Origin of the sequence: Leptospira perolatii, from assembly GCF_002811875.1 — a bacterium.
Classification (GTDB): Bacteria; Spirochaetota; Leptospiria; order Leptospirales; family Leptospiraceae; genus Leptospira_B; species Leptospira_B perolatii.
Map to the genome: position 1 here is coordinate 1 of NZ_NPDZ01000003.1, position 110,963 is coordinate 110,963.

General features: G+C 41.6%; 127 protein-coding genes and 1 pseudogene (1 of these 128 running past the window's edge). 92 read left to right on the forward strand and 36 right to left on the reverse strand.

The window, feature by feature from the left end; genetic code table 11:
* The first annotated feature begins 115 nt into the window (after positions 1-115).
* From CH373_RS05990 to CH373_RS18925, 15 genes are all read left to right on the forward strand, one after another.
* Complete coding sequence (locus CH373_RS05990) at positions 116-988, forward strand: hypothetical protein (RefSeq protein WP_100712823.1); 873 nt, start codon at positions 116-118, stop codon at positions 986-988.
* Positions 989-1,241: 253 nt separating this feature from the next.
* Positions 1,242-1,448, forward strand: coding sequence for an AbrB/MazE/SpoVT family DNA-binding domain-containing protein (locus CH373_RS05995; protein ID WP_100712824.1), 207 nt, complete (start codon positions 1,242-1,244; stop codon positions 1,446-1,448).
* Positions 1,445-1,819: a type II toxin-antitoxin system VapC family toxin gene (locus CH373_RS06000; protein WP_100712825.1), complete on the forward strand. Its 375-nt coding sequence runs from the start codon at positions 1,445-1,447 to the stop codon at positions 1,817-1,819. Before CH373_RS05995 ends, CH373_RS06000 begins: the two co-directional genes overlap by 4 nt.
* Positions 1,820-2,139: 320 nt before the next feature.
* Entirely contained in the window at positions 2,140-2,505 is a 366-nt protein-coding gene (locus CH373_RS06005; RefSeq protein ID WP_100712826.1) for a type II toxin-antitoxin system RelE/ParE family toxin, read from the forward strand.
* On the forward strand, positions 2,489-2,818 hold the full coding sequence (locus CH373_RS06010) for a helix-turn-helix domain-containing protein (protein WP_100712827.1): 330 nt from the start codon (positions 2,489-2,491) through the stop codon (positions 2,816-2,818). Before CH373_RS06005 ends, CH373_RS06010 begins: the two co-directional genes overlap by 17 nt.
* Positions 2,819-3,126: 308 nt before the next feature.
* Positions 3,127-3,438 (forward strand): type II toxin-antitoxin system RelE/ParE family toxin, encoded by a 312-nt coding sequence (locus CH373_RS06015; protein ID WP_243393286.1) that lies wholly within the window; start codon positions 3,127-3,129, stop codon positions 3,436-3,438.
* A gap of 21 nt (positions 3,439-3,459) precedes the next feature.
* The gene (locus CH373_RS06020) at positions 3,460-3,795 is read left to right on the forward strand and encodes a HigA family addiction module antitoxin (RefSeq protein ID WP_100712828.1); all 336 of its coding nucleotides are present in this window, start codon (positions 3,460-3,462) and stop codon (positions 3,793-3,795) included.
* Positions 3,796-4,107: 312 nt separating this feature from the next.
* Positions 4,108-4,407: a type II toxin-antitoxin system HigB family toxin gene (locus CH373_RS06025; protein WP_100712829.1), complete on the forward strand. Its 300-nt coding sequence runs from the start codon at positions 4,108-4,110 to the stop codon at positions 4,405-4,407.
* Entirely contained in the window at positions 4,408-4,821 is a 414-nt protein-coding gene (locus CH373_RS06030) for a helix-turn-helix domain-containing protein (RefSeq protein WP_100712830.1), read from the forward strand.
* A 303-nt stretch (positions 4,822-5,124) separates the two neighbouring features.
* A complete protein-coding gene (locus CH373_RS06040; protein ID WP_100712832.1) occupies positions 5,125-5,406 on the forward strand; it encodes a type II toxin-antitoxin system RelE/ParE family toxin in 282 nt (93 codons plus the stop codon).
* Positions 5,407-5,416: 10 nt separating this feature from the next.
* Positions 5,417-5,713, forward strand: coding sequence for a HigA family addiction module antitoxin (locus CH373_RS06045; protein ID WP_100712833.1), 297 nt, complete (start codon positions 5,417-5,419; stop codon positions 5,711-5,713).
* Positions 5,714-5,964: 251 nt separating this feature from the next.
* Entirely contained in the window at positions 5,965-6,255 is a 291-nt protein-coding gene (locus tag CH373_RS06050) for a type II toxin-antitoxin system HigB family toxin (protein WP_100712834.1), read from the forward strand.
* 3 nt (positions 6,256-6,258) lie between these two features.
* Positions 6,259-6,660 carry a helix-turn-helix domain-containing protein gene (locus CH373_RS06055; RefSeq protein WP_100712835.1) on the forward strand — a complete coding sequence of 134 codons (402 nt, stop codon included), beginning with the start codon at positions 6,259-6,261 and terminating at the stop codon, positions 6,658-6,660.
* Between the two features lie 367 nt (positions 6,661-7,027).
* Entirely contained in the window at positions 7,028-7,627 is a 600-nt protein-coding gene (locus CH373_RS06060; protein ID WP_125169897.1) for a hypothetical protein, read from the forward strand.
* 161 nt (positions 7,628-7,788) lie between these two features.
* Positions 7,789-8,175 carry a DUF4291 family protein gene (locus CH373_RS18925; protein WP_100712837.1) on the forward strand — a complete coding sequence of 129 codons (387 nt, stop codon included), beginning with the start codon at positions 7,789-7,791 and terminating at the stop codon, positions 8,173-8,175.
* 809 nt (positions 8,176-8,984) lie between these two features.
* Here CH373_RS18925 and CH373_RS18570 read toward each other — a convergent pair.
* Positions 8,985-9,239, reverse strand: coding sequence for a hypothetical protein (locus CH373_RS18570; protein ID WP_125169899.1), 255 nt, complete (start codon positions 9,237-9,239; stop codon positions 8,985-8,987).
* Between the two features lie 203 nt (positions 9,240-9,442).
* Here CH373_RS18570 and CH373_RS06080 point away from each other — a divergent pair, with 203 nt between their 5' ends.
* The 13 genes from CH373_RS06080 to CH373_RS06150 all read left to right on the forward strand — a co-directional run bounded on the left by CH373_RS06080 (position 9,443) and on the right by CH373_RS06150 (position 18,687).
* Entirely contained in the window at positions 9,443-9,868 is a 426-nt protein-coding gene (locus CH373_RS06080) for a type II toxin-antitoxin system HicB family antitoxin (protein WP_100712840.1), read from the forward strand.
* A gap of 615 nt (positions 9,869-10,483) precedes the next feature.
* Positions 10,484-10,951 carry a hypothetical protein gene (locus tag CH373_RS06095; RefSeq protein ID WP_100712843.1) on the forward strand — a complete coding sequence of 156 codons (468 nt, stop codon included), beginning with the start codon at positions 10,484-10,486 and terminating at the stop codon, positions 10,949-10,951.
* Positions 10,952-11,045: 94 nt separating this feature from the next.
* The gene (locus tag CH373_RS06100) at positions 11,046-11,486 is read left to right on the forward strand and encodes a hypothetical protein (protein ID WP_100712844.1); all 441 of its coding nucleotides are present in this window, start codon (positions 11,046-11,048) and stop codon (positions 11,484-11,486) included.
* A gap of 73 nt (positions 11,487-11,559) precedes the next feature.
* Complete coding sequence (locus tag CH373_RS06105) at positions 11,560-11,985, forward strand: hypothetical protein (RefSeq protein WP_100712845.1); 426 nt, start codon at positions 11,560-11,562, stop codon at positions 11,983-11,985.
* A gap of 18 nt (positions 11,986-12,003) precedes the next feature.
* Complete coding sequence (locus CH373_RS18930; protein WP_125169901.1) at positions 12,004-12,753, forward strand: SH3 domain-containing protein; 750 nt, start codon at positions 12,004-12,006, stop codon at positions 12,751-12,753.
* 98 nt (positions 12,754-12,851) lie between these two features.
* A complete protein-coding gene (locus tag CH373_RS06115) occupies positions 12,852-13,658 on the forward strand; it encodes a YARHG domain-containing protein (RefSeq protein ID WP_100712847.1) in 807 nt (268 codons plus the stop codon).
* Positions 13,659-13,892: 234 nt separating this feature from the next.
* The gene (locus CH373_RS06120; RefSeq protein WP_100712848.1) at positions 13,893-14,462 is read left to right on the forward strand and encodes a hypothetical protein; all 570 of its coding nucleotides are present in this window, start codon (positions 13,893-13,895) and stop codon (positions 14,460-14,462) included.
* Between the two features lie 468 nt (positions 14,463-14,930).
* Positions 14,931-15,317 carry a hypothetical protein gene (locus CH373_RS06125; protein WP_100712849.1) on the forward strand — a complete coding sequence of 129 codons (387 nt, stop codon included), beginning with the start codon at positions 14,931-14,933 and terminating at the stop codon, positions 15,315-15,317.
* Between the two features lie 344 nt (positions 15,318-15,661).
* Positions 15,662-16,306: a hypothetical protein gene (locus CH373_RS06130; protein WP_125169903.1), complete on the forward strand. Its 645-nt coding sequence runs from the start codon at positions 15,662-15,664 to the stop codon at positions 16,304-16,306.
* Between the two features lie 162 nt (positions 16,307-16,468).
* Positions 16,469-17,401: a hypothetical protein gene (locus CH373_RS06135; protein WP_100712851.1), complete on the forward strand. Its 933-nt coding sequence runs from the start codon at positions 16,469-16,471 to the stop codon at positions 17,399-17,401.
* Positions 17,398-17,940: a hypothetical protein gene (locus tag CH373_RS06140; RefSeq protein WP_125169905.1), complete on the forward strand. Its 543-nt coding sequence runs from the start codon at positions 17,398-17,400 to the stop codon at positions 17,938-17,940. Before CH373_RS06135 ends, CH373_RS06140 begins: the two co-directional genes overlap by 4 nt.
* A gap of 199 nt (positions 17,941-18,139) precedes the next feature.
* Positions 18,140-18,418 (forward strand): BrnT family toxin, encoded by a 279-nt coding sequence (locus tag CH373_RS06145; protein ID WP_100712853.1) that lies wholly within the window; start codon positions 18,140-18,142, stop codon positions 18,416-18,418.
* Positions 18,415-18,687 carry an antitoxin gene (locus tag CH373_RS06150; RefSeq protein WP_100712854.1) on the forward strand — a complete coding sequence of 91 codons (273 nt, stop codon included), beginning with the start codon at positions 18,415-18,417 and terminating at the stop codon, positions 18,685-18,687. Before CH373_RS06145 ends, CH373_RS06150 begins: the two co-directional genes overlap by 4 nt.
* 92 nt (positions 18,688-18,779) lie before the next feature.
* On the opposite strand, the gene CH373_RS06155 is transcribed toward CH373_RS06150, so the two are convergent.
* Entirely contained in the window at positions 18,780-19,160 is a 381-nt protein-coding gene (locus CH373_RS06155; RefSeq protein ID WP_125169907.1) for a sel1 repeat family protein, read from the reverse strand.
* A 140-nt stretch (positions 19,161-19,300) separates the two neighbouring features.
* Here CH373_RS06155 and CH373_RS06160 point away from each other — a divergent pair, with 140 nt between their 5' ends.
* The 10 genes from CH373_RS06160 (at position 19,301) to CH373_RS06205 (ending at position 23,619) form a co-directional block, all read left to right on the forward strand.
* On the forward strand, positions 19,301-19,783 hold the full coding sequence (locus CH373_RS06160; protein ID WP_100712856.1) for a VOC family protein: 483 nt from the start codon (positions 19,301-19,303) through the stop codon (positions 19,781-19,783).
* Positions 19,784-19,795: 12 nt separating this feature from the next.
* Entirely contained in the window at positions 19,796-20,104 is a 309-nt protein-coding gene (locus tag CH373_RS06165; RefSeq protein WP_100712857.1) for a hypothetical protein, read from the forward strand.
* A gap of 107 nt (positions 20,105-20,211) precedes the next feature.
* Positions 20,212-20,427 (forward strand): DUF2191 domain-containing protein, encoded by a 216-nt coding sequence (locus CH373_RS06170; RefSeq protein WP_100712957.1) that lies wholly within the window; start codon positions 20,212-20,214, stop codon positions 20,425-20,427.
* The gene (locus CH373_RS06175) at positions 20,424-20,816 is read left to right on the forward strand and encodes a PIN domain-containing protein (RefSeq protein WP_100712858.1); all 393 of its coding nucleotides are present in this window, start codon (positions 20,424-20,426) and stop codon (positions 20,814-20,816) included. The genes CH373_RS06170 and CH373_RS06175 overlap by 4 nt, the downstream gene beginning before the upstream one ends.
* 31 nt (positions 20,817-20,847) lie before the next feature.
* Positions 20,848-21,096: an AbrB/MazE/SpoVT family DNA-binding domain-containing protein gene (locus tag CH373_RS06180; protein ID WP_100712958.1), complete on the forward strand. Its 249-nt coding sequence runs from the start codon at positions 20,848-20,850 to the stop codon at positions 21,094-21,096.
* A complete protein-coding gene (locus CH373_RS06185; RefSeq protein WP_100712859.1) occupies positions 21,090-21,413 on the forward strand; it encodes a type II toxin-antitoxin system PemK/MazF family toxin in 324 nt (107 codons plus the stop codon). Before CH373_RS06180 ends, CH373_RS06185 begins: the two co-directional genes overlap by 7 nt.
* A gap of 20 nt (positions 21,414-21,433) precedes the next feature.
* Positions 21,434-21,802, forward strand: a complete 369-nt coding sequence (locus CH373_RS06190; RefSeq protein WP_100712860.1) for a hypothetical protein — start codon at positions 21,434-21,436, stop codon at positions 21,800-21,802.
* A 351-nt stretch (positions 21,803-22,153) separates the two neighbouring features.
* A complete protein-coding gene (locus tag CH373_RS06195) occupies positions 22,154-22,498 on the forward strand; it encodes an ArsR/SmtB family transcription factor (protein WP_100712959.1) in 345 nt (114 codons plus the stop codon).
* Positions 22,495-23,001 carry an SRPBCC domain-containing protein gene (locus CH373_RS06200; protein WP_100712861.1) on the forward strand — a complete coding sequence of 169 codons (507 nt, stop codon included), beginning with the start codon at positions 22,495-22,497 and terminating at the stop codon, positions 22,999-23,001. The genes CH373_RS06195 and CH373_RS06200 overlap by 4 nt, the downstream gene beginning before the upstream one ends.
* Positions 23,002-23,103: 102 nt before the next feature.
* Entirely contained in the window at positions 23,104-23,619 is a 516-nt protein-coding gene (locus CH373_RS06205) for a VOC family protein (RefSeq protein ID WP_100712862.1), read from the forward strand.
* 5 nt (positions 23,620-23,624) lie between these two features.
* On the opposite strand, the gene CH373_RS06210 is transcribed toward CH373_RS06205, so the two are convergent.
* On the reverse strand, positions 23,625-24,221 hold the full coding sequence (locus CH373_RS06210; protein ID WP_100712863.1) for a dihydrofolate reductase family protein: 597 nt from the start codon (positions 24,219-24,221) through the stop codon (positions 23,625-23,627).
* Between the two features lie 129 nt (positions 24,222-24,350).
* Here CH373_RS06210 and CH373_RS06215 point away from each other — a divergent pair, with 129 nt between their 5' ends.
* The 8 genes from CH373_RS06215 to CH373_RS06250 all read left to right on the forward strand — a co-directional run bounded on the left by CH373_RS06215 (position 24,351) and on the right by CH373_RS06250 (position 29,689).
* Complete coding sequence (locus CH373_RS06215) at positions 24,351-24,962, forward strand: hypothetical protein (RefSeq protein WP_100712864.1); 612 nt, start codon at positions 24,351-24,353, stop codon at positions 24,960-24,962.
* Positions 24,952-25,281, forward strand: a complete 330-nt coding sequence (locus CH373_RS06220; RefSeq protein WP_100712865.1) for a hypothetical protein — start codon at positions 24,952-24,954, stop codon at positions 25,279-25,281. Before CH373_RS06215 ends, CH373_RS06220 begins: the two co-directional genes overlap by 11 nt.
* A gap of 34 nt (positions 25,282-25,315) precedes the next feature.
* A complete protein-coding gene (locus CH373_RS06225; protein ID WP_100712866.1) occupies positions 25,316-26,143 on the forward strand; it encodes a CPBP family intramembrane glutamic endopeptidase in 828 nt (275 codons plus the stop codon).
* A 143-nt stretch (positions 26,144-26,286) separates the two neighbouring features.
* On the forward strand, positions 26,287-27,213 hold the full coding sequence (locus CH373_RS06230) for an alpha/beta fold hydrolase (protein WP_243393287.1): 927 nt from the start codon (positions 26,287-26,289) through the stop codon (positions 27,211-27,213).
* Positions 27,213-27,716 carry a hypothetical protein gene (locus CH373_RS06235; RefSeq protein ID WP_100712867.1) on the forward strand — a complete coding sequence of 168 codons (504 nt, stop codon included), beginning with the start codon at positions 27,213-27,215 and terminating at the stop codon, positions 27,714-27,716. Before CH373_RS06230 ends, CH373_RS06235 begins: the two co-directional genes overlap by 1 nt.
* Before the next feature lie 391 nt (positions 27,717-28,107).
* Positions 28,108-28,434, forward strand: coding sequence for an RNA recognition motif domain-containing protein (locus CH373_RS06240; protein ID WP_100712868.1), 327 nt, complete (start codon positions 28,108-28,110; stop codon positions 28,432-28,434).
* 352 nt (positions 28,435-28,786) lie between these two features.
* Positions 28,787-29,224 (forward strand): hypothetical protein, encoded by a 438-nt coding sequence (locus CH373_RS06245; RefSeq protein ID WP_125169909.1) that lies wholly within the window; start codon positions 28,787-28,789, stop codon positions 29,222-29,224.
* 108 nt (positions 29,225-29,332) lie between these two features.
* Complete coding sequence (locus CH373_RS06250) at positions 29,333-29,689, forward strand: cupin domain-containing protein (protein WP_100712870.1); 357 nt, start codon at positions 29,333-29,335, stop codon at positions 29,687-29,689.
* Positions 29,690-29,862: 173 nt separating this feature from the next.
* Here CH373_RS06250 and CH373_RS06255 read toward each other — a convergent pair whose 3' ends face one another.
* On the reverse strand, positions 29,863-30,708 hold the full coding sequence (locus CH373_RS06255; protein ID WP_100712871.1) for a class I SAM-dependent methyltransferase: 846 nt from the start codon (positions 30,706-30,708) through the stop codon (positions 29,863-29,865).
* Between the two features lie 94 nt (positions 30,709-30,802).
* Between CH373_RS06255 and CH373_RS06260 the strand changes: the two genes are divergently transcribed.
* Positions 30,803-31,618: a helix-turn-helix transcriptional regulator gene (locus tag CH373_RS06260; RefSeq protein WP_165778789.1), complete on the forward strand. Its 816-nt coding sequence runs from the start codon at positions 30,803-30,805 to the stop codon at positions 31,616-31,618.
* Between the two features lie 71 nt (positions 31,619-31,689).
* Here CH373_RS06260 and CH373_RS06265 read toward each other — a convergent pair whose 3' ends face one another.
* Complete coding sequence (locus CH373_RS06265) at positions 31,690-32,847, reverse strand: adenylate/guanylate cyclase domain-containing protein (RefSeq protein WP_100712872.1); 1,158 nt, start codon at positions 32,845-32,847, stop codon at positions 31,690-31,692.
* Positions 32,848-33,019: 172 nt separating this feature from the next.
* On the opposite strand from CH373_RS06265, the gene CH373_RS06270 reads away from it, so the two are divergent.
* The 4 genes from CH373_RS06270 to CH373_RS06285 are packed head-to-tail and all read left to right on the forward strand — an operon-like array spanning position 33,020 to position 35,462.
* Complete coding sequence (locus tag CH373_RS06270) at positions 33,020-33,775, forward strand: MBL fold metallo-hydrolase (RefSeq protein ID WP_243393288.1); 756 nt, start codon at positions 33,020-33,022, stop codon at positions 33,773-33,775.
* A 4-nt stretch (positions 33,776-33,779) separates the two neighbouring features.
* Positions 33,780-34,205 carry a YeeE/YedE family protein gene (locus tag CH373_RS06275; RefSeq protein ID WP_100712873.1) on the forward strand — a complete coding sequence of 142 codons (426 nt, stop codon included), beginning with the start codon at positions 33,780-33,782 and terminating at the stop codon, positions 34,203-34,205.
* A complete protein-coding gene (locus CH373_RS06280) occupies positions 34,202-34,639 on the forward strand; it encodes a DUF6691 family protein (protein ID WP_100712874.1) in 438 nt (145 codons plus the stop codon). Before CH373_RS06275 ends, CH373_RS06280 begins: the two co-directional genes overlap by 4 nt.
* A 13-nt stretch (positions 34,640-34,652) precedes the next feature.
* Positions 34,653-35,462: a sulfite exporter TauE/SafE family protein gene (locus CH373_RS06285; RefSeq protein WP_100712875.1), complete on the forward strand. Its 810-nt coding sequence runs from the start codon at positions 34,653-34,655 to the stop codon at positions 35,460-35,462.
* Between the two features lie 72 nt (positions 35,463-35,534).
* On the opposite strand, the gene CH373_RS06290 is transcribed toward CH373_RS06285, so the two are convergent.
* Positions 35,535-35,951: an SRPBCC family protein gene (locus tag CH373_RS06290; RefSeq protein ID WP_100712962.1), complete on the reverse strand. Its 417-nt coding sequence runs from the start codon at positions 35,949-35,951 to the stop codon at positions 35,535-35,537.
* Between the two features lie 253 nt (positions 35,952-36,204).
* Here CH373_RS06290 and CH373_RS06300 point away from each other — a divergent pair, with 253 nt between their 5' ends.
* Entirely contained in the window at positions 36,205-36,780 is a 576-nt protein-coding gene (locus CH373_RS06300) for a DUF4256 domain-containing protein (RefSeq protein WP_100712877.1), read from the forward strand.
* A gap of 132 nt (positions 36,781-36,912) precedes the next feature.
* Here CH373_RS06300 and CH373_RS06305 read toward each other — a convergent pair whose 3' ends face one another.
* A complete protein-coding gene (locus CH373_RS06305; protein ID WP_100712878.1) occupies positions 36,913-37,269 on the reverse strand; it encodes a hypothetical protein in 357 nt (118 codons plus the stop codon).
* A 166-nt stretch (positions 37,270-37,435) separates the two neighbouring features.
* On the opposite strand from CH373_RS06305, the gene CH373_RS06310 reads away from it, so the two are divergent.
* From CH373_RS06310 to CH373_RS06340, 7 genes are all read left to right on the forward strand, one after another.
* Positions 37,436-37,864 carry an iron chaperone gene (locus CH373_RS06310; RefSeq protein ID WP_100712879.1) on the forward strand — a complete coding sequence of 143 codons (429 nt, stop codon included), beginning with the start codon at positions 37,436-37,438 and terminating at the stop codon, positions 37,862-37,864.
* Between the two features lie 10 nt (positions 37,865-37,874).
* Positions 37,875-38,513, forward strand: a complete 639-nt coding sequence (tmpT, locus tag CH373_RS06315; RefSeq protein ID WP_100712880.1) for a thiopurine S-methyltransferase — start codon at positions 37,875-37,877, stop codon at positions 38,511-38,513.
* Positions 38,514-38,580: 67 nt separating this feature from the next.
* Positions 38,581-39,492: an SDR family oxidoreductase gene (locus tag CH373_RS06320; RefSeq protein WP_100712881.1), complete on the forward strand. Its 912-nt coding sequence runs from the start codon at positions 38,581-38,583 to the stop codon at positions 39,490-39,492.
* Between the two features lie 30 nt (positions 39,493-39,522).
* A complete protein-coding gene (locus tag CH373_RS06325) occupies positions 39,523-40,446 on the forward strand; it encodes an alpha/beta fold hydrolase domain-containing protein (RefSeq protein ID WP_125169911.1) in 924 nt (307 codons plus the stop codon).
* A 51-nt stretch (positions 40,447-40,497) separates the two neighbouring features.
* Positions 40,498-41,139: a HEAT repeat domain-containing protein gene (locus tag CH373_RS06330; RefSeq protein ID WP_100712883.1), complete on the forward strand. Its 642-nt coding sequence runs from the start codon at positions 40,498-40,500 to the stop codon at positions 41,137-41,139.
* A gap of 164 nt (positions 41,140-41,303) precedes the next feature.
* Positions 41,304-41,687 (forward strand): cysteine rich repeat-containing protein, encoded by a 384-nt coding sequence (locus CH373_RS06335; RefSeq protein ID WP_100712884.1) that lies wholly within the window; start codon positions 41,304-41,306, stop codon positions 41,685-41,687.
* 146 nt (positions 41,688-41,833) lie between these two features.
* Entirely contained in the window at positions 41,834-42,238 is a 405-nt protein-coding gene (locus CH373_RS06340) for a DoxX family protein (RefSeq protein WP_243393290.1), read from the forward strand.
* 81 nt (positions 42,239-42,319) lie between these two features.
* Here CH373_RS06340 and CH373_RS06345 read toward each other — a convergent pair whose 3' ends face one another.
* Positions 42,320-42,769, reverse strand: a complete 450-nt coding sequence (locus CH373_RS06345) for a DUF1761 domain-containing protein (protein WP_100712885.1) — start codon at positions 42,767-42,769, stop codon at positions 42,320-42,322.
* Between the two features lie 235 nt (positions 42,770-43,004).
* Between CH373_RS06345 and CH373_RS06350 the strand changes: the two genes are divergently transcribed.
* Positions 43,005-43,574 carry a dihydrofolate reductase family protein gene (locus CH373_RS06350; RefSeq protein WP_100712886.1) on the forward strand — a complete coding sequence of 190 codons (570 nt, stop codon included), beginning with the start codon at positions 43,005-43,007 and terminating at the stop codon, positions 43,572-43,574.
* A 13-nt stretch (positions 43,575-43,587) separates the two neighbouring features.
* Here the strand turns inward: CH373_RS06350 and CH373_RS06355 are convergent, their stop codons facing one another.
* Positions 43,588-44,766: an AraC family transcriptional regulator gene (locus tag CH373_RS06355; protein WP_100712887.1), complete on the reverse strand. Its 1,179-nt coding sequence runs from the start codon at positions 44,764-44,766 to the stop codon at positions 43,588-43,590.
* Positions 44,767-44,836: 70 nt separating this feature from the next.
* On the opposite strand from CH373_RS06355, the gene CH373_RS06360 reads away from it, so the two are divergent.
* From CH373_RS06360 to CH373_RS06380, 5 genes are all read left to right on the forward strand, one after another.
* A complete protein-coding gene (locus tag CH373_RS06360) occupies positions 44,837-45,754 on the forward strand; it encodes an alpha/beta hydrolase family protein (RefSeq protein ID WP_100712888.1) in 918 nt (305 codons plus the stop codon).
* Positions 45,755-45,844: 90 nt separating this feature from the next.
* Positions 45,845-46,273: a nuclear transport factor 2 family protein gene (locus CH373_RS06365; protein ID WP_100712889.1), complete on the forward strand. Its 429-nt coding sequence runs from the start codon at positions 45,845-45,847 to the stop codon at positions 46,271-46,273.
* A 40-nt stretch (positions 46,274-46,313) separates the two neighbouring features.
* Positions 46,314-47,012 (forward strand): YwaF family protein, encoded by a 699-nt coding sequence (locus tag CH373_RS06370; RefSeq protein ID WP_100712890.1) that lies wholly within the window; start codon positions 46,314-46,316, stop codon positions 47,010-47,012.
* Between the two features lie 49 nt (positions 47,013-47,061).
* Positions 47,062-48,096, forward strand: a complete 1,035-nt coding sequence (locus CH373_RS06375) for a sensor domain-containing diguanylate cyclase (protein WP_100712891.1) — start codon at positions 47,062-47,064, stop codon at positions 48,094-48,096.
* Positions 48,097-48,283: 187 nt separating this feature from the next.
* Complete coding sequence (locus CH373_RS06380) at positions 48,284-48,727, forward strand: hypothetical protein (protein WP_100712892.1); 444 nt, start codon at positions 48,284-48,286, stop codon at positions 48,725-48,727.
* 207 nt (positions 48,728-48,934) lie between these two features.
* Here the strand turns inward: CH373_RS06380 and CH373_RS06385 are convergent, their stop codons facing one another.
* Entirely contained in the window at positions 48,935-49,303 is a 369-nt protein-coding gene (locus tag CH373_RS06385; protein ID WP_125169913.1) for a hypothetical protein, read from the reverse strand.
* Positions 49,304-49,400: 97 nt separating this feature from the next.
* Between CH373_RS06385 and CH373_RS06390 the strand changes: the two genes are divergently transcribed.
* From CH373_RS06390 to CH373_RS06410, 5 genes are all read left to right on the forward strand, one after another.
* On the forward strand, positions 49,401-49,955 hold the full coding sequence (locus tag CH373_RS06390) for a DUF1697 domain-containing protein (RefSeq protein WP_100712894.1): 555 nt from the start codon (positions 49,401-49,403) through the stop codon (positions 49,953-49,955).
* Positions 49,956-49,963: 8 nt separating this feature from the next.
* Complete coding sequence (locus tag CH373_RS06395) at positions 49,964-50,383, forward strand: acyl-CoA thioesterase (RefSeq protein WP_100712895.1); 420 nt, start codon at positions 49,964-49,966, stop codon at positions 50,381-50,383.
* An 8-nt stretch (positions 50,384-50,391) separates the two neighbouring features.
* Positions 50,392-51,321, forward strand: a complete 930-nt coding sequence (locus CH373_RS06400; protein WP_100712896.1) for an alpha/beta fold hydrolase — start codon at positions 50,392-50,394, stop codon at positions 51,319-51,321.
* A gap of 7 nt (positions 51,322-51,328) precedes the next feature.
* Positions 51,329-51,751 carry an acyl-CoA thioesterase gene (locus CH373_RS06405; RefSeq protein ID WP_100712897.1) on the forward strand — a complete coding sequence of 141 codons (423 nt, stop codon included), beginning with the start codon at positions 51,329-51,331 and terminating at the stop codon, positions 51,749-51,751.
* Positions 51,752-52,059: 308 nt separating this feature from the next.
* The gene (locus CH373_RS06410) at positions 52,060-52,323 is read left to right on the forward strand and encodes an RNA recognition motif domain-containing protein (protein ID WP_100712898.1); all 264 of its coding nucleotides are present in this window, start codon (positions 52,060-52,062) and stop codon (positions 52,321-52,323) included.
* A 118-nt stretch (positions 52,324-52,441) separates the two neighbouring features.
* Here CH373_RS06410 and CH373_RS06415 read toward each other — a convergent pair.
* The 3 genes and pseudogenes from CH373_RS06415 to CH373_RS06425 form a co-directional block, all read right to left on the reverse strand.
* Positions 52,442-52,807: pseudogene (locus CH373_RS06415) on the reverse strand (LB_289 family protein); the annotation flags it as partial.
* A gap of 314 nt (positions 52,808-53,121) precedes the next feature.
* A complete protein-coding gene (locus CH373_RS06420; protein WP_100712900.1) occupies positions 53,122-53,553 on the reverse strand; it encodes an acyl-CoA thioesterase in 432 nt (143 codons plus the stop codon).
* A 53-nt stretch (positions 53,554-53,606) separates the two neighbouring features.
* Positions 53,607-54,359, reverse strand: a complete 753-nt coding sequence (locus tag CH373_RS06425; protein WP_100712901.1) for a hypothetical protein — start codon at positions 54,357-54,359, stop codon at positions 53,607-53,609.
* A gap of 102 nt (positions 54,360-54,461) precedes the next feature.
* Here CH373_RS06425 and CH373_RS06430 point away from each other — a divergent pair, with 102 nt between their 5' ends.
* Both CH373_RS06430 and CH373_RS06435 read left to right on the forward strand, forming a co-directional pair.
* Positions 54,462-55,388 (forward strand): glycerophosphodiester phosphodiesterase, encoded by a 927-nt coding sequence (locus CH373_RS06430; protein ID WP_100712964.1) that lies wholly within the window; start codon positions 54,462-54,464, stop codon positions 55,386-55,388.
* 30 nt (positions 55,389-55,418) lie between these two features.
* Positions 55,419-55,631, forward strand: coding sequence for a hypothetical protein (locus tag CH373_RS06435; RefSeq protein WP_100712902.1), 213 nt, complete (start codon positions 55,419-55,421; stop codon positions 55,629-55,631).
* 50 nt (positions 55,632-55,681) lie between these two features.
* On the opposite strand, the gene CH373_RS06440 is transcribed toward CH373_RS06435, so the two are convergent.
* The 8 genes from CH373_RS06440 to CH373_RS06475 all read right to left on the reverse strand — a co-directional run bounded on the left by CH373_RS06440 (position 55,682) and on the right by CH373_RS06475 (position 66,309).
* Entirely contained in the window at positions 55,682-57,250 is a 1,569-nt protein-coding gene (locus tag CH373_RS06440) for an FMN-binding glutamate synthase family protein (RefSeq protein ID WP_100712903.1), read from the reverse strand.
* Positions 57,251-57,332: 82 nt separating this feature from the next.
* Complete coding sequence (locus tag CH373_RS06445; RefSeq protein ID WP_100712904.1) at positions 57,333-58,130, reverse strand: UDP-2,3-diacylglucosamine diphosphatase; 798 nt, start codon at positions 58,128-58,130, stop codon at positions 57,333-57,335.
* A gap of 109 nt (positions 58,131-58,239) precedes the next feature.
* The gene (locus CH373_RS06450; RefSeq protein ID WP_100712905.1) at positions 58,240-58,650 is read right to left on the reverse strand and encodes a DoxX family protein; all 411 of its coding nucleotides are present in this window, start codon (positions 58,648-58,650) and stop codon (positions 58,240-58,242) included.
* A gap of 69 nt (positions 58,651-58,719) precedes the next feature.
* A complete protein-coding gene (locus CH373_RS06455; RefSeq protein ID WP_100712906.1) occupies positions 58,720-60,657 on the reverse strand; it encodes an AMP-dependent synthetase/ligase in 1,938 nt (645 codons plus the stop codon).
* Positions 60,658-60,840: 183 nt separating this feature from the next.
* Positions 60,841-62,649, reverse strand: a complete 1,809-nt coding sequence (locus tag CH373_RS06460; RefSeq protein WP_100712907.1) for a sensor domain-containing diguanylate cyclase — start codon at positions 62,647-62,649, stop codon at positions 60,841-60,843.
* A 131-nt stretch (positions 62,650-62,780) separates the two neighbouring features.
* The gene (gene chrA / locus CH373_RS06465; protein ID WP_100712908.1) at positions 62,781-64,052 is read right to left on the reverse strand and encodes a chromate efflux transporter; all 1,272 of its coding nucleotides are present in this window, start codon (positions 64,050-64,052) and stop codon (positions 62,781-62,783) included.
* Positions 64,053-64,055: 3 nt separating this feature from the next.
* A complete protein-coding gene (locus CH373_RS06470; protein WP_243393291.1) occupies positions 64,056-65,558 on the reverse strand; it encodes a polysaccharide deacetylase family protein in 1,503 nt (500 codons plus the stop codon).
* A gap of 238 nt (positions 65,559-65,796) precedes the next feature.
* Positions 65,797-66,309, reverse strand: coding sequence for an LB099 family protein (locus CH373_RS06475; RefSeq protein WP_100712909.1), 513 nt, complete (start codon positions 66,307-66,309; stop codon positions 65,797-65,799).
* Between the two features lie 585 nt (positions 66,310-66,894).
* Between CH373_RS06475 and CH373_RS06480 the strand changes: the two genes are divergently transcribed.
* On the forward strand, positions 66,895-67,659 hold the full coding sequence (locus tag CH373_RS06480; RefSeq protein WP_100712910.1) for a TIGR01458 family HAD-type hydrolase: 765 nt from the start codon (positions 66,895-66,897) through the stop codon (positions 67,657-67,659).
* Positions 67,660-67,775: 116 nt separating this feature from the next.
* On the forward strand, positions 67,776-68,615 hold the full coding sequence (locus CH373_RS06485) for an SDR family oxidoreductase (RefSeq protein WP_100712966.1): 840 nt from the start codon (positions 67,776-67,778) through the stop codon (positions 68,613-68,615).
* A 32-nt stretch (positions 68,616-68,647) separates the two neighbouring features.
* On the opposite strand, the gene CH373_RS06490 is transcribed toward CH373_RS06485, so the two are convergent.
* Complete coding sequence (locus CH373_RS06490) at positions 68,648-69,811, reverse strand: Acg family FMN-binding oxidoreductase (protein WP_125177708.1); 1,164 nt, start codon at positions 69,809-69,811, stop codon at positions 68,648-68,650.
* A gap of 431 nt (positions 69,812-70,242) precedes the next feature.
* Here CH373_RS06490 and CH373_RS06495 point away from each other — a divergent pair, with 431 nt between their 5' ends.
* A complete protein-coding gene (locus CH373_RS06495) occupies positions 70,243-70,824 on the forward strand; it encodes a class I SAM-dependent methyltransferase (protein ID WP_100712601.1) in 582 nt (193 codons plus the stop codon).
* Between the two features lie 19 nt (positions 70,825-70,843).
* On the forward strand, positions 70,844-71,188 hold the full coding sequence (locus CH373_RS06500) for an MmcQ/YjbR family DNA-binding protein (protein ID WP_100712602.1): 345 nt from the start codon (positions 70,844-70,846) through the stop codon (positions 71,186-71,188).
* Positions 71,189-71,190: 2 nt separating this feature from the next.
* Here the strand turns inward: CH373_RS06500 and CH373_RS06505 are convergent, their stop codons facing one another.
* Both CH373_RS06505 and CH373_RS06510 read right to left on the reverse strand, forming a co-directional pair.
* Complete coding sequence (locus tag CH373_RS06505; RefSeq protein WP_100712603.1) at positions 71,191-74,301, reverse strand: efflux RND transporter permease subunit; 3,111 nt, start codon at positions 74,299-74,301, stop codon at positions 71,191-71,193.
* Complete coding sequence (locus tag CH373_RS06510; protein ID WP_100712604.1) at positions 74,267-75,580, reverse strand: TolC family protein; 1,314 nt, start codon at positions 75,578-75,580, stop codon at positions 74,267-74,269. Before CH373_RS06510 ends, CH373_RS06505 begins: the two co-directional genes overlap by 35 nt.
* Before the next feature lie 792 nt (positions 75,581-76,372).
* Between CH373_RS06510 and CH373_RS06520 the strand changes: the two genes are divergently transcribed.
* The 3 genes from CH373_RS06520 to CH373_RS06530 all read left to right on the forward strand — a co-directional run bounded on the left by CH373_RS06520 (position 76,373) and on the right by CH373_RS06530 (position 78,798).
* A complete protein-coding gene (locus tag CH373_RS06520) occupies positions 76,373-77,242 on the forward strand; it encodes a LamG domain-containing protein (RefSeq protein ID WP_243393292.1) in 870 nt (289 codons plus the stop codon).
* A gap of 254 nt (positions 77,243-77,496) precedes the next feature.
* The gene (locus CH373_RS06525) at positions 77,497-78,267 is read left to right on the forward strand and encodes a lysophospholipid acyltransferase family protein (RefSeq protein WP_165778790.1); all 771 of its coding nucleotides are present in this window, start codon (positions 77,497-77,499) and stop codon (positions 78,265-78,267) included.
* 75 nt (positions 78,268-78,342) lie between these two features.
* Positions 78,343-78,798, forward strand: a complete 456-nt coding sequence (locus CH373_RS06530; protein ID WP_100712607.1) for a DUF1801 domain-containing protein — start codon at positions 78,343-78,345, stop codon at positions 78,796-78,798.
* 67 nt (positions 78,799-78,865) lie between these two features.
* Here CH373_RS06530 and CH373_RS06535 read toward each other — a convergent pair whose 3' ends face one another.
* Both CH373_RS06535 and CH373_RS06540 read right to left on the reverse strand, forming a co-directional pair.
* Entirely contained in the window at positions 78,866-79,402 is a 537-nt protein-coding gene (locus tag CH373_RS06535; RefSeq protein WP_100712608.1) for an SRPBCC family protein, read from the reverse strand.
* 219 nt (positions 79,403-79,621) lie between these two features.
* Complete coding sequence (locus CH373_RS06540; protein ID WP_100712609.1) at positions 79,622-81,157, reverse strand: MFS transporter; 1,536 nt, start codon at positions 81,155-81,157, stop codon at positions 79,622-79,624.
* Between the two features lie 386 nt (positions 81,158-81,543).
* Here CH373_RS06540 and CH373_RS06545 point away from each other — a divergent pair, with 386 nt between their 5' ends.
* Together CH373_RS06545 and CH373_RS18740 are read left to right on the forward strand one after the other, a co-directional pair.
* Positions 81,544-81,939 (forward strand): Ig-like domain-containing domain, encoded by a 396-nt coding sequence (locus tag CH373_RS06545; protein WP_100712610.1) that lies wholly within the window; start codon positions 81,544-81,546, stop codon positions 81,937-81,939.
* Between the two features lie 32 nt (positions 81,940-81,971).
* On the forward strand, positions 81,972-82,868 hold the full coding sequence (locus CH373_RS18740) for an SRPBCC family protein (protein ID WP_100712611.1): 897 nt from the start codon (positions 81,972-81,974) through the stop codon (positions 82,866-82,868).
* 49 nt (positions 82,869-82,917) lie between these two features.
* Here CH373_RS18740 and CH373_RS06555 read toward each other — a convergent pair whose 3' ends face one another.
* Entirely contained in the window at positions 82,918-84,528 is a 1,611-nt protein-coding gene (locus CH373_RS06555) for a methyl-accepting chemotaxis protein (protein WP_100712612.1), read from the reverse strand.
* 201 nt (positions 84,529-84,729) lie between these two features.
* A complete protein-coding gene (locus tag CH373_RS06565) occupies positions 84,730-85,731 on the reverse strand; it encodes a WD40 repeat domain-containing protein (RefSeq protein WP_100712614.1) in 1,002 nt (333 codons plus the stop codon).
* Positions 85,732-85,831: 100 nt separating this feature from the next.
* On the opposite strand from CH373_RS06565, the gene CH373_RS06570 reads away from it, so the two are divergent.
* Positions 85,832-86,461: a hypothetical protein gene (locus CH373_RS06570; RefSeq protein ID WP_100712615.1), complete on the forward strand. Its 630-nt coding sequence runs from the start codon at positions 85,832-85,834 to the stop codon at positions 86,459-86,461.
* Between the two features lie 390 nt (positions 86,462-86,851).
* Entirely contained in the window at positions 86,852-87,841 is a 990-nt protein-coding gene (locus tag CH373_RS06575; protein WP_125177709.1) for an NHL repeat-containing protein, read from the forward strand.
* Positions 87,842-88,172: 331 nt separating this feature from the next.
* Here CH373_RS06575 and CH373_RS06585 read toward each other — a convergent pair whose 3' ends face one another.
* On the reverse strand, positions 88,173-89,060 hold the full coding sequence (locus CH373_RS06585) for an ankyrin repeat domain-containing protein (RefSeq protein WP_100712617.1): 888 nt from the start codon (positions 89,058-89,060) through the stop codon (positions 88,173-88,175).
* A 412-nt stretch (positions 89,061-89,472) separates the two neighbouring features.
* Here CH373_RS06585 and CH373_RS06590 point away from each other — a divergent pair, with 412 nt between their 5' ends.
* Positions 89,473-90,612 (forward strand): hypothetical protein, encoded by a 1,140-nt coding sequence (locus CH373_RS06590; protein ID WP_100712618.1) that lies wholly within the window; start codon positions 89,473-89,475, stop codon positions 90,610-90,612.
* Between the two features lie 95 nt (positions 90,613-90,707).
* Here CH373_RS06590 and CH373_RS06595 read toward each other — a convergent pair whose 3' ends face one another.
* The gene (locus tag CH373_RS06595; RefSeq protein WP_100712619.1) at positions 90,708-91,046 is read right to left on the reverse strand and encodes a TIGR04452 family lipoprotein; all 339 of its coding nucleotides are present in this window, start codon (positions 91,044-91,046) and stop codon (positions 90,708-90,710) included.
* A 290-nt stretch (positions 91,047-91,336) separates the two neighbouring features.
* Here CH373_RS06595 and CH373_RS06600 point away from each other — a divergent pair, with 290 nt between their 5' ends.
* The gene (locus CH373_RS06600; protein WP_100712620.1) at positions 91,337-91,645 is read left to right on the forward strand and encodes a phasin-related domain-containing protein; all 309 of its coding nucleotides are present in this window, start codon (positions 91,337-91,339) and stop codon (positions 91,643-91,645) included.
* A 4-nt stretch (positions 91,646-91,649) separates the two neighbouring features.
* Here the strand turns inward: CH373_RS06600 and CH373_RS06605 are convergent, their stop codons facing one another.
* From CH373_RS06605 to CH373_RS06615, 3 genes are all read right to left on the reverse strand, one after another.
* On the reverse strand, positions 91,650-92,375 hold the full coding sequence (locus CH373_RS06605; protein ID WP_100712621.1) for a superoxide dismutase: 726 nt from the start codon (positions 92,373-92,375) through the stop codon (positions 91,650-91,652).
* A 3-nt stretch (positions 92,376-92,378) separates the two neighbouring features.
* Positions 92,379-92,687, reverse strand: coding sequence for a DUF1272 domain-containing protein (locus tag CH373_RS18870; protein ID WP_100712622.1), 309 nt, complete (start codon positions 92,685-92,687; stop codon positions 92,379-92,381).
* Between the two features lie 71 nt (positions 92,688-92,758).
* Positions 92,759-93,424, reverse strand: coding sequence for a DUF7424 family protein (locus tag CH373_RS06615; RefSeq protein WP_125169887.1), 666 nt, complete (start codon positions 93,422-93,424; stop codon positions 92,759-92,761).
* Between the two features lie 50 nt (positions 93,425-93,474).
* On the opposite strand from CH373_RS06615, the gene CH373_RS06620 reads away from it, so the two are divergent.
* Genes CH373_RS06620 through recD form a run of 3 tightly spaced genes read left to right on the forward strand, consistent with a single transcriptional unit; the run spans position 93,475 to position 102,736 of the window.
* The gene (locus CH373_RS06620) at positions 93,475-97,089 is read left to right on the forward strand and encodes an exodeoxyribonuclease V subunit gamma (RefSeq protein ID WP_100734079.1); all 3,615 of its coding nucleotides are present in this window, start codon (positions 93,475-93,477) and stop codon (positions 97,087-97,089) included.
* Complete coding sequence (locus CH373_RS06625; RefSeq protein WP_100712625.1) at positions 97,086-100,907, forward strand: UvrD-helicase domain-containing protein; 3,822 nt, start codon at positions 97,086-97,088, stop codon at positions 100,905-100,907. The genes CH373_RS06620 and CH373_RS06625 overlap by 4 nt, the downstream gene beginning before the upstream one ends.
* A complete protein-coding gene (gene recD / locus CH373_RS06630) occupies positions 100,904-102,736 on the forward strand; it encodes an exodeoxyribonuclease V subunit alpha (RefSeq protein ID WP_100712626.1) in 1,833 nt (610 codons plus the stop codon). Before CH373_RS06625 ends, recD begins: the two co-directional genes overlap by 4 nt.
* Here the strand turns inward: recD and CH373_RS06635 are convergent.
* The 3 genes from CH373_RS06635 to CH373_RS06645 form a co-directional block, all read right to left on the reverse strand.
* The gene (locus CH373_RS06635) at positions 102,733-102,945 is read right to left on the reverse strand and encodes a CDGSH iron-sulfur domain-containing protein (RefSeq protein WP_100712627.1); all 213 of its coding nucleotides are present in this window, start codon (positions 102,943-102,945) and stop codon (positions 102,733-102,735) included. The two genes, recD and CH373_RS06635, sit on opposite strands and share 4 nt — an antisense overlap.
* Positions 102,946-102,956: 11 nt before the next feature.
* On the reverse strand, positions 102,957-105,797 hold the full coding sequence (locus tag CH373_RS06640; protein WP_100712911.1) for an adenylate/guanylate cyclase domain-containing protein: 2,841 nt from the start codon (positions 105,795-105,797) through the stop codon (positions 102,957-102,959).
* 192 nt (positions 105,798-105,989) lie between these two features.
* Entirely contained in the window at positions 105,990-106,484 is a 495-nt protein-coding gene (locus CH373_RS06645) for an STAS domain-containing protein (protein ID WP_243393293.1), read from the reverse strand.
* Between the two features lie 80 nt (positions 106,485-106,564).
* Here CH373_RS06645 and CH373_RS06650 point away from each other — a divergent pair, with 80 nt between their 5' ends.
* The 4 genes from CH373_RS06650 to htpX all read left to right on the forward strand — a co-directional run.
* Positions 106,565-108,460 carry a polysaccharide biosynthesis protein gene (locus CH373_RS06650; protein WP_100734082.1) on the forward strand — a complete coding sequence of 632 codons (1,896 nt, stop codon included), beginning with the start codon at positions 106,565-106,567 and terminating at the stop codon, positions 108,458-108,460.
* The gene (locus tag CH373_RS06655) at positions 108,453-108,938 is read left to right on the forward strand and encodes a ClpXP protease specificity-enhancing factor SspB (protein ID WP_100712629.1); all 486 of its coding nucleotides are present in this window, start codon (positions 108,453-108,455) and stop codon (positions 108,936-108,938) included. The genes CH373_RS06650 and CH373_RS06655 overlap by 8 nt, the downstream gene beginning before the upstream one ends.
* Entirely contained in the window at positions 108,935-110,539 is a 1,605-nt protein-coding gene (locus CH373_RS06660; protein WP_100712630.1) for a SulP family inorganic anion transporter, read from the forward strand. The genes CH373_RS06655 and CH373_RS06660 overlap by 4 nt, the downstream gene beginning before the upstream one ends.
* Before the next feature lie 79 nt (positions 110,540-110,618).
* Positions 110,619-110,963: the start of a protease HtpX gene (gene htpX, locus CH373_RS06665; RefSeq protein ID WP_100712631.1), read on the forward strand. The gene runs 549 nt beyond the window's last position; the window shows 345 of its 894 coding nt (coding positions 1-345); the start codon lies at positions 110,619-110,621; the stop codon falls past the right edge of the window.

The window sequence follows — 110,963 nt, forward strand, 5'->3', positions numbered from 1 at the left end:
TCGAATTGCAGAGCAATTCTTGTGCCTGTCTTCGCTTCGCTCAGCTCGCCAACGTCGTCAAGCCTTGGTCGTTATACGCCAGTTTTAAATGAATCATAAATTGAGGAATTAAACAATGACCATAGCGATTGCCTGGATTAGGGAAGTAAAAAAATGCCAAGAGCTAATAATTTGTACTGATAGCAGATTGAATGGTGGAATGCGTTGGGATCAAGGCCCTAAATTATTTACACTACCTAGATCTGATAGTGCTATTTGTTTTGCTGGTGATACAAGTTATGCCTATCCACTTATCATACAACTAACGAATGCAATTAGCCAATATGACAAATCTAGTGATCGATCTCTTGACATTCATAAATTAAGAGGGCATATAATCAAAGTTTGTAATAGTTTGAAAGACTCAATTCGATCATTATCAGATAAAAATGCATTTAAGGATAATGAATTTCTTTTTGGGGGATATTCATGGACAAAGAAAAATTTCTTCTTATGGAAAATAAGATACGATCGAGATAATAATAAATTTCATTTTATAAGAAATACACGAAAATATGGAAAACTTGGAAAAATTCTCTTTGCAGGAGATATGACAAACACTGCTAAAAAAAGTCTAGGTATTTTGATTAAGCAAAAATATGGTAGTTCGATAAAAAAACTCAAAGGAATAGGATATGATTTTGAACCTTTCGAAGTTATCAGAGATATGCTCCGGGCTTCAGACTTAAGAGGAAGCATTGGTGGAGCACCTCAGATCTTGAAAGTTTACCAACATATGAACTCTCGAGTTTTTGGTGTCTATTGGCCAAATAAGGATAGTAAAAAAATTACAATCAATGGACGAGAATTAATTGGATATGAAAACATCCAAAATTGGATAATCGATCCAGATACATTAGTTTCAGAAAAATTTACAAAAACATCCTATACAGAAGAAGATGATGAAGAAGAAGATTTTTCTGATGATGACGAACTTGGTGATCTTTAAGTAAAACCGGCGTATAACTATCGGCTCTGACGCGTCGCTTCAGGATTGCTTCGCAACCTTCGCTTGGCCTTCGGCACATTTCGCTTTGTCACTCGTCTTGCAGGGCAAGTCTCGCGCCAAGTGCTTGTGCACTCGCGAAACGTCGTCAAGCCTTGGTCGTTAGGCGTAATATGGGCTAAAATTTCACTTTCGTAAAATAGTAAAGATTAAAAATATCGATAGACAATTTGTCTTACGATATTAGTATCGATATATGAGCAAGGTAATTATTTCGCCCAAATTTCAAGTAGTTATTCCTAAAGAGATACGTGAAAAGACAGGAATCAAAGTTGGTAGCCATTTAGAGGTAATTTCTTACGGGAATAGAATAGAATTAATTCCGATTGAGCCAATTAAAAAGCTTAAAGGTTTTCTCAGTGGTCTGGATACTAAAATTGAAAGAGAAATGGATCGCCTTTGAATATTGTAGATTCTTCAGGATGGCTTGAGTATTTTGCTGGCACTAAACGTTCTGATTTGTTTTCAGAAGCAATTGAAAGGACAGACAAACTCCTTATTCCAACTATTTCGCTTTATGAAGTGTTTAAAAAAATCTATATAGAAAGAGATGAAGACAGTGCCTTAAAGGCTATTGCTCATATGCAACAAGGAACTGTAATAGACTTAGATGCTTCGATTTCAATATTTGCTGCGAAACTAAGTAAGGATCATAAACTACCGATGGCTGATAGTATTATTTTAGCAACGGCTCGTAAGTATAGTGCAATGTTGTGGACTCAAGACGAAGATTTTAATGGTTTAGATGGAGTTAAATATTTCCCAAAGAAATAGGTTGGGGTATTTCCGATTGAGTAGCCCATACTGCGCCTAACTATCGGCTCTGACGCAGCGCTTCGAGATGCTTCGCACTCTCGCTTGGGCTTCGCCACATTGGCTCCAGTCACGGTTTTTGCAGTAGCAAAACCCGCGCCTGACCCTAACGCCTCTTCGAGGCTCAGAGTTCGCCAACGTCGTCAAGCCTTGGTCGTTAGGCGAACATTTTTGCCAGGGTTTCTCAGATTTCTTTCGCCGCGTCCATGCGGCGATTAAAACCAAGATTTTGTAATGGTTTAAGATTGACAATACCCTATTGAATAGGGACAATTGCTTTATTGAAAAGAATATTCATTCATCTTCCGGATTTCGATCTATTTTGGAGGAAAGCTGGACTTGATGATGAAGAGTTAAAAGAACTCCAAGAGTTTCTATTAGAAAATCCGAAGTATGGTCCAGTTATTAAAGGTTCTAATGGAATCAGAAAGATACGATGGAAAAAGAAAGGAATAGGTAAGAGCGGAGGAATTCGAGTTTTTTACTTAGATATGGAAGAATTCTCTGTATTATTCTTAATAACACTTCTTGAAAAGAATGACAAAGAGAATCTTTCTAAGAAAGAATTAACGATATTATCAGATTTAGTAACTTCTTTAAAAGAAGCTATTCAATCAAAGAGAGCGCGACATGAAAAAAGAAAGTAGCAAGTTATTTAATAGTCTTTCTAAAGGACTTAATGAAGCCATTGAATACACTAAAGGCAAAAAAGTTGCTGGTGTAAAAGCGCAGATTATTGAAATTCAGAAGTTACCAACGTTTAAAGGTAAAGAAATTCGGAATATTAGAACTAACTTACACCTTACTCAAAATACTTTTGCTCAGGCACTAGGTGTTTCTGCTAAAACAATCGAGGCATGGGAATCGGGGAAAAACATTCCCCAGGGTCCAGCACAAAGAATGTTATTCATTCTTAAAAATAATTCGAAAGCATTGAATATTTTAGGAATTAAAAATTAACAAACGCGCCATCCTTGGCTTAACTTGTTAGTGCAATGGCAAAAACGTCGCCTAACTAAAAATTGTCGCTGCGCTTCGGGCTCCCTCATGCGACCCTCGCTTGGGCTTCGCCACATTGGCTTCAGTCACGGCTTTTGCAAAAGCAAAATCCGCGCCTGACCCTAACGCCTCTTCGAGGCTCAGAGTTCGCCAACGTCGTCAAGCCTTGGTCGTTAGGCGCCATAAACCTTGTAAATTATTTCAATGCATACCGGACATCCTTGTCCGGGGAAAATGAGGGCATTTTTTATTGATTATTTGCATTGACAATGCTTACAATATATGTAAGTATTAGTAAATTGATCAAAAGTTTCGAAAACAAAGACACGGAAAAAGTTTGGAAAGGTGTATTTGTTAAATCGATTCCAAATCAGATTTCAGAAATAGCTCTTAGGAAACTAAGGATGATCAATAACTCTCAAAGTGTTGAAAATCTAAAATCACCTCCAGGCAATAAATTAGAGTTACTTTCAGGAAATAGAAAAGGGCAGTATAGCATAAGAATAAACGATCAATGGAGAATATGTTTTCGATGGCATGAGCAAGATGCCTACGATGTTGAGATTGTTGATTATCATTAATTAGATTGCTTGAGTTTGTTTATGAAGAAATTGATTAAGAACCCTCATCCTGGAGATATTTTAAATGAAGAATTCCTTAAACCATTGGGTTTAAGTGCGTATCAACTTTATAAGGATACCGGAATTCCTCAATCTCGGCTAAGTGAGATCATGCATGGCAAGCGAAGCATTTCAGCTAATTATGCTTTAAAATTAGGTAAATACTTTGATCTTCCTCCTCAATTTTGGCTAGGATTACAGAATGATTATGATCTTTTAGAAGCTGAAAGAAAGATTCATAATCAATTATCTAAAATTAAGAAATACACAGTTAAAAATAATTCAGCTAAGAAAGTTAAAAGGCCATCCGTGGCTTAATTTTTACCTAAGGCTCAAGGTTTACAGCGCCTAACTGTCGGCTCTGACACTTTGCTTCAGGATTGCTACGCAACCTTCGCTTGGCCTTCGGCACATTGGCTTCTGTCACTCGCCTTGCAAAAGCAAGTCTCGCGCTAGTCCCTACCGCCTCTTTGAGGCTCAGGTTCGCCAACGTCGATAAGCCTTGGGTCGTTAGCTGCCAGTTTTGGGTATGATTTTCTCTATGACTTTAGCGAGCATCCGTGCTCGCGATTTGAGCAAATGTCGGAAAAAGAATTGTTCCCAAATGGGTAACATTTCATAATTGAAAATGTGAGGGTTATTTTCAGGAAAGTTTTAAGAGATTTTTATGAAAATCCTAAATATGCAGATTCTAAGACATCTATTGAAATTTGGTATAAAGATGCTTCGAAATCGCTTTGGACTTCGCCAAGTTCAATAAAAGAAAAGTATAGAAATGCGAGCTTTTTAAAAGCTAATCGAGTCGTATTTAACATTCACGGTAATAAGTATCGGCTTGTCGTAAAGATACATTACAATCTACAAACTGTTTTTATTCGATTTATAGGAACACACGAACAATACGATAAAATTAAAGCAGAGGAAATATAGATGGAAATTAAACCAATAAAATCTGCCAAAGACCACGAATTAGCTCTTAGAGAAATAGAAAAGCTTTGGGACGCCAAGAAGAATACGCCTGAGTATGATAAATTAGATATCTTAATCACTCTTGTTGACTCTTACGAAAATAAACATTTTCCAATTGAGATTCCTGATCCAATCGAAGCCATTAAATCAGTAATGGAGGAAAAGAATTTAAAGAATGTCGATTTGGGAAATTGGATAGGAGGAAGGAGTAGGGCAACTGAGATTCTTAATAAGAAGAGAAAACTGACCTTAGAAATGATAAGGAAGATCAATAAGAATTTAGGGATTCCTACGGAGATTTTAGTTAAAGACTATAAAATTAAAAGTGGTGCCACTAAAACACGGGTTAGGGCGAAATCGTCATCCATGGCTTGATCTTTTACGAATCAAACCCAAAACCAACAGCTAACTATCGGCTCTGCCGCATCGCTTCGAGATTGCTACGCAACTCTCGCTTGACCTTCGCCATATTTCGCTTTGTCACTCGTCTTGCATGGCAAGCCTCGTGCCAAGTGCTCGCGCACTCGCGAAACGTCGCCAACCCTTGGTCGTTATACGCAATCGCTAAGGATTTCATTTCTCAGGAAATTACGTTTAAAACTAAACTATTTAAATTATAGGGGTAAAATTTGTATAATAACGATTGACGATACTGACTATTTTCGATAGTATGCAGGAGTGATAGAAAGCTTTACTTCTGCTGAGACTGAAAAGATTTGGAAAGGGGAATATTCTAAAAAACTTCCGACAGATATTCAAATCCAAGCCAGAAAAAAGTTAAGGATGTTAAACAACGCTCATATTGTTGACGATTTAAAAATGCCTCCTGGAAATCGTTTAGAGATTCTAAAAGGAGACAGAAAGGGTCAATATAGTATAAGAATTAATGACCAATGGCGCATTTGTTTTACTTGGTCTGGAGCAAGTGCCTATGATGTTGAAATAGTCGATTATCACTGAGGTAGAATTTATGAAACGTATTCCAAATATACACCCCGGTTCTATATTAGAAGAAGAATTTTTAATTCCTTTAGCGATAACAGCATATCGCTTATCTAAAGAGACGGGTATTCCTCAAACTCGTGTAAGCCAAATTATTAAAAAGCGACGAGGCATAACAGCAGATACCGCAATAAGATTTTCTAAATTTTTTGGAACTTCTCCACAATTCTGGTTGGGCTTACAAAATGATTACGATCTTGAAGAGGAAATGTTAAAAAAGAAACGTGAGTTTAGTGCCATTCATAATTTCAAAGAAGTTGTTTAAAGTTAAAGAACTTCAGCCAAATTTGTTATTTTAGAACTCGCGACTGCGCATAACTGTCGGCTCTGGCGCTCCGCTCGGAGATCGCTAACGCTCGGGCTACGCCACATTTTACTTTCGTCACTTCGTTTGCAAAGCAAACTCGTGCCGTCGTAAAACCTTGGTCGTTATACGCAATCGCTAAAAATTCATTTTTGAAAGAAAAATAGAGGAAAATACTTGCAATATCTCATTTTGAGATATTCTTTGCATAAGTGCATATAATTAGCTGGAAGAAGATCTCAGATTTTGTAGATAAATATCCCAATTCAGGGCCTTCCCGCAAAAGCTGGTTTAAAATAGTTCAGAATACAGACTTTAAAGATTTCAACGAATTAAGAAGAGTATTTAAAAGTGCGGATCAGGTTGGTAAATTTACAGTCTTTAATATTAGTAGGAATAATTTTAGATTAATTTCTGCAATTCATTATAATAGAAAGAAAGTCTTCATTCGACATGTTTTAACACATTCGGAATATGATAAGGGAAAATGGAAGGAGGAATAGGATATGATTCTTGAATTAGAGCGCGTGAGAAATATTTGGCCAGAAGTCAAAGACCTTTTATCTGTTCCACATTCTGATAAACAATACAAGAAACTATTAAAAGCTCTTGATGAATTGATAGATGAGGTTGGTAACAATGAAAAGCACCCATTGGCACCTTTAATGGAAACAGTTGGAAATCTCATTGAAGAATATGAAAAGAGTAACTTTGAATCCATTGAGACAAGTCCTGTTGAGGTATTAAAGTATCTCATGGAAGAAAATGGGCTCTCTCAAAAGGATATGTCAGAGCTGGGCAGCCAGGGTGTTGTCTCTGAGATTTTAAATGGCAAAAGGGAATTGAATATTCGGCAAATTAAGGCATTGGGAAAGAAATTCAAAGTTTCTCCAGCAGTTTTTATTTAATTAATTAGCGACTGCGTATAACTGTCGGCTCTGGCGCTGCACTTCGAGATGCTTCGCACTCTCGCTTGGGCTCCGGCACATTTCGCTTTGTCACTCGTCTTGCATGGCAAGTCTCGCGCCAAGTCCTTTACACTCGCGGAACTTCGACAATTACTGGTCGTTATTCGCCATGCCGAGCTACACAGCCATATTTGCGATTCTCCCCCTCCTATTTGCCGCTTGTCGACCCAAGGTAACCACTCCGGTGCTAGGCATCGTAACGGCATCCGTCCTCTCCTGCAGGAATGAGCCACTGCAAACGGCCCCCGTAAAGGCCGCCTTCGCATACGGGAGTGTTTTGCCCATTGTAAGTGCCACGGAGGCGGATTTGGAGGTCGACCGGAAATCTGCCCCTTGGTTTAAGATCCAAGGCGTAGACTGCTGGGTCTTTGGAGGCTATGTGAAGGGCACACCCTCGCGGGAAACGTTCACGCTTACTCCTGACGAATTCTTGTGCTTACCCCCTACCGAATACAGGCCCGACACGCCCATTCATGTCGTTGGCTCGCTATATGTGATGTCCGTGTACGCTGATACCTTCTTCCGTCCAACGCTATCGGGAGGTAAGGCAGGCAGTCCCGAGCTCGGTACCGAGCGCGGTATTGTCATCGGTGATGCAATAGTGTCCACAGGCAAAATCTCGCTTGAGCCGCGAGAGATGGGTGTATATTCACCCGCCCACATTTGGATGGGAACATTTCCCGTACCAGACTGGATCACGAAGGAAGAGCTTACTTTCATAAATGATCCCCCTGCCCAGTATTTCGCCCGCTCAACGCTGAAAGTAAAGAAGTCAGCCGCAGCAGGAAAATGTCCTCCGGAGGGAGTAAGGACTTGGGAGAATGCCTTTTCCGAAACGTACTTCGTCAAGAAAACCACCTCAACAACGCAAATCAACGAGATTCTCCGTGCATCGATCTACGAGTAAGGTTTGTTCGGCCCAGCACATAACTCTAGTTAGGCGGCTCCGTTCCTCGGCTTCTCCTTCGGTCAAATGTCGGTTATCCTATTCCGTTATGCGAAATCGAGCCGCAAAAATCCAATGACACGATCATTGCAATTCGACCTCTATTCGTCACTGCAGGCCCGATGGCCTCAAACAGGAAAGCACATCCTCGCGTAGCCTTCGAGAAAATTCTTTCTTTGGCCGTGCACTCGAGTTTCCAACCCGAGGCTTACTCCTCCGAAGAGGAATGGCGCAAACTTGGCGCAGACACGGATGTCAGGCTTCAATGGGATCCAGATCATTCGCCGGCGGGCGCACCCTTGGAGCGACGTGCTATCCAACTGGGTTTGCGGGGTGACACCCTACGCTCGTTCGCGACCGAATGGGTCCTGCAGATCAGTGATATTTCCCCGTTTGTCAGAGAGAACCATCGGCTACTTGCTGATCAGCGTATATCCGAGCTCATGGTCCCAGTAGAATCTGTGCTTACCATCGAGGATTCGCAAACAGCAGCGCGCATCTTTTCCTAGGCGGCTGACCTTCGCCTAACTTCATAATCTTTAAAGGTTGAACGGAATATTAGCTTTGAAAGGGTAGTCGTTCAAATTGAATCCGGATCAGTTTTTTCCCCGCAGAGGCATAAATGAACATAGTAAAACAAATAATTCCATCTTTTTTGGTAGTTCTTTTAACTTTATGCATTGTCTATTCAATGCATTATATTTTTTTTATGTTTTTTCGAGAATCCATATTAGGCAGCTATTCCAATGAATTGGGGCATATTCAGGTAGTATTGTATTTTTTGATTTCATCAGTCCCTCTTTTTTACAGAAATAAAATCAAACAGTTGGTTTCTAATTTTAATGTCACATTATTTTTGATATTTTGGGCAATTGCTACTTTTAATCCAATTACATTATTGGTATTTTTTGCCTGTGGAATTTATCGAAATTGTATATAATATTTTTATTATTATTTCTATGAATTTGCTTCACGCATACAATTAAATGAACTAACAATTCTAAAATCTATTTGATAAATATAACATTTATCTACTTAAATATTGCACTACGGCTTACCAAATGGCTGAACCTTCGGCTCTGGCCGAGCGCTTCGAGATTGCTTTGCAACTCTCGTCCTAAACGCTTGCACATTCACGAAACGTCGCCCTAGCCTCGGTCGTGCCGCGCAATTTAAAATAATTGTAATTCGTTCGGAGGTAACTTACTATGACTCACTCACAGAAGATTGCAGCCCTAGTTGGACCGGGCATTCTGGTAACTACTATTACAGAAACCGTAAACTCTCACATCTGGGCTGGAAATACAGCGGCCGGGATTCACTTCAATGGTACGGTCCTATTTGTAGCTGGACTTGCACTGGTTCGTTCACATAACCTTTGGGTCCGCGGATGGCCCACCTTGTTGACGCTAACAGGTTGGTTCATTCTATCCCTTGGCTTATTCCGGATGATTGCACCGGAACTCCAGCTTAAGGCCGCCCAAACTCCATCTGAGTGGCTTCTTCCATCAATTACTCCAATGATCATGGTAGGTTTGTATCTGACATACAAAGCATATTGGCCTTCAGGCAAGACGTCGCCAAACCTTGATCGTTAGGGAAAATTGAATCTCAAATTTTATCCAAGTGGCCATCGCGGCCGACTCAAGAAACTATTTTACGTTCCTTAGCGCAGGCAAATATTGACAATACCAATTATATTTGGTATGTTGTATTTCATGCCATTAAGCGGCAGGGAAATGCTAAAGCATTTAGGAGAAGGCCAGAGGTAAATCGATGCACTATCATTTTCGTATTCACACAGATAAGACAGGCTACTGGGCAGAATGTATAGAATTAAAAGGATGCATGACTCAGGCTGATTCTAAAGAGGAATTAGAAGCCAATATTCATGAAGCACTCAATCTTTATTTGAATGATAATGAAGATTCCAAGTCCATATTTCCCTTACCGAAAAAGAAAGTATCAGGAAGAAACATAGTTTTAGCAGCAGTAGATCCTAAAATAGCATTTTCTCAAATCTTGAGAATGACTCGCTTAAAGCGTGGTTTAAGTCAAAAGCAAGCAGCTTCTCTTATAGGGATGAAAAACTTATATAGTTATCAACGTCTCGAATCTCCCAAGAGTGCGAATCCGGCGCTTTCCACGATTGCAAGGATAAAGCAGGTGTTTCCCGAATTAGCTTTAGATTTAGTAGTGTAATTTTTGATAGTAAAACACTATCCGTGGTTTCGCCAAGCCTTGGTCGTTAAGAGTAATTGCTGAGAGGAGAGGATGAAATACGATAAAAACAATGTAAAAGTTTATACTTTCGCGAAAGTAATGTTTATATTTCTATTTATGAATTCCTGTATGGAATATAAGTCAACTGATCCGGTTGAAAGTTATCAGTTATGGTCTGGTCAAAAACCAACTTCGGAAGTAATTGTAATAAACGGACAATATTGGCAGCTCATTGGACAAAAGAATACATTACGTATCTTGAATTAAAATCTTCCACAAGATGGCGTAATGAATTCTTTGAAGAGAATGTATTTGTGAAAGATGAAAGTAGATGGGAACCTCCTTCTGACTGTCCGAAGTGGTTTAAGCCAAAAAAACACTACAAAATTTGGAAACATTCTCGCTTCGAAAGTGACTCAAGAGTATTGGAGGATAGAACTGCAGGGCATATTTTTATCTATGATATACAATTATGATTTTTTTAGTGGAAAACTGATTCAAAAAAACTTGTATAAAGCACCAAAATTTATGTACTTCGCAAACTGAGTGGTGGTAATGCCATTTTGATTTTTGAATAGAATCACCGGTCAAAGCATGAGTTTCTTGAAACGTCTCAAACTTCGATTTGTTCCACTTCTACTGCAGGACCCAGAGCTTGGTCAGATGCGCTTCATGTACATTTCCCACCGACCTGAGAATAGCTATTGGGAATGTGAGTGGTTTTTCCCGCCCACAAAAACGAACGTCTTTCTTCCTATTCGGGGTACGGAAGAGGGACCGAATCAGCAGCATCGTAAATTCTATCTTGATCTTGTTGCAAGATTTGATTTCATCCTACAGGCATCGCGTCCACAGCTAGCCGCGGCATACAAACAGTGGGCAGATAAGGAACTGCCTTCCGATATCTTCTCTGCTTTCGAGCTCGCGGCTTTCGGGTTAGAGGACCCAGGCGCGAATCCGGTTCATTGGGAAGTTTCTTTCGAGGCAACAGGTGAAACGTGGATTTATGTTACCATCTCGTTCGTGGGAAACGAGGCTCAATCCGCAGTCGTGGATACTTAAGCTTAAATTAGATGTATCCAAAGATTTCAAAGGGCGGGTTGATCCGGTGCCCAATTTCGGCTAACAGTATAGATTTAAAGTGGATAGTAAAACAATGTTAGCAAAAAGATTTTTACTCTTATTTCTGTTTATTATTTCCTGTAAAGATTTTGGATTCGATACTGCTGATGTGATCAGGGCGAATGATGCTTATCTAAAGATCATAACTGCTGTTTCGAATAAATTCGTCTATTGTAAGTCTCTTGGAAATAATTATAGCAATCTAGGAGAGCCTTCCATTTCTTATTGCAATGATGACACCTTCCTCCATAATAAAGGTAAATATGTTTGGGTACGTTCCGTAGACACTTGTTTGAATCTGATTCATTTTGCTTTGTGCCCGGAAAATGGAACGAATTTTGATGAATGGCAAGATCTAGTGATTGGTAGTTGTCATATTTCAGAGGCGTATTTTATGAATTCCTATAAGCCCTTTCAGGGAAAGGTTCTTGGAATACCGCGGAACTTATATGGATTAAGTCTTCTTTGTCTCTAACGGTTCCTTCAAAAAAATCTAATATACGACAAGAGTTATAGTTATTGATCTAAACCTAAAAAGAGGATTCAACATGAACCGAACATTCTGGATTTCCGTTATCGTTTATCTGTTGGCCACATTTGTAATCGCAGCAGGATGGCATCTTTTCCTTTTCCGGGATTTGTATATACAACTCGCAATTTTCAGCCGCCAAGAACCGCTGATCCCTCTCGGTTTGATTTCGATGAGCATACAAGCCGTCCTAGTCGCTTACCTCTATCCCAAGATTCGGGGAGAAGGTCATCCGGCTCTGGAGGGGCTCAGGTTCGGAATCATTATCGGTGCACTGATGGCCTCGATCGGGGTGTTCGCAGAAGCAGGTAAGCAGAACGTAACTTCACTGTCTACTTGGTTGGTCCTAGAGAACATTTACTATCTGCTTCAGTTCAGTGTTGTCGGTGTTCTGATCGGACTCGTCCACGGGCAGACACGATTTTCAAACTCCCTTCCTCGTTAAGTGAAATCGCTCGACAAAATGAAACCACACCTACTTGCAATTATTCTCACTTTGCTTAACGGTTTGACCCTAAGCCAGATTCGATCTCAAAATGCGATAACTCAACAGTTAAGAGGACAAATCTCCTCGGACAACGTCATACTCAGAAAAGGTCCATCGAGAAATTCCCAATCCATCCGATCCCTGAGTCGGCTGACGGAAGTCTTTGTGATTGGACGCTCATCCAATAGGGAGAAAATCTACGACTGCGAGCATTTCTGGTTTAATGTCCGAGTCGCTAATCAGACTGGTTGGATATACGGCCAATTCATTCAGAATCTTCAAGATTCTAATTTTGTACCCCGATCTGTGCCTGCCTTCCCCCAATTTAAGTTGTTCTTACCAGCCTCTTGGATGCTTTCGGGGACAACAGTGTTAGATGACTATCACGGTCATAAGGTTATGGAATTCTTGGGTTCATACGAGTATAACGGCTCCCTTATCGATGACTACTTACGGAGGAGCACTGCAGGCGTTGACCCGAGTAGTGAGCATGTCCTCGATTCACTCCGACTCGATCACCCTCGTTTCCAAGTGTATCGAGTGCGCACGAATATTGTCTTTGAAGGAGGTTGCCCTAAATGGGTTGGTGTTTGGTATCCAATTATATATGTGATTGGAATTTCTTCGAGTCGCTACTTCACATTTGCAGTTTATTTGCGCGATATTCGTGATACAACCTTACTCGCTTTAGCGGACCGCATAGCACTGTCAGTCGATCAGGAATGAGTCATGCTTTGCACAAAGTGCTTGTGCGCTCGTGGAATTTTGATAATTACTGGTCGTTATACTAACATGGTAGCAGCCAATTTTATTCCCGAGGATTTATGAAATACATTGAAATCTCTGCAGTTGCCACGGTCTTGGCTTTGCTCATCTCCGCGTGCCAATCGAGGACACCGCAAGAGATTGCTTCGGCGGTCATTGATCGATGCGACAGATCGGCCATTAGCAAACCCTTCCGCAAAGAGGACCTACTCGGGATCTCAAAACACAAGGTGATTCTCATCAAAAATACGATCGTAGCACAGTACGGAAGGGAGTTCAAAACCCCCTACATACGGGAACACTTCCAGAAATGCACATGGTATAAACCCCAGCATGCAGAAGTTTCATCTATGCTCAATGAGACTGATAAAGCGAATCTTGCCCTCCTCGAAAGCATTGAAGATTCTCTCCCCGAAAACGAGGCGATCCCATTGTCCGCTGATCGCTTTACAGGGATTTTTCTCCGAACAACTCCCGGCGATTTAGGCTATCCCATTTTCTTGTGCCCCAATGGCGTATATCTTGAACCAAGTATGTGTCGCCCCGGTTATCAACGGGGTGAATGGAAATATGTTCCCGGAGACTTGACATTCATTATTTCGATCGAATGCACAAGCACGGACGAAGGAATTCCCTCTGTCCCTCCTTCCGGATGTGATAAGGTGTTTCCGAAACACAGCTTCTCTGGCTGCCGCCGGCTTGCACACTTCAAGGTCAATCACATCAAGGCCGATTCCAACGCTGAGTATTTTCTGTATATCTTCGGAAATCCTCGCTCCGGCTCCGGTCCATCCATAGATCTCAAACAGTGCGCGCCTGACTTCAAACCAAAGACGCTGGATGATTTGCAGCTTTCAGGGCAATAGAGTTGTCACTCCGGTTACCCTGTTCTGTTAGCCGAAATGCACGGAGCGCTTTTCGGTTCCGGGCAACGATTGTCCTTGGCTTTTTCGCTTATTAATCCGTTATAGCTTCCCCCATTTACTTTGTTCGCAAAGCAAACAAAGGCAAAGTGCTTGTGCAATCGCGAACCCTTATCAAGGCTTAGGTTGTTCTAGGCCACTGCCATTCCTCAACTCAAGAGAAAATCTTTACAAAACATGGCCAATTTTAAGCTAAGAATCATAGAGCAGAAATGGATTGATGATAATCCGGAAAATGCATATGACCTCTGTTCCTATGGTAGTATATATTTAGAAATAGGTGGTTCTATAATTTCAGATGCAGAGGATGATTGGACAATTAACACTGCAGGATTGGAATTACTAAAATCTGCTATCTCAGACCACTTTGTAAATTCATCAACTCGTCCTATATTTGATCATTGCGGACAGTTGGCAATGCTTGGCTGCCCTATAAGTACAAACTGGGATGTTCGGCACAAAGGTGAAGAAATAACAATCTGTAATATAACAAAAATAAGCTCAATAGATCGAGGAGCTGAAACTCAATTTAAGGATATAGAAGTAACGATTCTCAAAGTCGATTATTTGCGGCAGATCATAATGTTTTGCGACAATATCAAATTGTTCTTTAGTACCCATAGAAAGCGCGTATTCCGAAACGATTATGATAAAACTGAATTTGAAAGTTTTTGGAACGAGTTTGATCGATCGCTTGATATTTGTAGGCATGAATTAACTGTATTAAAAAACCATAATTACGAATAACGTAAAGTGTTTACGATGATTTTGAAAAAGAAGAAACTAGTATTATAGGCTGGGCGATTTAGCTGGGGTAGGATCAAGGTGCGATTCAATGGCATAGAGGATTGGTTTATAAACCCCTTTTATCAGAAGCGTCGGATGAAAATTGTTATAAAATTGAAAATTCGGAAGGCCTCTTGCTTTCTTTCGCGTTTTTAGTGTCTTTCAGAGACGCAAAACTTCCTCAAATCTGTTTTCGTTAGACGAAATCTAGCAAAATATTCCGTATTCATCTCACAATCAGAATTAGTGCCTAATAATTTCTTATTACAAAAAATGAATTTACTATTTATTGCGATTCTATTCTGTAGTTCACTTAAAAAATGTAATTCAATAAATAAAAGTAGGGGGTACATAAGAATTAGCTTCAACCGAAAATTAGAATATCAGAAAATTGTATTTTATAAAATCTAAAACAGGAGTGATTTAAATATGATCAATTCAAACAAGCTTACACAAATATTTGTATGCATATTCATCCTTTCTTTCGGCGGCATTATTTGGGCAGATGATAAGACCAGTGCGGTTAATGCGCCAACTACAGGTCCGGCATCCCAAATAACTCAAACCTCAGCGGTGTTAAGCGCAAAATTTGTTCCAGGCGGATCGTTTGCAACAATTGGTTGGGGTAAAGAAGGTGGGGGTAAACCAGTAGATGCGAATTGTGGTCCATTGCCTATTTCTTCTAATACGCAAACTTGCACTGCCACTGGTTTAACATGCAATACAAAGTATGGTTATTTAGCTTCGGAAATTTTATCCAGCGGTAAAACCGCAACGGGCAAACGGGAATATTTTACTACTGCCCCTTGCAATTAACTTACTATAGTTTTGAAATTTCATTCATCGAGAGTTCTCAACTGAGTCCTTGATTTTTAGAGAATTCTCGATTTTGCCGGCCGCAAGCGATACTTCGTTTATTCGTGGTTATTATATGCAACTGAAACTAATATCTAATATTTTATAAAATTTGCATGATTGAGCTAGTGAACTTCGAGCCGTTTATAAATTGAGTCATGATGTAACTGATCTATTCCTGTACGATTTAGATAAGTTAAAAAAGAAGTTTTAGGATAATGGCGTTAACTTCACATAACTATTGGCTCACGATCTGTGTGATGATAGAGGTTGACGTCTAAAAGAACAATCACATATTCGAAGGAATGCACAAAATCAGTATTATGAGTTTCCTGATTTTGAATATGTTCTTCCTGTCCAATGTATTTGCGGGCGATTCGGAACCGTCTTCCTCGCTAACTCGGCCACGCGGTCTTCCGAGACTCATTCATCCTGAGCTCCAATCCGAAAAGCATACATGCGGGTTACATTCGATACGAGCAATCTACGCCTCCTATCGTCTCCCGGTTCGTGATTTCAATCTGCGCAGCCGACTCGGAACGGATGTGGCGGCTTTTCCCTTCTTCGACTCAACAACCGGAACGATTCATTTTGATATTTTCCGAGTGCTTGATCAGGACGGGTTTTCCTACAGCGTAGTGGATACATCCAGTAAATCCGGCCGCGACGATCTCCTTTTTCACTTCTACGAGGGACACTATGCGTTGACTCTTATCAAGAGAAAAGAAACAGGCACCTTACACTGGGTGGTTCTGCTCGGCCACAAAGCTAATAAGTACCAGATCGCCGATTCCATCGGGGCACGGATTTACTCGGAAGACGAAACCTTTCTTAGACGTAACGTTGTATCTACTGTGCTTATCAAGCCGGTTGGTGAGGGGCTCTTTTGGGGAAGATTCAGCGCGTATTGTTCCGGCCTGATTGAAGGTCTCTTGAGCCTTCTGCGCTGAGGGATTGCTCCCGAATCCTGACTGCGCCATCAACGAAACATTTCGACTTGTCACTTCGTTTGCAAATCAAACTAGCACAAAGTGCTTGTGGCTCACCAACCCTTGTTAAGCGTTGCTCTATCGTACATGCAACTGCGATGAAAAATAATTAAGAAGGAACAGATGAAAAAAATCGCCATACTTCTAGCTGCTTTTATTGGGTGCTCTGCTTTTCAGAAAAAAATATCGGCCCCTGTTAAGACAAAAGTCCCCGAAATATTTCAAACATTTGCACCTGAAGTTCAGAGGTTTTATATCTCTCCTGCAGTAGATGAACAAATTCAAACTAGAAATGGTACAATCTTTACAATTCCTAAAGACTCTATCTATTTACCATTCGATTATAGAGCGGGGGACTCTATCGAATTAGAAATTAAAGAATACACGAATCCGGTAGAGTTTCTTTCTTCCGGATTTTCCCTTGGATATATTGAAAGTAATAGTTTTAAGCAACTCGATTCGGCTGGTATGTTTGACATAAAAGCTCTTTATCAAAATTCCGAATTACATCTTAAAAATAAAATATCTGTCAAATTTCGAAATTTGAACCCTGGTAAATCCTATAATTTATATAAGGTTGTTGATAACGAATGGCAATATTCTGGCTCTAATCAACAAGTTGCTGAGTACAGAGAAAAACAGGAATTCCTCTATAGGGTATTTACAGGCATTGACAAGTTTACTTTATGGAATTTTGATCTTCCTGTAGATAATTCTTGCATTAATATTTCATTAAAATCGTTGAAGATCGATCAACAAAATCCAATTTTCTACTCTGTGTTTAGTACTTCTAATTTTAGAATAAATTTTAAGTGGTATCCATCGAATATTCTAAATATTAACGTTCCGATAAATGATACTGTGAATATTCTTTTTTGGTCCGGGAAAAAGATTGGTATTATTAAAGGGATCCAAACTCCCACTTCTCCATTAGGAAAAGATAATTATCCTACCGATGAGAATTGTTTAAAAAAAGGTGACTTCGATTTAGATTTCGTCACTGAAGATGTGCTAAAAGAGTCGAACAAAAGAATTCAATATTTATATTCTACATGATTACACTACACCAAATTACATGGTACACGCTGGTCTTACGAATCTCTGTTGTTATCAGCGTGTTCACTTTTTTAACAAATCTGTTGCCGCTTTCTCAAAAACTAGGCGATTACGCAACGGCGATCTTTCTTGTTTCCGACACATTGAAAGTGGTGGCGGGATCGGCAGCGGTTATTGTACTTCGAATCCTCACAGAAGTCAGGGCCTTCACCGTACTGCTTTTCTTCTCAGTTCCGTATCAACTCTATGTGCTTCTCCTCAACCTTCATAAGGACTGGCGCATCGAAACCGATTTTGTTTTGGCTTCCCTTGTAAATTTAATTACTGCGTACGCTATGTGGCGTGTCCCCAACAAATTCGGAGCTATTTTGCCGCGACGAACCCTCGCGATCTCCCTCGCACTATTCGCACTCCTGTTGAATTTGCATCATGTGCTACCGACTCACCTCACTGGTTATGTAAGCTTGCTCGTCTATGCAGATTATATCGTTGTGCTGTTTTTGTATTTTCGTGTATTCTGGAACTTCCGTCCTGCGTAAGCGCCAGATTGTATCTAACTATCGGCTCGGACACGCAAGCATTATAGAAGATGTGATCGCATTGAACAGTAACTCTCGTTTGGGCTTCGGCGCATTTCACTTTTGTCATTAATCTTAGGATTATTTCGGTAAGTTTTTCCAACATTTAGACCAAATTCTTTGTATTGACATTAGGCACACGTCTAATACTGTAATATAGGTGATCTTTGATTGGGATAATGACAAAAATGAAGCTTTGAAAGCGGAGAGAAACATCAGCTTTGAAAGAGTAGTTGTTGAAATTGAATCCGGATCGGTTTTGGACATCTTAAAAAATCCGAATGTAAAAAGGTATCCTAATCAGATTTTAATAATTGTAGAAATTGATAATTACGCTTGGGTAGTTCCTACAATTGAGAATAGGGACACTTTCTTTTTTAAAACAGCATATCCATCAAGGAAATATACAAATACCTATCTGTCGGAGGCAAATTTATGAAATATAAACTTAGCCAAGAAGAAAAAAACTTAGAATCCTCGATCGAGCGGAATGAATGGAAGCCGGTGGATAATAAAGCTCAATATTTGAAAAAATTCAAATCTGCAGCGAAAAACACTCTGTTAAAAGATAAGAGAATGAATATCAGGATAGCTGGGAAAGATATTCAATTATTAAAAACCAAGGCGTTGGAGATTGGAATTCCCTATCAGACTTTGGTTTCAAGTATACTGCATCAGTATGTAACTGGTAAATTAATAGAGCGATAATTAAAACTCAGCGTATACCTAACGATTGGCTCCGACGTACCACTTCGGGATGCTTGTGTAGCCCGGAAACTTCGTCAAGAGGGACGGAAGCTTTAGCCAGTTACATCTCGCTGGTAACCGGGATTGTCCCATTCGCATGCTTCCGCGTCCATAGAAGAAGGAGCTATAATCCACTTGCCACAATCTTTGCATTCATACTTGAACATGTACGCGTATCCAACTTCTACGTTGGTCGAAAGGCATTTGGGGCAGCGGTATTCTTTGGTAGGTTCTGTGAATTTTAGAGCTTCCCTTGCCTTGGACCATGCGGGAGGTTTGCCTGACAAATACGCCTCGCGTAACCACTTTACTGCTTCAGCATCACTTTGCTCCACGCCCACACCCTCCAAGAAGTGGAGACCTAAGTAGTATTGAGCCAAAGCGTGGCCTTGTTCTGCAGCTAATCGTAGACTGTTCAAGTCGCCTTTCTGCATCTGGCACTTTTCTATCCTTTTACCCGAATTTATACTGTAATCACGAATCGGCACAACTCGAAAAAAGAGAGCTTTGCTCGGTTCTTTACTGAAGAATAAATTTGATTTAGATTCCTCCATCTGCTTTATGTGAGAGAACCATGACAAAAAATAAATTACTACGAATGGACAATGTTCTGATCGTGATCAACGATATGGAGGGTGCGATCGAGTTTTTTACTGAACTCGGTATGGAAGTGGAAATCAGGACTACGGTTGAGGGATCGTGGGTAGATCGTATCGTCGGACTCGAAGGAGTTCGAAGTGACATCGTTGTGATGCGGACTCCGGACGGCCGCAGCCGGATTGAACTGGACAAGTTCCATGCACCGGCAGTGATCAAAACTGAGCCGGAGAACACTCCAGTGAACACCTTGGGTATACGTCGCATTATGTTTGCAGTCACAGACATTGACGACGTCGTTGCGCGCTTGAAGAATCGGGGGGCCGAACTCATGGGCGAAATAGTACAATACGAGGACATGTATCGACTCTGCTACCTCCGCGGACCCGAGGGAATTATTCTCGCGCTGGCAGAGCAGCTCGGAAATAAATCGATCAAAGATACTTTAGGAAATCCTTAACAAGAAAATAGAATGAAAGATAATAACCTGGTTGATGCAGCTAATCAAATGGTCATGCTTGCACGCAAAAGCCTATTATTTTTCGGAGCGATTTTTACAATCATTGCTCTGTTAGGAATAACAATCGATATCGTGGTAGCAAGTGTTAGCGGTGGCGATTTATTAAAGTACCATCAAACAGCTATTGAACGATTTGATGAATTACAACGGCTGCTATATTCAGCTGCCGGCGAAGCGCTGCTGCTCGCTATGCCCGGAGGGTTACTGTCAATGTTATGGATGGCAATGTACACATCCCGATTATTTAAGCTATCTGTATAGCCGCTTGATTTGTTTGGAGAGTAAGTAGCAAGGAGAGTAGCTATGTTATTTTAAAAAATTCCCTTGAAATGCTTGAAAATACGAACTTGTATCGTATATTGTATCGTATGAAAGTGACCGCAATATTGCCAGATGATTTGATTGCAGAGGTCCAAAAGTATTCTGGTGGTAAAAACATAACTGATTCCCTTCAGAAAGCTCTCTCAGAGTGGTTAAGACAGGCCAAAATAAAGAATCTGAATTCAAAGCTACATAAATCCCCACTTTCTTTCAAAGAAGGATTTTCCGGGGAAAATATAAGAGGACTGAATCGAAATAGATGATCTTAGTAGATACTTCGGTTTGGATCGAATTTTTTAGTGGAAAGGAACCTTATTTCATTGAATTGAGAGATTTAATAGAATCTTCGGAAGTGATAGTTCATGAAGTTGTCTTTGGAGAGCTTCTCCAAGGATGTAAAAACAAGAAGGAAGCATCTTTTATTTTAGAATATTGGGAAAATCTGAATACTTTAACTTCGAATGGTAGTTTTTTGTCAGCGGGGAAACTTTCCTTTGAGAGCAAGCACATCGATAAAGGCATTGGATTAATTGATTCGGTCCTTATCAATGAAGTTAGAAGTAAGAAACTTCGACTTTGGACATTAGATAAAAAGATACTCAAAGTTTTAGATAAAAAAGAAATCTATTCGAGTAAGTCTTATTTTTATTGACATTACAATGTGTAATTACATCGTAATTACCATGAGGGCTTCTGTTGTTAAGATAGGCAATTCAAAAGGCATACGAATACCTAAGGCAATTCTTGAAGAATGCCAAATTGAGGAAGAAGTAGATTTGCTTATTGATAAGAATCAGATCATTATAGTTCCCGTAAAAACCAAGCCCAGAGATGGTTGGGAAAAGCAGTTTAAAACAATGTCTGAGAGAAAAGAAGATAAATTGCTTCTACCAGATACTATCGACTTATCCAGCAAGGATTGGGAATGGTAGTTTCTCAATACGAAGTATTTTTGATCAGCTTAGATCCTACAATTGGACACGAAATCAAAAAATCAAGACCTTGCGTTATAGTATCGCCGAATGAAATGAATAAGTTCATTGGCACGGTTATTATTGCGCCGATGACTGCCAAATCACATGCGTACCCAACAAGAGTTGAGCTAACATTTCAAAGTAAGAAGGGTTGGCTCGTCCTAGATCAAATCAGAACCGTTGATAAAGCTCGTTTGATTAAAAAACTCGGTAAGCTTGAATCAAAGACAGTGACCAAAGTTAAGCGAGTTATTCAGGAAATGTTAGTAGATTAAAACCAAAAAGGAGGCCTAACATGAACTCAAAACTCAAAGATCCTTATTTCAGTTTGGTCCTTTTCAGCATTTACTCCGGTATCATGGGTGCCGCACTTCTGTTTTTGCCAAAGGTACTATTGCCTTTGTTTAATGTTCATGAAACTGTTAATTCATGGACTTACATGCTTGGGTTTGTCCTCATCTGTTCTTCGTTTTACTATTTGATGTCCGGGCTGGGCAAGAATTTTCACTTCGCGAGACTTACGGTTTATACCCGCTTTGCCGCACCAGTTGTTACTTTGATACTTTTCCTGAGCGGGAATGCTCCGGTGAATTTCATTCTGCTCAGCATTGTTGATGCCTCTGGAGGTCTTTGGACTTTCCTTTGTTTACGGAAACTTAAATAATGTTTTGTCGGTCTTCGTAAATTTTCCGGTGTTTTTTGGCTTCGGTTTACTAGCCTCGCTACTGCGATTCTACTCATTCTCGGCATTATCCTGATGAAACTGGCGCAGGTGAACCCATCCTCGGGAGAGTTAGCTGGCAGGTTCGGCCTCTTTCAGCGTATTGCACTGATCCCTTTTTTCTTTTGGATCGCTTTGTTTTCCTTATCTGCTCGCCTCTTTGCAACCCCGCGAAACAGCGCCTAATCTGATACACGACTCTCTACTCTCATAGCTAAGGCTTTGTCGAAAAAGCCGTAAAAAGGCTTGACATTATTTCTTTATATAACTATACGTTTATATAACATATTTGCTATGCAACAACTCGATACCACTTTTGCCGCACTCGCCGATTCCACGCGTCGAGCCATACTCATGCGCCTCGCGAAAGGCGAATTAACGGTCATGGAACTCGCTAAACCCTTCAAAATGAGCCAGCCGGCCATCTCGCGGCACCTCAAAGTTTTGGAGGAAGCCGGCCTTATCTCAACCACGATCCGCGCGCAGGAGCGCCCGCGCCGACTAGAAACTGCGCCGCTCAAAAAAGCCGCAGATTGGATTGAGAAATACCGCCAGATGTGGGAAGGGCGTTACCAGGCACTTGATGGACTACTCGAAGAATTGCAGACGATGCAAATAAAAGGAGATCAACGAAAATGACTGCAGATCAAAAAGAATGTAAGGTAGAACTGCGAGGCGAAACCGAAGTAGTGCTCACACGCTATTTCGCCGCGCCTCGCCAATTGGTATTTGATTGTTTTACTAAACCAGAGCTGATGCGTCGATGGCTGACTGGTCCAGAGGGATGGACTCTTGAAACTATAGAGAACGACCTTCGGACTGGCGGGAAATACCTGTATGTCTTTGCGGATCCAAAAGGAAACAAAATGGGCGTTTATGGAAAATTCCTAGAAGTGATTGTTCCTGAGAAAGTAGCGAATAACGAAAATTATGCGGATATGGCTGCTTTTGATCCGAATGGTCCGGAAAATCCAGATGCAACGGTCGAGTCTCGCACTTTCACAACGGAAGGAAATCTGACTCTTCTGACCCATGTGTGCAAATATGCTTCCGCAGAAGTGCGGGAAATGGAATTTGGCGCGGTCGATGCTTGGAAAGAACTCTGCCAAAGGCTAGATAAATTATTGTCGGAGCTTGTTTGAAAAATCTAAGGCTCGGTTGGAGCCTCTGCAAACTCAGCTGCGAGTGCACGTTTCATAAAATTTAAAAGACGGACGATCAGATCGCTCTAAAAGGAGAAGAACATGGCGAAGCCAAAGAAAAAAACCAGTACACTGAAGAAGAGACCTGAAGGAAAGAAAGTAAAACTCCGGGGTGCTCCGTCTCACAGCATTACACCTTTTCTAATGTTCAATGCGAACCCGGAAGAAGCTGCGAATTTCTACGTATCTATCTTCAAGAAATCTAAAATACTTAGGGCGGATGCAATGTCGGCCGATTTCATTTTGAACGGCCAAAGGTTTTTTTCTTACAATGGCGGACCTGGGTTTCAATTCAACTGGGGTGTTTCATTCATGATCAGCGTCGAGACTCAAAAAGAGGTAGATTATTATTGGAAAGCGCTTCTTGCAGATGGCGGCAAAGAAGCCATGTGTGGCTGGGTTCAGGATAAATTTGGTCTGTGGTGGCAGGTAACACCCAAGATTCTCTTAGAACTTATATCGCAGAAAGACCGAGAGAGGGCTGAGCTCGCAACCCAAGCGATGTTGAAGATGCAAAAAATTGACATCGCAGCACTTAAGGCAGCCGCTGGAGCATGACCTGCTCAGTAACTTCCAGTTTCTACCGCGCCGGCACGCTTGTAATTTGCGATAATGATTCCAGCTGGGGAGATTTGACTTTCGGTCACCTTGAACGCTGCAGGGATTGTGCCGTCCACAAATAACCGTTTCCCGCTCCCCAAGGTTAGTGGGTATATCTTGAGCCAGAACTCATCAACCAAATCATTCTTCATAAGAGTCTGGACTAAATTTGCACTTCCGTAAACATGCAAATCCGGTCCTTTCTCTTGTTTGAGTTTTCTAATTTTTTCCGCTATGTCTCCACCTAAAAAAACGGAGGGTTTCCACTCGTGAGAAGTTATGGTATTTGAGGCGACGTACTTAGTCGCTGTCATGACGGGGGGCCATATCTCCGAATGTTTCGGCCAATACGGTGCCCAGATATCAAATGTTTTGCGTCCTAACAGAAGATCAAATGGCAAGTTCATATGCTTATGCATAACTGCCTCAATCACATTGTCTGAATATGGAACCTGCCACCCGCCATACTTGAAGCCACCACTAGTATCTTCCCCCGGCATACCAGGGGCTTGTATCACGCCGTCAAGAGTGAGGAATTCGAGTACAATAAGTTTTCTCATTACCGAGTTCCTTATAGAATATTTGCCGCTTCAATTTAAGAACAAAAGTTTTTGTCCGTCAATAGTATTTAGTTAATGTTTTACAGCTGAATGAGCGCTAGCGTTAATAAATGCGCAGTGGAGAAGTGTATGAAGCATAAGATTCTAATCGCAATCGTTCTTGCATTCATCGAAGCTTGCGTAGGAAGCGTGCACGTCGCGCAGGCCCCATTCCCGGACGAAAAGATCCGATCTGTGGCCTCAACGATTCCTATGGTCACCGTCCACTTTTCTCCAGAAGTCTCAGCGCGTCTCGTCTCTGAAAAATACGACTACGAGCTCTCACGCGATCCCAAGTTTTTGAAGTTGTTTGAGCGGATTCTTCTGTCCGTTTTGAATACCCGTTTGGAAAATGCACCGTGCGCAAAAGCTCTCAAGCAACTCAGTCCTTCTTGGGATTTTTCCATCACGTATCGTGACGATCCTTCCGGGATCGGCGTTCTCGCTATTTGGCCACTCACAGGTTACTGGCCGCTACAGCCGATCACTGGCTCCGTCGAGATCCTTTCTCGGTTTGGGTTCAAGTCTGACTCGCTCCCTGACGAGTTCAATGTAGCTACAACCGATCAAAAGCAGATCTGGTGGTACTCATTCTACCGTCCTGGCTCTTTCGATTCCATGATCAAGGCATCATTGGAGCGCCACGTAGATTCCATTCCAGTTGATCTCTGTCTATTTATCGGAACCGCTGATGGAAAATAAGCTCTCTAAATATTGCATTGCCATTTTACTGATCGGAGGAGTCATCGGAGTTTCCGCATGCAAAACCCTCCCGATTGACTACGATCGAGTTGAAAATCCTAATTGTATTGCTTATTATAGACAATACTCCAAGTATCGAAGATCTTTCCCTTACACATTCCTACCGACAGGGATAGGCTTTTTCGGAGCAATGGCAACAGACATCGGAGCACTCTATCTTGGGTCGGCTATAACTGTCGTTCTGATCGGGGTCAATAGTGCATCCATTTTCTATTATCAAAGCAAGCTTCTTGAAAGCGGCTGTCCTTTGATCGAATAGAAGAAATCGCTCAGACTCTAGTTCGGATAATTTTATGAATACAACTTCATCAACTGAAAGATCGCTACTAAAGTTCCTTCTGCTGCTAATAGCGCTTTCGGTTCCATTATGGGTGCTCGGATCTATCTTCGAAATAGAATTGTTTCCCGGATTCTATCTATACCAACTTCCACTCGGCATGCCCTCGGTCGCTGCACTGATCCTCATCTACAGAGAACGCGGAAAGGCTGGGGTGATCAGTCTTCTCAAAAGAACATACGACTTTCGTAATATTAGATCCAAAATCTGGTACGTTCCGATTCTATTTTTATCCCCCATCGTTGGCCTGATCAACTACACGATCCTTTATTTCACCGGCGTCCCGGTTCCTTCGCTGCAATTCTCCAGTGTTATACTCCTCGGTTACAGTATGGTGTTTTTCATGACCTACGGCGAAGAGCTCGGTTTAACAGGATATCTGATCGACCCTTTGCAAGAGCGCTATAGTGCTCTTAAGTCGGGATTGATTGTTGGGTTCATATGGGCTGCCTACCATATCCCTGGCTTTGTGATTAGCGGATTCTATACGATCGAATGGATGTTCTGGCATGCACTCTACACTATTGCCACCCGGATTATATTTGTTTGGGTGTATAACAACTCCGGAAAAAGTATGTTTTCTATGGCGTTGTTCCATTGGACATTCGGAATATTTTGGATCCTATTCCCGCCGACCGGCAATTTGCAGAAGGCTACGCCTTACTATGATCCACAGATCTGCTCTCTTACGGTACTATTTTTTGCTTCAATAGTAACCTTTCTATGGGGTCCAAGGACACTAGCACATTACAGATTTTCCACAGCTGAAAACAGCAAGGGCTAGAAAGGTATTGGGAAGCTATTCGGAAGCTTGTCAGAAGTTTGTAATCAACTGAAAAATCGCAACCAATATTAAAATAAAATGAAAGACCATAACTAAGCCGATTCGGAAAATGAAACTGTAAAAAATCAAAGGAAATAGAAAACTTGGATACAATTGAAAAGATACCAATTAACAGCGTCGATCAGTGGATATCGATCCGTTCGAATCGCACTAATGGCTATCCTTTGTTACTTTTTCTTCACGGAGGACCGGGAACAGCCCAAATCGCTTTTTCTAGAAAAACTCAACAGAGACTTGAGGATCATTTTGTTGTGGTGAATTGGGACCAAAGAGGTGCAGGCAGATCCTATTCTTCTTCGCTGCGAAAAGAGGATATGGTAATTGATCAGATGGTTGCCGATGCAGAGCAGGTTGTGGAATATCTTTTAAAGAGGTTCGGTCAAACCAAATTATTTCTGGTTGGTCATTCCTGGGGCAGTGTACTCGGGATAAAACTGATTTCGAAGCGCCCCGAACTTTTCCTTGCATATATCGGCATTGGCCAAGTCGTCAACATGGTAAGAGGGGAAAATCTCTCGTATGAATTTGCGCTTAAAGAGGCTAAGAAAACCGGTAATTCGCGGGCTGTAGAAGAACTCTCTAGAATCGGAAATCCGCCATACCGAAAGTTAAGCGATGCGGGTGTTCAGAGAAAATGGTTATCTGCATTTCATGGAGATGCGATTCAGGCTTCGACGATTAACGTTTTGTTAAAGAACCTCTCTTGGAAGGATCTGCGCCTGATTGATATATACAAATTCATTCGTGGTACAATTTTTTCGCTTTCTTGCCTAGACGACGAACTAATGAAAGTGGATTTCCTCAAGGAAATCGTAAGACTAGAAGTACCCGTTTTTTTCGGTTGCGGTCGCAGAGATTACACTACACCGTTCGAGCTGGTAACAGAATTTGCGGAAAGGCTCATTGCTCCCAAAAAGGAAATCATTTGGTTCGAGCATTCGGCCCATCTCCCGAACTTTGAGGAGCCTGAAAAATTTTCAGATCTTTGCATTTCTCTGCTTAAGATTTAATGGTGCACACTGATTCCTCTGCTAAAAATGAAAGAGTAAAAAGTAAACTGAAACAAATTATAAAAACTGCATTCATTCTCCTAGTGCTGAATTGTTCCGGAAAGAATATTAAAGGACAAGCCGCGAGCTCTCCTGAAATTAAAATTTCTGATCTACTTGATAATATTTTTTATAGTTCTTCGATCATTCACGGTCTCACTTTGAAATTCGATAAGAAAAAGCTAACGTACGATTTCGATTTCGGCTCTGAAGGTCTCTATTGGCATGATATTGGGAAATTCACGATCATCGAGGATAGAATCGAGCTCAAGCCTACTAAATGTGAGCCAAAATGTAGTGAATCATTTGGAGTTGGTTTCTGTGCAATCACGGACAATAAAAATTCATATTCACACAAACTTTCATTAGAGTGCCAGTCTAAATCGAATGGTAAATTGTTAACTACCGGTTATAAGAATAATAAAGCATCCTTTAAAATATATTCCGAAGGGGAAAGAAGTTAAGATATATTTGAAAACCATTGATAAAGAAAAAGTAAAGCAATGGGAAAATTATTGGTACTTTGTTGAGACTTTATCTACTGCTGGCTGGGTCTTCGGAGAGTTTATTAAGATTAAATAAGGGGATCACCCTCGCATAACTTAGATGGTAAGCTGAGGACCCGAATCGATTTCTGAGAAATTCAAGAAAAGCCGCCAGCTGGAGCCCTCGAAAGCTGTAAGAAATTCAATTTTGAACCGAGAAAAGTGGAAAAAATGTTCTTGCAATGCCCATTCAGGGCATTCTAGTGGTAAATTGGTTCTTTACTCGTTCTGTTTTAAGCACATAGCCCGTAATGATCTAAATTAGTTATTATACGGATGTTTCAATCCGTATGGAACGAGGATAATATTCATGTCATCCAAATTGTTTGTTGGTGGTCTCAGCTGGTCCACGACTGATCAAACCCTACGCCAAGTTTTCGAAGCTCATGGCGCTGTCCAAGAAGTCAATGTAATCGTTGATCGTGAAACTGGAAGATCCAGAGGATTCGGTTTTGTTACCTTCTCTGATCCATCTGCTGCACAATCTGCAATTGCAGAACTGAATGGAAAAGAATTAGACGGACGAAACATTGTAGTCTCCGTTGCGGAAGACAGATCTGATAGATCTGGCGGTGGCCGCAATAGAGGTGGCGGTAATAACAATAAAAAGTTTAGCCGCAACAACAATCGCTGGTAGTCGATTTACAGCCCGCTTAACTTTTCTTTATAAAGTTTAGGAACCACAGGAAACCAAGTTTGTACTTGGAGACCTGTGGTTTTTAAGTTATAAGTACCAATCAATACAATACTTCTGGCTTTAGACGAGCAATTTCTGGCTCATACAGAAGAATGACCTCAATATTTATCCATCTCCTTTTGCAGTTCTTTTAACAAATTCAAAAATCCACCAGAAAAGCTAACTCAATATGCAAACTTCTGCATATCAATCGATTTGTGATGGTAACTTTATGCAACAGGGGCTATCCTTTGGGGCGTTATCAAGAGTAATTAGAATATTAAATGAACCTAAATTGAGGAGGAAAACGACTATGATAGCAAAGAGCAATATCAATTTTACGCGAGTATTGTTAGGTGGGATTGCGGCCGGAATAACTTTTTTCATCATTAATGGTGCTGTGAATGGAGGGATTCTTAGGGAGCAATTTTATGCTTGGTCGGCCGAGATGGGTAGTCTTAGGCATCCTCCAGAACCATTTGTAACAATGGGGCTTTGGCTATTGAGGGCATTTATTTTAGGTATCGTCGGAGTCTGGATGTACGCTGGTATGCGTCCGCGTTATGGTGCTGGACCTAAGACCGCATTACTTGCCGGATTATTACTTTGGATAGTAAGTAGATTTGCAATGACACTTGATCTGATTGTTTATGGCATTCTTCCTTTTGGAATTATTACGGGACAATTGATCGGCAGCTTCTTCGCAATCTTGATCGCTGTGTACTTGGGTGCCTGGCTCTACAAAGAATAAAGTTCCGGGAGTAACGTGAGGAAATAGTCGCCTGCGCTACTCGGTGCACTTGCTCTCTCGCATTTCTTTCTATTCAAGGCGACACCGCATAACAATATTGGTCGTCAAATGGCATTGATAATTAAGAAAGAAAGTGCGCTTGCAATTGATAAGAAGGGTGTCGCTATGCGCATCTATAACAACAAAGACCAGTATTCTGGAGCGTCCGTTGTATATCAGGAAACTCAGAAAGGGCATTTTGAGGAATTTTATCATTCCAAGAGTCATTTCATTTACTACATTATCGAAGGGAATGGGATTTGGTACATCGACGAACAAGCGTATGACGTATCCGGCGGCGACCTGATTATTATTCCTCCTAACAGCAAGTTTTACTACAAAGGTGCATTAAAACAGATTTGTATCGTTTCTCCCTCCTGGGAACCGGAGTCGGAGCATCACGTCAGAGACATCGACTGGTCGTAACAATATTCATATTTGCTGCTTTCTACATAGGCAGAAATGGGGGAGGTTGGAAGAAGGAACTGTTTACCTCCCCATTTGCTCTTTACTTTAAAGTTCCCTTAAAAGTCTCCAAGTATTTCGCGAGATTTCCGACGCGCTGTTTGCTGCCCTCGTCTGATTTCGGATAACGTTCGTCAAGGGTGGATCGTTACTCTCAAAAATGTGGCAGGTATCGAAACTCCATCACCCCGGCTCCGATTCTGTGCCTTTGCGAGCTCTACTAGCTGGGCGCGGAGTTCCTCTATTTTCCCGTTTTTCTTAGCAGAGTCAAAAGCGTTCATTGTTGGACCATAGAATTTTCCCAATGACTCGATAAGATCTGCCGGGCTTTTATCAGGAGATATAAAACTGTAAGTGTCTTTGACCATGGATATTTTCTCTTTAGATACCCCGGCCTTAGTAAAATATTCGATCACTTGATGATCCACACCCCAAGTCATCGGGCTAACGAATCCCTCCGGAGGTGGAGGAGTGAACAATGTGCTTATCTTTAACAACTGGGAAACAAATGAAGTCTGATCATTTGGGATCCAGTTTCCCATTACAATACGGCCACCAGGTTTTGTGACCCGAACCATCTCTTTCGCAACATCAAAGGGCTTGGGAGCAAACATAGCACCAAAGACGGAAAGAGTTAAGTCGAACGAATCATCTTCTACTTCATGCAAATTGCATGCATCCCCCTGTTGAAATTTCAAAAGTGAGAGACCAGCTTCTAATGCTCGTCGATTTCCTGCAGCGACTAGGTTCTCCGCGATATCGATTCCGGTTACTTCCGCTCCGATTTGAGCAAGTGGCACTGCAGTGGTCCCATCTCCGGAACCAAGATCCAAAACGCGTAACGGCGGTTTTATTCCAAGAGAACGAACTAGAGCGTCTCCGGATTCGCGCATCAGTGCGGCGATTTCAGTAAAGTCGCCTTTTTCCCAAAGCGCTTTGTTTGGATTTTCCATTTTAGAGTCCAAAACTTGGTTTGTCATAATTTTCCTTTGCAATTCGGATTATATTCGCAGATTTTGATGCCGACTTGTATAATCCTGCAATCTAAGAGAAAAAACTTTACAGGCTCTTGCTATGGAAATTGATATGAGCATGCTGGATCGTGCGGAAACGATATGCATTTGGGGAAGTCGTTGTCTATTTGCTGGTTATCTCCCGGACTATAACTTGAGACGCAGGGCCGCGGCGACCGTATGCATCAATTTGGACGGAGAATTTCAGATTTCTTTGAATGATTCAGATTGGATGAACTTTCGCACCGTGCTTGTACCACCGATGGTGAAACATTCCATCCGGTTTTCAGACTCGTTTTGTGTGATGCTTTTTATGGATTTGAGCAGTCCTAATTATAAATCCTTGAGAGCTTCTAACATAGAAAAGGAGAATGAGGGCATCTTCATTGGATTGAGAGAAGAAAAGCAGCTCTTCGATCGGATCAACCAAATCTTGTCGGCGGATCCGGATGTGATTCTATTAGAATTATTGAATCAGATTCCGCCGCTTTCCGATAATCCATCCCAGACGACAGATCCTCGTATTCAAAAGATCGTTGAAATGATTACTACAAGACCGCATGAAGATCACTCCGCAAAAGATCTAGCGGAGTTTGCACAGATGTCTGTCTCAAACCTAGAGCACCAATTCAAAAAGGAAATCGGCATCCCATTTCATTCGTTTCGTACTTGGTTCAGACTTAAATTGACCGTATACTCTCTGTTACACGGTATGAGTCACACTGATGCCGCACAGCGTGCTGGATTTTTCGACTCCGCGCATTTTACGCGGACATTTCGATCTACATTCGGATTGCCTCCGTCAGAAATTTTCAGAAGCACACGACAGCTGAAATCGTTTATCGAAGTACCTGCAAGTTACGCGGAACCTTGGTAAGCAACGTGAGGGTAGAAAGCCTCGAGAAAAGAAGAACAGTTTTGTTTTAGTAAGGCGTTTTAGCTGAAGTCTTATGATCCGTAACTCAAATATGTAGTCATCGGGCCTTTCCCTTTTACATCTACTAATCTGCTTACCTCGATTCGAGACTTATCGCTCAGTAGATTATAGGTTGTTTCAGAAATCTGGATTCTACCCGGCACGCCATGAGATTCTAGTCTACTCGCAGTATTCACTGCGTCTCCCCAAAGGTCATAGGCAAATTTCTTTCGGCCAATTACGCCGGCTACAACCGGCCCAGAATGAATACCAATCCGCATTTTCAAGACCTTCCCGGACGGGTCTTGGACTGATTTTACGTACCTCTGCATTTCGATTGCCATCCGCATTGCATTTTCAGCGTGATTTTCATCCCAAATCGGAATTCCTGCAACAGCCATATAAGCATCGCCGATCGTTTTTATTTTTTCCATCTGATATTTTTCTGCAAGTACATCGAAGTGCGAAAACACATCGTTTAGAAAATGTACCAGTGCTTCCGGAGCTACTTGTTGAGAAATTACAGTAAAGTTTTCTATATCAGCAAACAGTATCGAAACGATCGGATATCCGTCTGCAATCGTGGATGGATTGTGCTTCAATCTTTCTGCAATAGGCTCCGGCAGAATATTCAACAGTAGGTTCTCTGCGCGATCATGCTCTTGTTTGTTTTTGGAAATAAAGTAGTACAGGCTGAAGAAGGTCATTGCACCCGCGCCCACTATATTCATCACGAAAAACAATATCTTTAGATTCTGCTCTACTTTTGGAGCCGGGAGTTGTGGAAGAAACTCTGCGAATCCTGTTAATACCAAGACGAGAATAAATAACCCGAACCAAATCAAACCTTGGCGAATCGGAGCAAACGAAAGAGCACCAAGAGGACACAATATCGCCCAAATGATCACGGCTCCTGAGTTTTCAAAACCACCCAAGCTTAATTGTAAAAGTACAGGCAATATTAGAATTAAGAGAAATTGAAGAAACCGAAATGCTAAGAATTTTCCAGTAGCAAATACAAAGATCAAGCTCAGCAAGCTCAAGATTGCATAGCCTCCTGGGATCATTGCAGATTGCGGGAAGCCCAATGCGAAATATAAAATGCTCCACAAAAAACCCGCAGCTGCGAATGCCATAGAGAAATTAATGAGCCCGTTTTTGTGAAGTTGTTCTCGTACTAATGTTTGCATGTTTGATCCAATTTATCCACATAGTATCCGCACAAACAAACTCTCTGCTTGTATAATCCTGCAAGTTTATTAAGAAAATCTAACTATCCGCACAAAAATTTTCCGAGCAGTTGCAGGATTATACAAGCACATCAATTTCCGTGCTCTTATACTGCGGGAGATGCATACTTCGATGCAATGGTCAAACGCCGGTATGAAAGATATTTTTTTCCATCAACTTTTCGAGACTCAATCTTCTACTTACACTTACTTGATATCAGATCGGGAAACAAAAAAAACCGCGATCATTGATCCAGTCTGGGAAACAGTGGATCGGGATTTGAAACTAATCCGAGAACTCGGACTGGATCTAATCTATATTTTAGAGACTCACATTCATGCAGATCATATAACAGGAGCCGATGCGGTTCGCAAAAGAACGACTGCCAAAACCGCTGCGAGCGCCCTAGCCGGAATCGAATGCATAGACATTCCTCTCAAAGATGGACAAAAACTCTGGCTCGGAAACAAAGCGATCACGGCAATTGCTACTCCCGGACATACGAATGCTTGTATGAGTTTCTTATTTGAAAGCATGGTTTTTACCGGAGACTCACTTCTCATTCGTGGAACTGGAAGAACAGATTTTCAGGAGGGATCTTCTGCAATATTATACGAAAGCATTACCGAAAAACTTTTCCGTCTTCCAGATGATACTCAAGTTTATCCGGCACATGACTACCAAGGCTTCACTACTAGTACAATCGCCTTGGAAAAAGAGTTAAATCCTCGTATTGGTGGAAATCGTTCGAAAGAAGATTTTAGAAAAATAATGAAAGAACTACAACTTGCTACCCCGAAGAAAATGCATCTGGCTGTGCCGGCGAATCTAGGGTGCGGCAGGTCGGTGGTCTTGCATTCGAACGAGCAGGGACTGCCGAAGGAGTAAAAAAATGACAACAGAATGGACGATGGGATTAATCGGCGGGGTAGTGATAGGGATCGCCGTATCTTTGATGCTCTTGTGGAACGGAAGAGTTACCGGAGTGAGCAGTATTGTGTACGGTGTTCTCAATCCAGTGAAAGGTGATACAGCCTGGCGATGGTACTTCCTTATTGGACTGCTATTGGGAGGTCTCTCTTTGCAGGCGACTGCTCCCAATCTTTTGTCTGCTGAACTGCAGATAAAAACATGGATTGGTGCGTTTGCTGGCTTACTTGTTGGCTTTGGCGCGATTTTGGGCGGTGGTTGTACCAGCGGTCACGGAGTTTGCGGAGTGAGCAGATTTTCACTGCGGTCTATTTTGGCGACAATCGTTTTCATGGTGGCGGGTATGGCTGCTGTAGTCTTACTCCGAAGCACAGGGATGCTTTTATGAAGTACAATCTTGGCGCCCTGATTGTGGGTTTGTTATTTGCGATCGGTCTAGGTTTGTCCGGAATTTTGCAACCGGCAAATGTAATCGGATTTCTTGATATATTTGGAAAATGGAATCCGACGCTCCTTTTTACGATGGCAGGAGCGGTTGGTGTTCATTTCATCACTTACAAATTAATACGCAAAAGAAAAACTCCTATGTTCACTAAGCATTGGTTCGTTCCAACCCGGACGGAAATCAGTCCGGCACTGGTCATCGGAAGTTTGATTTTCGGAATCGGGTGGGGCCTAGGCGGCTATTGTCCGACAGTTTCGGTGACTACTCTCGCAAGCTTTGAAACAAGGCCGATCATTATTTTTGCCAGTATCATTTTTGGAATGTACCTGTTCAAAGTCATCGATAAGAAAACGAATTTGAAAAGCAGACTAGAGTGAAATACAAACTACGATGCTGATTTCAGGTTACATCGCATCGTTTCTTATGGGAACTTCACTTGGTCTTATCGGAGCCGGTGGATCAATTCTTACAGTTCCCATTCTTTTTTATCTTTTTGGACAGGATGCGATGCGGGCCACAACAAACTCTCTTTTTGTGGTCGGCATATCTGCGTTAGTCGGCGCACTGTTTCAGGCAAGAAACGGAAATATCAATTTGAAAATAGGATTTTTCTTCGCAGTACCAAGTTTTGCCGGAATCTACTTTGCGAGACATTTCCTTCTTCCTTCACTTCCGAACAATTTCCTCTCGGGTTTTGGTTTCACTCTGACAAAACCTCTACTGATCATGACCGTTTTCGCAATCGTCATGGTTTTTAGTTCTCGGGCTATGATTCGTTCTGGCAACCAGCCTTCCGATGAGCAATCGTCCGAATCTAGCACATCGTTTTCTGGTTTTGTGTCTATCGGGCTCAAAGGACTTCTTGTTGGAACGATCACTGGTTTTGTAGGAGCTGGCGGTGGTTTTTTGATTCTCCCGGCTCTCGTGATTCTACTTAAGTTTTCTATAAAGCTCGCGGTAGGTACTTCGCTTGCGATTATCGCAGCGAATTCTTTATTCGGCTTTGCGATCAGTTTTCCGTCGGTGCAATTCGCAGATTGCCCTTTACTTCTGAGCATTTGTATTCTGGGAATCGGAGGGATGATTTTCGGACAGATTCTTTCTTTAAAAGTGAACGAACGAACTCTTAAAAAAGGTTTTGGCTATACTGTATTAATTATCGCAATCTTGATTCTGTGGGATCAGGGTCTAAGATTCTGATTTCTACTTCGCGATGTTCTCGCGAACGCGGATCAGGAATCAATTGATTTACTAGATGCACTGCTTTAGTGTCTAGTTCGCTTCGGTATATTTTTTAAAGTTGTCAAGTATAGCTTGCCAGCCGCCTCTCTGCATTTCAACCGGATTCTCTGATTCTGGGTCAAAGCTTACTGTGACAAGAATCTTATGATCCTTATTTTCAAAATTCACCGTTGCTTTTCTGCCGTCTGTCATTGTATAGCTAAAGGATTTTTGATCAACGACTGTATCGTAAATTGCTTCAAACTCAAAGCCGAAGCTTCCGTCTTTCGCTTCCATTCTTGCGCTGTACTTTCCACCGACCTTCATATCGTTTTTTGCCCAAGGGCATTGCCAATCGTCAGAAGCAAAGTTCCATTTGATAATATGCTTTGGGTTCGTGTAACAGTCCCAGACTTTCTTTAAGTCTCCTGTAATAGCTGCTTGCACTGTGATCTTTTTCGAGTCCATGGAATGGAATCTAATCGATTCTATTTCGTATGGGAAAGCATTTTCATGAAGATTCAATGTCTCTTTATAAAAAAATGACGGCTCGATTCCGCAGAGAAATAGGACGAGTCATTTTGATTTCTGAACCAGAGTCCAATCCCGTGTACTTTCAAAAATACTAATGCAGCAATACCAATTAATTCAAAAAGGCTCTGGATTTTTTCATCGGCATTTATTTGATTTGAAATAAATTTGGGCAAAGGTGCAGGCAAATATGAAGAAAACAAATAACAATAAAAAGGAATTATCATCTGGACAGGGCGAAGAATTGCTAACAACGATCAAAGTTCGGTTTGAGAAAAACGTAAACCGGCATAAAGGTATCTCCTGGGATAAAGTGCAGGCGAAGCTCAAAGGCAACGACGAAAAACTCTGGTCACTCAATGAAATGGAAAAGACTGGGGGCGAGCCAGATGTGGTCGGTTTCGATAAAAAGACAGGTGAATACATTTTTTATGATTGTTCTGCGGACAGTCCGAAGGGCCGCAGAAGTGTTTGTTATGACGGTGAAGCCCTGAGATCTAGAAAAGAGCACAAACCGAAAGCCAGCGCAATAGAATTGGCGGCCACTATGGGCATAAATATTTTAACGGAAGAAGAATATAGAGAATTACAGAAACTCGGTGAGTTTGATACGAAAACTTCAAGCTGGGTGCAAACACCTACTGAGATTCGAAAGCTGGGCGGAGCTTTCTTTTGTGACCGTCGCTACGACCATGTCTTTCTTTATCATAATGGTGCAGAATCCTATTATGCGGCGAGGGGATTCCGCGGTTCGTTACGAGTTTAAGACGCGGATCATTGCGTTCGAGTTATCTAAAACTAGCAGAAGTCATGGAAAATGTCCAGGAAAAGAAAAAGAAGAGAACTTAATCAATTTAAGGTGAACTTGTTGGTACTCGGCTCTACTTATATAAAGACTCTATTCAATAGAAGAAATCTCCTCCTCTGTAATTGGCGGCCAGCAGGAAAAACCCGACCTCCCCATGCTGATATTGATGGAAGTTTCCGCATCAAATAGACCTCGATGCAAAATCTCTCCCCAAAATTCCTGTGCACCATTTGCTTCGGAGGGTATCGTATAACTTTCCTGCCGAGTGCCGGTGAAGATGTAAATCGTATCCGAAGTCATGAAATCCTCACTCGGCTCGTAGCATACTCGGATAATTTCTGACCATGCAAAAGAGTCTTCCCACTGGTCCCCACCGGGAGGCTGGACTCGACGATGGACCTGAGAAGAATCGAAAGTAACAAAATACCATTCAGATAACGAACTCATGGTGCGTCCTTCCTCTATCTTCTATTATTCGCTGTTAGATTGTTTCATAGTCGCGAATCATTTTTCAAGCTTTCTATACTGACCTTTGGTAAGAAATAATTGCTTTAGTAAAATCTCTTTGAAATCGTTATGAACCGAGATTTTACTGTTGTGCTGAGGGGGATTTATGAAAAGCCAAACGATACTTTTTCATTCCGTTCCTGATTACATCAAAACATATCCTTCGGAAGTGCAGAAGATACTAAGAGAAGTCAGATCTACGATCACAAAAATTGCCCCCAAAGCGGAAGAGAAAATTAGCTATCATATCCCTTCCTATTATCTAAATGGTCCTTTGGTATCGTTTGCAGCGTATAAAAAGCATATCGGTTTTTATCCAGGCGCTGCAGCGATTGCAAAATTTAAAAAAGAACTGAGCTCGTACAAGAGCGCAAGGGGATCTGTGCAATTCCCGATTGATGCGCCTATGCCTTTGGAGCTCATTCGAAAAATCGTCAAATTTCGACTGCAAGTAAACTCAAGTAAGCCGACTAAAAAAATCGCAAAGAAAGTTCTTTCGAGGTCCAATAACATAAAGAAGAAGGAATTAGAATAAAGGTAAACCTATGGAGGCAAGTTTTTGGCACCAGAAATGGGGAAAAAATGAAATCGCTTTTCACGAAAGTAAAGCGAACCCGCAACTGGTGGAGCATTTCGACAGGCTTTCTTTGGCAAAAGGCAGTCGCGTATTTTTACCGCTATGCGGAAAAACCCTAGATATTTCTTGGCTGCTTTCAAAAGGATATCGTGTCGCCGGAGCGGAACTGAGTAAAATAGCAATCGAGCAATTATTTTCCGAGCTCGGCATCAAGCCCAAGAGATCCACGCTAGGTCAAATGGAACTCTACCATGCGGAAAATCTGGATATTTTTGTTGGGGATATTTTTCATTTGTCTAGCCAGATGCTTGGGTCGGTCGATGCAGTTTATGATAGAGCAGCTCTGGTTGCGTTGCCGGAAGAAATGCGCAAGCGATATACTGAACATTTAATCGAGATTACAAAAATTTCTCCGCAGTTACTAATTTGCTACGAATATGATCAAAACTTAATGGATGGCCCTCCATTTTCGATTTCGAACGAGGAAGTATTTAAGCATTATAGAGATCATTATGATTTAAATTTGATAGCGAGTAATGATGTAATCGGTGGGTTGAAAGGAAAATGCCCGGCAAAAGAGAACGTTTGGTTAATACAGAGAAGATGATTCTTTTTATTCATACGACTCTCAAGTTGTCCGGTTCTGAAAGGTAGTACGCTCTAGGAGATTCAGTATGAAATTACCTCTCTCTAACAAAGTCGCTCTGGTGGCAGGAGCTACAAGAGGAGCAGGTCGAGGCATCGCAGTGCAACTCGGCGCCGCAGGAGCCACTGTATACGTAACCGGCCGAACCACCAAGTCGAGCAAATCCGAAATGAATCGACCGGAAACGATAGAAGAAACGGCATCCCTCGTTGACCAAGCCGGTGGGAAAGGAATTGCGATCCAAGTAGACCATCTAGTGCTGGATCAAGTGCAATCTCTTGTAAATCGCATTCGCAAAGAACAAGGATGTCTGCACATTCTAGTGAACGATATCTTTGGTGCGACTCGGATCGAATGGAATAAAACTGTTTGGGAATCGGATTTAGAATTCGGATTACATACCTTAAGATTAGCGATCGATACCCACGCGATCACTAGTCATTTTGCGATACCATTGCTCCTGCAGACTCCAGGTGGACTTGTAGTAGAAATCAATGACGGAACCGCTGAATACAACAATACGAATTATAGGAACTCCTTCTTTTACGATCTTACGAAAGCAGCCGTGCTAAGAATGGGATTTTCTCTTGGACATGAATTGAAACCTCACAATGCTACTGCTTTGTCTCTGACTCCAGGGTGGCTCAGGTCCGAAGCGATGTTAGAAGCGTTTGGGGTTACAGAAGAGAATTGGCAGGATGCAATCGTAAAAGTTCCCGGCTTTGCAGTTTCCGAGACTCCTGCGTATGTAGGTCGCGCTGTGGTTGCCTTGGCCACGGACCCGAATTTGTCTCGTTGGAACGGTCAATCATTGTCCAGTGGGCAACTCGCAAAAGTATACGGCTTTACGGATATTGACGGAAGTCAGCCAGACGCTTGGAAATATATGATGGAAAGTCAAGATACAAACAGTACAATCGATGCAACTAATTACCGTTAACTAAGCATATTGGGAGTATCGAATCCATTTATGAAGAATAGAACGTTTTGGAAAAAACACTACGTGTTAATGACTGATAGCGAAGAAATCGAAAGGAATCTGGAATATACTGTTTTTCGATCTGCTGCAGAGATTTTCGAAATGCCCTGCTTTCTAGTAGGAAAGAATGCAAAGAGCATCCTAATTAGCCCAGGATCCGGCGGCCACTCCTACATATTTGCAGAACTAGCATATTATTTATATCGAAAAGGATATAATGTTTTCATCATGCCGAAGCACGGAGGCTATTCGGTTAACGACCTTATACCGCGCCACATCGACGCGCTTACTCATATTTCTCATGACTATAATCAAAAAATTGGAATATTCGGAGAAGGTTTGGGTGGTTATATCGTTTTCTATTTAGCTTTAATGAATATACCGGCAAAAAGTATTATTTGTCAAAACTCTCCGGCTATCCTAACTGAAAAAGAATACCAAGAGGCACTTTTAAACGATGGTGGGTTGTGGGAGAATTCTTCAAGAAAGCGTAAAATACTACTTCCGATTGCAAAGACTTTAGTAAATTGGTTTCCGAATTTCAAGTTGCCCATTTCGTCCTATCTGGATTGGAAGGCAATCATTGATGACGATCCGGAAAATAGAATCTTGGAAAAACCATTGGTAGAGAAAGGTTATCTGAAAGATCCTGATTTCGACAAATGGTATCCATTAGAGGCAATCATGTCCATGGTTTCAACAGAACCACCTGCTCCAATCTCATCATTAAAAATTCCTACAATGTTTCTCCTGGATTTAAAAGGACCCACGCCTTCCTATATTCGGAATCTATACAATCGTCTGCCTCTAACGAAAAAGAAACTAGTTGAAATCAATGGAAGTGTCTACTGGATGCTCTCTCATCCTAAAGAAGAGTCTGAGATTATCTCTAACTGGTTTACAGAAACGCTTTAATCAGCCTGAGTAGCAAAAATCGACTACAAAGTAGATAGCATAGAGGCCTCAATGGATATTCTAAAGCAGCTTTCTTCTCAGAAAGGGGATAGAACCGAAAAATCCAATCGTAGTGTTGTAGACAAATGTTTAAAGAAACATGATTTACTAAATGAAATTTCTTTTGGTCTATCTAATGATGCTGATACGAAGCTGCAAGCGGACTGCGCGGAAGTTTTTGCAATGGTTTCTGAAGTAAATCCGGATTTAGTAGTTCCGTTTGCCAAAAACTTACTCCCCTTGCTTTCTAGTAAGGATACAAAAGCAAGGTGGGAAACGGTTCATGCTCTGGCGTTTATTTCGGAAAAGATTCCTAAGATCATTTCTTCGATTTTACCGAATTTAGAAAAACTGATTCAAACCGATAAAAGTACAATCGTTCGTGACCATGCCATAGATACTGTTTCTAATTATTCAAAGACTGGAAAAGCGGCATCCGAAGAATCTTTTAAGGTCTTAAAAGTAGCTTTAAAAGAGTGGAAGGACAAACATGCGAAGCAAGTATTCAAAGGCTTTTATCATATAATGATTTTGCAGCCATCCTACAAAAAGGAAATACTTGCACTCGTATCGCCTTACGCGGATTCTTCGAAAGGCGTCGTAAGGAAAGAGGCCGAAAAGATTCTAAAGAAAGCAGAGAATGAATTCGCCTAACTTAGTTCCCGTGGCTCGCTTCGGATTGTTTCGAAAACTTGATCTAAATCAGTTTTTTAGAAACAGTGATTTTTTCTGAAAAAGCTTGTTTCTATTTAAGAAATTATTAAAGTCAAATTTCTATTCTTGTTTCTCCTTTTGGAAAAACAAACTTGGAGGATTCTATGAAGAATTTGAAACTTGGGACTTTAATTTTTGGGGTTTCATTCGTTCTACTCAATGCATTAAATGCTCAGCAAGGCCAGGGACCAAATATGCAAAATCATCCTTGCTTGAACGATAAACAAACTCATTGTGCAGGCGTCCAACCCGGGCAGGGCAGAATGTGGAAATGTCTCAACAATCATATGCCCAAATTGTCCGAGCAATGCAAAGCCCATGTGATGGGAATGAAAGGTGATATGCACGGCAAAATGGGAGCTTGTTACGAGGATAGAGAAAAACACTGCGCTAATATGCAACCAGGGCAAGGTAGAATTCTTCAGTGCTTGAAAGAAAAAGAATCCGAGCTTTCTCCAGAATGTAAGGCGGTGATCAGTGGGAAGTGAAAGTTAGCAAGTAATGGAATGCTTTGGTCTAGAATAAAACTTCAGACTTCGGTCTGTTGAAGCGTTTGGAAAAAACGAGTCTATCATAAAAATATAGTTTCAAAAGATTAAAAGTAGATCGCCTATGACCAAGTAGGAGATTCACTATGAGCTACGAAAACAAGTCGATGAAAATTGCTACGATCACCGTACGATCGTTGATGGGTTTATTATTTACATATGCCTCGATTGCAATTTTGTTCAAATTAGTGCCTCAACCGGAACAGACCGGTAACATGAAGATATTTATGGATGGCATCGCGGCATCCGGGTATCTGCTCACATTGTTAAAGTTAACTGAGCTTGCTTGCGGAATTGCATTGCTCACGGGATATTTTGTACCGTTAGCGCTGATAGTCATTTCTCCAGTAATCGTAAATATTTTCTTTGTTCATTTGTTTTTGGCGCACGAGGGATTGCCGATTGCTATCTTTCTAGTTCTAGCAAATAGTTTCCTAGGATACAGCTATCGAAAACATTTTGTGACAGTATTGACAGCGAAAAAACTTTAACCTACCAGTTCCACTTGGAACCTATATGCGCCAGGAATAGTTCATCCATGGCGCATAAGAGCGCTGTACACCTAAAGTAGTTTACTTCCAATAAGCCAGTACCATTCCGATCACTTGTAAGCTGATAAAATAGTAACCTGCGTTAATTCCGAACAATTTCCAAGGTTTTCCTTCAAACGCAACTGAGTTTAATGTCAAGGGAACAATAAAGCCGAGCCACGTATAGAATCCGCCATAGAATCCCATTAACCAAGGAATCGCCGGACCATGTACTTGCAGCATGGTTTTGTCATATAAAAAATTCCAAACAAACGCATTGTGAGCAAAGACCCAGGCCATCAAAAAAGAACCAATGACCATTAAGCCCATAGACTTTACCATTTCCATTGTCGGCGGTTTTTTGCTCATATCTATTCCAACTGCCGCCGCCCAGGCTTTCCCAAAGAGCGGGCCGTACCAAATATTGCCTATGACAATATTGATAACCACAGCAGTTAGGATCGCCAGATAGTTTAAATTCATGTTTTCCATGACCTTACTCCAAACAAATCAAGTGGCATAAATATATTACCAAATCGAAATGTCGTCACCAAGATTTCCTGTTTGAACCTAATTGTTCGAATTGAGACTGTAATGAATTAAGCTTTAGTTCTAATATTTCATTCCTCAAAGTGTGAAAAAATGCACCAAAGTCGATTTTAAAATCTTGCCACTAAAGAATTTTTTGAAAAATGAATGCGTGAGATAATCATAATATTGGGGAAATATGAGGAAATTAGTGTTATTCATGCATTCATCTTTGGATGGCTTTGTCGCTGGAACAAGCGGAGAAATGGACTGGATCAAAGTGGACGACGAAATGTTCGAGTTTGCAGGACAAAGAACGAATGAAGCAGATACTGCATTATATGGAAGGGTCACTTATCAAATGATGGAGAGTTATTGGCCGAGTGCAGGAGAGCAACCGAATGCAACCAAGCACGATTTGGAACATTCTAAATGGTACAATCAGGTTTCGAAAGTAGTGGTCTCGAAAACATTGCAAGAGGCTAGCTTAAAGAATACGAAAGTGATTAGTAAAAATATCCCGGACGAAATTAGAAAACTAAAAAGCTTATCTGGAAAAGATATTTTGGTTTTCGGAAGTCCGACTACGATGCACGCGCTTATGCATGAAAACTTAATCGACGATTATTGGATTTTCGTAAATCCAATTTTGTTAGGCGCTGGAATTCCTTTGTTTCAGAATATAAAGGAAAGAACGAAACTGACTCTGGTGAAGAATCAGACTTTTCGCTCTGGAGTAGTTTGTCTGCATTATACTCTTGAAAAATAGATTTTAGGAATATTCAAACAGAAGCAGATTTCCAATTCTCGATCGAAGGTAAATTCCTGGTTCTATATTCAATCGGAGTCATTTTCATCGCATGACGAAAAACTCTGTTGAAAGTCGACTTGGAATTGAACCCCGCCGCCAACGCGATGGAAAGAATCGATTGATTTGGTTCTTGTAAAAGCCATTTGCAAGCTTCTTCTATTCTAAACTGGTTTAGAAATTGATTATAGTTTTTCCCAAATTCGCTATTTATGAATTCGGAAAGTTGCGCAGGTTGTATTGGAAATCCGTAAATCGATACCTCCTGCGCAAAAGATTGGATGGGAAAATCCTCTGTCAGATAAACTTTCTCTATCTCCATTAGGGATAATATGCAGTCCTTTAAAGACTTCCGATTTAAATTCGAAATTCTAGAGTGTCTGTATCCTCGAATTCTATGACGTAGGAACATTGGTTCGAAGAATCTTCTATCGAGTGCATAGATTGTAAAAATGCAAATGCTAGCAAGAGCAGAACCAATTTTTAAGAAATGATCTCCTGGCAAAAAATGATCCGCCAATGCGATTGCCGCTGAAGCAAAGGTTAATAAAAACAGAAGAATCGCAATTGCGCGAATTTCTTGCCAAAGTGAATCTTTTCGCGACCACAACCGAATAGAATGAAAAATTAATAAGCCTGAATAGAATAGAATGGATAGTTTGGGACTCAAAGCAAGAAAGGCGACTACTCCAAAATAAAAATCGATAGAATTTCCATTTTGAGATAATAAAGGAAAGTCAAGAGCGGATTGAGTCACGTTATAAGAATATCTTTCCATTTCCGTTTTTAGATTTGTCTCTGAAAAGAAAATTGGAACTAACAGGATTACGCAAAGTAGAACCGGAGCAAAGTGAAGCGCAGAAACCTTACTAAGGTGGAATTCTGGATCGATTACCTCTCTAAGGAATAAATAGAGTAGGGGACCGATTGAAAGCGCGAATGGCAAATGGGTCATTCTGAGATGGCCGAGCGCTCCTTGCATAAGCCCAGCGGAAACTAGTCCCATATAGACTTGCCAGAGCATGGTACAAAAAAGAGTACCGGATAACAGATAACGTCCGTGGCCTCGTCCTACGCTCACCAAATGTCCAAAGCATGCTACACCTGCGACCAGCGCACCGGCAAAAATGAAGTACGTATAAAATTGGTCCATTCGAGTGCCAAATCCTGATCTGAGTCGATAAGTTTGAAATCAAATGTTACGCTAACACTGAGGTGTGAAAATGAAAGTAGAAAAATCGAGCTTCTTTGTGAAGAGTAGCGACGGGTATTCGCTAGCTGTTTATTCTTTTTTACCTTTGGCTTCAAAGCACGCCGATAGAGCGCCAATTCTTGTACTGCCTGCCATGGGTGTTCCGGGAAAATTCTACGTAAAGACAGCTTTGTTATTAGCAAATTCAGGGTATCCAGTATATCTACAAGATCTTCGTGGCCTAGGAGATAGTAAGCCTGGTCCTTCCAAGAAGAATGACTTTGGGTACAGTAAACTTATTTACGATGATTGCGAATCGGTGGTCGAGTTCCTTCAAGAAAGGCATTCTGTCGAAAAAGTGATTCTATTGGGGCACAGTCTCGGAGGGCAATTGGGTGCAGTCTACGCAGGGATTCATCCGGAGAGTATCGAGCGTTTGGTCTTAGTTACGACAGCGATTCCTTACTATAAACTCTATGGGTTTCCTAGATCCATTCTCTATTTTTGCTACTATAAATTTGCTTCTTTGATTTCTTCGATGCTCGGTTATTTCCCAGGAGATAAGTTGGGAGCAATGGGTAGAAACGCAAGACAACTGATGAAAGATTGGTCTCGCATCGGACTTACGGGAATTTTCAGAGACTCTGGAGGAAGCGATTTAGAATGGGCCTTTCCTAGAGTGACTTGTCCGGTTCTTTCCGTTTCATTTACGGATGACCAAACCTATGCACCTAGAAAACCGGTGGAAGCATTCCACGGCAGAATGATCGGAAGTACGCTTGCTTATTTGTATCTTTCTCCATCGGATTTGGAAGTGAAAGAGGTTGGTCATTTCGGTTGGATGAAGAACGGCAAGTTTTCTGAGCTTGTCGTTGCTTGGCTTCAAAATGAAGTTTTGAGACAACCAAGAAACAATGATTCTCAATTGGTTTTAGAAACAAAGCATTAGAATTGTTTTCTATAAAAGTGCTGGAACGTTTCCTGAGAATGATGCAAGATCATAGAAAGAAAGTGCGGGAAAGAGTTCGGAGAAAATCATATGAATACTACAGTGCAGGAGTACAAGACTATCTTGGAAGGATTTTTGGAAGCTTGGAATCGCTCGGACGCATCAAGCGTGGCTTCTTTTTATTCAGAAGATTGTGAATATAAAGACCCGAATGTTCCTGAGGGAATTTTTGGGAAGCCGGCACTTAAAAGATATTTAATGCTTTTGTTTCGGCGTTTTCCTTATCAGGATTGGGTTCTCACGGAACTTTATCCTCATTCTGAATCCGGAAGTTTTTCTGCGTGCTATCGTTTTACCTTTGCCAATCCAAAGAAGGGGTTGGAGTTTAAAGGGACTGGAATGGATCGAATCGAGCTGGAAGACGGTAAAGTCAAACTAAACTGGGTCTTCTTGAACGCGGAGAAATGGAGAAACTGGATCCAAGAAGAAGAAAGGCTGGCCACTAGCAAAAGCGCTTAGTAAAATTCGAAAATAGGAATAGGCTGAGTCAAAATAGTTGATGGAAGAAAGGTTTCTGCAATGGTCCAGTCTCCATCATTTAATATTGATAATCACAATATCGCTACTGGCTCTGCTCATTTTTTTGGGGCGTTCCAACTCCAGCCAAAAACCGATCAATCAAATCGGATATGCGATCGGCGCAATCTTGATTTTAAACTATATCGTTTACGTAATATATAGAGTAAAATCAGGTTATTGGGAAATCCGGTACGATCTTCCCATGGAGCTTTGTAACTGGTCCATGATCGTAACCGCTCTGGCCTTATTTACTCACAACCGCACATTCGCAGAACTTTCCTACTTTTGGGTCATGAGTGGATCTGTGAATGGGGTGATCACTCCTGATCTGCAGGTTACTTTTCCTCATATCTATTTTTTCATATTCTTTATCGCACATTCCGGTTTAGTGATAGGGTCTCTATTCATAGTCTTCGGTTTGAAACTGTATCCTAGAAAATGGTCCGTACTCAGGACTATTCTATACACTGAGTTGTTTTTTATAACTGCCTTTGTAGTCGACTTGCTGTTAGACGGAAACTATGCCTATATCATGGCAAAACCGAGTTCAGGGTCGATACTAGATTATTTAGGAGAATGGCCGTATTACTTAGTCAATCTGCAAATCCTCGGAGTTGTTCTTTTTTTTATTTTATATGTACCGTTCTATTTCAAAAATAAGAATGAAGAGATTGAATAGAGGAATAGAATTCTAGTGCGGTTCCACGAAATCCGTCGTCTGAAAAAATATGAAAGAGGCGCCGATTCCAGAAGACGAAATCAAAAGACTCCAAAGCTTGAATGGGCTGCAACAGCTATACGGTCCTGCGGAGGAAAGATTCGACAGAATTACTAGGCTCGCATCTAGATTATTTAATGTACCCATAGCAATTGTTAGCTTGATCGATTCAGACCGGGATTGGTTTAAATCTGTTCACGGGTTTGCACTGAACGAGACACCTAGACAGGATTCTTTTTGTGGTCACGCAATTATGAACGAGGAAACATTGGTGGTTCCAGATGCTCTGCAGGATGAACGTTTTGACGACAATCCACTCGTTACCGGAAGTCCCAATGTACGATTTTACGCCGGACATCCGATCCATTCCCCAGATGGATATCGCATCGGTACATTTTGTCTAGTCGATCACAAACCAAGACATTTGGATTCCGGAGAAAAGCAAGCTCTCAGGGACCTCGCGGCCATTGTAGAAAACGAGCTGCAACTCTTTAGATTGAGCAAGGCTCAGTTTGATTTGTTCCAAGAATTAGATGATACACGAAGAAGGGCTTTGATAGATCAGCTTACTCAAATTTGGAATAAGCATGCAATTTTGGATATTTTACGAAGAGAAGTAGAGGCCTCTAAAGAGCAGGGCCAACCCTTGGGTCTGATCTTGTTAGACCTGGATCATTTCAAAGCAATCAATGATACTTATGGCCATCCGATCGGAGATTCGGTCATTCGTTACTCTGCAGGAATCTTGCGATCGGCAGTCCGATCCCAAGATGCATTAGGAAGATATGGTGGAGAGGAATTCATTATAGTGCTCCCTGGATCGAATAGCGAAAGCACTCTTAAAATAGCAGAGAGGATCCACAAGAGTTTCGAATCCTCAGTAATTCATACTCCAGCAGTTACTCTTACTGTTACGGCGAGTTTAGGCGCAGTGCAATACATTTCTAAGAACCAGGCGATCGAGGAGTTCCTACAGGCGGCAGATGAGGCGATGTACCACTCTAAAAGGAACGGAAGGAACAGAATTGAATTCAGGGAATTTTGAGAATCTAATTCGATTTTAAAGATTTCCTGCCACTATTGACAAGGTTTCTTCCCCGAATCCAGTTCTTTCTAGCAGTGAGTACCTTAGATTTCTTTGCATAGAAATTTTATTTGAATGATAAAAACGGATTCCTGAAAATGATAGGTAGCAAACACTACCTAACACGAGTTAGTTAGGGCTATTTTGAATGACGTTTTTAGCTGATGTAATCTGGCCTGCGCTTTATGTAATGCATGGATACTATACACTTTGGCCCTTAATTATTGTCACCGTTGTCATCGAAGCTTTGATTCTGAGACACTTTATTCGGCTGCCTGTTGTAAAATCTTTCATGATTTCCTCCGTCGGAAACGCGATCTCCGGTGTGTTCGGAATGCAGCTATTGATCTTTATTCCATTACTTTTTCATTATATTGCGGATCCTTGGACTGGCGGCACTTTTAACACGATAGGATGGATCGCTACGTTCTTGCTTATGTTCGGAACGAGCGTAGTGATCGAAGTATATTCCGTAGGCTTTTTGTTCAGATTAAAAAGAAGAAGACTATGGTTTCCTTTGTTCGCAGGGAATTTTCTCACCTATTTGGTGATCGCGATTTACTTTAACATAAGCAGCCAGTTACAAATGTGATACGTCTTGGCTAGAAATCGAAAAAGATTTAATTTTATCTAATATATTTTCAGATCGGATCTTTTTGAAAAATGTATTTTAGGCTCTCTAATTTAAAGGACACTTTGAAAAACTGGCCAAGAAAACAGATCAGCGCTCAAAAAATAATTCTCCACAACCTTGCTCTAAGACTGAACAAGTGCCAGGATTCTGATTATAGGTTGTAGGTTATTTTACTAAATTTTGCAAATTGTGGAACTCCGCTTCTGCATAAAATCGCAGATACAATAGATAGCCGTTTGCGCCAATGCTAAAGATTAAGGGAAGGATTTTGAAGAATCGGTTCTTTGCCATTGAATATAGCAAGAATGAAGCTACAAATCCGAAAAGTGGTAGAAAGGAGGCTATACTTAGGATCAGGTACCAGAGCCAGAACGCGCCCGGACGATCGCTTTTTTGTTTTAGCTTATGAACCTTGAAGGGCTTTGCCTTCGGAGCTTCTCCTTTTTTGCCGACGTTCCCATGAGTGCCATGTTGAGCGTGGGCTACTTGACTACCTCTTCTAAAATCCGTATTCGATCTTTGAATTCTGTCCATGTCCATTAACATATTAGATTATTTGATCGCGTGCAACTCACAAACTCGTATATTGGATATTTTTAAAGGCCTAAACCGGGCAAAGGATTAGTGCAGAATGACAACATTCATCGCTTTGTTACGAGGCATCAATGTCAGCGGCCAGAAGATCATTAAAATGGACCATCTTAAAAGTCTGTTCGAAGCCCTTCCCTTTCAAAACGTTAGAACTTATATTCAGAGCGGGAACGTTATCTTTCAAACGGAATCGTCTGCTTCCGAAAAGATTCGGGAGCAGATAGAAAAACACCTGGAGAAAAATCTCGGTTTTCAGGTGAAAACAATTCTCAGAACTAGGAAAGAGCTTGAATCTGCAGTCAAAAGGATACCCTTTCAGGAAAACGAGTATTCAAAGGAAAACAAACTGTACATTTCCTTCTTATCTCAAAAACCAAACGCGGGTTTGGTGGAAAAGCTCATTTCATTTAACAACGAAATAGACGAATTTAGACCTTCCGGAAAAGAAATCTATATTGTATGTAAAAAAGGGTACGGTAAATCCGTTTTTTCCAACCAATTTCTGGAAAAGAAGTTAGATTTGATTTCTACTACTCGTAATTTGGACACTGTTCAGAAGATCCTGGAAATCTCTAAGAACGAATCCCCCGACTGAAATTCAAAATGCATACCTACCAATCGGAAAAATTAGTTCGGTTCCAACATTGTGATCCTGGTGGAGTCGTGTTTACTCCTCAATACTTCAATCTGTTTACCGAAGTGATGGAAGATTGGTTCGATGAGGTTATAGATTTCAGTTTTTCCGAAATGGTCGTGAAACAAAATTACGGAGTACCTGCGATGAAAATCGTGGCCAAATTTTATAAGCCTTCTTTTTTAGGAGATCGCCTAGTTTTTGAAACAGTGTTGAAAAGATTAAAACGAAACAATATAGAATTACAGCTGACCGCACAATACCTTGGGGAAAAAAGATGTACGGTGAACTTTCTGCTTGGATTCGCAGATCTCAGGACGAAAACTTTGACGAACTGGCCAGATGAAGTTTATATCCGCCTCAAAAATTTAGTCACAGAAATACAATAGGGGAGCTTATGCTACAAGCACCATTCAAACAGCTACCGTTCACCGAAGTCCCTGACAAACCTAGAATTAGCCATCCTTACTTTAATGTAAAAAGCCAAATGATCTCCTTTCATTCTAAGCCCTTCGGCAATGTAAATTTGCATTTAAAAACATACGGATCTGGACCTCCTTTGTTGTTGGTACACGGTTTCATGACCACAGGATATTCATGGCGGTACATGATTGAGCCTTTGGGGCAGCATTTTACTCTATATATTCCTGATTTAGTCGGATCCGGATTGTCCTCTAAGCCGGAGGCATCTTATGACCCTGATTCGATGGCGGAATTCCTACACGAAATGGTTAGGAATTTGAATATCTTCGGGTGTCGCGCTATCGGCAATTCTCTTGGCGGATATCTTTGTATGAGAGCTGTCCTAAAGTTTCCTGGAATTTTTTCCAGACTCGTAAATCTACATTCTCCCGGAATCAGTACGGGTAGAATGCAAGTATTGAGATTTGCATTGGGAATGTTTCCTTTTTCTGAAACTGTGGTTCGAACTTTAGTGAATCGTAATCCGGAAAAATGGGTGCATACAAACGTGCATTATTATGACGAATCTCTAAAATCGAAAGAAGAGCACAGGGAATATTCTTTGCCCTTAAAAACTCCGGAAGGAGTTCACGCATTTTATCTAATGTTAAAGCAAACTTTGAATGTAAAAGAGATGCAGAAATTCGAAAAGGATTTGCTCTCTCTAAACGGATATTTTCCGATCCCTCTTCTATTAGTTTATGCAAAGAAGGATCCTATGGTGCCTCCTGCTGTCGGTAAGAAAATGCACCGGATTCTACCCAAGGTCGAATTTCATTGGTTGGATCGAGGCTCTCACTTTGCTCACGTCGATGCGACAGACTTATTTGTAGAAAAAGCTTTACCATTTTTAATGGCTACGTAGGAATCGAATGAATCCAAACGAAAGTGATTATCCTTTTTTTCATCCAATTCGAGTGAGATATTCCGAGGTCGATTCCCAGGGAGTAGTCTTTAATGCAAATTATTTAAACTATTTCGATGTTTCGCTGAATGAATACATGAGACATCTTAAATATGATTATCTTGGGGAGAGCAAACGGACCGGTTTGGACTTTATGGTAACACGGTCCGTCGTAGATTTTAAGTCTCCAGCAAGATTCGACGAGGAGATATTAGTCGGAGTTCGTGCCGGAACCGTAAAGCCGGCTAGCGTTGTTTGGGAAATCGCAGTTTTTAAAAAAGAATCGAAAGAGTTGGTCTGTGTTGCAGAACTTACCTGGGCTTGTTTGCTTCTAGAAACTAGAAAACCAGTAAAACTTCCGGAAGCATTTGCGAATCTGAAAAAAACTTAAGGCTGTTAACTCGAAACGTTAAGGGTTCCAGTTCAGATTCGGTTACGATTCGATGAATTCTTTCTTAAGAAAACCTAAAGTATCCTTTTAAAAAAAATCTATCCTGGATAAAAGACTCAAGATTCCGAAATTTAGGGTTTCATAAAAAAATTATATAAAATCGGATCGCTTTTTTAAAACCTTATGTGAAGATTGGCCGCAGTGGCCGTCCACTCACTCTAACAGGAATTAGTTAGAGAGCCTCGTGTTTCTCTTTCCTATTTCGATGCTGTTAAGATTGTTAAAAGGACTGGGATCACGGGGAAGCTATGCGCAACAGTAAACTCTTTGTCGGAAACCTAAATTACGCTGTAGGAAGCACCGAAGTAAATAAACTTTTCTCTAACTATGGAGAAGTCGTTAACGTCAAAATCATCGAAGGCAAAGGGTTTGGATTCGTTGAAATGGCGAACGAAGAAGACGCCGAAAACGCGAAAAACAGTTTGAATGGTACTCAGTTCAGCGGAAGAAAACTGAACGTGGATATCGCGAAGCCTCAAACTTTCAGCCGTCCAAAACGCGATCACAACTAAAAATCAATCCTTTCGCTTTTTGCAGGCGAAATAAGATCGGTAAATTTGCTAACCGTCATCCTTTCATTCCGAATTTTTCGGATGAAAGGATGTTTTGATTTTTACTAGGTGATTTCTATTAAACGCTGACTTCTTCTGTTTCTTCGTCTTCTTCGAAGGTGAGTAGTTCCTTCAGCTCTTGGTATGCTTTTTCCTTTTCTTGCACTCCGGTTTTCTTGATCGCTTTTCGGAGCACATCATCCCATTTTTTTTGCGGGAGTACAGCTTGCATATCTTCTAGAAGTTCTAGAATTCCGATCTCGTTTGTAGTATTGAAAATCTCAGTCGCATCGTAGCGAAATAGACCGGAAAGTTGATCGATAAAATCGCCTACGCTGCTGCCTCTGGAAGAAGAACGTTTTAACAGGGTTTCTTGCTTTTTCTGTGATTTTCGGAGATCTCTTTCGCGTCTTTCTAATTCCGTCCGTTTCATCGAAAAACCCTCACTTTCCGGCAGTTGTGATACCAGTCTTTCCAACCGCTTTCTTACGCAAAGAAAAAACCTACAGACTGGAGCCCCCTTTTCCGGGATTGCACGGATTTGACAAAATATTGTCACGGGAAAGCACAGATCTGAAACTACGCCGGTAATAATTCCAAGTCTCTCTGAACAATCTCATAACTTTCCATCCACTTCTTTTCGGTTCGGAAAGAAAGAGTTTGTCTAAGTATCTTATGCCTCCTTCTCTATTAGACTGTCAGAATATGATTTTCCACGACAGTCACTTTGAAAAGGAGACTATCTCTTAAGAGTTATTTTTACTCAAACCAAGATCTGAAAATTTCCGGAACTGGAACGACGGTTCTGGTCTTGTAATCCATAAATACAAGTCCTGTTTTTGCTTCGCAGATGGGCTTCCCATTGATAGGTCCATCAGTATGCATCATTCTGTAATATAGATCGCAACCTTTAGACGTAAAGTCAGACGCACCAATCTCGATCTTCGCTTCGTCTCCAAAGAATGCTTCTGCTTTATAAACCACCACCAAATCCGTAAGAATGATACCGATTCCGTTTACATCTAGTTCGCTAAAACCTTTCTCTCTAAAGAATCTAGCTCTTGCTTCGTGCAAAAGAGAGATCACTCTGTCGTGTGCGAGGTGCGCGGCAAAATTCGTATCGTAAATTCTGATCCTCAAGGAAGTGGACCAGCTAAATTTTTGGGGCAATTCCAGTTGTACTCGGGCCATAATCAGGCTCCCTTTATTTAGTTCAAGGCTATGTGCAGAAGATCGATCGGAGCTTATTCCGCCAAACCTTTTTCTCTGCGAAGCTGTTCCATTTTTTCCATGAACTCTTCCGCTTCCTTGATCTTTTCCTGTTCCTCTTCTGGACTCATTGGAGAATACTGATTATCTACGAAAATCTCGGCAGACTTGGAAAAATACAAATAGAGCACACAAATCAATGCAAGTAAGCCGCCAACAATTAATACTCTATTTCTATCACCATGATATACATGAAATAAACATAATATACTGAAATAGATAAGTGCCCCGAGACAGATTGCCTGGATCAAAGTCTGGCTGAGTCCATACGGGCTAAACAGACTAGAGATCGCGAAAGGAATATAAAGAAAAGATAGAAAAGAAGCAGATGCGAGGGCAGATAGGAAATCTGCTTTTCCACCGGTCAGATTTGCAAAAAGAAAAAGTCCACCGCCGACAGCTGATAGAAAAATTGCACCGTAGAGCAGCGGGAGGGTAAAGAACAATAGTATGTATTCAAGTGACAACACCAATATATCAAAAGACATACCGAGGGCCGCTGCAAAAGCAAACGTCGGGATTGCACGAAACAAGATGGAGATACAGACACCGATTAGAAAAAACAGATAGGTTCGGAATATGACCTTCTTGAGCCCTTGTTTTGGAAGTTGTGTTCGTAGGAAGTTTTTGGGATCGCGGAGAAATCTCCATGATTCACGAAAGTATTCTGAAACGGATCCGACCATTTTTAGCTTGTCAGAAACTGTGACAGCTCTGTAAAAAGGCAAGCGATTCTAGCGAAAACAGCTTTTCGGAATGTCGCCGTTCTATATAAATATTCATTCTATCCGGAGCTTATGGCAATGAATTCGGAACAGAGTTTTATACCTATGAAATCGCTTTCAATTAGATCTTATTTAGGACCGAAGGTTCTTGCCTTTGTAATCTTTGCCTTTTCATTTTCTAGCCATTCTTCCTGCATTTACCATTCCCCTAGAACCGGAGAAGTGCAGGAGCAATTTCCTGAAACAGTCTTGATTATCGGACATCGAGGGACCAAGGCGCTCGCGCCGGAAAACACGATGTCTGCCTTTCGACTTGCAACGAAGTACGGGCACGGATTCGAATTAGATACCATGCAATGTAAGTCAGGTGAGCTAGTGGTAATTCATGACTACAATCTAGAGAGAGTGACCGGAGTAAAAAAGGACGTAAAAGAGACCTCACTTCAAGAAATCAAAGATCTGGATGCCGGGAGTCGTTTTTCTCCGAAATTCAAGGGAGAAAAGATTCCAACTCTGGAGGAGGTCCTCGACGAATTCGGTGGGAAAGCTGTTATCGATATTGAAATTAAAAGTAAGGAATCCGGAGAAGCGGCTCAGAAATTGGCCGACGAAGTTGTTTCTCTCCTTCAGAAAAAGAAGTTTCCAAAGAGAACATTTGTTTCTTCTTTCAATCCAAAAATATTGGAGAGGATCAAGGAGAAAAAGCCGGAACTTATCCGCGCTCAAATCTACGGGACATTCAAGGATTCCGATATAGAATATTATAAAAAAGTGGTCCTTAGGAATTTACTTTTGAACAAGCGCGCGGTTCCGGATATTCTGGCTCCGGAAAAAGTGTTAGTGGATGAAAAGTATATTAGAGAATATCATGCTTTGGGGTATAAAATACTGCCGTGGACGGTGAACGATCCCGAAGAAATGAAAAAGCTTTTGAAGGCAAAAGTGGACGGCCTGATTACGGATCGCCCGGATTTGTTCGCAAAAATCGTAGAAGAAGAAACTCAATCAAATCGAAAAGGTACGGAAAAGTAACTGGAAGATTCGAATAGGCAAGGGGAGAAAATGGCGGAACTTTTGGATAGGGTAGACGGTTTGATTCCGTTGGTCGGTGGAATTTACACTTCTCTTTTAGGTTTTGGGATTATCAAGCCTAAGATGAAGAGCAAAGAACATGAAGAAAAGTTTATAAAGTTTAAGCCTATCTTTAAGATAAGCGGAATATTCCTTATTTTCTGGGGATTGGTTCAGTTACTAGGATTGTTAGGGCACCACTAAAAACCGCAGAAGTTTTTGGTGCGCCCCATCGATCCTTTGAAAATTCAATTTCAGCTTAGAGCGGGAATATAGCTCGCGTAGTCCATCATTGTAGTGAACTTAACCGGATCCCTTTCGTATTCCAGGACTTCTTCTAAGGTTCTGAATCGATTTTGTCCAGCTCCGATTTCTATGTCCCTACCAGTAAACTGAAGCGGGTGTTCGTATCCGCAAGCGTGAGCTACGGATAGGAGTTCTTTACGAAGTCCTTTGATAAAGTTCGCGGCTCGCTCTGCCTTTAGTTCTACGTCCAAGCCGGCTTGTAACCATCTGCTCTGGGTCGCGACTCCTGCCGGGCAGTGTCCGGTATGACACTTTTGAGCTTGGATACAACCTACGGACATCATCGCTTCTCTAGCGACATGAATCAAATCGCAGCCCATCGCGAATGCTACGATAGATCTATCAGGAAATCCTAATTTACCACTTCCAATCCAAAGCATGCGATCAGAAAGTTTTTTGGCCTGAAAAATTCTATAGACTCTTGCAAAGCCTACTTTGAACGGTAATGATACGTGATCTGTAAATGTCAGGGGAGCCGCGCCTGTGCCGCCTTCTCCTCCATCTATCGTAATAAAATCTGGCCCTTTTCCGGTGGCCAACATTTCCGACGATAGCTCGTCCCAAAACTTGGATTCGCCGACCGCACTCTTAATTCCAACTGGTAAACCAGAGGCTTCGGCGATCATTTCGATAAAGTGAATGAGACCTTTTACATCTCTAAATTCCGAATGTGCATTTGGCGAAACACAATCTTTGCCGGGTTCTATTCCACGGATTTCTGCGATTTGTTTTGTGACTTTTGCTCCGGGAAGGATTCCGCCTTTACCTGGTTTTGCACCTTGAGAAAGTTTGATCTCGATGGCTCGAACCGTAGGAAATTGTTCCAATCGTTTCAAGAGCATATCCAATGAGAATTTTCCATCCGGACCCCTCGCTCCAAAGTAACCGGTCCCGAGCTGCCACATTACGTCTGCACCAAAATTGTGGTAAGGCGAAAGCCCTCCCTCTCCGGTGTTTTGATAGCACCTGGCTATCTTGGCACCTTTATTCAATGCAGAAACTGCTCTTTCCCCCAGGGATCCGAAAGACATGGCTGAAATATTGATCACTGAGGCAGGTCGATACAATTTCTTGCGTTTATGAAATTCTCCCATGACCTTTAAGCTAGGAATCATGGAAGGATCTCCTTCTACGAACTTTGCTTCGGCGTCTGGAAAAGGAAAGGCTGCGTGCTTAATGATCGGATAGCCGGCGTCGTATAACAATTCGGTGGTACCGAAGCCAAAGTTGTTATTCTGTTTTTTGGCAGTCGCATAGACCCAAGATCGTTCTGCCCGGCTGAAGGGCATTTCTTCCTTATCGTTTGCGACCCAGTATTGCCTTAGTTCAGGTCCTATCGTCTCAAATATGTATCTCAAATGCCCGACGATGGGGAAGTTGTGCTTTATAGTATGCCTCCGTTGAAAGAGGTCGTGAATGAGCAATCCGACTAAAAAGAATCCGATGACGATTGAGGTGAATATCCAAGGATGTTCTTCCACGAACATTAATAAATCATAGAAGGTTTCTTCTACCATATAGTAAAATTATAAAATCGCAGAAATTTATTTCAATCAGAAATAGTAAGAAACTGAGAGCGGGTTTTTAAACGAATGAATATTATATTTTTAAAGTGAACTCTTTCTTGTAATTTTTTCTCGCAGTCATACGTATACCGACGAACTTTCTGCCGTCTTGTAAGACAAATGTATTACTTTTTACCCAGTCGCCGGTATTTATGATATTGATCTTTGGGATACATAGAAAGTCGTGAGTGTGACCGGAGATAAGCACTTTGTGGCCTTGGTGGGTCAACTTGGAAAGCCTTTGATAGTAGCTAAGTATTTCTTCCGTAGAAGTCGGATCATGTCTGTTCAGATGCTTGTGATAAAAGGCTTCGGAGAACTTAAAAACCCTGGGAAAAATCGAAGCGAAGACGTGCAGGATCCTTAGAACAAAAATCGAACCGATCCAGGTAAACTTATTGTATTGGCCTTGGTGCCCATGCAATGCGATCAAAACCTCATCTTCCACTTTTTCGCAAACGATCCAATCCCTTTCTTTTAAGTAGGATTCGATTCTCGGGGAAAGTCGCATCAAATAGGAAGTAGTGTCGTGGTTTCCTACAATATAATACTTTCTCGAATTCTCTAGCGCAAGTTTGTCGAGTCGATCAAAAAGCTTATTAAACCTTTTCTTGCCTTTAATACGGGTGAGCCTTCGATCTGCGCTAAAGAACCAGCTTTCTATGATATCTCCGACTAAATATACATTTTGAAATCGTATTTCTTTCTTATGAAAATGATCGAGTAGCTGAAAAAGCTCCTTATGCTTATGGGACTTTATCCTTTTATTTAAAAGGTAGTGTATATCCGAAATGAAAAAGCTATCGTAGATTTTTCCTCTGGGGAGTTTCATGAACTGCAGGCTGTCCTAGTTCCATATGACGGCCTAGCACAGGTTTGTCAACGGAATCCGAGAGACAAAGTATTTTGGAAAATTACAGTCCTGCAAAAAGGCTTTTTCTCTACCGCCCACGAATTTTTTGAAGAAAGCTGAGAACCGCTTGCCATTCCAAATACAAGATTCCGATCGATGAAATCAGAACTAAAACAGCAAGCGAGAATAACAATCCTCCGTCTCCTTGGATGACGATTCCAATCAGGAAAAAATGGGCGAATAGTGCAGAGGACATGATTCCGATGCTACCGATCGCGCCCAAAAACCTGAATTTGGGAAGTAGGATAAGTACAGCCACAATCAGTTCGGCGATGCCGGATCCTATTCGTCCCCAGGGCTCCATGTGCAAGGAATTGAATATGTAAACGGACTCGCTCGCACCAGAAAACTTAAAGTATAATGTTTGGAGCAAGATAATAGCGGAAACTAAGGAAAGTGCCAGAGAAATGCGATTTCTGTTTATTGATTCTAGCTTCATTTTAGATAGAAACTCCCCCGAGCTTTCTTCGGAGAAGTCTTTCTAAAGGTTACTCCTAATTCGAAAATTTTAAGCTCTGTAGAGTCTGTCTATAGCTTCTTTGTATTTATCCGAGACAATGTTTCGCCTAACCTTCATTGTTAAAGTCAGTTCGTCTCCCGGCTCGAAATTCTTAGGCAAAAGATAGAAGTTAGAGATTTTTTCGAAGTTTTTGAATCCGTTCTTGGAGGATACTAACTCCCTGATTTCTTTCTTGAATAACTCTCTTACATCTGCGTCTTCGTTCGGATCTTTGATTTCTTGGAGCAGTCTCGATTTCCATTCTCTGAGCTGTTTGTCTAGAGCATCCCAATCTGGGACTAATAAGGCTCCGATCGTTTTTCGATCGTGTCCTACGACCATTGCTTGCAGGATATAGGGACTTTGAGTCAAAGCAAATTCGATCGGCTCTGGTTCTAGATTTTCTCCCCCTAATAATACGATAGTGTCCTTTGCTCTTCCTGCGTATTTCAGTTCACCTTGTGCTGTCCAAACTAGCAAGTCCCCGGAATTTAGCCATCCGTCCTTGATCATCTCTCCGGTTCTATGGGAATCTTTGTAGTAACCCATCATCACATGTTCTCCCTTGTGCCATGCGATTCCTTTGATTCCGGGTTTGTGAATTTCCTGTCCGGACTCGTCCTTTAACTTTATCTCGACTCCCGGGATGCACTTTCCTAAAGTTCCGACGGTAATTGCGTCTAATCTGCGTCTGGTGGAAACTCCTCCTAGTTCAGTCATTCCGTATCCCTCTAAGATCGGGATCCCTATAGAATTGAAAAATCGATCCACGTATTCGGGTAATGCGCCAGCACCTGAAAGCGCAAAGCGCAATTTCCCTCCGAGTCCTTTTCTGATTTTTCCAAAAGCTATCTGCGCGATCGTATTTGGGATGAACAAGAGAATCACTCCAAATAAGGAAATAGTACGGCGGGAGATTTCCTCCAAAAAGGATCTGGCTTCTAAACTGTATTCGAGTCCTCTCAATCGACTTATGTTTTTGTGATACGCAGTCGCAAAGAATTGGAAGGATTTGAACAATGCTTTCTTGAACGAAGAAGAATCTTTCAGTCTATCTTGGATCTTATTGTAAAAACTTTCCCATACTCTCGGAACAGAAAGTAAAAAGGTAGGGCGTATTTCCTGAAGGTCTTGGGAGAGTGTACTGATAGAGGTGAATGCTTCGGAGGCGCCTACTCGGATGCACGCTGTTTCGATCAGTCTTTCGGCGATATGCCAAGGGGGAAGGTAGGCCATGGTTCTGTCTTCGGGCGAAAACTCAATATCATCTAGTGAAAGCGACATGTTCACGTTGAATAAAATATTCTTGTGAGACAGCATGACTCCTTTTGGCTTTCCGGTGGTTCCGGATGTATAGACTATTGTTGCCAAATCTTTCTCTTGGATTGCTTCTCCACGGCTGGTATATTCTTTCTCGCCATTTTCCTGGATCCAGGATTCTCCCTTTTCCATGAGTTCGTCCAGAGTGATCAGTTGAAAGTTGGACTTGGCTTCTAAGTTTGCTGATTTCTCGAACAATATTATGGTTTTGAGATGTGGAAAAGACTCATGATTGGAAATGAGCTTTCGAACCACGGTGCTATTTTCTGCAAATGCGATCTTTGCTTCGGTATGATTTAAAATATAGGACAAATCTTCGTCGGTTGCGTCTGTTCCTCTCGGAACATCTACGCACCCGATATTGGTGATCCCCATACTGACCCAAATCCATCGATGTCCCGAGTCGGCGATTAATCCGATCTTATCTTCCTTTTTTACTCCAAGACTGATTAGGCCGAGACCAATTCGTTTAATAATTGCTTCTAGCTCTCTAAAGGAAATGCTTTTGTATTCCTTTCCAGTTGGTTTATAAAATTGTGCCGTGTGTTCCTTAAAGACCTCTGCAGAAGTCTTCGCGAGTTGGTATAAAGTCTGTGCGCTGAGAAAAGGGAGATAGGAACGTTGCATGGCGGGAGTTGATTTTATCCGCAGGCAAAAAAGCGGTCCAGGAAAAAAATGAGCTGGGCCTCATTTCCATCAAAAAACATTCGTTCGGTATCGATCTTCGCTTAACAAATTATTGACCCCTCAAGAAATACTACACCGAACTGATTAGCAAGTGGGCATTATAACAAGGATAGTATAACGGATTTAGTGACGGATGTGGTTTCTTCCAAACGCCTTTGCGTCGTATAAGTTTTTATCCGCTCTACCTAAGAGTTCCTGAGGAGAATGTATATCTCTATCTTGGTTACTTGAAACTCCGATAGAAACAGTCACTCTTGAAAACGGACTTTTCTCATGAGCCAAGTGCATGTCCTCAACCGTTTGGAGCATATTCAAAGCGACTACGATTGCACCTTCGACGGGCGTATCCGGAAGTATTACTCCAAATTCTTCTCCACCGTACCTAGAAATCATGTCGGAAGATCGATTTAAGCATTCTTGCAGCGAGTGAGCAACCTTGCCTAGAACTTCGTCTCCTTTCGGGTGTCCGTACGTATCGTTATACGCTTTGAAGTAATCCACATCAATCATCAGCATAGATAAAGGTCGATCTGTTCGAACCGATCGATTCCATTCTCGGTCCAACTCCTGGTCAAAGAATCTTCGGTTTGCAACCCCTGTCAAAGGATCCATCAGCGAAAGTTCTAGCAGGATTTCTGCTTGTTCTTTTGCCTCTTCTTTCTCCTTTCGGAAAGTATTGATTCTGTCGACCAATCCCAAAGACAATAGAACCACATTGGATAGAATTCCTAGTTTCAAAGAGCCAAAGGCGAAGTATTGTTCATCCAAGATTCCCAAAAGGTACAAAGAGTAAATAAAAGTGCCGAGTAAAGATAAGGACCAAGCGATTAGAAAAATCTGGGCTCTTCTGTCTTTTTGTAATATTCTAAAAATTGAAATTGCTATTAGTACAAGAATTTCTCCGATCGGTAGAATCGCTCCAACCGGCATAAGAAAATGGAGCGGGATGAACAATGCGGATACAATAAATATCGCCCAAAGACCGATCATCGCCATCAAGAGTAAGTGTAGCTTTTTGTGATAGTTTACGGATTGCAGATATTCCGCAGAAAAAACGATGACCAAGGTCATTGTAATCCCGACCAGTATGATATGTGCCTTATTCGTGAAATTCGGAGAATTCGGGAATAAATACCAGAAAGCATATCCGGAGTTGAAAAAGACATAAAGGATCACCGAACTGATTAATAAAACGTAATATAGGAACGCCTTTTCTCTTACTCCAAAAAATAGGAACAAATTGTAAAATGCCATGACTCCTAGAGCACCGAAGAAAATCCCATGAGCCAAAAGCGCGATTCTGGAAGACTCCTCGTGTTTCTCTTTCGTGAGAAGCGAGATCGGCAGGTTTACCGCTCCTTCGGTATAAACTTTGATATAAATCGTTATCTTTGCCTTATCCTCCAGGGGTAACGGAAACACAAAGTACCGATCTGCGACTGGTCTTTCTTTAAAAGGAACTTGGTCCCCGGTACGAAATTCTCCCTCTCTGGAAGAGCTATCCTTCCAGAATAAATCCACTTTATCCAAATGAGAGGATTCGATTTCCAGATATCTCTCTTCGGAAAGAGATTCATCCACTTCGATTGCGATCCGGAGCCAATATACGCTGGGGTCATATCCGAAATTCAGAATCTTTCTGGTGTTCTTTTTGAACTGAGAGTCCAGTTCTCCAGATATTAGTTCGGTTTCTGAGAGATTTTTTGCTGAGTCTTTTAGGTAATAGACTTCGTTTGAGAGTCTGATTTCATCCGGCGAATGAAGATCCAATTTCAATGTCTGAAAGGAATTTACAGGCGGCTTGGATTCCGACGAAATCGGTAGCGAGTAGGCAGAAAATAAAAATATAAGAAGCACTCCAGCTCGAATCGACTGTATCAAGATGGCTCCTATTGTTTGTGAGTCTTTTCCATCATCGGACCTGACTTGCATGTTCGGAAAATTCTACCTGGCTAGGAGATTGTCAAAGACTTTCGGAAAGTTTAGGAGATCGTCTCCGGAGAAAAAGCAAAAAAACTAGGCAAGAGTGATCAGTTACCTCCTAGTCTTTCCTTTTCGACCAATTATAGGGAAAATAGGGTACGGAGTCCGAGTCCAAAAGCGGAACTAATTCCAATCCATGGCAGAATCTGTATCTTCTTAAAATGGAGTACGAAAAAAGTCGCGATTATCCAGAACAAAAGAATCGGAGTCGCTTGGTTTACCGGAAACAAAACCGCTTTTCCAAAAATCACAGTTAGTTGGGAAAGAGCGCCGACCACGGCTGCAGTGACAAAGCTAAACAACAAACTGAGCCTTTGGTTGTCCTTCCATTTGTCGAAAATAGGACTCCCTATCAGGATGAATAAGAAAGAAGGTAAGAACGTATAAAAAACTGTGAGTAAAAAAGCGACTCCGCCGTAAAGATGGGTACCGAATTGGTGATAGCCAGCCAAGTAACCCACAAAAGGCAAAACCATAATCAAAGGACCAGGAGTGCTTTCTCCCAAGGCTAGGCCATCGATCATTTGAGAAGTTTCTAACCATTTGAGTTCGTTTACGCTAGCCTCAGCGATATATGGCAGTACTGCATACGCACCGCCAAACGTCAAAAAGGCGGCCTTTGTAAAAAATATACTCAAGGTCTTCCAAAAGGAGTAGTTTGCCTTATTCCAAAGAAGTAGTGCAATTTGCGGAGTCGCCCAGAGAAAGATTCCTACGCTAGAGATTCTTGAAATGGTTCTCCAATGATTCTCTGATTCGGAGCCTTTTTCTTTAACAAAGAAGGGTTCTTCCGTTTTCTCCGGAACTTTTTTGTTGCCGTAACCAAAGGCAGTGCTGATTCCTCCAACCAAGATAGCAAATAATAAAATGATCGGGAAAGATAGCTTGAGCCAGAGCATTCCAATTAGGCAACCGAGGCTCACGAATACATGGAGCCTGGTTTTGATTGAAGTTTTGATCAATCGTACCAAAGAGGAGAGAATGATCCCGAGTACTGCGGGTTTTAGCCCGTAAAAGATCGCTTCGACCGCGAACAACCTTCCATAGCTTACATAAAGCCAACTGAGTAGAAGTAGGATCCAAACCGAAGGCAAAATGAATAAAAGGCCGGCCAGGATGGCTCCTTTTGTTCCGTGAAGAATCCAGCCGGTGTAGGTCGCAAGTTGCTGTGCTTCTGGCCCCGGAAGCATCATACAAAAGCTTAGAGCATGAAGGAATCTTTTTTCATCGATCCATTTTTTCTCTATTACTAAAAAGTTATGGAGTATCGCAATTTGTCCTGCAGGTCCTCCAAAACTAATCCAGCCTAATTTGAACCAAAAACGCAGTGCTTCTTTTAGGCTGGGATTCATTTCTTAGTCAGGATCCTTTTTGAAAGCGCTTCTATTGATAAACAAAAACTGAGTTTCCGTTTTGATTCCGTCCTTTGTTTTACCTTGGACCGAAAATGGTAAATAGCTGGCCCTTGACTTAAAGGTAGGGATCTGGATGGTATATTCGTTTTCGGAAGTTCGTGATAGAATTGCATTTTTGTTCCGGATTAACATTTTGACCGAATTTGCTTGCAAGCCTTCTACAGTTACCTTGAAAGTGTCCCCTGGCCTTACCCAGGATCCATTCTCAATTCCTAATATAATTTTTCCAGGATAGGAAGCACTCAATATCGAAGAGTATTTAGATTGAGATTGCCCCCACGAGACAAGCGATCTGTGCAAAGTGTAAGCAGGACTGCCAGGAATATTTTTTCCTGGATTTACAGTGAACGCCATTCTATAGCCAGCGCTCTTTGCTTCTTCAATAACTCTAGTGTCGTACAAACCGAAAGGATAGGCTAGATCTTTTACCTTCCATCCGGTTTTTGCTTCTAGAATCGCTTTAGAATTTCGTAATTGGTTTCGAATCTCCGATCGGTGCATGGTCGGAAGTTTCGGGTGATAAATAGTATGAGAACCTAAATCAAGTACTCCACTGTTGAGAGCTTCTTTGAGAGCAGTCCAGGATAGGTAATACTTGAATTTCGGATTCGAAATCACAGTTGGATAAATGAAGATAGAAGCTCTAAAGCCATATTTTTTTAAGAGCGGAACTAGCACAGTATTGTGACTGAGGGAACCATCATCGAAGGTAAGTAGAATCGGTTTTTCAGGAAATCCTTTTGGAGCATTTCCTTGGATATAATCGTAAAATTGATCCAAGCTTACTGTTTGGTATCCGAGTGCTTTCAGAAACTTGAATTGTTCCTCTAACAAGCCCGGATCTAAATTGTAACCTCCCATCGGATTTCCATTCCCGAAGAGATGGTGGTAGCATAGTACCGGGATTCCTTTTCCGTGCCCGCCTCCTTTTTCTTTGCTCGCATTATATGCGACGCTTGCGGGTAGATTAGAAACTCCTTTGACCTCGTGATCGTACTTTTTCTTTTTCTCTGTATTTACATCTTGGGTTCCTTTCGGTTCTTTGATGTCAGCTTCCCGATTCGACTTCTTGACTTTCTTTTTGGTTTTTAGAACCGGATCTGTAGTTTTAGGTTCTTCTTTTTGCTGAGTCGAATTCGAGGGTTCTATCCTTGGAGGTTCATTCTCTTCGGGTTCGAGGTGTTGCTCTTTTTCCCCTGCAATTTTATTCTTAACTTCCAAAGTGATTTGGTCATTCTTTTCGAAGGTTTGAAAGGATTTTGGAGGGCTTTCTGCGGTTTCTTGGCTTTTGTTTTTACGTGCAGATTTTTCCGGAGAAAGGAAATCGTTTATCGGTCCGGAATAAATGGATTGTACAATTAGGACTTGCAGGATGCAAATCCAAAGAAAGGTGACTAACTTTTTCATATCTTGATGGATGGACCCGGTTAAGTTCTGGGCCATTTTGCATCGTTTTTGAAATCACAAACTAGGGCAAGTGATTAAGCTAGGCGAAAATCATGGCTAAACCCGTTCCCTGCAGCTCGGAAGAACCGCAGGGAGTACGTAGAATATGACTGAGTTTATCACTTTCGAAAAAATTCAGCCCTGGACCAATTAGGCCGCAAACTTCAAGGTAAACCAGAAGTTGTCAGTTTACAAAAAATGAATGTAGTTATCTGTAGGCAATTCGTGAAGGGATCTATTTTTTAGATTTTTCTCTGATCAATCTCTTCAATACTGATTCCGAATTATGGCTTAACTTGATCACACTCATCTTGTTTGGTTTCTTTTTGTCTAATTCAAGAAGGTTTGTCGCAAATCTGAATTTTCTGCGGATATGGTTCACTGCAGGAATGGAAGTGCGAAAGGTCCGAGCGAGTTCATGATCCGCTTGCCCTTCTTGATTCAAGTCATAGAACTTGGAAAGTTTAGTCTCATCCCAAACTATTTTCCTATCTGATTTATAATAATTATGAAATTCCAATCTGCGACTGTTTCTTTCATAAGATCCCTGATTCCTTTTCTTGCGCCAAAAAGGATGACGATTCCTTGCATACTTGATATCATCAATCGTGTAACCGGACTTGTGCAGCCACTCCGTGGTAATACTCGATTTTTTGGGTCCTTCAAGTCTTGATTTGATGGAAAATTCGATATATTGTTCCGGACTCTTTGCCGAAAGAAGTTTCCTTTTTTCCTTTTCGTAATCCATAACCTTGCCTTGCGATCATTGACTCACCATTAGATGGTGTTAGTTTATATTTAATTTTGATGGATACTGTTCATTACCATTCACATTCATGAAACTCTTTTTCAGAAATTGCTCCGAAAAGTTTTTGAAATTCAAAAGTGAACCGATAACTAACGCCTGTTAATCTACTAAAAGTTTTTCTTACTCGTTATGTATACTATTCCGAGTCGAGTGGTTGTAGCTATATAAAAAATTTAGCATCAAGTTTGGCGAAAACTTCTTGATCGAACTGAAATAGCAAAGTTGTAAAAGCAATTTTATAATTATTCTATCCAACTGAATGTTTATTCACTGATAAGTAAGTGAAAAATAACCCTTTGTAAGTAGTGCGATGAGCAGTTAAATTATAGAACACCTAACTGCGAATAAATTGTAATTCTATCTCATAGTTCTCTTAACAAATTTTTCGATAAGCGAAGTTAAGAGTTTGAAGACTGCCTTCTTTTTAAGCAAAGGAAATTAGATTTTTTTTCATGAACATTTCGATCTAGTGAACTTGCATTTTTACCGTTGACTTTCATTTCCTCGAGAAGAACAATCCGGTATATGCTCTCTAGCAATATTAAGGGATTTTTGTTCGATCTGGACGGAGTTTTCCACACCGGTGACACATTACTGGCAGGTGCTTCCGAAACCCTTTCTAGAATAAGAGACAAAAAAATTCCTTTTTGTTTTTTAACAAATACCACTACGAAATCCAAATCTGACTTGGCCCGCAGTTTGGTTGGCATGGGCCTCAAAGTGGACGAATCCGAAATATTAAATGCACCGAGCATAGCCAAGACCTACTTAATTAGAACCGGAAATCCAAGAGTGTACCCGCTTATCTCTTCTAGCGCAAAAGAAGATCTAGAAGGCATAGTTGAAGATAGAAGAAATCCAGAGGCGATTTTGATCGGAGATATCGGGACTACCTGGAGCTATGAATTGCTTAACCAACTGTTTCATTTTTTGCAAAAAGGTGCAAGATTGGTAGCACTGCATAAAGGGAAGTACTGGCAAACTTCTGAAGGTCTCATGTTGGATATTGGTGCATTTGTAGCTGCGCTAGAATATGCCAGCGGCGTAAAAGCGGAAGTTGTTGGAAAACCTTCCTTTTCTTTTTTTCAGGCGGGAGCAGAAAGAATTGGTTTGCCGTTATCTGAATGCGCGATGGTAGGGGATGATATTGATTCCGATATAGGTGCGGCTCAATCCCTTGGAATCTACGGAATTTTAGTTAAAACTGGGAAGTACAGAGAGAGTAACGCTTCTAGAAGTAATGTAAAGGCAGATATCGTATTGAATTCGATTGCAGATCTATTCGATTAGTTTTCACTTATACGACTGAAAATAATTTATTCTTGTTTAAAAGTGCAAGGAGCGCGAATGATCTCAGATTGCGAGAAGGCAATTTAAGTGAAAAGCCAAAGCAAGGATCATTAGAAATGAAAAAAGTTGTAATTACTGGGGCTACGGACGGAATCGGCAAAGCAACTGCAAGAGGTTTAGCAGAAAGAGGTTGGGAAATACTCTTGGTTGCAAGAAATCCGAAGAAAGCAGAAGCAACTATTGAAGAGATTTCCGCCAAGACCGGAAACAAAAAGATCAGTTATGTGACTTGCGATTTGTCCTCCCTCAAAGAAGTTGCAAAAGCTTCTAAAGAAATCTCCAAGAAATTTCCCAAAATCGATGCCCTCATTAATAACGCAGGATTGATTTCTCCAGAGAGGCAAACGTCCAAGGACGGATATGAGCTAACTTTTGCGGTAAATCACCTTGCTCATGTTTTGTTGACGGAGAAGTTGCTACCAAGACTAAAAGCAGCAGGTTCTTCTAGAATCTTGATCTTGACTTCAAAATTGTATGGAAACGCAAAACCGGATCCGAACGACTGGCAAAAAACAAAGAAGTATACTTGGTTAGGCGCCTATTGTGATTCAAAGCTTTTCAATTTATATTATATGCAGGATCTTTTCGAAAGATTAAAAAAAACGAAAATTACAGTAAACGCGATTCATCCTGGCGTAGTGAATACCGAGCTTTCTAGAGATTTCGGAGGAATACTAGGTTCAATCTATAATAGTGTGAAAAATTTATTCTTTATTACACCTGAAAAAAGCGCCTTGGACTTGATCTATCTTACGGATGCTCCGGGAATGGAAGGTGTGAGTGGTCAGTACTTTGAAAACCGAAAGCAAGTAAAATACAAAGGACTCGCGTTAGATACAAATCTTAAGCAGAAGTTGCTAGAAGAAACCAAGAAGTTTTTAAAATCTTTTCTTTAGAAAAGAATAAAATTCTAAAGTATTAAAAGCCTTTAGCCTTCTAAGAGTTGGTTTGGATTTCTTCTCGGGCTCACGTACCTGTAGTCGCTTAGCCCAAGGCGGAATAACATTTGTACTTTTGCGGGAGGAGGTATATTTAGAAGTTTTTCTCCCGCTAATCGTAATTCCTTCATTTCCGAATACTCTTCTAATATCTGACTGACCGGATGGAGAGCAAAACCGCAAGCCTCGGCGGCGAGGCAGATTCTTGCGTAGTCCCTTCCAGATTCTACTCTAGAAACTGAATCGTCTTTTTTTGTTTGAATCCAAGCGAATGCCGGAGTCGCGGCGATTGCATTTTGAAAGACATCGACGGAGCCCTCTCGTGCAGAGGAAGAATGCCAAACTTCTTGCCCAGGTGGAACAATGAATTTAGAGACGAGCCAATGTTTGAATCCGGTCAGTCCAGATCCACGGAAAGAAAGCCCGTCTTTCTTGTTGTCCCATTCGTCGTCACTGTAACGAAACCATTTTCTGGTCTCTTCATTTGTTCGATACGTATTCGTTTCTACTTCGAAAGCCTTTTTACAAAATCCGATCAATTCCTCTTTCGTATTTCCCTCGAAAAGAAAACCTAACTGGTTCCGAAGTATTCCCGCTTTAGAGAGCAAAGATTCTGACTCTTGCTTTGCGAAGGTTCCTGTAAATGGAGTTCGGGTAGTTCTTCGAGACACGAGAAATTCAGAGAGAGAATCGTATGAAATTGACTTAGCGGAGAGTGCAATCTTTGCGATGGGTTTTTTTGCGAAGTTGCCGATCTCTGCATTGCCTTCCGGAAATAGGGAAATTTTAGCTTCATATCCGAAAGCAGAAGCTCCGATGGCAAGACACTCTAAAAAAGTACCTTGTGATATAAGACTTTGTCTGGCTGGAGGGTCAGTGTCCGTTAATAAACGAGAAGGATCCAGAAAGAGCAAAAATTCAGAGTCATTCAGTATCCGAAACTTCCAAGGCTGAGAGTTGTGTGCGTTCGGCGCAGTCATCCCGCAACGGATCGCCCTTAAAACTGGGGTTTCGTTTGATGAGCCGATCCAAGGAGTTTCCCTAGAAAGCGCGGGACCGGAACAATCTGCTAAGAGAGAAGTTCCGAATAGAGCAGAACCTCCAGCAAGCATAGATATTTTTAAGAACTCTTTTCTGGTAATTGGATCTTTCACGAGGAAGGAATCTAAGAGAATTTTTGGAAAAAGAAAGTAGAAATTGGAAATAAACCAATTGATTAGAGGCTCAAAAGAGATGAGGCGGAAGTACTTTTTAGTGAAAGGGCCCCGCCCTATGTTGGGTGGGGGCCGGAGCGGCAGCGGTGGCGCTTACGCCGGATCCTTTGCCATAAAACTTGATTCTTGGCAAGCAATTTAAGTGATCGGTTTATCTGTAGGAGCTCCTACAAATCGGAAGAATTTGGCTTTAAGTTCCCAGTGGTTCCTGTTTATTCTTGAAGCAACTTAACATTATTTGTTAAGATACATTCATAATTTGTAATAAATAATTCATAAAACAGGAATCCGGAGAATAGGTATTGTCGTGTATTTTTTGAATAGTGTAGAAAAATTAGAATATTGGAATGTTTTAACAACTGAGCGAGCAAATGTCTAAAATAGCGGATTTATTCAGTAGATTCTCCGGCAAAGGATTGTACCCTCACCAATTCGCCTGGGTATTGCTTTTGCCTATTCGAAATTTATTCCTTTCTCCGAGTAAGCTTGCTGAGCGCCTAGACTTGAAAGAGAATTTTAATGTACTCGAAATCGGTTGCGGTCCAGGATATTTTAGTCCTGAGATTGCGAAGAGGATTCCGAAAGGAAAACTCTTTCTCACCGACATCCAGCCAGAGATGCTTGAAAAGGCCCGTAAGCGACTAGAGCGAACGGGATTAAAGAATTTTGATTTTAAAACTTGTGACGGAGACAAATTGGATTACCAAGACCAGACATTCGATAGAATTTTTTTGGTCACCGTACTGGGCGAAATCGAAAATCAGGCTTTATACGCGAAGGAAATGTTTCGCTTACTTCGTAAGGGAGGTATCGTTTCCGTTTCCGAACAAGCAGGCGATCCTGATATTTTATCCGTCAAAGAGATCGAAAAAATTCTTTGCCCTGCAGGATTTGTGCTGGATCGGGTTTTCGGAAAAGGAAAGACTTTTACTGCAAACTTTATAAAACCTTAACAATCGTTGTTAATAGAAAATGATTCAACCAGAAGCATTTAGAAAAATGGCTCTTTCTTATCCCGAGGTGGTAGAACAGGACCACTGGGGAAATCCTTCCTTTCGAATCAAAAAGAAGATATTTGCTACCTTGCAGCCCGAGGAAAAAACTGCTGTTCTGAAGTTAAACGAGTTCGATCGGCCCATTTTTTGGGCGATTGATTCTAAAATGATTTTTCCAGTCGAAGGCGCCTGGGGAAAGCAAGGTTGGACAAAAGTAGATCTCACTAAAGTAAAAAAGGAAATCTTAATTCAAGCGATGAATGCCGCCTATTGTACGGTGGCTCCGAAAAAAATTGCGGAGAAGTTCAGAGCCGATATCTAATTTTACGATTCCTTTTCTAACCAATAGTAGAGTACCGGAAGGATCACTAGCGTCAAGAATGTAGAGGAAATAATTCCCCCGATGACGACTGTCGCCAAAGGTTTTTGGACTTCGGAACCCAATCCGGAGCCGAAAGCCATAGGCACGAAACCGAAGGAGGCAACCAGTGCGGTCATGATTACGGGTCGAATTCTACTAGTGGCTCCTAAAATTACGGATTCTTTCACGCTCAATTTTTTCTCTTCCCGAATTCTATGAATCGTATCTAGTTTTACTAATCCGTTTAATACTGCAATTCCTGATAATGCGATACATCCTACAAAAGCAGATACGCTAAGGTCCATTCCCCTCAGGAATAAAAGCCAAATCCCTCCGGAAAGCGCAAATGGTACGCAGAAAAATACGAGTAGTGCTTGCTTGGCGGATCCTAGGCCTAGATATAAAACGATTAAGATCATAAATAACGTGGCCGGAATGATAACGGAAAGTTTTTCTTTTGCCTTGCTCAGATTTTCTATTTGCCCTCCCCAAAAAACGTTATATCCGTTCGGAATCCCAAGCTTGGAAATTTCTTCCCGTGCTTCGTTATAAAATCCTTGTAAGTCCCTACCTCTTAAGTTGACCGAAACAGCGACAAAGCGTCTGGATTTGTTCCTGGAAATCGTCATTACCTTTTCTTTCTTTTGAAAAGAGGACAACAGGTAAATCGGAATCATTCCGCCGTCGCTGGTTCCAACAGTAATATTACGAATCTCTGATTCAATATTTCTAACCTCCTCGGATAACCAGATTTTTATCGGGAAACGAACTTCCTCCTCGTAGTATCCGCCGAGTTCGAAGCCGCTCATCGAAGCCTCAATCGCCTGATTAAAAGAAGGAAAGGAAATATCATAATATTTTAATTTCATCGGATCCGGAACGATATCAATCACGCGGGCCTTGCGCAACGCCATAATTGGGTCTAGCTCAACTTCGGCGGCTCCAGGAATGTTTTTCAACTTTTCTCGAAGCGTTTCCTGAAGTTCAAAAAGTACATTCAGATCCTTTCCTAGAATTCTCACGCTTATATCCGCTCGACTTCCTTCTAGCAATTCGTTGAATCTAGCCTCTAATGGTTGGCTTAAGGTAAGTTCAGAACTCGGGTATTTTGCCTGAATCGTAGAATGGATTTTTGACAGCAGCGGCTCCCAATTCTTGGGTTGTATTAATTCAGAAATCGCTTCTTTTTTTAGAATGATAAAGGTGTCCGCATTGAATGGCCCCATCGGATCATTCGCAACGGAGCTGGTTCCTATTCTAGAAAATACGCTTTGTACTTCGGGAAGCTTAAGGAGTTCCTTCTCCACATCCTTTTGTTCTCTAATGCTTTCCTCGAGCCCTACCTGACCTTCTCGAACGATTACGAGCATAAGGTCTCCTTCCAAGAGCTTCGGTAAGAAAACAGTTCCCATATTCAAATATATTAATATTGTAATGAGGAAAAAGGAAAGGCTAAATGTAACGACAAATTTTGGCTTTTCCAAAAGCGTAGGCAGGTAGCTTGCATAGGCGTGAACGATTCGACTCTCTTTTTGGACTCGGTTCGGTTTGGAAATTCGGGGGGATAAAAAGAAATATAGAAGGGGAGGTAAAAGAAAGACCGCTAAAAACAAGCTGAACCCCAGAGCGAGCAACACGGTTTCCGCCATCGGGCGAAACATCCGACCTGGAATTCCGTCCAAAGTCAAAATCGGTACATAAACGAGCATGATAACGATGACTCCGAATGAAACTGGCTTCAATACTTCGATCGAAGATTGCAGTATGACCCTGCGTTTTTCTTCTTTCGAGAAAAAAGTTTCCGCGTCGAATCTTGAGATTACGTTTTCCGTGATGACGATCGCCGCATCTACGAGGAGCCCGAAATCTATAGCACCAAGGCTCATTAAGTTTGCCGAGATCCCCAAGAGTCTCATACAAGCAAGTGCGAGAAGCATTGAGCCTGGGATAATGCAAGCCACAATGACGGACGCTTTCAGATTAAAGAGGATGAAGAATAGGGTCAATACTACTAGAAGTGCACCTTCTATTAAGTTTTTGGAAACTGTTTTGATTGTTGCATTGATTAAGAAAGATCTTTCTAAAAGAAGTTTTACTTCCACGTTTTCTGGAAGGCTCAAGTTCGAAATTGCTCGATTTAGATCTGAATTTACTTTATAACTGTTTTCGCCCCTTAGCATTAAGGCAGTTCCGAGTACGATTTCTCTGCCTTCTGAGGTGGCACCTCCCAATCTAAGTTTTCCGTGTTCGTTTACTGTTGCGATGTCTTTTACTTTTATAGGGGAGCCAAATAGCGTGCGACGTACCGGGACTTCAGAAAGTTCCTTCAGGCTCTTTTTCAGCCCGTAAGCGCGAACGATAGAGATTTTGCCTTCGTTCTCTATGAATCCGCCTCCGAAACTTTCTCCTAAGGTAGAGAGCTCCCGAATAAGCTGATCGATCGTGATTCCCCATCGTTTCATTTTGGAAGGTAACAAGTCGATGTGAATCTCCTTTTCGTATCCTCCATTCGAATCTACTTCTACGATTCCTGGAACCTGGGCTTTGATTTGGGGCCTGACCATGTAATCCTGGACAGTACGAAGATATAAGAGCTTATCTTTTTCCGGGAGCTTCTCCAGTTCGGAGCCCGGCTTTGCAACCACTTCGTAAAAGAAAATTTCTCCGAGACCTGTCGTGTTAGGTGTGATTTTCGGCGCGATTCCTTTGGGAAGTTTATCCTTTGCACTTGATATTCTTTCCAAGATCATAGATCTCGCTTGGTAAATATCCGTTCCTTCCTTGAAAATCAGAGAAATATTAGAAAGACCGAATTTAGATACGGATCTAACATCGATTAGGTTGGGTAAACCCATTAGCTCTGTTTCAAGCGGGAAGGTGATTACTTTCTCTACTTGATCGGGATCCAGAGATCCTGTATCAGTATTGATCATTACCTGAACATTCGTGATATCAGGTACTGCGTCGATGGTTATCTCTTTTAATTGAAAAAAGGAAATGAGAAATAGGAATAAGACGAGCCCTGTAGAAAGGACCGGATTATTTAGACTGGTATTCAGAAGCTTCGACAGCATTTTTCAAGTTTCCTAAAATGTCTTTTTCGTTCGTGATGTAAAGTAGGTTCAATAGCGACTCCACATGACTTAGCTGCGCATCCAGAATAGCATGATGGGTCTCGTGCAATTGATTTTCCAATTCTAAATACGTCATCAAGAGGATTCTTCCTTTTTTGAATTCCACGTCGGCATAATTCAGATCCTTCTCCACTTCATTCAACTTAGATAAAGTGAAGAGCTTCAGGTTGGCTTTTGATTTTTCGTAATCCAGAAAAGCCTTCTTGAATTCTATCTTAATTAAGTTTTCCTGATGAGTAACTCTGTCTTGCTTGGATCTAAAATTTGCTCGAGAAGTCGATACTTTGTTTTCGTATTGGTCCCAGACAGGGATCCTAAATCTCAGGCCGAAGTCATAAAATCTGTTTGCGACTCCAGATTTGTCCTCTCCGACCTGGCCCATGACGGAATAGTCGGGATATTTCTCCATATTCGCCAGAAGTAGTTCTGTCTTGGCTCTTTCTACTTCTCCTACTGCAGCTAAAATAGTTGGATTCTCTAAAACAGCTTTTTTCAATAAACGATCGTACTCGAATTGTATTCCATCTTTATAATAAGGAATCCTGAGATTCGGAGGATTTTCGCGCATCAGATAGAGATTCATCGATTCGTAATCCTTTTCGGAACCGAGCTCTAAGTCGTTGAAATGCTTTTTAAGCGAAAGAATTTTTCTATCGATGATAAATAGATCTGCCTTTGCCTGCGGAGTAATGAAAGGTCTCGCTCGAATATAGCTTTCGATCAAAGAAAGTCTCTTGAGCCTTTCTTTGACGTGGTTCTTCTTTTCTGCCGCGACTACATAACGATACGCGTATTTGATCGAACTCAACCGTATGGAGTTCGTCGCCTCGACCAACTGGATTTCTTTTATCTTAGCGTCGTTATCTACGAGAAGTTGTCGTAGTTCTTTTCTGCCAGGATAGAAAATAGGCTGGTCGAGCTGCAGAGAATACTCGGCTCCGGACTGATTGATCGCGCTTCGAATCCCGTAATCAATCGTAAGCGAAGGGTTTTGTGTTCTTCCTTCTTGTCTTTTTTTATAGAAGAGTGCCTCTAAATCCGAATTGAGCGATAAAAGCAGTGCTGAATTTTTTTCAGCAAGTTGCAAAATGCCCGCCAGATCCAAAATGTCCGACTGATTGGTTTGGGCCTTCGTGCTATTTAGAAATGGGTTAAGAACCAAACATAGTAATGCTATAGCTAAATTGCTGGAGTTGCGTTTATAGGAAATGCTTTGCATCGGTCGACCTCGCTTTCAAATATTTTGATATTTGAGAGTGAAGTTCTAAATCAGTATGCGAATGGACTTGAGGGATACTAGCCTTTCTTCTGTTTTAAAAGAAAGGCCGGTGATTTTTGCCAAATCGGCTTGTGATTTCGGGCGAAGATCGTATTCGCTTGGGCAAAAGTAAGAAATAAAGCAATTCGGAGAGATAGATAGGCGAGTGTACTCTGTCGATTTTACCGATCCGGTGTCCCAACTGCATTGAGGATCAGAGCCCAAAGCTACATTTCGGTGACAAATCCCAGAAGTCATTTGGATCGAAACTGCAAAACTCGGGGATTCCGTAGAGCAAAGTGGCGTGCACTCTGACGCAAAATAAAGTACAGAGAGGAGGGAACTGAATGCGAAAAATTTCTGTATCCTGACTCTCACAGGATCATTTCCTAAAAAAATATCTGAAAAATCAAATAAATTAATCTGCCCGAAAAAATAATCCGATCGGATTATGAACTCGAATTTGCTTCTTTTCAGATTGCCTTATGATCGGAAGGCTAAGTTTAAGTACTGATTTTGCTCTAGATAGAACACATTATTCTTGAGTACTTTTATCGCTTCGATGTGTTATCAATTAAACTAGTTTAATTCTATCTACACAATTTGACACATATTCATATATTATGTAATGCTTATATAGCGCTCGCTATGGGACGCTTCGTATCATCGCTTAAATGCTCCCGAACAGTGAATGTCTTGACATGATAAAGGTCATGCGCAAGATTCCATTTAGTTAATTTTGCGAGTTCAGAGATGAAAATAAAACAGATGTTCAAAAAAATCTTATTAGCTGTAGCTTTGGTTCTATTTATTGGAACACCTAACGTAGCAAATAAGGATCAACTGAATCTTAGCGTAAACGATCTGAAAAGTTTCGTTGTTGCAAATGATTTAGAGGCAACTACTTGTACGAACCCTCCCGGCACTTACGAGTTCTATCCGGGTACTGGTTATTATCCTAGTGGAAGCACGGAGATTTTACCTTGGAACACTCCTGCGGGTGTGCAATTCGAAGGATTCGAAACTTATGCAAACAACGAGGTGATCGAAACTAGTTCCAACAAAGCAATGCAAAGTCATCTCGAAGTTACTTCTGGAACTTTGACAGCTAAGTATGTCGGTACTGCATTGTACCATCGATCTATCACAACAGATTATAATTTTAGAATGTTACTCCAAGGTCTGTCTAGCGGATCTAGGATAAAATGGACCGACCAAGCATTCGAATCCCGCTTTTATGTGGATTCTTGGCAAGCGTCTAGCGATGCATGGCAAGGGGTGCATTTATTCGGCAGATACAGAACTGAGAACGATTTGTATGTTGTATCTCTTCGGAATGATGGAACCACTTACTTTAAGAAAAAGCAATGTGGTGTTTATACTACTCTCGCGAGCGGTGTTCTGAAAGATGCGAGCGGAAACCCGAAACCTTTCAATGTCAAACAGTGGTATAAGCTTACATTTGCGGCGATTGGAACTAGCCTAAACTTTTACGTAGATGGAGTTCTACAACTGTCGGTCACCGATGGTACGTTTAGCTGGGGAACGATGGGAATTCGCACCGACTATGCCAACGTTTATATGGATGATCTCCATATTTACGACGATTTGAGTGATTTTTAAATCATAACACTTTGCCTAACTACTTACGTACGAGTCTGTTTTGCAGTCACGACAGGCTCGTACGGCTTTCTGCCAAATTATTCACTTACTGACTTTCTCCTTTCAGAAACACCAACTAACAAAAATTAAACTGCAGTCTATTCGTTAAAATCCATACAATTGGGTTTGATGAAAAACTACCTTTCTAGACATTTTGCTATTGATTCACTCTACTAGTTCCATTTGTTGCAGTTGGGACGGATATAAAAAAGAATTTGAAACCACCTATACGTTCTTTGGAAAAACAAAACCTCTGGAAAAACCTATTGTACGCGATAGTATCGCTAGGTTATTGGATACTTATTGGTCTCTTCACTCTATTGCTGATTTTACCATTATGGATTTGGAATCTAATAAGGCCTAGCAGAGTACTTTCTGGAAAAGTTATATGGCTTTGGAGCAGAATCATTCGCTGGTTCTTGCCGATTCGAGTCATCGTAGTAGACGAACAAAAACGCGAGCCAGAGGACGTTTATATTCTAATTGCGACCCAGGCCTCGCATGCAGAAACCTTGATATTTCCGTCGGTTTTACCTTCGGACTTGATCTGGGTAATCAATAAGGAATATGCTAGAATACCTGTATTCGGTTGGGCCAGAAAGCCGAACTGCATCGTGATCGATCGAAATCAAAAGAAAGCCGCATTGAAAAAATTGCTCAGGATGGCTCCAAAGTTTTTGGAAAAAGGAATTAGCGTAGGAATTTCTCCGGAAGGATTTCGAAGTAAAAACGGAAAGTTGCAGCCTTTTCAGAATGGTCCCTTTGTGCTAGCGGAAAAATCCAAAGTAAAGCTTTTGCCGGTGATTGCCATTGGTATGGAAAAGATTCTTCCGTACGGAAGTTGGATCATTCGTCCCGGAACAGTTAAGATTTTATTTAAACAATTCATTCTACCGGAAAATTTTTCGAGCTCCAAAGAGTTGCAGGAATATTCTCATCGATTCTTTTCGAAAGTTATCTCCGAGAATCTTACTTCTCCAGGATGAAATATTCTATGTTTCTTGACGCGGTACGTTGATCAGGTATGGAAATGTGAGAAGACCGAAAAGGAGAGAATTCATATGCAATCAAAGGCATCGACTCCAAAGGAATATTTAGATAGTCTCCCGGAAGATAGAAAGAAAGCAGTCAATTCCTTGAGAAAAGCAGTACTCAAAAATCTGCCGAAGGGTTTCAAGGAAGTGATGAACTACGGTATGTTAGGTTATGTAGTTCCTCTTACTATGTATCCGGACGGATATCATTGCGATCCTAAGTTACCATTACCTTTTATGAATATAGCTTCGCAAAAAGGTTTTATCGCGGTTTACCATATGGGTATTTACAGCAACAAAGAACTATTGACTTGGTTCACGAAAAAATATTCGGAGGAGTGCGAGGGAAAGTTGGACATGGGAAAAGGCTGCATTCGGTTTAAGAAAATAGACCAAATCCCTTACGAGCTCATCGGTGAGCTCGCCGGAAAAATGACGCCGAAGCAATGGATCGAAGTCTATGAGAAAAACCTAAAAAAGTAGGTTGGCAGGTGATGTTTCGGTCAGCTTCCATTGCAAGTAGTTGACCGAATCAAAGTTCTTGTCCGGGTTATTTCTCTGCTTGCTTTTTTAGACTAGCAAGACCCGCTTCGAAATCTGCACCCATCATGGTATCTGGATCACATACTACATGGAAGATCTTAAAAACGAAGGGTACGGGTCCGTGTACCGCCCAAGTAACATTCGTAGCGTCTCCCTTTGGCTCCAAAGTAAATTCAACAAAATTATGAGCCTCAAAAGGTTTCAAAAAATCTAATTTAAGGGCAATTTTTGAAGACGGAGTTGCTTCGGTAATTTCGAGGCGTCCCATTCCGACTTCTTCGTTTCCGTCCCAAGAGTATACCGAACCTTTTCCGGCTGCTGGTCCGCTGTAAGTTCTTTTCATTGCTGGATCTCTTTCAAAAGGCGACCAGGTCTGCATTGCATGCAAATCATTGATAAGCGGAAAAATTTTCTCCGCCGGAGCTTTGATACTCGCAGTCCGTTGGACATGGAATGTATCCGGTTTTGTAGAAGCAAGGCCTAACAGTACTAAGATCGAAATTCCTAATACTGCAAGAACCAAGATTGTGATTTTCTTCGCCATTCTGATTCTCCTTCATCTTGGATGAATATTTTACGTTTTTGTAACGAATTCATGATGGGCAACCAAATTTGACCCGCCTTGATTTCTACATCCGAGAGGATCGTTATATCACTATTGCTCTTTCCTGTATTCACTTTTCCTGCCGAATGATCTATAATTGTGAAAAGGCTACCGGAGATCTATATAGTTTACCCAGGTAACTGCAGGTTTGATTTGGTATCAAACATCGTTCGAACCTTCCAATTTCTCTGCAGTCGCGACGGATTCCTGATTATTTTTAAGTAGAGCTAAAACTATCACTGCAAGTCCTGCCGTCAGAACTGCACAGATGATCGATATGATTTGCACGGAATCAGTAAATGCTTCTCTGGCTGGCCCGAGCAGAGTAGCCGCTACACTTTCGGGGAGATTTTTTGCCAGCGAGACTGCCCCTCCTAACGTACTCCTGGCGGCTTCGGCTAGATCGGGAGCGATTCCTTCGGGTCTGAAGTCTTGCATTTGACTTCGATAGATTGCAGTACCAATACTTCCTAGAACTGCAATTCCTAATACACCACCGAATTCTGCTCCGGTTTCGGATACAGAAGCAGCGGCTCCGGCTCTTTCCGGAGGAGCCGCACCCACGATAATATCAGTGCCTAATAATACTACTCCGCAGATTCCGATCGAGAGAATTACGGATCCGATCACAAGAGATATCAATCCAGAAGTGCTTTCTACGTTTGCATACAGTATGAGCCCGATGGAACAAAGAACTAGACCGCCTGACATTACGTAGACGGCACGGACTTTACGTACAAGGATTGGCACCATCATTGATCCGAATACATTCCCTAAGGCGGAGGGAAGCGTCCAAAGTCCTGCCTCTAAGGGAGATAATCCTAACACAAGTTGTAGATACTGAGCGATAAAAAGAAAACTTCCGAGTGCAACAAAAATTGTGAGAGTGTTCACAAGCAATGCTGCATTAAACGAAGGGGATTGAAAAAGTTGAAGATCGATCAAAGGATCTCTTAGCTTACCTTGTCTTAGAATAAATGAAATCCCTAACAAAAAGCCGACTAATATCGAAAGATTGGATTCCCATCCGAATCCATATTCTGCGATTCTTTTCAATCCATAGATTACTGAAAGCACCGAACTCAAAGAAAGAACGGCGCTCAACAAGTCCAATTTTCCTGCGTTCGGGTCCTTGTATTCCGGTAATAGCTTTGGTCCTACAATCAAAAGCAGAACCATTACGGGAACGCTGACCAGAAAAACAGAACCCCACCAAAAGTGCTGCAACAACAAACCTCCTAACAAAGGTCCGATTGCACCTCCGACGGAAAAACTAGCTCCCCAGACACCGATCGCAAAAGTGCGCTCCGAGGGATCCGGAAACATATTCCGAATTAAGGATAGAGTAGACGGGGCAAGAGTAGCAGCAGTGATTCCAAGTAGCGCGCGAGTTGCTATTAACATTTCTGCCGTATTGGAAAACGCTGCAAATACCGACGCAATCCCGAAGGCCGCCGCGCCTATGAGCAGAAGCTTTCTACGACCGATTCGATCTCCTAGGGTCCCCATTGTGATCAAAAAACCTGCTACTAAAAACCCATAGATATCGACGATCCAAAGAAGCTGAGAGCTACTCGGTTTTAGTTCTTCACTTAGATGCGGAACCGCTAGATACAGTACGGTCAAATCCATCGCATAGAGTAGGCAAGGGAGTGCAATGACGGCTAGACCGATCCATTCACGACGAGTAGCCATCGATTAGTCCATTCCTCTGAAATTATTACTTAATTTTTTCATAATGTAATTTGGATCCTGTGTCTTTTTCCTTCCAAAAAATGTTTGTGATGTTTCAATCAACTGGGCATTTCTTTGTAAAGATGGTTTGTCTCAGAACCATATTGAACCACAGTACTAAGGGTCAAATATTCTGAATCTAATCACCGATCAATTATAATTCGCGCGAATCATCCCTGACCAACTGAAAAGCGGCCTCTCTTGGTCGTTCGTTTTCCTATTTTGCCTAAGAATTTTCTGCAAAAATAGGAAAGGGGTTCCTTGGAAGAATAAAGACCTTCAGAAATTCTAGATGACTTTCTAGTAAAAATGAAGGAAATTTTCTAGATCTTTAAAGTGGAGTATGTATGAATCTTTTATTCAGAGTTTGTCTCTTGTTCCTGTTGGCTTTTTACACTGGCCTATTGGGAGATTCGGAAGATCTTATCCCTCCTAAGGTTATCTCTACTATTCCAGAAAACGGATCTCAGACCGTGGATCCTAATCTAAACGAAATTGTAATAGTCTTTAATGAGCCTATGCTAGACCAGAGTTGGTCTTGGGCCTACAAAGATCCGAAACTTTTTCCAAAATTGAACGGCCAACCTAAATATGATTCGAATCGAACGAAGAACTTACTGCCGGTAAAATTGGAACCTAACAAGCAATACGAGATTTGGTTAAATACTGAACAGTTTCAGAATTTTCGAGATAAAGCCGGAAATCCATTGGTTCCCTATGTCTTGAAATTCAAAACTAAGTAAAAACGATCACTTTACTTGGATGGTAGTTTGCAATGGATACGAAGAACACGTTTCCTCTAAAAGTAACACGTAAATTCAAAGTGCCTGCAAAACCTGTATTTGATGCTTTTTTAAATCCGGAATTAGCAGGAAAATTCATGTTCGCTACCCCAACAGGTACGATGGTTCGTGCAGAGATTGATCCGAAAGTCGGAGGGCATTTCAATTTTACAGATCGCAGGGGGGAGGAGGATGTAGCGCACACCGGAGAATACTTAGAAATTCTCAGGCCCAAACGACTAGTCTTTACTCTCAGAGTGGAAAAGTACAGCCAGGACACTGATAAGATCAGCATTTCAATAGAAAACATGGGAGAGGAATCTGAATTAACTCTAATTCACGAACTTTCTTCCAAGTTCAAGGAAATGGAAGAAAGTGTAAAAAGTGGTTGGACCGAAATTCTAGAAAAATTGGCGGAGCTACTCGGAGATCCGACGGCAAAGAAACAGATCCCGACAGCATTGGTATCTTATCATTTTGATGCACCGATCAAGAATGTATTTGAAGCATGGTTGGATCCTGAGCAAATCGGAGAATTTATGTTTGGTCCGAAAGTTCGTCCGAACGAGGAAGTCCTACGGATTCAAATGGATCCGAATGTCGGAGGAGACTTTTCCTTCCTGATCAGAAGGGAGGATGCGGAAATCGATCATATTGGAAAGTATTTGGAAATTGTGCCACCACATCGTTTAGCATTTACCTGGGGGACCGCAGACGATCAAAGCTCGAGTCGTGTGACCATAGACTTTTTGCCCGTGAAAGAAGGCTGCGAGTTGATCTTAAAACACGAATTAGATTTTGAGTGGGCTGATTTTGTGGAACGTTGTGAGGAAAGTTGGAGAAAGATGATCAAAGCTTTGGATCAAAATCTAAAAGAAGGAAACAAATAAAATTTAATGACAAGGTGTCCGTTTCTATTTCGAAAAAATGAGCCGAAACCTACTTTGCTGAATTAGAAATTTTGAATTGATTCACGATGGTAGTGAGAACAGAAGCTAAGTCCTGCAAAGACTGGGAAAATTTAGATACTTTGCTCGCATCTGTGGCACCTTCTCTGGAGGCGGTCGAAATCCCTTGGATGTTTCGGGTAACGTCATTTGAGCTAAGAGATGTCTGACCGATATTCGCTGCGATTTCTTTGGTTGTAATCGATTGCTCTTCGACAGCAGATGCAATCGAGCTACTAATTTGATTTACTTGTGAAATGACAGATGTGATTTTTTCAATCATATCTATCACCTTTTCGGTGCTGAGTTGAATCGCAGAAATCTTACTCTTGATATCCCCGGAAGATTCCGCGGATTGTCTGGCTAATTCTTTCACCTCAGATGCGACTACTGCAAATCCTCTTCCTGCTTCACCAGCGCTGGATGCTTCGATTGCTGCGTTGAGTGCCAGAAGTTTTGTCTGAGCGGAAATTTTTGCGATGATTTCGATCACGTTTCCGATTGCGTGCGCATTTTCTCCGAGTTCTTTTACTTCCTTGCTAGTAACCATCGCGGTTGAATTCGCTTCTTTTGCGATCTTGGCGGAGGCCGCGGCTTTTTTTGCGACCTCTCCGATAGAAACAGACATCTCTTCCACTGAACTAGAAACTACGCTCAGATTCTGATTCATTTGAGTGGCTGCGCTCGCGATCGTCTGAGATTGCTGTGACATTTCTTCTGTACCTGAAGATAAACTCATGCTAGCTTCCGAAAGTCCCTGAGAGGAAAGTAACAGTGTATCGCTATCCTCCTTTAACTTAGAAATTAAGGGTGCGGTATTGATCAGCATTTTTAAGATTGCTTTTTGAAGCTCTCCTATTTCGTCTCCTCGGTTATGTGCGATATTTACGGACAAATCTCCGGTAGCGATTTTATTCGTGACCGCAGTCGCTTCTCTCAAAGGGTTCAAGATATAATTTATATAATAATATCCGAATGCGATTTGAAGTAAAGCGAACCCTGCAGCCGAAATAGAAATCAGCAACGGATCGATTTCTATAAACCTCATATACGAAATAGTTCCTAAACTGAATAGGGTAGCTAGAACGAATAAGAATGACTTTTTTCTGATGGAAAGTTTTCGAACGACTGTAGGTTTAGCCTTTGCTTTTCCGGAAAGTATATCTTCGTATAGTTGGGATGCTTCTTCGATCTGTTTTCTTGTCGGCTGTCTGCGAACCGACATATAACCTACGATTGAACCATTTTGAATTCTAGGAACTACTACCGCATCGACCCAATAGTGATCTCCATTCTTGGCTCTGTTCTTAACGATCCCTCTCCAGGGATTTCCACTTTGAATTGTGCTCCATAAATCTTTGAATGCGCTTCTCGGAACATCCGGATGACGTACCATATTATGTGGCTTTCCGATGACTTCTTCTTCGGTATAACCGGCTATGTCCAGGAATTCCTTGTTTGCGTAAGTGATCTTTCCTTTCAGATCCGTGATCGAAATGATCGTGGTTCCGTCCTTCATCAACCTTTCATGGTCGGTAACAGGGACGGACATTTGTTTCTTTTCGCTTTCTATCTTCTTCTCTTGAAAAACAAATCCAAACATTTGATCAGCCGCTCCGAAACTGCGAAAGCATAGAGGCATATCGCCGGAGCTTTCTTATAATATAGAAAACGGATAAATTCCATGATTTTCATTTTTAGATTTGGAAAGTAGTATTGATAATTGTCAGAGTCAGGATTGATCTGAGACAACTTGCTAGGAGGAAGCCAAGGGCTATCCGCATCCTAGGTGCGGGACTCTTGGCTAAGGAATTGTTACTTCTATCAGGTGAATTTCTGTGCCAGGGCTGAGCGCTGCGAGAACACTTTTTGGAGTTTTAAAACGCAAGGTACTGAAGCAAGTTTCAAAATTGGAAGGAATTACTGCGATTTTCTTTTTGCCTCTGATATTCCAAATTCCGAGATTGCAACTAAAATCAAAGGTTGCTGCTATATGATCCTCGCTAGAATTGATCGCGATTGAATCTACAGTTTGGTTTAATTTTTCGTTCGAGTCCGTAAAGGAAGCGGATAATTTACCGCTGGCCTTATCCCAAAGAGTGAGAGGACTATTTCTACTTCCGGAGCCTATGTATTTTTTTGAGACAAAAATGAAACGGACCCCGTCTCCGTGGTTTCCGAAATTTCCCAAAAGTTTTTGGTCCGGAAAACTCCAGATGTACAAATCCTTTTCATATGTATCACCGCTCGCACTGACTATAGTATTCTCTTCGTTAGAAAAATCTAGCCCTGATACAATTCCGTTTTGGTTGATAACTTTGACTTCTTTACAGTCGCTGGTCTTATAGATGTGAATGCTGTTTTCATAAAAGACAGAAATTGCAAAAAGTTTAGAATCTTTTGAGAAACTTGTTTGGTTTACTAGATCCTTGAAGGAAGAAATTTTACAAACCGGTTCTCCTTTGCTAAGATCCCAAAGGATTGCTGTTTTGTCTTTGCTTCCGGACAGCAAATATCGGTTGTCGTTACTAAAAGAGAGAGAACTGATAAAGTCTGAATGACCCGAAAAAGTTTTGCGAGGTTGCAAGGATTTCAACTCCCATAGAATGATTCGATTGTCTTCTGCACCGGTCGCGAGGTAAGATAAATCCTTGCTAAATTCTAGTTTTGTAATCGGTTTTTCGTGGCCTTTTAAAATTGCAATCTCCTTGCGCAAAACCTGAGATTCCCCAGGGAAAAGTTTGTCCGAAAAGAATAGAAAACTTGTTAGTAAGAGTAAATTGGTTCGTAAGAAGGAACTTTTCATGGGAGTCTTGATTTAGAAACGGCGCGAGTTCGAGTCAATCAATTTCTTTAGTTAGTAAGTTTGGTTCTTTCGTCAGAATTAGAAATACCGGGTCGGATGTATGAACATAGATAGCAAATGGAAACTATTATTAAGATCATACGTAGCAATCATAGCAATCATGGGAGCGATGATTTCCTATCCTGTATACTATATTATGAAAAGCATCTACTCAGAAATAGAAAATTATGATTTCAGAAATGGGATTAGGATAAAGACGAACAATGTTCTGGTTCGGAACACAATATTAAAAAACCGAAATGATTTTCGAGAATCTCTACATCGAGAAATTCTCATTTATGAAGTTTACGATTCTAAAGGAAACAAAGTTCAAGACATCTTCGGAGATTTTACTTGGAATACAATGATTCCTTATGATATTAATCACGATGGATATGATGATTTGTTTATTAGTGGGGCACCCAATGTGAATGTTCCCCGAAAACCTTCGGGTAGAGCCTGCTATCTTTTCGATAGAAACCAAAACAAGTTCGTGTTTTCTAGAATCTATTCCCGTGAGGAATTACCTCTAAGTCTGGACATCCAACTATTCGATCTAGCATGGTTATCCAAAATCGAAACTCCTCTGTTCGTAATTTTTGTATTAAATCTATTAAATATTGTTGTATATGCAATGTTGAAAGTTCGAAAATATTTATTGCAGTTCAGAAATAGAACTAGAAAAACTTAGAATTGATTCTTGTTCAACAAATTCAAATGCGTGAATTTTGATACAGTGCTGTCTGCTTTTCAGTATCGAAAGGGTAGTGGAAGGTTTTCTACTAATTGGTCGAAAAGATTTGACATCCCATCAATGATAACTGAAGAATGGGAAAGTTATTTACTAAGTTCAAACTTCATACTAATGAATCCTACTTTTCATATGAAATTTAAAACTTTGTTGGTTTTCGTCTGCAATATCATTCCTGTTTACGGATGCATAAAGTTTGATTGCTCTACATTGGATTCATCTTGTAGCGCTTCTGCGTTGCTTTTGAGTTTGCCTTCTCCCAGTTTGATTGCCTCGCGTGTTTACGGGCAGGTAGGAAGTTTCACTACCGCGAATGTGAATACGCCTGTAATGAGTGCGGATACTCTAAATGGTCCCTTTAAGCCTGCACTTGCTCCAGATGGGAGCGGAATTTATCTTGCAGACCAGTTAAATGCGAGAGCCCTTTTTTATCCTGGCATTTCTACAACGGCAACAAGAGTGTACGGTACTGCAGGCAGTTTTGCAGTGCCAGGTAATACTGGAACCACAAGCTCTACATTTGATACCATTGCGAATGTTCCAGAAGTGTTCGCGGATCCCACTGGAGTTTATATTTCGGATATCCAAGGGAATCGCATTTTATTTTTCCCGGGGACTTCTGCGACCGCCACTCGAGTGTACGGACAGTTTGGACAGTTCACTTGCGCAGTTTCAAATAATGTGGGAGCGTGCATTACTGGAAGTCCTACAACAAACGGTATCGCAAACCCGCAAGGTATTTATAGCGATGCATCAGGAGTTTATATTGTAGATACGAACAACCATCGAGTTTTATTTTACCCTGGCACTTCAACGACTGCCACCCGCGTTTATGGACAGTTTGATTTTAGCAGCGGTTTAGCGAATGCCGGTGCTACCGTTTCCGCTGCAGGTTTAAATCAGCCTAGAGGTCTGTGGGTAGATGCCTCCGGCGTATATGTTGCAGATGTAAGTAATCATAGGGTTCTATTTTATCCAGGGACCTCTACGACTCCTTCACGCGTCTATGGTCAGCCTGATTTTAATTCAGCAAATCCGGGCACTACGGCGACATCCTTGAATAATCCCTGGTATATCAGAAGTTTTTTCGGGAAAGTTTATATTGCAGACACATGGAACAATCGCGTTTTAGAATTTGAAGGAACTTCAACTACCGCGACAAAAGTCTGGGGTCAGGCTGAAAATTTTACTACAAATGCACCGAACGTTGGGGGAATTTCCGCAGCAACTTTGAATCAACCTTATGGTCTGGAGATGGATCTGACCGGACTCTATGTCGCAGATTCTGCAAATAACCGTATGTTATTTTATCCCCGTTGAGGCTTGATTTGGTATTAGAGTCCGTAATTGTACTTAAAGAATTGATAATGCATATCGTGATTCGTATCCGGTATGTCCCAAAACATTTCTCGCGATTTGAAATACCATAAAGATGTATTGAGTTAAGAGTGTAAACTAAGCATGAGTACTATCAAACTATTCCATTTTCGCATGCGACATAATGCTGATTATCGGAAGTGCCTCATTTCCTCATTTAAAAATATACTTGAAACACTGAACGTTTCCTCACCTGAAAACCTACACGAAACCTAATCGAAAATCAGATAAAAATCTACTCCAAATCTTAGGATCAAGTGTACAACAATCTCCTCTATTTCCCGCCTGCATTCTTAAGGATCAAAACGATTTCGGTATGGTTTTTAAGAAGTGCGGCCTTCATCGGAGTGTCACCGTTATCGTCCTTTGCATTTACATTCGCACCAGCAGAGATGAGTTTCCTGACAAGCTCGGTATGTCCCGCCATAGAAGCTAGGTGCAAAGCGGTCCCGCCCAGTGAGTGGCGATCATTTGGATTTGCACCCATCGCCAGAAGTATTAAAGCGAAATTCGAATCAAAGTAGGAAGACCAAATGAGCGGAGTGACTTTCATCGTAGAGAACTGATTTAGCATACCTGCGGCGTTCCCGCCGTCGTAACCGATTCTATCTGCCATCGCAAGAGCACTTAATTCATAGCGATTCTTTAATGAAGTATTTGCTCCGGCTAACAAAAGTACTCCCACTGCACGGTGATCTCCGGAACTAGCCGCGTACATGAGAGCTGTATTTTTCTCTTGATCGCGGTCGTTTATCTTTGCTCCTTCTCGGAGTAAAAGATATACGACCTTGAATCCATCCTTTTTCCAGGCAACGAGCCTGCCTTGGGAAGCTGCCGCCATCAGAGGAGTAATTCCTCGAGAGTTGGCTAGATTCGGATCGGCACCATTCTCTAAGAGCAATTTTACAACCGCAAATCTTCCTTCGGCTGCTGCGCGAAATAACTGCGTATCTCCTTGCGAGTCTATAGGCCGATCGATATCAGCTCCGCCGGCCTTTATCATTAGCAGTTGTTTCTCTGCTTCTAATTTTTCTGCAGCGGATAAATCAAGAATTGATTTATCCCTAAGTTGCGGTAACCCAAAAGAACAGTTGAATAGAAAAACGCCAGAAAATGCGATCCAAGTACAAAAAAACAAACTGCATTTGAACCTATCATACATGTTCCGCTCCCCGACCGAAATTTCATCGGTTCAAGTACAATTTTAGAGAGTACTCTTATTTCGGTTTATTGCAAGAGAAAGCGGTAGGATGATAGTGCTTGGATCCAAATTTCTTTGAGGTAAATTTAAGTTAGCGGAAACAAAAACAAGTGCATTTTGACGGTCTTGACCGCAGGATTTGATGCTCAGGCACCTTCAAGACTATCAAAAAATTCTAATATAGTTCAAAAAGTCAAGATCCCGGCTTTAGACTTTAGAATTGTTAAACCCCTTAATAAAAGTGCTTAACGACCGTTACAGTAATTATGCATTGAATTTGTGCAAGTAGTTCTGTGATTTAGGCCATGAAAGATTCTTGACCTTAAATCTGTAGCGAAGTTAACTTTATGGAGCCCACTCTCCGGAGATTGTTTTGAAGCGAAATTTGACGATCATCCTCTTTCTTTTCTGTTCTTGTCTCAAGGTACATCTGAACCCTTTTGACACAACTACCTCGCAAGGGCTTTTGTTATACGAAATCATGGGATCGCAAACTCGTTATCTGGCCGTCGGAGCAAACTGCGCTTCTTGGGTATCACCTGACGGTGTTAGCTGGGACAGGCCTCCTAATACAGCGTTTCCTGGATGTACATTTGTTCCAGGAGGTCCTTCGAACGGTAGTTTGAATGGAGCGATCTATTTCAACGGGCAATTTATTGTAGTAGGTAGCACTAGTGGTTCGGGTGGTTGCGGTATCTGGACGAGTCCCGATGCGTACACTTGGACTCAGAGAACTTGCGATATTATAGGCGGGACCCCAACTGCACTGTTTACACTTACCATCGTCGGAACCGAAGTGATTGCTGGCGGATCGGTAAATTCTAGCGGAGATTGTTCTTTCCAAAAATCCTCAGGCGATCTTTCTAAATGGACCCAAGTGCTGCACACTGCTTGCGGATCTCAGAGTATTGCGTCTATGGCAGTTTCCGGAACCACACTTCTTTCATCAGAATTTTTGAATGTGATGGAGCCTAGCCCTCCCACAAATCTAGTCCCGAATGACGCGATTTTTCTCTCTTCCAATTCCGGATCCACTTGGGTAGCAGGGACTGCGCCTACGAATATGGCGTTTTTCAATATCATTCCTGGAGCGAATGGAAGAATACTTGCCTTTGGAGAAGTCGTAACTCGGACAGGCGGACTTTCATTTTCGGACACCGCAGGTAGTACTTGGAATACACCAGCTACTGTTGCGGTCTCGGGAGCTACTATTTCCGGTGGAACAGTCCTCGGAAACACCTTCGTAGGTGTAGGCGGAAATTGTGATTTGGTAATGTCAATGGACAATGGTCAAAGTTTTCAGCCATTTACTACAATGGGCTCAGGATGTAGTGGTGTGAACTGGTCTCCAATCGTTGTAAATCCGATCACCGGTGTTTTTGTGGCCGCCGGAAATCTTGGAACCCCATCCACTGAAGTATTCGCGATGTCTACTTCAGGTCTTAACGGCACATGGACGATTACTACTTTAGCAAATACTAATTATATTCTTGGAATGACAGTTAGACCGTAAGACATTGTCTGGAAAGGCAGCTGACAGATGGAACGATCGGTGAGTCATAAGACTGCAAAGCAAAAATTTGCTCCGCAGTCTTATTTATTACGAACTTATAATACGAATGGGAAGATCACTGCATCAGGTTGCAGATCGCAGGTGATTCCGCCTATATCGGTCCCGGAAAGATTGATCAGCAAGGTGATGCGGGCACAATCGTCTACATCTGATTTCAGATAATAACGATCCGGATTCACATTCGCCAAATCGGCTGCAAAGAACGGAAGAATTCCCAGGCTTCCAGAAGCTGCCGAGCCTAAAATTGCGTTCGTAACGATGGTGTCTTTTGCTTCGCGTCCGCTTACTCTTTTTGGATAAGCTAACCCTGCCCTATCCATCAGGATGCAGTTTACGAAAATGAGGAGGGGAAAAATGAGAGTGATTTTCTTCATACCGAATATGGCCTAAATTCAGAAATTTTCAACTTTTCGCTTAGTCTGTATTGAACTTCAACAATTCAACAGCTGAGTAATTACACATGAAGCTCTCTTTTCGTCCATCCAAAATTTTGAAGGACCTCCCCTATATCCAAGAATTCCTTTAAATGTAAACCGTTTGAACGAATTTTGTTCAACTCCTGAAAATGCTTCGGGGTTTTTCGCCTTGCGTCTATTAAGAGTGGACAAGTCCCCTCTCTTATCGAGTATAATAGCGATATTAAATTCGCGCGGAGGATGCAAATATGGATCAGCAAGCTTTAAATATTATTAATGCATGTTTCGGGATTATTAAGACAGGGCAGGAAATGAAGGAGGAAACAAGGGCAAAACTTTTGAAAGCATACCAGGATTTCTCCGCAAAGGGAGCCGCCGATATGTCTGAATCTTCGGTCCGAGTTCGCGACTTGGCGGATAAGTTTGTCACCGGTTTAGAAGAACTCGTTCACACTGCAGAAAAAGATTACGATGATATCAAGTTGAAAGTTCTAGAGGTCCAGGATCAAGTTTTCGCTTGGATGAAGGGGGAACACAGAAAGGATTATTCCATCTAATCGTTTACTTTCCAATTTTCGAAGCAGAGTAATATCTACTTTCTACATTTTCCCAATTGATAATCGAAAGCACTGAGTCTACAAATCTGTCTCTTTGGTTTCGATACTTCAAGTAGTATGCATGTTCCCAAACGTCTATCACTAAAATAGGAATTACTCCCCATTGAGTTAACCTTTCGTGATTCTCGCATTGTAGAACTGTCAGTGAGTTTGAATACGGTTGGAATCCAAGAATTCCCCATCCGTTCCCTTCGATCGATTTTGCCACGGAAGACAATAGAAGTAGTAGCTTATCTAATGAACCAAAATCGGTTTCGATTTTTTTGAGCAAACTACCTTTCGGCTGTGTTTTCTTTTTCGTTAAATTTGTCCAAAAGATCGTATGCAGTACATGGCTGGAAAAGTGATATGCTAATTTCTTGGTCCAAACATCCAGTGCTGAAGTTTCATTCTTCTGCAACGCTTCTCTAATCATCTTGAGATCTTGGTTCGCGGATTTTACGGCTCCACCATGGTGAAACGTGTAATGAAGATGTACGGTTTCTGCATCCATAACCGGTTCCAGAAAATCTTCTTTGTATGGAAGAGGTAGCTGTATAAAATTTCCTGAATCATCTGTAAGCCGATCAAAAGGCCAGGAAGCGTTTTCAACACCAGATAGCTGTTTGGCGGTGAAGGCAAGTGTAGCACCCGCGACGAGTCCTTGTTTTATAAAGTCCCTTCGTTTCATTTTTTACCTTTTTTCCGGTGAGATCAGCCTGATCTCGTTTGCGAATCTTTCGTGCATTTTTGGATCGACCGGTTTATGCTTAATCTTGGTGCTTGCTGGATAGTGTTCTATATCGTTATTTCCATTCCAATTCATACTAGGTCGGATTGGTCTTGGCATAAAGCCTCCTCCACAATTTGGGCAAACATTCCCTAGAACGGTCTCTACACAATCGACACAAAACGTGCATTCAAAGGAGCAAATCCTCGCGTCTATCGAATTCGGTGGCAGTTCTCGATTACAATTTTCGCAGGTAGGTCTAAGTTCCAGCATAAGGATTCACTCCTTGTGTTTTTCACTGATATACATTCACAGTTGATGTTAAACGAAAAACAAAATCTTACTTATTGTTTAGCCAATTGTAGAAAATCGCCTTTTCCGTTTTCGTAGACCGCGTCTCGTAAAACGTTAGATAGCCGAAGTGATACCTTCGACTTCGGCTCGATATCGACCGCTTCTAATTTAGGGAACGGTTTGTTGTCCATGTAAACGCTCGCAACTTCGATTTTCAGTTTCGTTTTAGAATCGTTTACTAGGTTCATTCCTAAAGTAAATTCGTCTATGTTTATCGTGCTCCAATATTTCTCTTTGATCGCTGTTTTCAAAGAGTTAAACGACTCGCTACTTAAATAAAGTCCGACTTTGATTTTATCAGCTACCTTGACAGTTATGTTTAGAAGTCCAGGTTGCGGCTTAAATTCCTTATCCTCTAACTTGACCATTGGGATCTTAATCGATGCTTCGAAAAAGTTTTCGTATTCTTGTTTGGTGCATCTTGCATCTTTCAAATCCTTAAACTGTTGCCCGATCGTTTTGATTAGAAATTCTTTATCTTCTTCGCATTGTTCTTGGGAAGAAACTCCGAATTTAAGTGAAGAATTCGCGTAGACTGTTTTATTAGATTTGGAGCTAGCGATATCTAAAATATCGGAAACAAAGATCTCACCGGTGATTGAATACTTGCAAAGAAGGGTCGCCAACGCAACCAGGGTGAGAACTGCGAAAAGCATTTTTGAACTTAACCTCGAACTACTTCTGAATCGAGCGATTTGAATTTCCTTTGAATCGAGTTTTTCATTCATATCAAATACGTAGCCTTTCTAAAGATCGCCAAAGCATAGACAAAAAGGAAAAGTCTGCAATCATCTTTTACGCCGATGCAAAACTTTGCAAAAAGCCTGAGAGTTTTTGGGAAAAATCTCTTTTCGCGTTGCCTATAAGTTACAAGATTGTGTTCGAATCATTTATGCCAATTGTCGTTCACAGCTCAGACGATCTGTCAGTTTTAGCTTCGACCTTACTTCAGCTGATTCATACCGAATCGGTCGAGCAGAAGGGTCTGCACTCGCCTGTAATCGTTATACCGAATCTGACAATGGAAACCTGGCTTTCTCTAGAATTTGCGAAATCAGCTGAAGTAACTGCGAGTATACGATTTCTATTTTTCGAAAAAGCAATCTCTGAACTTTTTATTCGAAAGTTTAAAAGTACGGAAGATTCTTGGAAGGAATTCCTTCAGCCGAGGGAAATCCAACTGTTTATCTATTCGTTTTTGATCGCTCATCCGGATTTGGTCCAAAAATACGAATCTTTAAATAGATATCTATTGCCGGAAGGTAGGGAAAAAGCGGACCCGGTGCGAATCTTCGACCTCGCGGCTAGAATCTCGAAATATTTTAAAGACTATGAGTTGCACAGACAAGATTGGATTCGAAACTGGCTTGGAAAAGATTACGAAATCTTAAAGCTTTCTGAAGAAGAACTCCGAGAATCAGAAGCTACTAAGTCCGAAACTTTTTTCTTAGAAAAGGAAATCTATTCCCAGGTCACAGCTTTTTTGGGATCCAAAGGTCGTGAGACCTTGCTCCAATCAGCGATGAAGGTTTTTGGATCAAAAGATAGGACGAATCTTCCGGATGCAAAAAACCCTCAGGAAAACTTTTATATATTCGGTTTGTCTCAATTTGCTCCTGCTTATATAGCAATGTTCCGGAACCGATTTCCTGAATTGAATGTGCACGTATTTCAGTTCGGTTTTCCAGGACTGGACCATGCCGAGGATTCTGGATTCAAGAGAACAACTTGTCGAAGCTGGTCACAGCCTTTCCTGGTGGTTCAGAAAAATTGGAAATTAGCCGGTGCTCATTTTATCAAATATACTCCGGACCGTTCCCCAAGATCTTCCAACCTGAGATCCTTTCAAAGGTATCTGTTAGGAGAATCGGAACCGCTAAAAAATGAAATTGAGTCCAAAGCGATTCCTATAACAGGCAAAAAACAGCCGGCCGACGGAAGTATTTTGGTCCTGGAAACGCCAGGAAAATTTAGGGAAGTGGAGTCAATCTATCATAGTATATTAGCAAAACTAGATGCAGATGACCACTTGAAACTAACCGAGATCGGAATTTTCTGCACGAATCTCGCGGAGTACCGAGCCGCAATCGAGTTTTCTTTCGAAGGTGGAATCATGGCATTGGTACAAGAGGGAGAAAAGCAGAGTATCCGGAAAAAAACCATTCCTTATACGATCCGAGATTTGACTGTGGCAGAGACTAGTTCCTATATGAAGGGGATTCTCTCCATATTTATGCTCTTGCTTTCTGGAAAAAATAGATCGAATCTATTTGCACTATATCGCAATCCTTGTTTTCAAAATCGTTGGAAAATCAATTCGTCTTTTGTGGATCACTGCATCGAATATGCAAAAGATCTAAATCTTTTTCTGGATACTGATGATGAAAATATAAAGGAGCCGTTTTCCTTTGGCTCTGGTTTTTTAAGACTAGCTCTTGGAGAAATTTTGCCTCAATGGGCTGAAAAAGAAATAGGAATATCTCCTTTCGAACAAAATGAGCCTATGATCGAAAAGTGGATTCATATTTGGATCTCCTTGAACCAAAAGCTAGCCGAATTCCAGCAAGTGCTTGCAGATCCAAATGTAAAGACGGAGATTTTTTTGGAGTCATTTCAAGGACTCCTCTCCTCCACCCTTTTGCCCGACCAAGCTAGCGAAATCGAAATTGAATCTGAGGTAGATTCAGTTCTATTTAGATTGAGAGATATAGATTGGGATCCAAAAACCGAAGAGGATAGAATTCATTTTTTGGAAACTTACTTATTGGAATCCGTATCCGGACTTCCGATTCGAAAAGGGAAATATTTGACGGACGGAATTACGATCTCGGCTCTACAGCCAATGCGTCCGATTCCATTCAAACATATTTATATTCTGGGAATGGGAGAAGGATTATTTCCTGGATCGGAGGATAGATCCGCTTTCAATCTGCGTTACCTTTCGCCTAGAGAAAGCGATATTACTGCAAAGCAAGCCGACGAATCTTTGTTATACGAAACCATCCTTTCCGCGAAGGAGTCTCTGACCTTTTCTTTTGTGAATCAGGATATCGGAAAAGACGAAGAGTTGGCTCCGTCATCCTCTTTAGTGCAGATCGAGCAAGCCTTAAAGGAGCATATACTTTCGGATGGAGAAAAGATTAGAGTTCGCATCCCGCTCAGTAAAAGCAGCAAGTCGTACTTTGAATCCTCACAAGGGATTCAGGAAATCTTTAAGAAAACCTACGATATTTCGGCCTCCCTAGTTTATGGGCCTTTGGAGACTCGACAGAAATATTGTGAACAGATAATAAACTTCGGTCTTTCAAGTTCGGCCCCGATCTCGAGAAGCGCATCCGAAGTATCTATCGATTTATCGGACCTAGTCAAATTTTGGAACTCCCCTCTTTCGCATAGGCTGCAAAAGAAATTCGGAATGTATGTAGAGGATGCAGAGGAAACTGAGAATATTTCCTGGGAACCGTTTCGCCTAGAATCCAGGGAAAATTATCTTTTTCGACAAGAGTTTTGGTCAGAAGCATTAGATCGTATCACACGGGAAAAATCAGATTCCAAATTAGTAGGAATATTCTCCGACGCTTTTACGAATGCGTGCAGTAGATTTACTCGGGAGGGTCGTATCCCCAAAGGAATTTTTGGTGAAATCGAAATCGAAGACCTTGAGAGCCAATATAAGTCTTTGGTTGAGTCTCTTGATCCTTTACTTAGCGGATGCGAGTACTTCGATGCCATCGTTTTCGGTGAAAAAGAAAGGTCCGGAAGTATATTAAGAATTAATGAACCTCTAATAGAATCTGATGTATTGCAAAAAGTTGTTCTCACAGGAGAAAAAAAAGGTATTTTCTATCAGCCTGTGGAGCGTAAGTTCCTTTTATTTTACCCGTTTCATTCTTCCAAGTTCAGAAATTACTTCGAGCCATTCTTGGTTGCAAGTCTGATGTTCCAATTTCGACAGCAGTTAAATCGGGAATTCGATTCGATAGAAGTTTTGTTCGCCTACGGAGATAAGCTGAAACAGGTGAGAATCGGAGGAGAACAGGAGCAACGAATTGCGATACTCGAAGAGACGATTCGATTTTATTTCCTACAAGATCCAGTTCTAGTGAGTGCAGATCTTTGGGAAGACTTTACTAAGGCTAAGTTAGCGCAAAAAGATCCGGAAATCTTCATGCGCTGGTGCAGGTCGGCCATTTTGGAATCTAGTTCAGACTATTTGAATTCTTCTCTGCGAATATTGCCCAGACCTTGGGAATATCTTTCCGAAACTGGATACTCGATTGCGCAAAAAATTTATTCTCCATTGGAAAGTTTGATTTCATGAAGGAGAATTTGTCAGGAGGCAAAGTTGAACTCCCGAATTCGTTCGCTTCCGAAATTGATACCACCAAACACGGATTTATCGAAGCTTCTGCCGGAACTGGAAAGACTTTTACGATCGTGTTTCTCGTAATCAAAATATTAAGAGAACTCTTTTTCTCCGAGGGGGAAACCGACAAACCCCTGGAAAATAGAACCGGGATAGAGTCCTTCCTAGTTCTAACTTTCACTGAAAAGGCAGCCTCTGAACTTCGCTCCAGAATACGACAAGGAATCGAACAATGGATTCAGACTTTAGAGCAGGAACATCGGAGAATGAATCCTACTGACTCGGAAGCTTTTGCAGCAATTGAAAGAGAAAGGGAGTACTTTCAATTGCAACGAAGAAAATTGGATCAGGCGTTTATCTCTACGATCCACGGCTTTTGCCAGAGAATATTAAGCGAATATCCTTTGGAGACTGGATATCCGCAAATCTCTAGCCTTGTCCCGGAAAATACTCCTGCGGAAGAAGTATTGTTTCTCAACATGAGAGAAGAGTGGGCTCCCCTATTCAAAAAAGAACAAGCAAAGTCTTTGGTTTCCACTCTTAGAAATCGATTTGATCGAGGCGGTCTAAAAGGACAGGGCACAACCTGGGAGCAAAATCTTTTAAGACTGGCGGTTTTGAAGGCCGCCGGACGTGCATCCCTCGAAATCTTCCCGAAAGAAGTAAATCAAGAACTGCAAAAGGCAATCACTGACCAATTAACCGAATGTAAAAAACGATTCTCTGAATTCAGGACGAAACAAGACAGGATTTATTCCCTGATAGATAAATCCTTAAAGGGTAAATTAGAAAAGAATACTGTAGAATTTCAAGATTTACTCACTCGCTTTGAAGACCTGCTTGAAACTGAAAATTTTGCCGAATTCGAAGGAATAAGGACCAAGTTCGATGAGAAAAAAAGAACTGTCCAAAAGATAGATTTGTACGGGATAGATTCGTTTTTTCTTAACGAAGAGATCTTTCCGGATGCAAAAAACTTGAATGAATATCCGGAATACCAAAAATCTTTTCGAGTTCTTGCACAGACTTACTTTTCGATACTAAATCCTTCCTCCTACTCGATTGCTAGAATGGCCGAAACAGTACAAATCGAAGCAGGCGCACTTAAGAACAGATTGAATCAGATTACATTCAACGATATGATTCACAATCTCGCGGGTTCATTGTCCTCAAATGTTCTACTACAAACGCTCCGAAGCAGATTCAGGTTCGGAATTATAGACGAATTTCAAGATACAGACTCGGATCAATATTCAATTTTCAGAAAAATCTTTTTGGAAAATCCGCAAACCGATGAACTCAGAAACCTTTTTCTGATCGGGGACCCCAAACAGTCGATTTACGGATTTAGAGGTGCGGATATCGGTACTTATCTTTCTGCAAAGTCAGAGTTTGAAACCGTATTTAAGGAAAAGGCAGTTGTATACAAGCCACTGAGCATAAACTACCGTTCGCTTCCTGGTTTGATCTATTCTTGCAATTCACTTTTTTCGGAAACGAATAGTGATTGGTTTCCAATTGCAGAATCCGGTTTTACACATCGGATTTCATTTACCGAAGTTAATCCTGCTCGATCCGGTTCTAGCAAATCCAGATTGTTTAGCGATCAAAGCGACAGAGGATCCCTGAACGCTTACAAGTTGTCTTTTTCTAACAACCAAGATATTTTGAAAAAAGAAATGGCTTCCTTTATCGCAAAGGAAATCCTGCATCTTTTATCAGAAAAATCAAAATTAAGAATTCATAAAGAATCTAGTGATAAAAAATCGAATGGATCTAAGCCCACTTTTAGAGACTTCACTGTTCTGATTCGGGAATCCTCCGATGCCTCTCCTTTAGAAGCCGCTTTTTCGGAGGCAGGAATTCCCTATCATTATTATAAAAAAACAGGCCTTTTTGCGAGCGAAGAAGCGTTTCGATTCAGGTCGATACTTGCCTCGATTGGAGAGCAAGGCAGCCCTGATTCTTTCAGAAAACTGATACTTTCGGATCTGTTCGATGTGTCGGTAAAGGACCTAGATGGTTATTCTGAATATTCTTTTGATTCGAAAGAAAAAAGACTGATCGAATCTTGGAGATCCTTGGCGAAAAGAAGGGATTTTGCGAAGCTCTTTAAATCCTTACTGACTGAAACGAAATTGCCTTCTCCTCACCCTAAGTTACCGAAAGAAGCATGGGAAAGAAGGAATTCCAACTATCGGCAACTAAGTTCTATTTTGCTCGAGCAAGCTAGTTCGCAAAATCTGGACTTCGAGGGGGTCCTTCGATATCTCGACCAAAAGTGTTCGGGAGGATCAGAAGCCGACGAAACTTTCTTTGAATCAGAATTCGAAGAAGAGGCAGTCAGAATCATGACGATTCACGCTAGCAAAGGCTTGGAGTTCCCTTTCGTATTTCTAATGGGTGGGTTCTCTAAATACGGAAAGAAGAACAATTTTTACACGGAGTACAAAAGGCAGGATCTTTTAAAGGACGGGACTCTCAAAAGTGTGAGAGTACTGGATTTGGATCTAAACAATGCAGATGCTCATCTCGCCCGTGAAAAGAACGAAGATAAACGATTGTATTACGTGGCAGTGACCCGCGCGATGTACAAGTTCTATTTTCCGTTGTTAAGCGAAAAGGCGAATCGACCTTTGGATCTTTTTTATGATGCTTTTCAAAATATGAAAGTCGGAGCAAATACCGATGCCAACTTTGCGGAGATAGAGAAACAAGAAGAAGGCGACAATTATTTTGTGAAGCGATGGGGTTCACCTGAGTCATTGCTTTCCAAAAAAGAATCGATCAAGGAAAAGAATGTCGAGGTCGCGGACCAGCATCTACCTTTTGGTGCCAGGGATGTGTATTCTTGGCCAAAGAACGTGGAAAATAGAAAAACTATAATGGAAAGCTACTCTTCGCTTTCTAAAAGTATCGTTCTACATCAAATCGAAGTGCCGCAGTTTGAATCAGAAGAAACTAGAATCCAACCAAGCGAGCAAATTTCTTTAACACAAGATGATGCGACAGAAGAGGAACTTACTTTGGATTTGCCTTCTTCCAATAAAATGGGGAACTTGCTCCATAAAATACTCGAAAGGATAGATTTCCGTTCCTTTCGAGATTATGCATCGCCTCAAGAACTTCCTGAGAAAATTCGTTCTGAAGTTCGTAATTCTTTAAGAGTAAATCGTTATGGAGATGGTCCTCAGGAACTAGAATCATATACAGATACCGCTTTGAAATTTCTCTGGAACACCTTAAGAAGTCCATTACCGAATTTGCATGCGATTCCTAGCTTGGCCTTTTTGGAGCAAGGAGATAGACTTCACGAAACCGATTTTACTTTAAGATTTGATAATGAAAACTCTGCAGGATTCGATTTCCTGAACGGTACAATCGATCTTTTATTCTATGCCGACGGAAGATATTGGCTTTTGGATTGGAAGTCAAATCGATTAGAGAATCGCCCTGCAGTTGCCCTGGCCAAAACTAGGCAAGATCCTTATGATGAAAATTCTCTAAAAAATGTAGTTCAGGAAGAGTACCAGTTACAGCTAGATTTATATTCTATGGTTTTAGACCAGTGGCTGCAATTTAGATTTGGAAAGGCTTATGATCCGAATTTATTAGGCGGAATGTATTACGTTTTTCTAAGAGGGACAGATCCGACTAGAATCGGGAGAGGATTTTTTCTCGAACCATTGACTAGGGAAAAGATCGAAAAATCGCGAGAGAACATCCGACTTGCGTTATCTCTCAAAAAAAGAATGATCTTGGAAAGAGAATGATAAGTTCGAATCCGATCGTTGATCCGTTGTACGTAGAGTTTCTGACAAAGGGAATGCTACCCTATTGCAAAGGAATTTCTGAAAAAGATTTGCATGATACAAATGTAACTCTCTTGTCTTCTCTGCGGTTAGGAAATCTGAGCGTGCCTATTGAGGAGCTGAAAACAAAATCCCTCCTCAGTTTAGAGAACCCATTCTTTCGAGAAAGAAACAAACTTCTGTACTATAGAAAGCCTTACGAATCCTTAGTGAATTTGGAAGTCGCGATAAAAAGTCTGCTTTCCAAAAAGATTCCAGAATCACAATCGAAAAGAATCGAATCCGTCGTAAAGGAAGTAACGGAAAAATTCCCGTTGTCGTTAAAAACTTCCAGTGGCGAAATCCATCTGTGTGCAGAAGGAGAGCAGAGAGATGCGTTGGTCGAAGCTCTCAAAAATCCTTTTTTTGTACTCACCGGTGGGCCGGGAACCGGAAAAACTACGGTAGTAACCAGTCTACTCAGGGCTCTTGTAAGGTTAGGTTATCCGAGTTCCAAGATCGGTCTGGCTGCTCCGACAGGTAGAGCAGCTCAAAGATTAAAAGAGTCCTTGGATCATACGCTCGGTTATTTAGAAAATATTCAACCGATCGATGCCTCTCTCAAAGAATTAAACCCTTTCACGATTCACAGACTTTTAGGATATAACCCTTCCAAACGATCCTTCAAGTACGGAACCGATTCAAAACTACCTTATGAAATCCTAATATTGGATGAAGTTTCTATGGTAGACCTTTATTTGATGAATTCGATTCTTGAGTCAATCTCTTCCAAAGAATCCTTCCGATTGATATTACTAGGAGATCCCAATCAGTTACCGAGCGTTGCAGCGGGAGCGGTTTTATCGGATTTGGTATACCAGATTCGAAAGGGATTTCCCGGAAATGGAATCCAATTACAAATAAGTAGACGTCAAGAAGGAGAGGCTTCTTCTATATTCAACCTCGCTCAATCTTGCTTGGAAGCAGAAAGCGAAAAAGAAATCGCTCTTGCCTTGCAGGATTGCTCCAAACAGTCCCTTCGCTTACAAGAAATCTTACCGTATTCCAAGGGCGGAGATTTTGGTTTCGGACAAATGCCAGAACGAACCGGGTTTTTCAGAATCAACGGTAAGCTCCCCGAAAACCTGGACGAATTTTTGGTCCGGTATTTTTGGTCGAAACTATTAGAAAATATTCATACCGTTTCCAAGATCTCGCAAAACTCAGAAAGGCTGAAAGAGTATCTTACCGTCGAAATTCATAATACCAAGATATTGACTGTATTAAGAAAAGGCCAATTTGGAAGTGAAGGTTTGAACGCAAGACTCTGCGAGCTTATCTTAAAAGAGCAAAGACTTCCTACAATTTCTGTTGGAAACAGAATCTACTTTTCCGGTTTACCGTTGCTCATCACCGAAAACGACAAAGAAAGGGAATTGTTTAATGGAGACACGGGAATCGTCGCGGAAATTAAAACAGGCGCAGAAGGAAAAGAGTTACGGGCCTTATTCTCAGTAGGAGGAGTTCTCCGAGACTTTGCTTTGGATACGTTGCCCGATCATGAATATGCCTTCGCAATCACGGTTCATAAATCGCAAGGATCTGAATATGATCAGGTTTTCTTGATTTTACCACCAGATGCAACTTCTGACCAAGATACGGAAAAGGGATCTCAGTTGTACTGCAAAGAAATTCTGTACACAGCTTTGACCCGAGCGAAAAAGAGCGTCTACCTGTTAGCCGGAGAGAAAAGACTAAAACAAAGTCTTGAGAACAGATCGATTCGGACTACTGGGTTTACTGTTTGTTAAGCGACAAACCCGACTTTCGCGTGAGTGCCATCGCAGTACGGCTTTTTAGAAGAATGACCACACCTGCATAGAGCTGTGGTTTTGGTCCGTTTCTTTGTATTGCCTTCCTTATCCTTAATCGTAACGCTGCCGTGGACTAAGTAGGGACCGTTAGCTGTCGCTTCAATGATCACTTCTTCAGAAGATTGCTCTACAGGGTTTTCGGACATTGCAAAACCTCTTACTTATGATCTCTAGTATATACTCCGTCCCATGAAATCGGTGGAGGAGTCGCTTTGTATTCCTTACATCTTTCGATCAGCAATTGAACCGCTTTATCAGGACCATCTCCGGCAGCTTCGGCATCCTTGAACTTCTTGATCGCATTGTCCCACTTGCGATCCAGGTACAGAGCCAAGCCTTCTTCGTAATGCCTAGTTTTTTCTCTAATCTTAGGACTTGCAGATTGCATGTCAGAAATAATTTCGTACAGAATGACAGGATCGTTTTTGCCTTTCACTCGAACGAGATCTAGTTTTCTAGTAAAGATCTGGTCTTTGACTTCCGCGTATACCGCGTCCGATGCCAGAATAGAAACACCGTAGTCTTTACCTGCTGCTTCCAACCGTGCCGCGAGATTCACTGTGTCCCCCATCATCGTATAAGAAGCAAGTGCATCAGTACCCATAAAGCCTACTTTTGCGAGTCCTACATTCAAACCGATTCTGATCTTCATGTCTCGCGCTTCTTGGATGTATTTCCTATCCTTATTCCAGCCTTTTTTTAAATCCTCGAGTCTTTCGATCATTTTTAGAGAAGCTTTTACAGCTTTTAGAGTGTGGTTCTCTACATCGACCGGAGCATTATAGATTCCGACAATTGCATCACCGATATACTTATCCAAGACTCCATCATGTTCTTTTAATATATAAGTCATTTGAGACAAGTACTCGTTCAATAAGTTGGCGAGTTCGACGGAGCTTAACTTCTCGCTGATCGCGGAGAAACCTGCCACATCAGAAAAGAACGCAGTTACTCTCTTTTCCATCCCTCGTTTCAATGCGGCGAGATCCTTCATCGCCTCGATGATCACGACCGGATCCACCATACTTCCTAAAATACCCTTGATCTTATCCCGGTCTCTCAGACCGGTAACCATCTGGTTTAATGCGACGCTCAGGTTTCCGAACTCGTCGTTTCCTCCAGGTTCGAATTCTACGTTGAGGTAGCCTTTTCCGACCTCTTCTGCGCCTCGAATAATCCTCTTAATTTTTTGTACTACAAAGCCCGAGATAAAGACTGCTAGGAAAATGGAAAATCCGCAGATCCCGAATGCAGAAACTACCGCTCGATTTCGGTTTTGGTGGATCTCCTTCAATCCTTCTGTTCTATCCACTAAGGTTCTAATAATTCCGGAGAAGTTGGACGAGAGCACGATTGTAGCAAGATCGTCCGTCTCGTCAGAAATCAAAGGAGTAGTATCTAGTTTCCATAATATCTGCTCCGCCTCTGTACGACTGTTTCCGATGATTCCGTCCGGAAAACTTGCCTTTAATTTTGCAGGAGGAGTTTCACTTTCACCGGAATAAATCCAGCTACGCAAAGCAGCCCAACGTTTTTTAAAGTATTCTTTTCCGGAATCAGAATGAATGTATCTCTCGTAATCGGATCCATCTGGCTTGAACCTCAGTAGGACCTGATCCTCCAGGGCGGAATCCCTAAGAGTTTCCATTGCATCTACTTGATGCTCTTCTTCCTCGTTTAAACGCAGATTTTTACGAAATGCGGTAAAAGCCAAGTCTCTCTTGCGAATGAGTGCCGCGTACTTTTCGTACTGTATCTTGAACTCTTTATCTTTGTGAGGAGGAACCGGAGGTTTTTTCTCCCTCAGCAATTTTAGTCTAGCTTCCAAGGCAGGCGGTATTTTAGAAAGTTCCTGCTGTATATCCTGGATAGAACCGACGAATTGCCTCCAAGGTCCCGGATCTTTTCTCACTTCATCCACCAACCTGGCTCTTTCCGTAGATGCCGGATTTCTAAAATGAGGAGAATATAGAGCCTGCAGCTCTAGTCCGTTTTGCTGAAACGAAGTTGGAGGTACTTCCCCAGTTACTCCGACTGTTTCGGTCAGAACTGTAAAAGCACTCTTGAGTCCGTCTTCGAGAGGTCCGTCTAGAGCAACTTGGTTGATCGAAGATTCAGGATCGAATATTTTAGTATCGAGAGTTGTCTCTGTAATTTCTCCGTGAACAATTCCACTCGGTGGAAAAGATTGTATTCTAAATCTGCTAGTGTCCAGACCTAGATCTTTGATTTTCTTTTTCTTAGAATTTGCGAGCAATGCAGCGATGCTTGCGTCCAAATGAGTCCGATAGCCTCTTGCTTCGATGGATTTTTTTCTAAGCTCTTCTTCTACCGCAGTGATCTCTGTATGATCCGGATTTTCCGAAGCTTCCTTCATTTCTGCGACATGTTTTCTTAATATTGCTGCTTCTCTATCGGTCTCTACGAATTTTTTTGCCTGAGACTGTAGTCTAGAAAAATCGAAATCGGAAATTACCTGATCCCCAGAATGTCTGAGTTGGGACCGTATGTTTTTTTCCAGAGTATCGATATCCGTTTTTGATAAATATTCGGAATAATAAGTCGCCAAGGATTTTCGAACTGTTTTTTTCCCTAACACTCCGAACAAACTGGTCTTAAATCCAAATAGGGAGACCTTGTTTTCTTCCTTGGTAGTTTTAGTAGTTTTATATTTTTTTAGGGCCTCGGTTTGTTTCCGAACTCTGTCTCTGAATTCTTCGATGCGAATCAAACTCTGGGAAATATTATCTAACTCTAAAACTAAAGAAGAAATATATCGCCTCGAAATTGCCGCTTCCCTCTCGTAACTGTCCGTAAGGATTTGGGTTTGCTGGCGAACATAGATGAACGATAGGATCAAAATCGTAAGTGCGATCAAACTTCCGGTAAATAGCGCGAGTTTTGCCCGAATTCCAGAGTAAAATACCTTAGGAAGTGAGATGAAATCGTGCCACTGCTGTTTAATGAAAGCGAGAATTTGTGCGATCACCTTTGCCATAAAAAATAAACTCTCTTTGCCGTCTGTCTGTAAGGCAAGGATAATCCGAGCGTTCTCTCGGGATTGAATGAGCACCCAATATTAGAACAATTTTCCCCAATAGGAAAGAACTTTGTCAAAAATTTGGTGCATTAAATAACAAGCGAAGTGTGACAATTTGCGTGAAAACACCCCACTTGGAATGGATTTCTCTTAAAATAATTTCTCAAAAGGTGAAATTCTGTCTTCCGCATTCAAATAGAATGTATGTTCGCAAGCCGGGCAGCGGTAATTCCCTGGTTGGTCTACTTTTAGATTCTGAAAGCATACTGGACAGGCGACCGAGTGCCATCCTTCTGTATCGTGAGAAGCCGATTGCAATAAGTATGCTTTTGCATCCTCCCTTAAATCGAATACAGGCGCAAGTTGGGTCAGTCCCACTTGGTTCCACGAATTCTTTAAATCCTCGGATAACCTACAAGCGGCAAACCTAGAAACAGGATTTGCTAAAATAGTTTCCTTAACGCAACTAAGCCCTTCTAAGTTCCAAAATTTCAGCTCTAAAGCATCGAGCAAGATGAGGTGGGGGTTAGCGGCGAGTAGAGGATTGGTTCGATCGCGGAAGGCCTCGCCGAGCGACAGATCTAATTTTCCTTGTAAGTTAACGATGAGTTCTTTCACAAATACCCGCGATTGGGATTTCTCCAAAAGAATTCACTCCTTCCCGGAATTCCGCAACCGAAAAACCAAAAAGATTGGACTTTTCTCAATCCCCGGTTTTTTTTTCCATCATGGGGCATTGGAATCGCCGGACCTTGATCTTCCCTCTCGATATGGGCTTTATGGTGCTCTCGTATTTTTTGGCTCACTTGATTCGATTTGAATCCCTTTCTTTTCTGAACAAGCCGGAAACTTTCCTAATTCCCTTAGCAATCGTGGTGACTACAAGATCGATCGTATTCTTATTTTCGAATATATATAGATCTATCTGGGCCTATGCTTCCATTCACGACCTTGTAGAGATTATCAAAACTACTTTCTTGTCTTCCCTGGTCGCCACGGTCGCCTTACTATTTTATAATAGATTCGAACAGGTTTCTAGGATGGTGCCGATCATAGACACGATTCTATTGCTCAGTTTTCTTTGTCTGCGTAGCCTTTCCTGGAGAATGTTCCGAGACCAGTACATTATGCGAAAGACCAAGGTGGAGGGCCTCCCCACTCTGATTTTAGGAGCTGGCAAGATGGGAGCGACTTTGTTGTCGGAACTTCGACGCCACAACGAACTCAAACTCAATCCAGTCGGATTTTTGGATGATAACGAGAGCAAAATAGGCGCACATATCCAAGGTGTTCCGATTCTGGGCCGAACCGATCAGGCAGAAGCGATGATCCACGGGATGGGAATCAAGCAGGTCATCATTGCGATCAATAACCCGGACGGAAAGGTGATCGGTAGGTTGATCAAATCCTTTGAGTCCGCGGATGTAAAATTCAAAATCCTACCTTCTTTGGGTTCTCTATTTTTTGATCCGCCCAAAATCCAACAGTTGCGCGAGATCCAAGTAGAAGACTTACTCGGAAGACCGGTGGTAGACCTGGAAATAGAATCGATCCGTTCTTACCTAAAAGGCAAAACGATCTTGGTTACAGGTGCGGGTGGCTCGATCGGTAGCGAGCTTTGCAGACAGGTCGCAGTTTTCGAGCCCTCTAAAATCGTACTTTTGGACGCGTCCGAAACTCCTTTGTACGAAATCGATTACGAACTCAGGAAAGCATTTCGCAGCACCCAGATAGAATTCGTTCCAGTAGTCGCAGATGTAAAAAATCTTTCTCGCATCAGCTCGATTTTTGAAACGCATTCTCCGGAAGTAGTGTTTCATTCCGCAGCTTACAAACATGTTCCGATGATGGAAATCAATTCTACGGAAGCGGTTCTGAACAATGTGCTCGGTACCAAAAATGTGGCGGATATCGCGAGACTTTCCGGTGTGGAAAGGTTCGTTTTGATTTCTACAGATAAGGCAGTGAACCCAGTGAATATCATGGGAGCTTCCAAGCGTGCGGCGGAACTCTATCTGCAACATGTGTCTAGAGAAAGCAGGACCAAGTTTATTACGGTTCGTTTCGGAAACGTACTAGGTTCCAACGGTTCTGTGATCCCTAGGTTTAGAGAACAGATTCGAAATGGTGGACCGGTTACTGTAACTCACCCGGATGTGATTCGTTACTTTATGACGATTCCGGAAGCTTCTCAACTAGTGCTACAGGCCGGAGCGATGGGAGAATGCGGAGAAATCTTTCTGTTAGAGATGGGAGAGCCGGTTCGTATTGTTACGTTAGCCGAAGAAATGATTCGTTTATCCGGCCTCAGACCTTACGTGGATATTCCCATTGTATTTACCGGATTGCGTCCTGGTGAAAAACTATTCGAAGAACTGCTGTTAGATCTTGAAGGGATTAAAAAAACCCACCACCCGAAAATCAGGATTGCAGCCCCCTTAGATGATCCAGATCCTAGTAGCTTTCAAGCTCGCTTCCTGGAGCTGTTAAATGCAGCCCGTTCGAACCGTGCACGGGAAGTCTTCTCTTGTTTTAAGGCACTGGTGCCAGAATATAAGATTCACGAAGACTATATCAACGAAACGAAAGAAGCAGCTCGTTCACTGGAACAGAATGGATAGCAATCTAGAGGAAGTTCGGAATCTCAGAGAATTGAAAAAACAGCTCTTTTCCCTTTACTGGGAAAGGTTCGGGACTTTTTACCTCCATGCTATGCCTCATCCTGACTTAAAAATCGGAAACAGAGGTCTGGTCGGAGAAGAAGCAGAATCCGGGATCGTGCTCGTCATCGGTCCGAGAGCGGCCCGCGATATCAGATTAGAAGAAGAATTTGTGTACGCGGAACTTCAGTTCGGGTACGCGTGGGAACACGTATATATCCCCTGGGACGGTATATTCAGATTTTTTGATAAATCCCAGCAGACTGTTTCTCAAATGAAAATCTATCTGGCAAAAATCCCCGCTTCCGGTTCTGGAACGCAAGAAATCAAAACGGATGAAGAACCTCCAGTTTCTGTTTCCGGAGAACTCCAATCAAAAAACAAAAAACGCAAGTCGAACGTCATCCAAGTCGATTTCGGGAGTAAGACGAAAAAATGAGCAAATACAAATGGTTTGTACCTGGGGATCTGGACGGATTCTTCGGGCTGATGATCGATAACCTGATCCAGATTCTGGTTCTAGTCGCACTTTGTATGGGATTCTGCGGAATGCCGAAAGACTTTGTGTTTCGGGTAGTCATCCCAGGAGCCGCCATTTCGTTGTTAGTTGGTAACCTGTTCTATGCATGGCAAGCGCATCGACTTGGCGAACAAGAAAACAGATCCGATGTGACCGCTCTACCCTACGGAATCAATACAGTCTCTCTTTTTGCATTCGTATTCTTTATCATGTTCCCGGCGTACCAAAAAACGGGAGATTATAAAATCGCTTGGTCTTACGGATTGATGGCTTGTTTTCTTTCCGGATTGATCGAATTCTTAGGAGCCTTTGTCGCGGAAAAAATCCGAAAAGCGACTCCTAGGGCCGCTCTACTTTCAGCGCTCGCTGGGATCGCACTTACGTTCATCTCGATGGACTTTCTAATACGGACCTTTCAGAATCCTTTGGTTGCTTTTGTACCTTTTGGAATCATACTATTGCAATACTTCGGAAAAATCGTTTTTCCGTTTCGAATTCCAGGCGGATTGATTTCCGTAATCGCAGGTACAATCCTAGCTTGGTCTCAAGGTTTTTGGGGAAAACCTCTGATGAATTCCGCAGCACTCCAATCCTCTTTTTCTATCGATCTTTCGTTTCCTGTATGGAGCGGAGGAGACTTGTGGAATATCTGGGGGGCCGGAGGAATTAAGGAATATCTCTCCATCATTTTGCCGATGGGAATTTTCAATGTAATCGGTTCTTTGCAAAACATAGAGTCTGCAGAAGCAGCCGGCGACAAATTCGATACCAGAAGTTCCCTTATGATGAACGGGCTGGGAACCATAGTCGGATCTTGTTTTGGTTCTCCCTTTCCTACTACAATCTATATCGGACATCCAGGATGGAAGGCTCTCGGTGCCAGGGCAGGATATTCCACATTAAACGGAGTGTTCATGACTCTGGTTGCGTTCCTTGGTTTAATGGGATTTCTTTCCCAACTCATCCCGATCGAAGCCGGAATGGCGATCGTACTCTGGATCGGAATTGTGATCGGTTCTCAGGCATTCGAAGCTACTCCCACTAGACATGCTCCTGCAGTAGTCATCGGACTATTGCCTGCCATGGCCGGATGGGCGGTGCTTTTGATACAAAGTGCTTTCAATTACGCAGATCCAATTCTGGCAAAAGTACTGGAAGGAGCCTCCAAGGCATCTGAATCGCAAAGAATTTGGCTTTCACTCGTGCCTCCTGACCAACCGATTTTTCCTTATTCTCTAGATGGATTGCTAAGTTTATCCCAAGGGTTCCTGCTTTCTTCTATGGTCTGGGCATCCATCGCTGCCTTTGTAATCGATCGAGATTTCAAAAAAGCAATCGTGGCCTCCTTGGCTGGTGCGGTGCTTTCTGCAACCGGATTTATACACGCGCATTCGCTCATCGGGAACGCGGTTTTGACTCCTTTCGAGTTGAATTTTGGCCAATTTGTGAAAGCATATTTGTTCCTAGCCGTGCTTTTCTTTCTCGCGTCTTTCCTCCGGAAGGAACCTAGAACGGTCTAATACAACGAAGATAGAAATAACCTAATTTTGTCCGAGGTAAGTTTCTCGGGCATTGTACCAAAAGGAGAATAGAATACAAATGTGGCTGATACGTAGAATAGGTTTGTTTGCGCTTACGAACCTTGTTGTGATCTTCACAATTGGATTTATCATTAATATCACCGGACTCGGCACCTATCTGGCGTCCTCCGGGATTTCTTATGTTGAATTATTAATATTTGCAACTGTGTGGGGTATGGGAGGTGCTTTTATCTCCCTCTTCATTTCCAAGTTCATGGCAAAAATGGCGATGGGTGTGCAGATTATCGATCCACGCAGCGCCTCCGGTTGGCAAAAAGATTTGCTCTCTAGGATCCAAAGACTTTCTCAGACTGCGGGACTTCCTATGCCTGAGGTTGGAGTTTATGAATCACCTGAGATCAAT

Excerpts from the sequence above, each read along its gene's own strand:
- CH373_RS06250 (WP_100712870.1), top strand. The coding sequence starts at position 29,333 with ATGGCATTGATAATTAAGAAAGAAAGTGCGCTTGCAATTGATAAGAAG.
- CH373_RS06195 (WP_100712959.1), top strand. The coding sequence starts at position 22,154 with ATGCAACAACTCGATACCACTTTTGCCGCACTCGCCGATTCCACGCGT.
- CH373_RS06010 (WP_100712827.1), top strand. The coding sequence starts at position 2,489 with ATGAAAAAAGAAAGTAGCAAGTTATTTAATAGTCTTTCTAAAGGACTT.
- CH373_RS06190 (WP_100712860.1), top strand. The coding sequence starts at position 21,434 with ATGAACTCAAAACTCAAAGATCCTTATTTCAGTTTGGTCCTTTTCAGC.
- CH373_RS06260 (WP_165778789.1), top strand. The coding sequence starts at position 30,803 with ATGGAAATTGATATGAGCATGCTGGATCGTGCGGAAACGATATGCATT.
- CH373_RS18925 (WP_100712837.1), top strand. The coding sequence starts at position 7,789 with ATGGCCTCAAACAGGAAAGCACATCCTCGCGTAGCCTTCGAGAAAATT.
- CH373_RS06210 (WP_100712863.1), bottom strand. The coding sequence starts at position 24,221 with ATGAGAAAACTTATTGTACTCGAATTCCTCACTCTTGACGGCGTGATA.
- CH373_RS06370 (WP_100712890.1), top strand. The coding sequence starts at position 46,314 with ATGGAAGAAAGGTTTCTGCAATGGTCCAGTCTCCATCATTTAATATTG.
- CH373_RS06105 (WP_100712845.1), top strand. The coding sequence starts at position 11,560 with ATGAACCGAACATTCTGGATTTCCGTTATCGTTTATCTGTTGGCCACA.
- CH373_RS06520 (WP_243393292.1), top strand. The coding sequence starts at position 76,373 with ATGAAAATAAAACAGATGTTCAAAAAAATCTTATTAGCTGTAGCTTTG.
- CH373_RS06475 (WP_100712909.1), bottom strand. The coding sequence starts at position 66,309 with ATGGATTACGAAAAGGAAAAAAGGAAACTTCTTTCGGCAAAGAGTCCG.
- CH373_RS06265 (WP_100712872.1), bottom strand. The coding sequence starts at position 32,847 with ATGCAAACATTAGTACGAGAACAACTTCACAAAAACGGGCTCATTAAT.
- CH373_RS06270 (WP_243393288.1), top strand. The coding sequence starts at position 33,020 with ATGCAATGGTCAAACGCCGGTATGAAAGATATTTTTTTCCATCAACTT.
- CH373_RS06200 (WP_100712861.1), top strand. The coding sequence starts at position 22,495 with ATGACTGCAGATCAAAAAGAATGTAAGGTAGAACTGCGAGGCGAAACC.
- CH373_RS06300 (WP_100712877.1), top strand. The coding sequence starts at position 36,205 with ATGAAGAAAACAAATAACAATAAAAAGGAATTATCATCTGGACAGGGC.
- CH373_RS06135 (WP_100712851.1), top strand. The coding sequence starts at position 16,469 with ATGAAAAAAATCGCCATACTTCTAGCTGCTTTTATTGGGTGCTCTGCT.
- CH373_RS06255 (WP_100712871.1), bottom strand. The coding sequence starts at position 30,708 with ATGACAAACCAAGTTTTGGACTCTAAAATGGAAAATCCAAACAAAGCG.
- CH373_RS06375 (WP_100712891.1), top strand. The coding sequence starts at position 47,062 with ATGAAAGAGGCGCCGATTCCAGAAGACGAAATCAAAAGACTCCAAAGC.
- CH373_RS06095 (WP_100712843.1), top strand. The coding sequence starts at position 10,484 with ATGAGTTTCTTGAAACGTCTCAAACTTCGATTTGTTCCACTTCTACTG.
- CH373_RS06505 (WP_100712603.1), bottom strand. The coding sequence starts at position 74,301 with ATGCTGTCGAAGCTTCTGAATACCAGTCTAAATAATCCGGTCCTTTCT.
- CH373_RS06330 (WP_100712883.1), top strand. The coding sequence starts at position 40,498 with ATGGATATTCTAAAGCAGCTTTCTTCTCAGAAAGGGGATAGAACCGAA.
- CH373_RS06030 (WP_100712830.1), top strand. The coding sequence starts at position 4,408 with ATGGAAATTAAACCAATAAAATCTGCCAAAGACCACGAATTAGCTCTT.
- CH373_RS06360 (WP_100712888.1), top strand. The coding sequence starts at position 44,837 with ATGAAAGTAGAAAAATCGAGCTTCTTTGTGAAGAGTAGCGACGGGTAT.
- CH373_RS06020 (WP_100712828.1), top strand. The coding sequence starts at position 3,460 with ATGAAGAAATTGATTAAGAACCCTCATCCTGGAGATATTTTAAATGAA.
- CH373_RS06575 (WP_125177709.1), top strand. The coding sequence starts at position 86,852 with ATGAGTGCGGATACTCTAAATGGTCCCTTTAAGCCTGCACTTGCTCCA.
- CH373_RS06585 (WP_100712617.1), bottom strand. The coding sequence starts at position 89,060 with ATGTATGATAGGTTCAAATGCAGTTTGTTTTTTTGTACTTGGATCGCA.
- CH373_RS06380 (WP_100712892.1), top strand. The coding sequence starts at position 48,284 with ATGACGTTTTTAGCTGATGTAATCTGGCCTGCGCTTTATGTAATGCAT.
- CH373_RS06155 (WP_125169907.1), bottom strand. The coding sequence starts at position 19,160 with ATGCAGAAAGGCGACTTGAACAGTCTACGATTAGCTGCAGAACAAGGC.
- CH373_RS06055 (WP_100712835.1), top strand. The coding sequence starts at position 6,259 with ATGATTCTTGAATTAGAGCGCGTGAGAAATATTTGGCCAGAAGTCAAA.
- CH373_RS06310 (WP_100712879.1), top strand. The coding sequence starts at position 37,436 with ATGAAAAGCCAAACGATACTTTTTCATTCCGTTCCTGATTACATCAAA.
- CH373_RS06540 (WP_100712609.1), bottom strand. The coding sequence starts at position 81,157 with ATGGCTACTCGTCGTGAATGGATCGGTCTAGCCGTCATTGCACTCCCT.
- CH373_RS06185 (WP_100712859.1), top strand. The coding sequence starts at position 21,090 with ATGGTAGTTTCTCAATACGAAGTATTTTTGATCAGCTTAGATCCTACA.
- CH373_RS06125 (WP_100712849.1), top strand. The coding sequence starts at position 14,931 with ATGATCAATTCAAACAAGCTTACACAAATATTTGTATGCATATTCATC.
- CH373_RS06450 (WP_100712905.1), bottom strand. The coding sequence starts at position 58,650 with ATGAAGCTAGAATCAATAAACAGAAATCGCATTTCTCTGGCACTTTCC.
- CH373_RS06175 (WP_100712858.1), top strand. The coding sequence starts at position 20,424 with ATGATCTTAGTAGATACTTCGGTTTGGATCGAATTTTTTAGTGGAAAG.
- CH373_RS06405 (WP_100712897.1), top strand. The coding sequence starts at position 51,329 with ATGAATCCAAACGAAAGTGATTATCCTTTTTTTCATCCAATTCGAGTG.
- CH373_RS06410 (WP_100712898.1), top strand. The coding sequence starts at position 52,060 with ATGCGCAACAGTAAACTCTTTGTCGGAAACCTAAATTACGCTGTAGGA.
- CH373_RS06545 (WP_100712610.1), top strand. The coding sequence starts at position 81,544 with ATGAATCTTTTATTCAGAGTTTGTCTCTTGTTCCTGTTGGCTTTTTAC.
- CH373_RS06385 (WP_125169913.1), bottom strand. The coding sequence starts at position 49,303 with ATGGACAGAATTCAAAGATCGAATACGGATTTTAGAAGAGGTAGTCAA.
- CH373_RS06335 (WP_100712884.1), top strand. The coding sequence starts at position 41,304 with ATGAAGAATTTGAAACTTGGGACTTTAATTTTTGGGGTTTCATTCGTT.
- CH373_RS06045 (WP_100712833.1), top strand. The coding sequence starts at position 5,417 with ATGAAACGTATTCCAAATATACACCCCGGTTCTATATTAGAAGAAGAA.
- CH373_RS06660 (WP_100712630.1), top strand. The coding sequence starts at position 108,935 with ATGAGCAAATACAAATGGTTTGTACCTGGGGATCTGGACGGATTCTTC.
- CH373_RS06470 (WP_243393291.1), bottom strand. The coding sequence starts at position 65,558 with ATGGCCCAGAACTTAACCGGGTCCATCCATCAAGATATGAAAAAGTTA.
- CH373_RS06500 (WP_100712602.1), top strand. The coding sequence starts at position 70,844 with ATGATTCAACCAGAAGCATTTAGAAAAATGGCTCTTTCTTATCCCGAG.
- CH373_RS06165 (WP_100712857.1), top strand. The coding sequence starts at position 19,796 with ATGAAAGATAATAACCTGGTTGATGCAGCTAATCAAATGGTCATGCTT.
- CH373_RS06605 (WP_100712621.1), bottom strand. The coding sequence starts at position 92,375 with ATGAAACGAAGGGACTTTATAAAACAAGGACTCGTCGCGGGTGCTACA.
- CH373_RS06565 (WP_100712614.1), bottom strand. The coding sequence starts at position 85,731 with ATGAAAAGTTCCTTCTTACGAACCAATTTACTCTTACTAACAAGTTTT.
- CH373_RS06430 (WP_100712964.1), top strand. The coding sequence starts at position 54,462 with ATGAAATCGCTTTCAATTAGATCTTATTTAGGACCGAAGGTTCTTGCC.
- CH373_RS06640 (WP_100712911.1), bottom strand. The coding sequence starts at position 105,797 with ATGGCAAAGGTGATCGCACAAATTCTCGCTTTCATTAAACAGCAGTGG.
- CH373_RS06480 (WP_100712910.1), top strand. The coding sequence starts at position 66,895 with ATGCTCTCTAGCAATATTAAGGGATTTTTGTTCGATCTGGACGGAGTT.
- CH373_RS06615 (WP_125169887.1), bottom strand. The coding sequence starts at position 93,424 with ATGCTTTTCGCAGTTCTCACCCTGGTTGCGTTGGCGACCCTTCTTTGC.
- CH373_RS06245 (WP_125169909.1), top strand. The coding sequence starts at position 28,787 with ATGATAGCAAAGAGCAATATCAATTTTACGCGAGTATTGTTAGGTGGG.
- recD (WP_100712626.1), top strand. The coding sequence starts at position 100,904 with ATGATAAGTTCGAATCCGATCGTTGATCCGTTGTACGTAGAGTTTCTG.
- CH373_RS05995 (WP_100712824.1), top strand. The coding sequence starts at position 1,242 with ATGAGCAAGGTAATTATTTCGCCCAAATTTCAAGTAGTTATTCCTAAA.
- CH373_RS06220 (WP_100712865.1), top strand. The coding sequence starts at position 24,952 with ATGGAAAATAAGCTCTCTAAATATTGCATTGCCATTTTACTGATCGGA.
- CH373_RS06570 (WP_100712615.1), top strand. The coding sequence starts at position 85,832 with ATGAACATAGATAGCAAATGGAAACTATTATTAAGATCATACGTAGCA.
- CH373_RS06555 (WP_100712612.1), bottom strand. The coding sequence starts at position 84,528 with ATGTTTGGATTTGTTTTTCAAGAGAAGAAGATAGAAAGCGAAAAGAAA.
- CH373_RS06170 (WP_100712957.1), top strand. The coding sequence starts at position 20,212 with ATGAAAGTGACCGCAATATTGCCAGATGATTTGATTGCAGAGGTCCAA.
- CH373_RS06205 (WP_100712862.1), top strand. The coding sequence starts at position 23,104 with ATGGCGAAGCCAAAGAAAAAAACCAGTACACTGAAGAAGAGACCTGAA.
- CH373_RS06445 (WP_100712904.1), bottom strand. The coding sequence starts at position 58,130 with ATGAAACTCCCCAGAGGAAAAATCTACGATAGCTTTTTCATTTCGGAT.
- CH373_RS06015 (WP_243393286.1), top strand. The coding sequence starts at position 3,127 with ATGCTTACAATATATGTAAGTATTAGTAAATTGATCAAAAGTTTCGAA.
- CH373_RS06420 (WP_100712900.1), bottom strand. The coding sequence starts at position 53,553 with ATGGCCCGAGTACAACTGGAATTGCCCCAAAAATTTAGCTGGTCCACT.
- CH373_RS06635 (WP_100712627.1), bottom strand. The coding sequence starts at position 102,945 with ATGTCCGAAAACCCTGTAGAGCAATCTTCTGAAGAAGTGATCATTGAA.
- CH373_RS06130 (WP_125169903.1), top strand. The coding sequence starts at position 15,662 with ATGCACAAAATCAGTATTATGAGTTTCCTGATTTTGAATATGTTCTTC.
- CH373_RS06595 (WP_100712619.1), bottom strand. The coding sequence starts at position 91,046 with ATGAAGAAAATCACTCTCATTTTTCCCCTCCTCATTTTCGTAAACTGC.
- CH373_RS06600 (WP_100712620.1), top strand. The coding sequence starts at position 91,337 with ATGGATCAGCAAGCTTTAAATATTATTAATGCATGTTTCGGGATTATT.
- CH373_RS06355 (WP_100712887.1), bottom strand. The coding sequence starts at position 44,766 with ATGGACCAATTTTATACGTACTTCATTTTTGCCGGTGCGCTGGTCGCA.
- CH373_RS18740 (WP_100712611.1), top strand. The coding sequence starts at position 81,972 with ATGGATACGAAGAACACGTTTCCTCTAAAAGTAACACGTAAATTCAAA.
- CH373_RS06120 (WP_100712848.1), top strand. The coding sequence starts at position 13,893 with ATGGCCAATTTTAAGCTAAGAATCATAGAGCAGAAATGGATTGATGAT.
- CH373_RS06530 (WP_100712607.1), top strand. The coding sequence starts at position 78,343 with ATGCAATCAAAGGCATCGACTCCAAAGGAATATTTAGATAGTCTCCCG.
- CH373_RS06510 (WP_100712604.1), bottom strand. The coding sequence starts at position 75,580 with ATGCAAAGCATTTCCTATAAACGCAACTCCAGCAATTTAGCTATAGCA.
- CH373_RS06390 (WP_100712894.1), top strand. The coding sequence starts at position 49,401 with ATGACAACATTCATCGCTTTGTTACGAGGCATCAATGTCAGCGGCCAG.
- CH373_RS06400 (WP_100712896.1), top strand. The coding sequence starts at position 50,392 with ATGCTACAAGCACCATTCAAACAGCTACCGTTCACCGAAGTCCCTGAC.
- CH373_RS06535 (WP_100712608.1), bottom strand. The coding sequence starts at position 79,402 with ATGGCGAAGAAAATCACAATCTTGGTTCTTGCAGTATTAGGAATTTCG.
- CH373_RS06215 (WP_100712864.1), top strand. The coding sequence starts at position 24,351 with ATGAAGCATAAGATTCTAATCGCAATCGTTCTTGCATTCATCGAAGCT.
- CH373_RS06240 (WP_100712868.1), top strand. The coding sequence starts at position 28,108 with ATGTCATCCAAATTGTTTGTTGGTGGTCTCAGCTGGTCCACGACTGAT.
- CH373_RS06285 (WP_100712875.1), top strand. The coding sequence starts at position 34,653 with ATGCTGATTTCAGGTTACATCGCATCGTTTCTTATGGGAACTTCACTT.
- CH373_RS06280 (WP_100712874.1), top strand. The coding sequence starts at position 34,202 with ATGAAGTACAATCTTGGCGCCCTGATTGTGGGTTTGTTATTTGCGATC.
- CH373_RS06440 (WP_100712903.1), bottom strand. The coding sequence starts at position 57,250 with ATGGTAGAAGAAACCTTCTATGATTTATTAATGTTCGTGGAAGAACAT.
- CH373_RS06460 (WP_100712907.1), bottom strand. The coding sequence starts at position 62,649 with ATGCAAGTCAGGTCCGATGATGGAAAAGACTCACAAACAATAGGAGCC.
- CH373_RS06495 (WP_100712601.1), top strand. The coding sequence starts at position 70,243 with ATGTCTAAAATAGCGGATTTATTCAGTAGATTCTCCGGCAAAGGATTG.
- CH373_RS06225 (WP_100712866.1), top strand. The coding sequence starts at position 25,316 with ATGAATACAACTTCATCAACTGAAAGATCGCTACTAAAGTTCCTTCTG.
- CH373_RS06350 (WP_100712886.1), top strand. The coding sequence starts at position 43,005 with ATGAGGAAATTAGTGTTATTCATGCATTCATCTTTGGATGGCTTTGTC.
- CH373_RS06275 (WP_100712873.1), top strand. The coding sequence starts at position 33,780 with ATGACAACAGAATGGACGATGGGATTAATCGGCGGGGTAGTGATAGGG.
- CH373_RS06150 (WP_100712854.1), top strand. The coding sequence starts at position 18,415 with ATGAAATATAAACTTAGCCAAGAAGAAAAAAACTTAGAATCCTCGATC.
- CH373_RS06485 (WP_100712966.1), top strand. The coding sequence starts at position 67,776 with ATGAAAAAAGTTGTAATTACTGGGGCTACGGACGGAATCGGCAAAGCA.
- CH373_RS05990 (WP_100712823.1), top strand. The coding sequence starts at position 116 with ATGACCATAGCGATTGCCTGGATTAGGGAAGTAAAAAAATGCCAAGAG.
- CH373_RS06100 (WP_100712844.1), top strand. The coding sequence starts at position 11,046 with ATGTTAGCAAAAAGATTTTTACTCTTATTTCTGTTTATTATTTCCTGT.
- CH373_RS06435 (WP_100712902.1), top strand. The coding sequence starts at position 55,419 with ATGGCGGAACTTTTGGATAGGGTAGACGGTTTGATTCCGTTGGTCGGT.
- chrA (WP_100712908.1), bottom strand. The coding sequence starts at position 64,052 with ATGAATCCCAGCCTAAAAGAAGCACTGCGTTTTTGGTTCAAATTAGGC.
- CH373_RS06140 (WP_125169905.1), top strand. The coding sequence starts at position 17,398 with ATGATTACACTACACCAAATTACATGGTACACGCTGGTCTTACGAATC.
- CH373_RS06080 (WP_100712840.1), top strand. The coding sequence starts at position 9,443 with ATGCACTATCATTTTCGTATTCACACAGATAAGACAGGCTACTGGGCA.
- CH373_RS06290 (WP_100712962.1), bottom strand. The coding sequence starts at position 35,951 with ATGGACTCGAAAAAGATCACAGTGCAAGCAGCTATTACAGGAGACTTA.
- tmpT (WP_100712880.1), top strand. The coding sequence starts at position 37,875 with ATGGAGGCAAGTTTTTGGCACCAGAAATGGGGAAAAAATGAAATCGCT.
- CH373_RS06160 (WP_100712856.1), top strand. The coding sequence starts at position 19,301 with ATGACAAAAAATAAATTACTACGAATGGACAATGTTCTGATCGTGATC.
- CH373_RS18870 (WP_100712622.1), bottom strand. The coding sequence starts at position 92,687 with ATGCTGGAACTTAGACCTACCTGCGAAAATTGTAATCGAGAACTGCCA.
- CH373_RS06455 (WP_100712906.1), bottom strand. The coding sequence starts at position 60,657 with ATGCAACGTTCCTATCTCCCTTTTCTCAGCGCACAGACTTTATACCAA.
- CH373_RS06325 (WP_125169911.1), top strand. The coding sequence starts at position 39,523 with ATGAAGAATAGAACGTTTTGGAAAAAACACTACGTGTTAATGACTGAT.
- CH373_RS06305 (WP_100712878.1), bottom strand. The coding sequence starts at position 37,269 with ATGAGTTCGTTATCTGAATGGTATTTTGTTACTTTCGATTCTTCTCAG.
- CH373_RS06180 (WP_100712958.1), top strand. The coding sequence starts at position 20,848 with ATGAGGGCTTCTGTTGTTAAGATAGGCAATTCAAAAGGCATACGAATA.
- CH373_RS06320 (WP_100712881.1), top strand. The coding sequence starts at position 38,581 with ATGAAATTACCTCTCTCTAACAAAGTCGCTCTGGTGGCAGGAGCTACA.
- CH373_RS06235 (WP_100712867.1), top strand. The coding sequence starts at position 27,213 with ATGGTGCACACTGATTCCTCTGCTAAAAATGAAAGAGTAAAAAGTAAA.
- CH373_RS06625 (WP_100712625.1), top strand. The coding sequence starts at position 97,086 with ATGAAGGAGAATTTGTCAGGAGGCAAAGTTGAACTCCCGAATTCGTTC.
- CH373_RS06115 (WP_100712847.1), top strand. The coding sequence starts at position 12,852 with ATGAAATACATTGAAATCTCTGCAGTTGCCACGGTCTTGGCTTTGCTC.
- CH373_RS18930 (WP_125169901.1), top strand. The coding sequence starts at position 12,004 with ATGAAACCACACCTACTTGCAATTATTCTCACTTTGCTTAACGGTTTG.
- CH373_RS06655 (WP_100712629.1), top strand. The coding sequence starts at position 108,453 with ATGGATAGCAATCTAGAGGAAGTTCGGAATCTCAGAGAATTGAAAAAA.
- CH373_RS06340 (WP_243393290.1), top strand. The coding sequence starts at position 41,834 with ATGAGCTACGAAAACAAGTCGATGAAAATTGCTACGATCACCGTACGA.
- CH373_RS06395 (WP_100712895.1), top strand. The coding sequence starts at position 49,964 with ATGCATACCTACCAATCGGAAAAATTAGTTCGGTTCCAACATTGTGAT.
- CH373_RS06365 (WP_100712889.1), top strand. The coding sequence starts at position 45,845 with ATGAATACTACAGTGCAGGAGTACAAGACTATCTTGGAAGGATTTTTG.
- CH373_RS06345 (WP_100712885.1), bottom strand. The coding sequence starts at position 42,769 with ATGGAAAACATGAATTTAAACTATCTGGCGATCCTAACTGCTGTGGTT.